Below are 114,022 nucleotides of genomic sequence, written 5' to 3' on the forward strand. Positions count from 1 at the left end.
CGCGCAAGGCCAGGCCGACGGTGCGCGGCTCGTCGCGGGCGGCGACGTGCTCGACGGCCCCGGCTACTTCATCCGACCCGCGCTGTTCGTCGACGTGCCGACCGGCAGCCCGCTATGGTCTGAGGAAATCTTCGGCCCGGTGCTGTGCGTGCGCGCGTTCGACACCGAAGACGACGCGATCGCGGCCGCCAACGATACCGAGTACGGGCTCGTCGCCACCGTCGTCACACGCGACACGGCCCGCGGCAAGCGAGTCGCCGACGCGCTCGAGGCAGGCGTCGTGTGGATCAACACGCCGCAGCTGATCTATCCGCAAACCTCATGGGGCGGCTACAAGCGCAGCAGCATCGGACGCGAGCTCGGTCCGTTCGGGCTGGCCGCGTTCCAGGAGATCAAGCAGGTCATGATGCCGGCCCGTTGAGACCGCCCGGCCCATGCGTTTATGTCATGGCGCGCATGCGGATATTTCGTTTGTTGCGGAAATTTGACCTCCCTACAGTTCATCCACACCCCGCGCCGCCGTTCGGCGACCGGCATCGAACCACACGGCATCGTTCATCAGGAGACGGCCATGCAACACTTCAAGTCGGGCAGAAGGCAGGTGATCAAAACCCTCGGCACGGCACTCGCTGCATCCGCCCTTCCGATGCCATTCATCAGTACTGCGAAGGCACAGTCGAGCAGCTTTGCCGGCAAGACGCTGCGCCTGCTCACCTGGTCCGACGATACCGGCGCGGCCGCGCTGCGCAACATCGCGGAAACCTTCAGCAAGCAGACCGGCGCACGCGTGATCGCCGATCGCGCGGACGGCACGTCGGGCATGGTCGCGAAGGTCAAGGCCGCGGGTGAACGGCCGACCTACGATGTCATCACGCTCGCCGGCGTGGGCGCGGCGGGTCTCGCCGATGCGGGCCTGCTCACGAAGCCGGACCTGAACCGGCTGCCGAACCTGAAGGACGTCGCGCCGCCTTACCGCACCGGTGCGAACGGCTTCGGCATCGGCTACCTGCTGTGGTCGGACGGGCTGATCTACAACACGGCGACCGTGAAGAGCGCGCCGGCGAGCTACGAGGCACTGTGGGATCCGAAGTACGCGGGCCGCCTGTTCCTGCCGCCGCCCGAGTGGGCCGAAGCGGTCGACCTCGCGATCATCGCCGCGAAGCTGGCCGGCGGTTCGCAGCAGAACATCGATCCGGGATTCCGGAAGCTCGCGCAGTTGAAGGATCGCGTGATGACGCTCGGTGAAAACCCGAACCAGGTGGCCGACCTGTTCCGCACCGGCTCGCTCGACATCGGCGGCATTTATTCGCCCGCGTTCTTCCCGGACCAGATCCGCAAGCCCGACTACAAGATGGGCGTGACGTACGGGATGAAGGAAGGCTTCGCGACGCAACTGATGTTCACCGTGATCCCGAAGGCGCACCCGGGCGACCTCGACCTGATTCACGCATTCATCAACCATTCGCTCGACGCAGGCGTGCAGGGCCGGATGGCGGCCGACGTGCTGAACGGCCCCGTGAACGCGAAGGCTGTGATTCCCGCGGAAAGCCGCGCGTTCGTGCCGTCGCCGCAGCAGATCGCGGAGAAAGCCGTGCTGCACGACGACAAGGCGCTCGCAGCCGTCCAGCCCGCGTGGATCAAGCGCTACACGGGCCTCTTCTCGGCGTAGCGACATGGCCTCCCTGTCCTCCCCCCGCGATGCAGGGTCGGCCGGCGCCGGCACGGCCGGTGCCGGTGCCGGCACCGACGCCGCCCCCGCGCTGGCGGGCGTGCCGCCGTGGCTGCTGCTCGCACCGATCCTCGCGTTCCTCGCGGTACTTGCCGCCGCGACGCTCACGGTATTGCGCATGAGCGTCGGCGTGTCCGGCGACGAATGGCGCACCTTCACGCTGCAGAACTACGCCGATCTCGCGGATCCGTACTTCACGACATCGCTGTGGCTCACGCTGCGCCTCGCGTTCCAGAGCATGGTGTGCGCGGTGCTGCTCGCGATCCCGGTCGCGCTCGCGATGGCACGCACCGAATCGCGGCTCGCGCGCCGGCTGCTGCTCGCCGGCGTCCTGCTGCCGCTGCTCGTGAACCTGCTGCTGCAAGGGTACGGCTGGCTCGTGATGCTCGGCCCGGCCGGGTTGCTCAACCGCACGCTGCTCGCCACCGGCATGATCGGGCGGCCGCTGCAATTGCTGTACCGCGAGCACGGCGTACTGCTCGGCCTGATCCAGACCGCGTTCCCGCTCGCCGTGCTGCCGCTGTCGAGCGCGCTGCGCGCCGTGTCCCGCGCGTACGACGAAGCCGCCGCGACGCTCGGCGCGAGCCGATGGCAGACGCTGCGGCACGTGACGCTGCCGCTCGCGATGCCCGGCCTCGTCTCGGGCGCGCTGCTCGTGTTCGCGTACAACGCCAGCGCATTCGCGGTGCCGCTGCTGCTCGGCGGCCGGCGCGTGCCGATGCTCGCGGTGCTCGTGCACGACGAAGTCGCACCGCTGCTCAACTGGCCCGCCGCCTCGGCATCGGGCGTCGTGCTGATGGGCGCGACGCTCGTCGTGATGGCGGTTTCCCAGCGCCTCGCGCGCACCCTCGAGGTGAACCGATGAATGCCCTGCTCCTGCGCGCGCCCATGCCCGGGCGCCTCGGACGCGTGACGGGCGCGCTCGCGACGCTCGTGCTGTTCCTCGCGGCGCTGCCGATCCTGACGATGATCACGATGTCGTTCGGCGCGTCGGGCACGCTCGAATTCCCGCCGCGCGAATTCAGCCTGCACTGGTATCGCGCCGCCTGGCAGACGTTCGTGTCGTCCGATGCGGGCAGCGCGCAGTCGATGGGCGCCGCGTTGACGACGAGCCTCGTCGTCGCGGTCGCGACGATGCTGATCGCGACCGCCGTGTCGGTCCCCGCGGCTTACGCACTGTCGCGCTACCGCTTCCGCGGCAAGACGCTCGTCGAGCAGCTCGTCGCGCTGCCGATCGTCTATCCGCTCGTGATGCTCGGCCTCGCGCTGCTGATCGTGTTCAACGCGCTGCCGGTCGAACTCGGCATCGTGCGGCTCGTCGTCGCGCACGTGATCTTGACGCTGCCGTTCACCGTGAAGAACTGCGCCGCGTCGGTCGCGTCGATCGGCCCCGATTTCGAGGAAGCCGCGTGCCTGATGGGCGCGAGCCCGCGCCGCGCGCTCGTCGACGTCGTGCTGCCGCTGATGCGGCCCGGCATCCTCGCCGGGATGCTGTTCGCGTTCATCGTGTCGTTCAACGAATTCACCGTGACGTTCTTCCTGTACAGCATCGACACGATGACGCTGCCGGTCTGGCTCTACAGCCGCACCGTGTCGTCGCTCGACCCGACCGTATTCTGCTTCGCCGTGTTCACGGTCGCGATCGACTTCGCGCTGATCTGGATGCTCGAAAAACTCGTCGGCGACAAGGGCGTCGCGCTCTGACGCGCGCCGCCTCGCCATCGCCCGCGCAAGGAATCCTCATGACCCAGCTCATTCTCCAGAACGTGACGAAGCGCTTTCATCAGGCGTATGCGGTCGATCACGTCGACCTGTCGGTGCCCGACGGCAAGCTCGTCTGCTTTCTCGGCCCGTCCGGCTGCGGCAAGACCACGCTGATGCGCATCATCGCCGGCCTCGAAACGCCGACCTCCGGCACCCTGACGTTCGCCGGCCGCGACCTCACGCACGTGCCCGCCAACCGGCGCGACTTCGGCATGGTGTTCCAGTCGCTCGCGCTGTTTCCGCACATGACCGTCGCGCAGAACATCGCGTACCCGCTGCGGCTGCGCAAGACGGCCAAGGCCGCGCAAGCGCGGCGCGTCGCCGAGCTGCTGGAGCTGATCCAGCTTCCGCACATGGCCGACCGGCTCGTCACGCAGCTGTCGGGCGGGCAACGCCAGCGCGTCGCGATTGCACGCGCGATCGCATCGTCGCCGCGCCTGCTGTTGCTCGACGAGCCTTTGTCGGCACTCGACGCGAAGCTGCGCGAAGCGATGCAGGTCGAGATCCGGCTGCTCCAGCAACGGCTCGGCATCACCACGATCATGGTCACGCACGACCAGCGCGAAGCGATGACGATGGCCGACGAGATCGTCGTGATGGAGAAAGGTCGGATACAGCAGGTGGGCCGGCCGCTCGACATCTACCGCGATCCGGTCAATGAATTCGTCGCCGATTTCATCGGCCTCGGCAACATCCTGCCGGTCTCGTGCGACGGCGACGACGCGATCGTGCTGCCGGGCGGGCAGCGGCTCGCGATCCGGCCGGCGCCGCGCACCGCGGACGCCGTACGCCTGCTGATCCGTCCCGAGGACGTGTGCGTGCGCACGGCTCCGGCACAACCGCCCGGACCGAACACGCTCGCCGGCACGATCACGTTCGTCCGTGATGTCGGCGCATCGATCGAGGCAACGATCGATTGCCGCGGCTTCACGCTGACGGCCGCGACGACACCGCGCGAAACGCCCGATCTCCAGGTCGGCATGCCGGTGCTCGCTGAGCTGCCGCCCCATGCATGCAAGCTCATCGCCGCACGCGGCGCCTGACCGCCTTTCCCTTTCTCCAGCGCAACAACGAGGATCTCGCCATGAACGCAACGACCCACGCCATTCGCCACGTGCAGCGCCTGCTCGCCCGCTCGGCCCTTCTCTGCGCCTGCATCGGCGCCGCCGGCCTCGCCGCCTTCGCGCCGCTCGCGCACGCCGACGCGCTCGACACGATCGCGAAATCGGGGGTCGTGCGCATCGGCGTGTTCGAGGACTATCCGCCGTTCGGCTCGATCGGGCCCGACATGAAGCCGCAAGGCTACGACATCGACATGGCAAACCTGATCGGCCGCGCGCTGAATGCGAAAGTCGAACTCGTGCAGGTCACCGGCGACAACCGGATGGCGTATCTCGCCGACCACAAGACCGACATGCTGCTGTCGGTCGGACAGACGCCGGAGCGCGCGAAGGTGATCGACTTCTCGAACGCGTATGCCCCGTACTACCTTGCGGTATTCGGCCCGAAGTCGCTGGCCGTGAAGGGCACCGCCGATCTCGCCGGCAAATCGGTCGCGGTCGCGCGCGGCACGCTCGAGGACCTGAGCGTCAGCAAGGTCGCGCCGCCGAGCGCGACGATCAAGCGCTTCGACGACCCGAACGGCGCGATCGCCGCGTTCCTGTCGGGACAGGCGCAACTGCTGGTGGTCGGCAACGACGTCGGCGCGACGATCATCGCGCGTCATCCGTCGATCGATCCGGAGCAGAAATTCTCGCTGTTCAGCTCGCCCGATCACGTCGGCCTGAACAAGAACGAAGCGCGCCTGATGCAGAAGGTCAACGACGCGATCGCCGGCGCGAAGAAGAGCGGCACGCTGAACACGTTGTCGCAGAAGTGGCTGCACGCGGCATTGCCCGCCGACCTGTGATGCACGCCGCCACAGCCCCGTATTCACGACGAAAGGCATCGCGATGACCTACGTGTTCGACTTCAGCGATTTCGGCCTCTACGCCGGCATGCTTGCGCGCGGCATCGGCGTGACGCTCGGCCTCACCGCGGCCGCCACCGCGCTCGGCGGCCTGATCGGCACCGCCGGCGCATGGATCGCGCTGGCCGGACCGCGCTGGGCGCGCGCGCTCGTCGCGGCCTACGTCGAACTGATCCGCAATACGCCGTTTCTGGTCCAGTTGTTCTTCATCTTCTTCGGACTACCGGCGATCGGCGTGCACATCGACGAAGCGCAGGCGGCCGTACTGGCCATGACGGTCAACCTGGGCGCGTATGCGGTCGAGATCCTGCGCGCCGGCATCGAATCGGTGCCGCACGGGCAAGTGCAGGCCGCGCGGGCGCTCGGGCTGCACGGCCGGCAGGTGTTCGGTCACGTCGTACTGCCGCAGGCGCTCGCGAACGTGTACCCCGCACTGCTCGGGCAGGTGCTGATCGTGATGCTCGGCTCGGCTGTCGTCTCGCAGATCTCGGTGCCCGACCTGACCTACGCGGCGAACTTCATCCAGTCGCGCAATTTCCGTGCGTTCGAGATCTACATCGTCGTGACCGCAATCTACCTGCTGCTGTCGATCGCGCTGCGCATGCTGCTCAATCGTGTCGGCCGGCGGCTGTTCTCGGGCCGCACGCCGCACGGCGCGGCCGCCACGCCGCAGCGCGCCCGCGTTGCCCGCTTCACGTGGCGCGCCCGCTCTCCCGAAACCCGCCTTCCCACGGAGCGTGCACGATGATCGAATTCACCTTCCAGGATATTGCGTGGAACCTGCTGCTCGCCGCGCGCTGGACCGTGCTGCTGTCGCTGATCACGTTCGTCGGCGGCGGCATCGCCGGCTTCGCGCTGCTCGCGATGCGCATTTCGCCGGTGCCGGCGCTGCGCCGCTTCGTGGTCCTGTACGTCGAGCTGTTCCAGGGCACGCCGTTGCTGATGCAACTGTTCCTCGGCTTTTTCGGGTTGCCGCTCGTCGGTATCGACGTGACGCCGTGGGTCGCCGCATCGGTCGTGCTGACGCTGAACGCCAGCGCCTATCTGGCCGACATCTGGCGCGGCTGCGTCGACGCGGTACCGCGCGGCCAGTGGAGCGCGGCGGCAAGCCTCGGCATGACGTGGACTCAGCAACTGCGCTACGTGGTGTGGCCGCAGGCCTGGAAGATCGCGTTGCCGCCGACCGTCGGCTTCCTCGTGCAGGCGGTGAAGAGCACCGCACTTACGTCGATCATCGGGCTGACCGAACTGACCAAGACCGGCAACATCATCACCAACGCGGTATTCAAGCCGTTTCCGATCTATGCGATGGTCGCGCTGCTCTACTTCGCGATGTGCTTCCCGCTGACGCAGTACGCCCGCGTGCTCGAGCGCCGCTATCGCGTCGCGAAGGCGCGATGAACCGGCGCCGTGCGCGCCTCACCACGACCCAGGTATTTCCATGATTTCCATCAGCAACGTTTCGAAGTGGTACGGCCAGTTTCAGGTCCTCACCGACTGCACGACCGAGGTCAGGAAAGGCGAAGTGGTCGTCGTGTGCGGCCCGTCGGGCTCGGGCAAGTCGACGTTGATCAAGACCGTCAACGGCCTCGAGCCGTTCCAGCAGGGCGGGATCCTCGTGAATGGCCAGTCCGTCGGCGACAAGAAGACGAACCTGTCGAAGCTGCGTTCGAAGGTCGGCATGGTGTTCCAGCATTTCGAGCTGTTCCCGCACCTGTCGATCACCGAGAACCTGACGCTCGCGCAGGTCAAGGTGCTCGGCCGCGGCAAGGACGAGGCGAACGAGAAGGGCCTGAAGCTGCTCGACCGCGTCGGCCTGAAGGCGCATGCGCACAAGTTTCCGGGCCAGTTGTCGGGCGGCCAGCAGCAGCGTGTCGCGATCGCGCGTGCGCTGTCGATGGACCCGATCGCGATGCTGTTCGACGAGCCGACGTCCGCGCTCGATCCGGAGATGATCAACGAAGTGCTCGACGTGATGGTCGAACTCGCGCAGGAAGGGATGACGATGATGGTCGTCACGCACGAGATGGGCTTCGCGAAGAAGGTCGCGCATCGCGTGATCTTCATGGACAAGGGCGCGATCGTCGAGGACGACCGCAAGGACGATTTCTTCTCGAATCCGAAATCGGAGCGCGCGAAGGACTTCCTCGCGAAGATCCTGCACTGAGCCACGCCGCGGCGCGCCCTGCCGCCCGTTCCACGCCTGCCCTTCCGATGAAACGACTTCCTTCCCTCAACGCGCTGCAGATCTTCGACATCGTCGCCCGCCACGGCAGCTTTACGCGTGCCGCCGAGCAGCTGTGCCTGACGCAGGGTGCCGTGAGCCGGCAGATCCTCGCGCTCGAGGGCTTCTACCGGTTCCCGCTGTTCAAGCGCACGCCGAAGGGCCTGACGCTGACGGCGGAAGGCGAACTGCTGCTGCCGACGGTGCGCGAAAGCTTCGCGCGCATCGAAGAGGTGTCGATGCGCCTGTCGCGCCGGCGCACCGAGCTCGCGCTGAAGGTGCCGACTTGCATGATGCAATGGATGCTGCCGCGCATCATGCGGTTCCAGTCCGAGCACCCCGAACTGCAGGTGCAGATCACGACGACCTGGGACCATCACGTCGATTTCCGCATGGAGCCGTTCGATGCCGCGGTGATCTACGCGCCCGGCGCCGGCCCCGACATGCATGCGATCCCGCTGTTCGACGAGCAGCTCACGCCCGTCTGCGCGCCGGGCCTGCTCGAGCGGCAGCCGCTGGCCGATCTCGACGACCTGGCCGGTCATACACTGCTGCACCCGACCCGCGATCATCGGGACTGGAAACGATGGCTCGACCAGGCTGGCGCGCGTCACGTCGATTCGACGCGCGGGCTGAGCTTCGAAACGCTGGACCTCGCGACGCAAGCGTCGATCGACGGTTACGGCATCGCGATCGGCGACCGGACGCTGGTGGAAGAAAACGTGGCGGCGCACCGGCTCGTGATGCCGTTCGACATCGCGCTGCCAACGGGCATGGGCTATTACTTCGTGTATCCGGGCGGAGCCGAACAGCAACAGAAGATCCAGCTGTTCGGCGACTGGATCGCGGACGAACGCAAGGGCGCCACGCCGAATTATTCGAAAAGCACGCCGTGAAGCGCTGCACGCCCGGACGTGCAGCGTGACCAACCCGCGTCGGCAGCTCGCCTTGTAAAAACCCGGCACGTCACCCTGCCTGACACATCGCGCCCCACCGGGACAAAAACTGCACCCGGCGGCAAAACGTCCCCTGAAACAGCTCGGTAAAGTGGCAGGCGGCCATTTGTAATGCTTCACGGCCGCGCCTAAAAAATCCGATTCAGGAGACAAGCATGCAACGCTTCACGAGATCAGCCCTTCACCGGTCGGCATGGGCCGCGTCGGGCACCGCGCTCACCCTCGGGCTGTTTGCCTGCGGCGGCGTCGACTCATCTTCCACGCCCGTCACGCAGCAGGACTTCGGCCACACGACCTTGAACCTGATCACCCAGGACGGCCTGAAGTTCAAGGACATGGACAAGAACGGCCAGCTCGAACCCTACGAAGACTGGCGGCTGAGCGCCGAGGTGCGTGCGCGGGACCTGGTCGGCCGCCTCACGCTGGCCGAGAAAGCCGGCCTGATGATGCACGGTACCGCACCGGTGCTGAACGACACGACCGGTGCAGGCACCGGCTCCGCGTACGATCTGGCGGCGCTCAAGACGCTCATCAACCAGCGGAACGTCAGCACCTATATCACGCGCATGAGTGCCGACGCGCACACGATGGCCGACCAGTACAACCAGATTCAGGCGCTGGCGGAGCAGTCCCGGCTCGGCATCCCGGTGTCGATCAGTTCCGATCCGCGCAACCATTTCCAATACACGCTCGGCGCCAGCGCCGGAAGCAGCGGCTTCTCGCAGTGGCCGGAAACGCTCGGCTTCGCCGCGATCGGCGACGCGGCACTCACGCGCAAATTCGGCGATATCGCGCGCCAGGAGTATCGCGCGGTCGGCATTACCGAAGCGCTTTCGCCGCAAGCCGACCTGGCGACCGAGCCGCGCTGGCCACGCATCAACGGCACCTTCGGCGAAGACGCCGATCTCGCACGCACCCAGGTTCAGGCCTATATCGAAGGCTTCCAGGGCGGCAGCAACGGCATCCAGGCCAATAGCGTCATCGCTGTCGTCAAGCACTGGGCCGGATATGGTGCGCAGAAGCTCGGGTTCGACAGCCACAACTACTACGGCCGCTATGCGACCTATCCGGGCAACAATCTTGCCTATCACCTGAAGCCGTTCGAAGGCGCGTTCGCAGCCAATGTCGGCTCGGTCATGCCGACCTATTCCGAACCGGACATGACGGCAACGGTCGACGGCATCACGCTGGAGCGCGTCGGCGGGGCTTACGACAAGGCGTTGCTGACCGACCTGCTGCGCGGGAAATACGGCTTCAAGGGCGTGATCCTGTCCGACTGGCTGATCGCCGACGACTGCGACGCGAATTGCATCAACGGCGTGTCGTCGGGGTCGCCGTCGTTTGCCGGACTGGGCATGCCATGGGGGATGGAAGGCGCCACCCGCGTGCAGCGTTTCGCGCGAGCGGTCGATGCCGGCATCGACCAGTTCGGCGGAGACGACGATCCGGGCGACCTCATCGACGCCGTCAACCGCGGGCAGTTGTCGGAAGACCGCCTGTCCGAATCCGCCTATCGCGTCCTGCTGCAAAAATTCCAGCAAGGCTTGTTCGACCGCCCGTATGTCGATGCAGACGCAGCCGGCAAGATCATCGGGAATGCCGATTTCCAGGCCCAGGCGCTCGATGCGCAGCGCCGCTCGATGGTTCTGCTGCAGAACAACGGCAAGCTGCTGCCGATGACGGCGTCGGGCAAGAAAGTCTGGCTGTACGGCATCGATCCCGCGGTCGCACGGCAATATGGTTATCAGGTCGTCGCTACGCCGCAAGCCGCGGACGTTGCGATTCTCCGCGTGAGCACGCCCTATCAGACGCTGCACCCGAACTACATGTTCGGCTCGATGCAGCATGAAGGCAGTCTCGCGTTCGTCGACGGCAGTGCGGACTACGAGGCCATCAAGCAGGCCGCGCTTGCGCCGAAGTCGATCGTCTCGGTGTACATGGATCGTCCCGCGATCCTGACCAACGTTCAGGACAAGGCTACCGCGATCCTCGCCAATTTCGGCGTGACCGATGCCGCGCTGTTCGACGTGCTGACGGGGAAAGGTCAACCGCAAGGGAAGCTGCCGTTCGAGCTGCCGTCGTCGATGGCAGAAGTCGCGGCGCAGCTGGAAGACGTGCCGCACGATACCGCGCATCCGTCGTATCCGTTCGGATTCGGTCTCACGTATTGATGCGTTGTCGAGGCCGGCTCGCCGATCGGGGCCGGTCTCGACCATCTCGACCATCTCGACGACTGGCGCATGCGCATCGCCCGCTCGACCTGATGGCGATCGGCGCGGTGCAGGCCGCTGCCGATCTCGGCCTGCGCGTGCCGCGCCGGCCTGTCGTTGGTCGGCATGACCGATATCCAGCCAGCCCACCCGATCCGCTCCGTGCTGACGACGGTGCGGTTCCCGACGGCGCGGATCGCCGCGCGGGCGATCGCGCTGACGCGCTCGACATGATCGAACCGATTGTAGCCATCCATTGAGCAGATTGACGCGGAATCAGGTCCAGATTGGCCCAATCCAGACTGACGTGGCCGACCCTGCCGCCAACGTCGCCTCGTAACTCCAAGAAATTGAGAGCGCGATCCGGACCTGAGGTGGTCCGGTTGATCCGTATCAACAATCACGCGCAGTTTTAGATGCGGCCGCGTGGTCACGGTTCTTATGGCACAAATGCTTGGCACGCGTATGGCGCCCGAAATCGGTACAGGCCCACCACCGGTCGTTCCAGTTAGCCGTCACCACCGATTCGATAGCGGAAGTATTGCTTGTCGACGCACTCGACGACGCGCCTCCCATCGGCGAGCATCTCGTTGGCCACGCGTACCGAACCGAGAGACTCGAACCCGAGCCGCCGGTAAAGCCGGTGCGCGGCGAGCGCATTGCCGTTGCTGCGCACGATGAGATGGCGATAGCCGTGCGCCGCCTCGCCGATGCAGCGTCGTACCAGCGCTTCGCCAAGCCCGCGCGAACGCCAGGACGGCGCGACTGCTAGTTCGGCGATCGACATGACGGGCCCGTCGCCGAGCGTGGCGCGCAGCGACACAGGCAATTTGCGGTCGTAGCCCGCGTCGGCGGAGAGCAGGAACCCGGCCAGCGCGTCGCCGGCCACCCACAGATGGCAACGTGCGGCATGTCCGGTGAAGAGTCCGTAGATCCAACCGCGCTCCGCCGCCTCATCCAGATAGTGACCGGCATATGGCCCCGTCGTAAACGCATCCATGTACAGCGCGAGCACCTGCCGCTCCCACGCATGGAACAGGCCGATTCCGCCGGAACGCATCTCGTTCGTCGTCATCTCGCCCACCTACCAGTCGAGCTGATAGGCCGTGCTCACCAGGAGCGACGAGCACAGCGTCGCCAGCTTCACGAGCGGAAGCCCGGCCGGATCGAACCCGTAGTTCGGATAGAAATACTGTCCGAGCCCCTGCACCTGCCGCTCGATCACGATCACGCGCCGATCGCGCGGCGCCGTCTCGATAATCCGTGCGACGATCTCCACCTTGTTCTCGATGTGAATCGACAGGATAACAATGTCGCATGCGCCGTAGTCGTACACCGCACCATCCGCGTGAACCATCTCAATCGCCGCTCGGCGATAACGCGCCGGGTGCGATGCACACAGGTGATCGACGAACCGCTCGCCGATTCTGAGCGATTCCTCGCTGATATCCAGCCCAACGATGCGGGCGCCGCTGAACGACTGCATGAACAGGAGCGACAGCGGCATCCCGCCGGATCCGACCATCGCCACCGTAGAGCCGGCAGACATGTCCGACAGGAAGATCTCGGTTCTCGCGAGCAGCCGGTAGATCTCCGCGTAGTATTCCTTGATGATCAGCAGCAGCCCTTCGCTCGACGGCCCGGCGCGCAGCACGTCGCTCATCTGCCGCTCGAAGCGGACCTCGTTGTCGAGCGACAGCGCCTGAAAGCGCTTCATGTACTCGCGCACCGTCGCGTCGCGCAGGAAGCACTCGGTCTCGATCGCATCGAGCACCGGGGACAACACGTAGTTGCGGATCAGCAGCGTCTTCGCGAAACACGCCCGCAGATCGTGCCGGTCGGGAGACTCGAACATCTCGTCGATCCAGCGATGGATCTGGGTCCTCACGAAGTCGATGCGGTGCTGGGTATCGTTGGCCGCGCAATGCGGCATCAGCGGCAGGTTGGTCAGCATGTCGGTGTCGATCCAATCTCGGGTTGAGGGGCGCCGGCGAGCCGGCGTCAGATCCAGGCCTTCGGCAGCGCGGCGAGGCGCTCGCGCGCCACCGGCCGGGTCTGGCCGAACGGCGGGCGCGCCTTCTTCTGCAACGCGTGCGCGAGCATCGTCGGCATCCGCGCAAACAGGAACACCGGCGTGGCCAGCACGGCGGGCACCCCCAGTTCGATCAGGGTCGCCGCGGCAGCCGCATCGATGTTTGGCGGCAGGCCGCGCAGGTCCTGCATCGCACCGCATACGGCCCGATACGCATCGAAAGCCGCGCCGTCGACACCCAGCCGCACCGCGTGGCGCTCGAGCGCGGCAGGTCGCGGATCGCATTCGAGCAGCGGATGGCCAAAGCCGGGAATCCGGTCGCCCGCCTGCACGCGCTGCGCAACGCGATCGCGAATATCCGCAGGCGGCCGGCCGACGAGGCTTGCGAGAAACCGCGTCGCGTCGCTGCACGCGCCCACATGCGCGGAACCGCTGCCCGTCAGGCCCGCGATCAGGTTCAGGTCGATGCTTGCGTAGGTACTCGCCGAGAAGCGCGGCAGCGCGATGGTCGGCGCGACGAGGCCGAAGCCGCCGTGCAGCGCCACCAGCAGGACGTCGAACAGGCTGGCCTGAGCGTCGCTCGATTCGCCGCCGCACAGGCAGTCCAGCACCGATGCGCTGAAACCTCGCGCGACGTCCGTCGGCCGCGCCCGGGCCGGCGCCTCGTCGTCCGTCGCGCGCCACACGGCCAGCAGGCGCGGCAACGCGGCGACAATGCCCAGGCCCGTCGTCGCCTCGTCGCCCTGCCCGATGCCCGACAACGCGTCGGGCCACGCGACCGGCTGCGACTGCGGCCCGGCGGCCAGCCCGGCCGCGATCGCCGCGACCAGGAACACCTCGGGCCGGCGCTGGCGGCGAGCCAGTTGCACGGCGAGCAGGCCGTCGTCGGGCGGCCCATCGTCGGCAAGCCGCGCCGCCAGTGCACGATCGAGTACGCGCACGTCGCACGCGTCCGGCATCCGGCCCGCGAGCACATGCAGGGTCGCGGCCGTGAAATCGACGGACTCGATCAGTTGCAGCAGATCGACGCCGCGTACGGAAAGCCGGTCGGGCGAGATCGAGACCGCATCGATCTCGCTTTCGTCGGGTGCGGCGCGCGGACGGGCAGCGTCCGGCGCCGGCAGATCGTGAGCGGTTCGCATCGGCGCTGCTCCGCTTACTGCTGCGCCGGTTTCGCGATCAGCACCTCGAAGCCGATCGCGAGCATCCCCGATCCCTTCGACACGCTGGCGTGCTCGCCGATGCCGGCTTCGTGCAGATGCCCGACCGACTCCGCGACCGTGAACTTGCCGTCGAGATGGACCGGATGAACGCCCGCGGCCGCGCGTCGCTCGTTGAAGAACGCGAGCGCCTCCGGCGCCGGATCGCTGCAGGGTTCGTGAATCAGCGCGAAACCGCCGGGCGCCAGCGTGCGGAAGATCTCCCGGTACGCGCCGACAGGGTCGGCCCAGTGATGCACGACCGAACGGCCGATCACCGCGACGAACGTCCCGTCGTCGAACGGCAGTGCGTGGACGTCGCCCGCGCGGATTTCGATACGCCCTTCCAGCCCTTCCGCGCGCACGTTCTGTTCCGCGCGCCGCACCATGTCGTCGTAGTAGTCGACCCCGACGAAGCCCAGCGGGGCGAGCGACGGGACACGGGCCAGCTCGATCAGCGTACGCGCGGTACCGGTGCCGACATCGAGTAACCGACCCGAAGCGATGCGCCGCTGCGCGAGCTCGTGCTCGACGCGCTGCACCAGATTGCGGTTCCATTCGAGCGTGAACGTGTCGACGTAGTGATCATAGGTGTCGGCGTTGACTTCGGCGGGGGTATTGGTACGCATGCAGGTCTCCAGTCGTGAGGTCTAGGGGTACAACGGTCGTGGAATCATCCGGCCGCGGCGCGCACGCCGGCCGGGGGCGCGGACGGCGCGGCGCCGAGCCTGCGCATGAGCCGCAGAAAAATCGTCAGGTACACGGCCTGGCGCACGACGCTCACGCCCGCGAGCAGCGCGAACAGTTGCGTAAGCGCGAGATGGTGCATGACGCCGAGGTAGATCGCGCCCGGGGTGACGACCCAGGAAAAGAACAGCCCGAGCGCCATCGCGCGCGCCGGGCGTTCGAGAATCTGGAAGCACCCCGTCACGAGGTTCGTCAGCAGATAGCTGAAGACGAACAGCGGCACGTAGTCGAGCAGCGCGGTCGCGACCGCGATCACGCCTGCGTCGGACGCGAGAAAGCGCAGCGCGAGCGCGCGCAGCAGGAAGAACGCGATGCTGATCGCCGCGGTGAACAGCACGCCCAGCAGCATCACCGACTGCAATGCCGCACGGGACGGCGCCCGGCTGCGCACCAGATGACCGATCCGGATCATGAACACCATGCTCAGGCCCTTGATGAGGATGAATCCGATCGTCATCAATTCGAAGCCGATGCCGTACCCGCCGATCGCGCGCACGCCGTAGCGCGCGATCAGCGAATAGACGGCCGTATTCGCGAGAAAGGTCAACGCCTCGAGCGCGGCAGAAGGCAGGAAAATGCGCAGCAGCCGTCGCTGCGTCGGCCATTCCACGCCGGGGCGTGGCAGCACGACCTGCTCGCGGCGCAGCCGCGGCCGGATACACCGGATGCACCAGCCGAGATACAGGCTCTTGGTGATCCACGAGGTCAGCGCGAGGCCGAACAGCTGCAGCGACGGATGCTGGCCGAACAGCCCGAACACGAGCAGCGGATCGAGGATGTTGTTGACCACGCCGCACGCGATGCTGATTCGGGCGGGCGACTTGGTGTCGCCGTACGTGCGCATCGCCGCGGAAAGCGCTGTGCTGAGCAGCGTGAGCGGAAAGCTGCCGATAACGAGCGAGTAATAGCCGAACATGCGCTCGCCGTGGAACTGGCCGCCGGAAATGAACGTCATCAGCGGCGCCCGCGTAGCGATCAGCACCAGCACGACCAGCGCGCCGATCGCGCCCGCGAACACCAGGCTCTGCACGAACAGCCGGCCCTGGTCCTCGCGGGGCGCCTTGGCGAACACCGCGACGAACGACTCCTCGAAGCTCTTGCCGAGCAGGAACAGGAAAGTCGCCACACTGCCGTTGACGAGCGCGAGCAGCGCCATGTCCTCCGCCGGCAGGTCGCGAATCCAGCGATAGTCGAACAGCGTCATGCAGTAGCCGAAAATCGACGACAGCACCATCGGATAGAGCATCAGCCAGGTCGCGCGCACCTCGGCCGCGAACTGTCGCATGCGGTCGGCCCGCGACGCGCGCGTCGAGGCCACCGCGGCAGCCGTGGCGGACGGAGTGGGTGCGGCAGGCGCGACGGTCGCGCGATCGTCAGACATGGGCGTGCCTCTCGTCGATCAGGCGCGGCAGCTTCTGGCGCGCGGAGAAGCGCAATGCGTCCCGACCGAGCACAGCGAGGCGACCCTCGCCCTTGTCGAGGCATTCGCGCACGTCCTCGATTTCCAGCAACGCGTCCGTCAACCGTGACGCGAGCGGTGCGAGTTCGTCGCCGCCCAGGTCCAGCGCGACAGTCAGGCAGTCGCGCCCGTGCGCGTCGGCGTCCAGACGAAACTGGCAATCGAGCGGCCGGCCGACGCACGCCGCCAGCCGCTGCGCCAGCAGCTCGGTGCTGACCAGGTTGCCCGCGAACTTGAAGCGCTGATCCGCGCGGCCCAGCAGCACGACGACCGAGCCGCTCTCGCCGCATGTGCAGCGCACCGACGGCCCGACGCGCACGCGATCGCCTAGCCGGTAGCGCAGCATCGCGAGGCCAGGATTCGCGCGGCTCGTCACGAGGAGCTGCCCGTCCTCTTCCTCGAGGAAGAACCAGTCGTCGAGCACGTGGTAATGCCCTTCCGCGCAGCGCGGCGTGTGATAGCCGAGAAAGCCTGTTTCGGTGGCGCCGTACAGCCCGAAGAATGCGGCATCGCGCCAGCGCCGCCGCACGATCGCGCGCTTGCGCTCGGCGAACGCCTCGCCGGTATAGAGGATCTTCGTGACGTCGAGATCGACACCGTGCGCGTCGAGCAGCCGCAGGCATTGCAGCACGCTCGTTGGCGTGCCGACCAGGACGTTGGGGCGGGCACGGCCGATCAGGTTCAGCATCGCGGGCAAATCGGCGCCGTAGGCGTCCAGCCGCCCGATCGGGAGTACATTCGCGCCGATCGCTTCCAGCAACCGGTTCACGCCGTCGTACAGCGTGGAAAAGCCGCCGGCGGTAAACAGGTTCGCCACCCGGTCCGTCGGCGCGATCGCCGTTCCCGCCAGCGCGTTCGCGAGCGCCCGGCCATAGGTCGTGTCGGGCCGCTTGCGCGCCGGCGCGTTGAGCAGCAGCTTGACCTCGCCGCTCGTGCCCGACGTGGTGTAGAACGTCGCGCCGGCCAGACCATCGTGATCGAGACGGTCCAGCACGCGCCGCTTCAGGTCGTCGGCCGTCTCGATTGCGACCAGCGTGCGGAAGGCCGCGTAGCTGGCCACGCCCGTCGGCAGCACATGGGCATAGCGGGCATCGTACGAAAGCGCTTCGCTCACGGCCGAGGAATCGAAGCGGGTCGTGCGGTCGGACATCGTGGGCTCCAGGTTCAGGTCGCGGTCACGCGCTTTCGCGCAGGAGGCGCAACGAGATTTTTCCGGTGCTCGTGACCGGAAGGTCGTCGACGAACAGCACGTCGGCGATACGCGGATACAACGGGAACGCGGCCCGGTAGCGGCTCAGGATGCGCGCCTTGAAATCCACCTCCGCACCGGCTGGCGTCAGGCTGGGCACGACGAACACCGTCAGCGCGCCGGTCTGCGGATCGGCAAGAAAATAGCTCTTCGCGATATCGTCGAACGCGTCGAAATGCTGATGCAGCAGGCTGACGTTGATCAGCCGGCCGTTGCACTTGACCGTCTCGTCCCGGCGGCCGACCCAGAACACCACACCGTCGTCGCGACGGAACACCAGGTCGCCGGATTCCAGCGTCGTGAACCGCCGCAGGCTGCCGTCCGGCAGCAGATAGCCGTGCATCGCATACGGCGTGCGGTAAAGCAGATGGCCGGGCTCGCCCGGTGCGCACGGCCGGCCCTGCGCGTCGACGATCGACAGTTCGATGCGTGGATCGATCGGGCGGCCCGGCGCGAGGACGCCCTCGAAGCAGTACGAATCGACGTGCGGCAGATCGTCCGGCGTGAGCGGCAGCGCGAAGATCCGCGGCCCCGATTCGGTCTGGCCGAAGTTGTTCCACACGCACGCGCCGAGCGCGAGCAGGCGGCGCACCTGCGCCGCGTAGATGCGGTCGGATGCATTGAGCACGACGATGCCGTCGAACCGCATGCCCGGCGTCACCTCGGCCAGGTCGCACACGCGCTCGGCAATGCTGCGGATCAGCGGCACGAAGCGGATCCGGCCGCTGCTCAGGTAGCCGAGCACCTCGTGCGCGGTCAGCGACGCCCGTTCGAGCCAGACGGTCGCGCCGGCCAGCAGGCCGTTCATCATCGTGGAGAAGCCGTACATGTAGTGCGTGGGGAACATGCACAGCACGCCGTCACTGGGCTGCACGCCCAGATAGCGGCCGACCGCCAGCGCATTCTCGACGAGCTGCGCTTCGTCGTAGACGACCAACTTCGGCGCGCTCGTCGTGCCCGACGTCATGAAGACGATCTGCGCGCGCGGCGCACCGGCGTCGGCCCACGCGAACGCGTCGGGCCCGGATGCTTCGGCATCGGCCAGCGCCGGGTCGAGCACGACGACGGGCAGCCCGTCGCATGCGATCGACCGGGTCGCGACGACCGCGAGTGCATCGAGCCGGTACTGGCGCAGCGCGGCGGACAGCATCTTCGGGTCGCACAGGACGATCCGGCAGCCGAGCGTCGACGCGAGCAGCGTGAACAGGAAATAGTCGAACCCCGAGAAGCCGACCGCGATCAGGCAACCGCGCCCGAGCAGGTGCGGCTCCAGCGCGCCGAGCGCACGCCGCGCGGCCCGCAGCCGCGCGCGCAGGTCTTCCGCCGTCAGGCGCGCGCCGTGCAGCACGATCTGCCAGTTCGCGTCCCGCGCAAGCAGCGACGCGAACTTCATGCAGCCGCTCCTTCCAGCACGATCGAGGCCGCGAGGCCGCCCATGCCGAACGAATTCTTGAGCACGCGCCGTGCGCCGCTCGGCGTCGGGGCGCGCACCACGTTGACGGGGCACTCCTGCGCCTGCTCGTCGAGGTTGATGGTTGCCGGAATGAAGCGCTCCCGCAACCCGATCGCCGTGTTCAGCACTTCCATCGCGCCCGCCGTCGCGATCAGATGACCGTGCTGCGACTTGTTGGCGGTGACGGGCATCCCGGGCCGCGCCGGGAAGATCGCGCGAATCGCCTCCGATTCATGCTTGTCGTTGAGCACCGTCGACGTTCCGTGCGCGTTAACGTAGTCGATATCGGCCGGCGCGCATCCCGCATCGTCGAGCGCGCGCTGCATCGCGAGCCGCATCTCGAGCGACTGCAGGTGCGGGATGACGATGTGCTCGGCGGCCAGGCTCGCGCCGTAGCCGGCAACGCGCGCGAGCGGCGTATCGCCCCGGGCACGCACGGCCGATTCGCGCTCAAGCAGGAACAGCACCGCACCTTCCGCGAGCACGAAGCCCGAGCGACGCACGTCGAACGGCCGCGAACGGTGCCGGGGATCGAGATTCAGGTCGGTCGAGATCACGTCGAGCGATTCGAGCCGCGCGAGATTGAGCGGATTGACCTTGCCGGACACGCCGCCGACGATGGCCGCGTCGACACGCCCCTGGCGCAGCGCGAGCATGCCCATGCCGATCGCCTGCAGCGACGCGGAGCACAGGCCCACGTGCGCGAGCGCGCAGCCGCTGAACGGAATGTGGCGATGAATCGCGCCGAACACGGAGGTCGCGTCGCCGCTCACGAACTCGCTCATGCGCATGTGCGACACCAGCACGCGGATCAGCGCGTCACGTGATTTGTCGCCGTTGACCTTGTCGACAAGTTCGAGCGCGCTCTGCACGTCGGTGGCCGGCACGTCGACGCCGACCAGGCAGCCGATGCGCTCCGGCGCGTAGTCGCGCACGACGAACGGCGCCTGCGCGAGCAGCCGCGCGGCGGCGAGATCGCCGTACAGTTGCTCGGTCCCGATCCGCCGCGCCGAAGGCCAGCGCACGCGCTCGTTGCCTTCGTCGGGCACGCCCGCGTGCTGGGTCGTGTAGGTCGAGCAGTCGAATTTCTCGATCCTGCGAATGCCGGATCGGCCTTCGCGCAGCGCGGCATGCAGTTCGTCGTAGCTGCCGCCGAGCGGCGTGACGGCGCCGAATGCACTGATGACGATGGCGTCCGATCGCGGTTTCATCGCCCCACCCCGCTCAGCTTGCGCACCAGGATCGCACCGAGGCCCGACGACACTCCGATGCCGTTGACCAGCACCGGCGCGCCGACCGGAATCGCCGGATCCGCGATCGCGAGGACCAGGTCGATCAGGTTGTTCGCCCGCCCGGTATAGCCGACATGCGGCTTGTACGCATGTACGACCGCATTCGGCCATGCCTGCTGAACGGCGTTGCGCTCCGCCTTGCCCAGCGACGGCTCGCCGTTCTGGTACAGCACGACGTGCGGCACGCCGAGCGCGGCCTCGCAGGGAAAACGGGCGAACAGCTTCGACCAGTCGGCGCTCGACACGGACGTGTCGGGCTTGTACAGCGAGTGAACGTCGAGCACCTGCGCGCAGGGCGCGCATCCGTCGCGCGGCGTGCGTTCGACGACGGCGCCGACGGCCCCGAACGCGGGAACGATGCCGACCGGGTGCGACGTCGTGCGCAACAGGCCCATCTTCTCGAACGCCGCGACGTTGTCGGCCGAAGTCATGTCGCCGACGGCCGCGATGACTGCCCGGTCGATCGCGCCGCCCTCGATCTGCAGGTGCGCTTCCTCGAGCGCGCACAGGCTGGTCAGCGACATCCGTTGCAGCGGATAGCCTTCGCCGCGCAGCCCGAAAAGTTTCGATATCTGGTACAGCGCGTTGGTGGTCAGCAGGCGCAGCATGTCGAGCGGATTCAGGTCCGCCTTGACCTCGCCGAAGTAGCCGCAGCCGTCGAGTCCGTGGCGCGCGTGCAGCGGCGCGAGCACGGCCATCGTCGCATCCTCGCCCTCGACACCCGTGAATACCGAGAACCGCTCGCGCTCTTCGTCCGTGTAGGGCCGGCCAGCCGATGCCGCGTCGAACGCCTCGGCGGCCACCTGCAACGCGAGACGCGAACTCTGGTTCAGCAGTGAACGATCCTCGCGCGCCATGCGCTGCACGAGCGGAAACGGCAGGTTGGCGCGCACGTAGTCGCCGGGCTTCGCGGCCGGCGCGAGCGGCACGCGCGCGGCGAAGTCGACGTCCAGCAGCGACGCGATGTCGGGAAAAGCGGCCGTCGCGATGCCAAGGCCGGTGATGTACGACATGGCAAGTCCCCATTCACGTGAGTCTGAAACCGGGCGGGCGATGCCGCGCCGCACGGTGCGTCGTTCCTGCGACGCGGGCGGAACGCCCGGGTCAGCTGAACTGCGCGATGCGGCGCTCGATGTAGTTCACCGAGAAGTGCTCGTAGAGATCCTGCAGGCTGCATTTCTCGCGGCCATTCCAGCTCATCACGTCGCACACCTGCCGCCAGCCGGCGTCGGTCCACTCGGTGCCGGTGTGGCATTGCGGATCGAGCAGCATCCGGTTGAACGGCCACAGGTTTTCGAGGCTGACGCGGTTGTCCACCTTGTCCTTGAGCTCATAGCACAGGTCGACGTAGTCGATCGAGCTCATGTTCAGCTCGCGGAACAGCGACGCGGAATCGGCCACCTGTTCGGGACCGCTCAGATAGAGGATTTGCGCGACGATGTTCCTGATGTCTTCCTTCATGGTCCACTCTCCTTGAGTCACTGGGTCAGCCACTGATGTTTTCGCCATTACCGAGATCGACGACGCTGCCGGTCGTTTCGAGCGAGCCGTTCGCCAGCAGCAGGACCGTGCGCGCCACCTGCTCGGGCTCGAGGATCTTGCGCATCGGAATCTGGCGATAGAACGCCGCCGCGTCCTGCGACGCGAGAAAGCGCTCGAACAGGTCGGAGCGCACGAACCCCGGCGCGACCGCGTTGACGCGTACGCCGAAGCGCGCCATCTCGAGCGCGAGCGTCTTCGTGAAACGCTCGATCCCCGCTTTCGACGCGCCGTACGCGCCGTTGCCGGCCTTCGGCTTGCGCGCGGCGATCGACGAGACGTTGACGATCGCGCCGCGCCGGCGCGACTGCATCCCTTCGCCGAACGCATGGCAAAACGCCATCGTCGCGCCGAGGTTGATCCGCAACGTTTCCCAATAGCGGGAGAACGGGCTGCCGATCAGCAGCGCGTCGTCGTTGACGCCCGCGTTGTTCACGAGCACGTCGACGGCCGCTTCCGCATTTACGTAGTCGCCGAACGCCTGCACGGCGTTCCAGTCGCCGCCGTCGACCCGAAAGCCGCGCGCCGCGCCGTCGTACGTACGCTCCAGCGCCTCGGCCAGCTCGGGATTCGATCGGTAGGTGAAGTAGACGGTGTGGCCGTCGGCGATCAACGCGTCGACGATCGCGCGTCCGATTCCGCGGGTGCCGCCCGTGACGATGGCGAGCTTCGTCATGCGTCGTGCTCCCAGCTGAGGATGCCGTCCATCACGCACTCGCCGTTCGCGTTGTGCAGTTCGACGTGCGCGGTGGTGCGCGCCCCGTCCTGCTGCAGGCGCCGCAGGCGCGCGGTCAGGCGTTCGCCCGGCCGTACCGGGCAGATGAAACTGACCTTGCGGAGCGTGAGTGCCGGGGCCGGCCGGTTTGCCGCGATGCCGAGCGCGTCGAACAGCATCGCGATCGCCAGGCCAAGGCTGAACGAACCGGGCAGCACGGGAAATTGCTCGAAGTGCTCGTCGAAGAGCGGTGCGGTGTTCGCCACGTCGATCACGCCGAACTGTTCGCCGGTGATCGTGGCTGCCGCCTTTGCGGTGGCGGGCATCATGGCCGTTCTCCCGGCACGGCGAACGCGGGCACGCGGGCCGGCATCAGCGCGACGAATACGGTACCAGATGCGACGGCCGGATACATATTGGCATCTGCATTGCGTGCCGACACGTCGACCCGGTATCCGTCGCCGTGCTTTGCGACCGTGCCGGCCAGCGCCAGCCGCGGATAGCCGTCGACGCGGTGCAGCGTCAGTTCGCGCAACTGCGCCGGCACCATCAGCGCCGGCGCGCCGTGCATCGTGCGCGACGCCTTGACCGCGAACTGATGCAGCGCCTCGATGACGAGCAACGCCGGCTGTGCGCTCGACCAGTCGCCATATCGCCGCGGGTCGGCATCGCCCGCGAAACGCGCGGGATCGGACGGATCCCGAACCACTCGACAAAGGGCAAGAAGGCCAGGCCGCGCCGTCTCGCTCCCCCTCTCAAACCTGGTATCTCTCATTTTTATGCCTTGTTATGTCTATGTTTCGGCTACTCGCACCCCGGTGACCGCTCTCACGTCGGCCGATGTCGTGCGGATCAAATGCTGATCGGCTGCGAGTGTATCGATTCGTCGCCCGAAGAAACGATCATGCGACCAATTGCAGAAACGGGCGACGAACCGCGCATGGAGCCGATGGAATGCAACACAGGCGGACAGCCGCCGGCGGGCCGCGACCCGCTCGCCGCGCCGGTGCGCGACACCCTCCGCCGACGACCGCCGTTCGTCGGGAAGGAATGCCGTTCGTCCGCGCGTTCCGCCGTTCGTCGCAGTGGGCCATGCGGGCGCGCGGTTGCCGCTAAGGTGGCGACATCGATCGAATACCTTGGGAGGTGTCCGTGTTGGCGGCCAGCTTGAGTCATGTCACGAAAACCTATGGAACCGGACCGCTCGCGGTCGCGGCGGCCGACGACGCGTCGCTCGATATTCTCGCGAACCGCTTCACGGTACTGTCGGGACCGTCCGGCAGCGGCAAGACGACGTTGCTCAACCTGCTCGGCGGCATCGATCGCCCGACGCGCGGCGCCATCACGGTCGCGGGCCAGCGAGTCGACGCGATGCGCGAGAATGCGCTGGCCGATTTCCGCGCACGCCACGTCGGCTTCGTGTTCCAGTCGTTCAACCTGCTGCCCGTGTTCAGCGCGTTCGAGAACGTCGAGTATCCGCTGACCCTGCTGGGCGTCGCCCGTGCGCGGCGACGCGAACGGGTGCTCGCGCTGCTCGACGCCGTCGGCATGGGCGATAAGGCGAATCGCCGGCCCGGCCAGCTGTCGGGCGGCCAGCAGCAGCGCGTCGCGATCGCACGCGCGCTCGTCACCGAGCCGGCGCTCGTGCTGGCCGACGAGCCGACGGCCAACCTGGACAGTGCAACGGGCGCGGCCATCATCGCGCTGATGCGCTCGATGCAGCGCGAGCGCGCGACGTCGTTCGTGTTTTCGTCGCACGACCCGCAGGTGATCGCCGCCGCGGACGATGTCGCGATGATCTGCGACGGGCGCGTCGTCGACACCCGCTCGGCCACCCTGCATGAGGAGGCCTGCCAATGAGCCTCTGGGTTCTCGCCTTCCGCAACCTGTTGCGCAACCGCCGCCGCTCGTCGACCACGCTGCTCGCGATGGTCGCCGGCCTGACCGCGATCCTGCTGTTCGGCGGCTATGCGCGCGACATCAATTACGGACTCCAGACCAGCTACGTGCGCCAGGGTGGCCATCTGCAGATCCAGCACCGCGACTATTTCCTGTACGGCAGCGGCGACCCCGTCTCGTACGGGATCGCCGACTACCGGAAGATCATCGACATCGTGCTCGGCGACCCCGAGCTGGCACGCGAGGTGACGGTCGTGACGCCGGTACTGGCGATCAACGGCATCGCCGGCAACTTCGCGGCGGGCGTATCGCGCACCGTCTCGGGCAGCGGGATCGTCGTGGCCGACCAAAACCGGATGCGACAGTGGAACGACTACGGTTTCGCCGACCGGGCGACGTCCCTCGCGCTGACCCGCAGCGCCGCGAATGCCGCCGTGATCGGCACGGGCGTCGCGCGCGTGCTGCACCTGTGCGATGCGCTGCGGGTACCCGATTGCCGCGATCCGGTGACGGCCACCCCGGCCGGCGCGTCGGACCTGCCCGATGACATCGCGTCGCTCTCGCAGGCCGAGGCCGCCGCGAAGCCCGTGCACCGCCGCGGGCTCGCCCGTCTTGAGCTGCTGACGTCGAATGCATACGGCGCACCGAACGTCGCGGAACTGTCGGTGATCGCGGCGCAGAAGCAAGGCGTCAAGCAGGTCGACGACATGTTCGTGCAGGTGCATCTGCCGCAGGCGCAGCAGCTCGTCTACGGCAGCGGCCCGAGTGCGAAGGTGACTTCCATCGTCGTGCAGCTGAAGCACACGGTCGATCTGCCCGCCGCGCGCGCGCGCATCCAGACGCTGCTGCGCACCCGGCTCGCGGGCGAGCCGCTGGAGGTGCTCGGCTTCGCGACGCTGAATCCCCAGTACGGCCAGGTCACCGGCATGTTCGGCGCGATCTTCGGTTTCATCGCGGTCTTGATCGCCACGATCGTGCTGTTCACGGTCGGCAACACCATGAACATGGCCGTGATGGAGCGCACGCACGAGATCGGCACGCTGCGCGCACTCGGCCTGCGCGGCGCCGGCATTCGCCGCCTGTTCGTCTGCGAAGGGTGCCTGCTCGGCATCTGCGGCGCGGTTGCAGGCACCGTCCTCGCGCTTGCGGCGAGTGTCGCGATCAACCGCGCCGGCCTGCACTGGACGCCGCCCGGACAAACCGATCCGGTCGCGCTGTCGGTACGCGTGTGGGGCGAATTCGGGATGATCGCGCGCTACGCGCTCGGCGTTACCGTGGTCGCGACGCTCTCGGCCTGGCTGCCCGCGCACCGTGCCGCCCGCCTGCCGATCGTGGACGCGCTGCGTTTCGCCTGACCAGGAGCCGCCACCATGAGATGCCCCATCCTGATCCTGCGCACCGCTGCGATGCTGCTCGCGATCGCCGTCACCACGGCCGCGGCGGCAGACCCGTCGGCGCAACAGCTGCTCGCGCAAAGCGACGCGGTGCGCAATCCCGACAAGCCGTTCGGCCTGACGACGACCCTGCTCGAATTTCGCAACGGACAGCAGACGGACGCCGAGGTGCTGAGGATCTACTCGAAGGCGGACCCGGCAACCGGCCAGTTCCGCACGCTGGTGCAGTTCGTCGCCCCGGCCCGCGATGCGAACAAGCTGATGCTGAAGAACGGCAACGACCTGTGGTTCTACGATCCGTCGAGCCAAGCCAGCGTGCGGATCTCGCCGCAACAGCGCTTGCTCGGCCAGGCCGCGAACGGCGACGTCGTGACCGTCAACTGGGCCAACGACTACGACGCGTCGCTCGCGGGCGAGGAGAACGTGGCGGACGGCGAGCACCAGACCCGGCACTGCTACCGACTGCACCTGACCGCGCGCGCGCCGGACGTTACGTACCACGCGATCGACCTGTGGATCGCGAGCGACACGAAGCGGCCGGTCAAGGCGCGCTTCTTCGCGGCGAGCGGCAGCGTGCTGAAAATCGCGTACTACCGGCACTACCAGGATCAACTGGGCGCGGCGCGGCCGACCGAAACCGTCATCATCGACGGGCTCGATCCCGGCTGGGTCACAGTGATGCGCTACGCCGACTACGCGTGGCGCGACATTCCGGACGCGTGGCTGCAGCGTGCGTACCTGTCCCGCTTCAAGGCCGACTAGGCGATGGCGCGATCCCGGGTCGCGGTGCTGGTCTGCGCGGCGGGCCTCACGGCCGCGCAGGCCGCCCTCGCGACCGACGACGCGGACGGCGACGCGCTGCGGCTCGCCGATACGGCGACGGCGGCGCCCGTGACACCCGGCAACTGGCGCGGAACGTTCGAGGCGGCCGCCGCGAACTACACGGCGGCGAGCCAGACCGGGCCCGTGACGCTCAACGACAACGCGCGCGTGTCGAACACGCTGTCGTACGACGGCACGTCCGGCAACTGGCGGGCGATCGTGTCGAATCGCTTCGATGCGGGATGGCGCGCAGGCACGTCGCAGTACAACGCGGTCGACACGCTGAAGCAGGCTTACGTGAGCTGGCAGGCGAGCCCGAACGCGATCGTCGACGTCGGCCGCGTGAACCTGCGCGAAGGGGTCGCGTCGGGCTTCAATCCCACGGATTTCTTCAAGGCGGGCGCGCTGCGCTCGGTCGTGTCGATCGATCCCGAGAGCCTGCGCGAGAACCGGCTCGGCAGCGTGATGGCGCGCGGGCAACTGCTGTGGAGCGGCGGCTCGATGACCGTCCTGGCGTCGCCGCGGCTCAACACGCATCCGAACGATGCAACCTTCAATCCCGATCTCGGCGCGACGAACGCGCGCACCCGCTACATGCTGAGCGGGTCGCAGCGGCTGTTCGGCAACTTCTCGCCGCAGTGGCTGCTGTACGGCGGCGAAGGCATCGCCCCGCAACTGGGTGTGAACGCCACCACGCTGATCGACGATGCGACGGTCGGGTTCCTCGAATACGCGATCGGCCGCGGCAGCGCGGTCGCCGATTTCGCGCTGGCCGCATCGTCCTGGACATCGAAGCTCGCGACGGGCATCACCCACACCTTCGCGAACAAACTGTCGCTGACGCTCGAATACGACTACGACGGCGCCAGCGCGAGCGCCGCCGCGTGGCGGGCGCTGCAAGACGCCCCGTCGCGTTACTGGCGCTACCGGAACGCGGCGAGCATCGCGCAGGAACTGATGACGCGCCGCTCAATGTTCGTCTATGCATCGATGCCCGACGTCCTCGTCCAGCATCTGGGGCTCGCCGCGATGGCGCGCTACAACCTCGACGACCACAGCTACTTCACGTGGCTCGAAGCGCGCTATCACTGGCCACGCACCGACTTTGCCGTGCAATGGCAGAGCAACCACGGCTCGGCGCGCAGCGTCTACGGCGCGCAGGCGCAGAGCGAGATCGTGCAGGCGATCGCGACGTTCTTCTTTTGAACGGAAGCGGGGCCGCTGCCACGCATCATGCAAGGCGCGTCCGGCGCGATGCGCCGGACGCGAAGTTTCGGGCGAGGAAGATGGCGGTTCGGCAGTGTGTTGAGGCGCGCGGACCGCGCTCACGCGGGACCGGGCGGTATCGGCCGTGCGGGCCGCCGGCATCGGCACGGCACGTGAGACACCCGCCGTCGCCGGCAGTCCGGCCGGCGCGCTCAGCGCGACTCGAGCGCGGATCCGCCGCCTTCCTCCGACACGCCGTTCGCGTGACGGATGCAGCGCGTCACCACGTTGATCGCCCGTCCGAGCGGCATGCCGACGAGCCCGCCCCAGACCGCGAACGACAGCACCGCGAAGGCGTCGGTGGCCGCCCACGGCCGCGCGGTCGCGACCGCGTAGTGAATGAACGCCTCGGCGACGAAGGTCAGGAGCAGCGTGACTAGCAGGCTCGCGTCGCCCGGCAGGCGCACGAGCATGCCTTCCGGTCCGGTCCTGAACTGCAGGCGCCAGCGGCGCGCGTGGAACCAGCCGCCCGCCGTGCCGACCGCGAGCATCGCGAGGGCGGCCGCGTACGCATCGGCGCCCGCCCGGGGAAGCAGGTGGCCGAGGCTCGACAGGCCGAGACCGACAAACACGACAGGGAAGAGGAGCGGGCGCGCGGGCCGGACTTCTCGCACGAAGCAACGCTTCACGCCGAGATAGACGAGCACGCAAAACAAGACGTAAACGTAGGAAGGAAAATGCGGCATGGTGGATACCTGTTCGGGAGCGCCGCAACCGGCGGACATGTCAGTGACTATAGCTGCCGGCCGATCCACGCGGCGTGCGTTGCGATAAAGGGTGGAAATCGGCCGACGAACGGCCCTTACGCCCGGTGAACGCCCGTACGAACTGCTGCAAGCGCGGCGCGACCGATCGCAGATCGCAACGCCGTCGTGAAATGAGCTACCATCTCCGCAACCCGCTCCCGCTCGCTGCCATGCCAAGCAAGCCGCTCTCGATCCTATCTTCCGGGTCTCATGCCGTCTCCTTCCGTCGAGGCAGGTCGCTGCTGTCGCTGCTCTGCTTCAACTCCGCAGTTGGGTTCATTTTCTGGGCCACTCGGCGCAATGAGGCGCTGCTCCCGTATCTAGTCGTCGCGAATGGCATCGGTTTCAGTGCGTCACTGCTGAGCGTCGCAGCGGACAGACTCGTGCGCGGCAAGCTGGCGCTAGTGCCTAAGATCCTGATCGTCGCGCCCGCGAGCGTCTTCATCGGTTTCGAGGTCGCGGCATCCACGGTCGGGCACGTTCCGCACCTTATCGGACATGCGGGCCTTAAGGTCTGGCTGGCCTACGGCTCGTCGTTCATCGTCGCGGGGGCGGCATGTGCGTTCGTGTCGGTGTTCGTCCAGGCGGCGCGCATGCGCACTTCTCTCGAGACGCAACGACGCGAGGCCGCCGAGGCGCGGCAGGCGGAAACTGCTGCGCGACTCGCGCTGCTGCAAGCTCAGATCGAGCCGCATTTCCTGTTCAATACGCTCGCGAACGTGCAGAGTCTGATAGAGCGTGATCCGAGCCGCGCCACGACCATGCTCGACAGTCTGAACCGCTACCTGCGCGCCAGCCTCGGTCGCACACGCAAGGCGACAGCCACGCTAGACGAGGAACTCGAACTCGTTGAAGCTCTCCTCAAGGTCGCGACAATTCGGCTTGGCGAGGAACGTCTGCGCTATGCAGTCGACGTGCCAGAAGTGCTAAGGCCATTGCCTTTGGCGCCGCTCCTCCTGCAGCCCCTTGTCGAGAACGCGCTGCGTCACGGCATTGAGCCGTCGGTCGACGGTGGCGAAGTGTTCATTCGCGGCACACGTGACGGTGACCTGCTCGTTCTGAGCGTGATCGATACCGGTGTGGGGCTCTGTAATGGCGGCACCAAGCTGCACGGTGGCGTGGGGCTCGCGAATGTTCGGGCCAGAATGATAAGTCTCTATGGCGAGCGCGGCCGCGTGTCGGTCGGCGCAAATCCCGACGCCGTACGGGGCGTGACCGCAACATTGCAGATTCCAATCGCCTAATATGCCGACCGCCCTGATCGCCGACGACGAACCTAACCTGTCTGCGGAACTTGCCGCGCGCCTCAGCACGCTCTGGCCCGAGCTCGAGATCGTCGGAATGCCGCGCAACGGTATCGACGCGCTCGCCGAGCTCAACGCCAGGCGCCCCGATTTTGCGTTCCTGGACATCCGGATGCCCGGTATCGATGGTCTGAAAATCGCCGGCCTCGTACCACACGTGCACGTCGTGTTCGTGACGTCCTACGACGAGTACGCAGTTCAGGCGTTCGACCAGTCGGCGATCGACTATTTGTTGAAACCTGTAACCGACGACCGCCTGCTCCGCTGCATCGCTAAACTGCAGCGCGGCGGCAGCGCACCGGTCGACACGTCGCTGCTGGCAGGCCCGCAGGAGCAGCGAGATGCCGCACCCATACGGTGGCTGACCGTAGGGATCCGCGATACAACCCGACTCGTTTCAGTGGACGAGGTGCTGTATTTTCAAGCAGCGGACAAATACACGGAGGTCGTTACCGCGAGCGAGCGGCACGTAATCCGAACACCCCTCAAAGAGATGCTGCTGCGCCTCGATCCGGGGCGTTTTGCGCAGGTGCACCGCGGCGTAATCGTTGCCTACGCAGCGATTGATCACATCGAGCGAGACCTGCTTGGTCGCCTGCGCATCCATTTGCGCGGAAGCTGCGACGTTCTTCCCGTCAGCCGCGCAAGTGCCGGTCTCTTCAAGCAGATGTAACGCGTTTAGGGGAAAGACGTTTTCGGATACGTTCCGATCAGGAAGGCTCACGCCCAACGAACGCCTGATCGAACTGCCGCGCCTGCTTGACCTCGTCCCCATGCAGATAGTCGACGTCGTCGAGATCGACGCGTGTCGCAGGTTGTCGCGCACCATGATCAGCTCGGGCCCGCGCGCTAGCGCGTGCGAGGCGTGCGTGTGCCGCAGCCAGTGAGGGCTCGCTCGACGCAGCGCTCGCGGAATTCGATTCATCCATGCCTCCGTTTCTCGACTTTACGAAACGTTGGCTTCCATTTTTTCCGCCCGGCCTCACTCAGCCCCCCGTAACGGGCTCAGAGATCCAGCACCAGTCGTTCGCCGCGGCATCGCGACACGCACGGCATCATGCAATCGTTACGGGCCTTTTCCGCCGCACTCAGGAACGCGTCCCGATGATCGGGCGTGCCTTCGAGCACGGTCGTCCGGCATGCGCCGCACACGCCCGCCTCGCACGACGTGGCGACCGCGATGCCGTGCTCGTACAGCACATCGGTGATCGACTGCCCCGGCGGCACGAGCAGCGCGCGCTGCGAGCGCGCGAGCTCGATCCGGAACGCGTCGGCCTCGCCGTCGGCAGGCTCCGCGGCTGGCGCGGAAAAATACTCGTGATGAAGCCGCGCATCGCCGAGCGCCGGGCGCGCGATCGCGTCGACGGCCGCCATGAACGGCGCCGGTCCGCAGAAATACAGATGCGAGCGCGAATCCATCGCGCCGACGATCGTCGTGATCGCATCGCGGGTCGCGTCGGGCGTCAGCCCCGTGTGCACCGTCGCGACGTCCGCGAGCCGCGACGCGAGCGTCGCCCCGTACGCGGCCGCGTCGGCCGAACGCACGAAGTAGTGGAACGCGAGCGGCCGCCCCGCGCGCACCAGGCTATGCGCCATCGCGAGCAACGGCGTCACGCCGATCCCGGCGGCGAGCAGCACGGCCGGGCTGTCGTCGGGCGCGAGCGGGAAGTAATTCAGCGGCGCGCCGATCCTCAGTACATCGCCTACCCGGATCGCATCGTGCACGTGCGCGGAGCCGCCGCTCGACGCCGGCTCGCGCTTGATCGCGATCTCGTACACGCCGCGCTCGACCGGATCGTTGCACAGCGAATATTTGCGCGTGAGCCCGTCGCGCAGATGCAGGTCGATATGCGCGCCGGCTTCGAACGCCGGCAGGACGAAACCCGGCGCGTCGCTGACGAGCCGCAGCGAAATCACGTCGCACGCGACGCGCTCGCGCGCAATCACGCGCGCGGCAAGCAGATCGTTTTCGATCATTGGATTCACCGTTCAGGAAAACTCACAGCAGCCCGATCAGCCGCCACCACAACGCATTGACCGGGATCACGAACACCACGCCCAGCAGCGCCGTCGCGATGCAGTACCGGAGCACCGCACCCCGGTCCAGCTGCGCGAGCGCGTTGCCGAACACGATCGGCGGCGACTGGTACGGCAGGACCGTGGTCGCATAGCCCATCACCTGCGCGAGCAGGCCCGCCTTCAGGTGCAGCCCCTGCGCGAGCAGACGCGACACGATCGGCACGTATAACGCCGGTTCCGCATTCGACGTGACCGCGAAGCAGACGACGATCGACAGCGCGGTCAGCGCGAAGTACATGAGCATCGGGCTGTCGCGCAGCGCGTCGAGCGCGAGCGTGTCCGGCACGCGCATGTCGAGGTGGTTGACGAGCGCGGTCAGCCCGATGATCGCCGCGATGAACCACAGCAGGTCCATCTTCAGCGTCGCGGTGAAGCGCTCGAGCTGCGCGGGCGGCGACGTGCCGAAGTAGACGAGCGCGAAGCCGAGCCCGACCCAGCCGGGCGCGATGCGATGCACGGCGTCGGTGAACCAGAACGCGAGCGTGATCGCCAGCAGCACGATCGTGTGCCATTCGCGGCGGCCGAGCGCGACGCGCGCCGCCGGTATCTCGACGTCGCCGACCGTATCCGCGAACAGCCACCAGGACGCGAGCACCAGCACCGCGCCGCGCACGATCACGCCGGCCGGAAAGAACAGCAGCAGATACTCGGAGAAGCGCAGATGCATCCCGTGCGATTGCTCGAGAATCCCCGCCATGATCACGTTCGGCAGGTTCGCGGGCAGCACCGCGGCAGCCAGCTCGTACGAGCCGACGATCACGAGCAGCAGGATGCCGCGCCGCCCGTTCGCGTGCGCGCCGAGCTTCACGACGTCGCAGTAGCCGATCGCGATCGGAATCAGGATCGCGATCCGCCCGAACGTCGACGGCATCACGAGCGACAGCAGGAAGCTCAGGATCGCAAATGCGAGCAGCGCCTTCAGATACGAGCCGCCGATCCGGCGCGCGAGCGCGATGCCGATCCGTTCGCTCAGGCCGCTCTCCTTCAGCGCGAAGCCGATCGCCGCGCCGCTGAACACGAGCCAGAACGCGCTCGACCCGAAGCCGGAGAATATCTCGGCGGTGGGCACCGGCGTGCAGGTCGCCGCGAGGAAGAAAAACAGCAGCGACACCCACAGGCTCGCGACCACGCCCGTCGCCCACAGCACGATGCAGGTGAACACAATCGCGACGATCCGTGCGTCGCCGGCCGACAGCGTGCCGCGCGCGCCGAGCGCGGCGACGCTCGCGAGCCCCGCCACGAGCAGCGCGGCCGTGACGCGGCCGCCCGTCAGCATGCCGGCGCCGCGGCCCGGCCCGCCGAGCGCACCGCCGCTCAAGCGCGCATCACCGGCGAGTTCGCCGGGATCTCGTATTCGACGTGCGACTCGTCGAAGATGTCGCCGAATTCGCGCTGCTGGCGGAACGTCGGGTCCGGCGCGCAACTCATCGGCAGATAGCCGCCCATCCATGCGCGCAGGTCGGTCACGTCCGGCGCGCCGCCGTACACGTTCGCGACCGGCCGCTCGCCGCGCGCGACCGCGTCGATCTGCTCCTGCAGCATCTGGCGGAACATCACGATCCCGCGATCGGACGCACCGAGGTTCTCGCGCGAACGATCGAAGATCGGGCCCTGCGTCTCGACCGCCATCGCATCCTGGCTCATGAACGTGTCCATCAGGTAGCGGCCCGCCGCGTCGGTGCGCGCCGGCTGCCGGACGATCTTCGGCGCCTCATCCGCGGGCGGCCGCGCGCCGTCCGCATTCGGCGTGAACGACACCCAGACGATCCGCGTCGTCGTATCGTCGACCGGCACGCGCCAGTGCATCTCGGTCATGATCCGCAGCATGTTCGGGAACACCATCAGGTTGCCCCAGCCACGGCCCTCGCCTTCGTATTCCCAGCTCTTCACGATGCCCCAGTCGAAGCGCTGGAAGCCGAACCGCTTGAACGGCTTGCCGAACCCGGACGCGTCGCGCATGCCGAGGTGCTCGAAGTATTTCGAGTGCGTATAGAAGGTGTGCGTGACGTCGACAGCATTTTCCTGCACCTGGAACCAGTTGCACGCGAGATCGTCCTGCACCTCGAAATGGCGGACGCCGTCGTTGCGCACGAGGATGTCCCAGTTCGGAAACGCGGGCTTCTGCTCCGCCGGCCCCATGTATGCAAAGATCAGCCCGCCGCATTCGTGCGTCGCATAGCTGTCGATCAGTTTCTTGCAGACGCGGCTCGCCTTCGCCGATTCGAACGGCCGCTCCACGCATTCGCCGGCCGCGTTGTACTGCCAGCCGTGATACGCGCAGCGGATCGTGGCTTCCTCGACGAAGCCGTACAGCAGCGATGCACCGCGATGCGGGCAACGCTCCTGCACGAGCAGCACGCCGCCGTTGCCGGTGCGCGCGAGCACCAGATCCTCGCCGAGAATCCGCACGCGTTTCGTCTGGCCGGCTTCGGCCAGCTCCGACGAATAACCGACCGGATGCCAGTAGCGACGCAGCAACTCGCCGCACGGCGTGCCGGGCCCCACGCGGGTCAGCAATTCGTTGGTGGCGTGGTCAAGCATGAATACACCTCTCTCTCAGGTTGTAGCGGGCTGTATCGCCCCGGAGACGCTGCGTATCGTCGAACCCTCGAGTCGCGATACGTCCGTCGATAAATCTATTTTTTTAGACTAAATAAACTGAAGGAAAAATGCAAGGCGGTAAAAACCACAATTTTCAGCCCGCCATCGCCGCCGCATCACCATAAATCGGCCGATGTGTATAATTAAAAAGACGGACGGCACGCGCGATCGCCGAGATCGACGCGCCGCGCGTCGGCCAACCTGGAGGACAAGATGGCGATCATTGGCGTGATGGGCTCGGGCAAGAACGAATGGCCGGAGTTGGCGACGCCGCTCGGAACGTGGATCGCCGCGCAAGGATTCGACCTGCTGACCGGTGCGGGCCGCGGCGTGATGCTGTCGGTCGCGCGCGCCTACGCGACGACGCCGGGGCGCCGCGGCCGCTCGATCGGCATCGTGCCGAGCGAAGCGCACCCGCTGTTCGGCTTCGTGCCGATCGCCGGCTATCCGAATCCGTTCATCGACCTGCCTGTCGTCACGCCACTGCCGCGCAAGGACGCGGACGCGCCGGACGACGCATTGAGCCGCAACTACGTGAACGTGCTGACGAGCGACGTCGTCGTCGCGCTGCCTGGGAGCAAGGGCACGCTCGACGAGATCCGACTCGCGACGCGCTTCGCGAAGCCGCTGATCTGCACCGGGCCCGCGAGCGCGTTCGATGGCGTCGCGGCCGGCACGCGTATCGTGTCGGCGCTCGACGACGTCTATGCATTCGTGCTCGCTCAGGTCAACCGCGCGTAAGGCGGCGCGGGCGCACACGTTCCGTCGGCGTGAACCGCACGCCTTCCGGATCCAAAGCGCGGCGGCCGCCATCGCTTCCCGTGTCGCCGGTCACAGCCGCGCAATCGTGTCGGCGAGCACGCGCACGCCCAGCATGAAATCATCGATCGACATCGCCTCGTGCGGGTTGTGCGACCCGTGATCGTTGCGCACGAACAGCATCCCGCTTGGCACGCCCGCGTTCGCGAACTGCGCCGCGTCGTGGCCCGCGCCGCTCGGCAGCGTCGCATACGGCACGTCGAGCCGCGTGCACGCGTCGGCAAGCGCGGCGCGCAGGGTGGCATCCATCCGCGCCGGCGCGCTCGCCAGCCGCCGGTCGAAATCGAATCGCACGCCACGCTCGCGCGCGATCGAATTGCATTCGGCGATCAGCAGCTCATGGAAGACGTCCAGCGTCTCCGTGCTCTCGCTGCGCGCCTCGAAGCTGAAATGCACTTGGCCGGGAATCCGCGAAATCGAATGCTCGTCCTGGTCGGTCGACACGATGCCGGTCGTCACGACGAGATCGATGTTGCGTTCGAGCAGCCGGCGCCAGTGCTCGTCGAGCCGCGTGATCAGCTCGGCGACCGCGAAGATCGCGTCGTGCCGCAGGTCGCGCGGCACCGCGCCGGAGTGGCCGGCCTCGCCGATGCAGCTGATGGAGTTATGCCGCACGTTGCCGCGAATACCGGACACGACCGCGACCGGCAGCCCGCGCGCGACCATCACGGGCCCCTGCTCGATGTGGAGCTCCAGATACGCATGCGCGCGCCGTACGTCGAACAGCGGCTTGCGCGCCCGCACCGCGTCGATGTCGACGCCCGCCGCCGCCATGCAGTCGGCCAGCGGGCGGCCGGTGCTGCGATGCTTCATCGCGAGATCGTCCGGCGTCAGCCGGCCGAACAGCGCGCTCGATCCCATGTAGGCCTTGCCGAACCAGGCGCTCTCTTCGCCGCGCAGCGCGATCACGTTCAACGGGCGCGGCGACGCGAGGCCGCTGCGCCGTTGCGCGACGAGGCACAGCAGCCCCGCGACGATGCCCGCGAGCCCGTCGTAGTTGCCGCCATGCGGCACCGAGTCGAGATGCGAGCCGACCCAGATCGCACGCGCATGCGGGTCCGCGTCGGGCAGGCTGAAGACCAGGTTGGCCGCGCGGTCGACGCGCACCGCGATGCCCTCGCGTTCGGCGTACGCCGCCAGCCGCTGCGCGGCCGCCGTTTCGCTGTCGCCGTAGCTCTCGCGCGTGACGCCCACGCCGTCGGCAGACAGCACGCGAATCTCGTCGAACCACTGCTCGGCGAGCGCCGTCAGTTCGGCAAGCAGCAGCACCGCTGCGTCGTGCACTTCGATGTCCGCCGGCGCGTCCGGCCTGTCGGTATGCGCGTTCATCACGCCCCCGCCGTCGTGCCGCCCGCGCGCGCCGGCGCCGCGCAAAAGCGCCGCCAGCGCTCGCTCAGCTCCGCGTCGAGCCTGACCTGTCCGGTCAGCGACGCGATCGCGCCGATGCCCTCGTCCGCGCAAAACTGCTCGAGCCCGTCGATGATCGTGCGCATCACGCCCGGATCGCGGAACGACGCAGTGCCCACCTGCACCGCGCTGGCGCCGGCGAGCAGGAACTCGATGGCGTCGGCGGCGCTCCGGATGCCGCCGCAGCCGATCACCGGAATCGACACAGCGCGGTAGCACTGGTGGACGAGCCGCAGCGCGATCGGCTTGATCGACGGCCCGGACAGGCCGCCCATCACGTTGCCGAGCGACGGCCGGCGCGTGCGCACGTCGATCGACATGCCGAGCACCGTGTTGCCCATCACGATCGCATCGGCGCCCGCGTCCTGCGCCGCTTGCGCGATCCTCGCGATGTTGCCCGCGTTCGGCGTCAGCTTCACCCACAGCGGGTGCCCGGTGCGCGTGCGGATCGCGTCGACGACCTGCCGGGTCATGCCCGCGTCCATCCCGAACGCCATGCCGTCCGCCTCGAGATTCGGGCACGAAATGTTCGCCTCGATCGCCGCGACGTCCGGCCGCGACAGCGCCTCGCACGCGCGCGCGAACGCGTCCGCCGTATCGGCGGACACCGACGCGACGACCGGCGTGCCGTGGCCCGTGTACGCGGGCAGCACGTGTTCGAGATAGTCGTCGATGCCGCGGCTCGGAATGCCGATCGAATTCAGCATGCCGTCACCCGCGTCGGCGACACGCGGCGTCGGGTTGCCCGGGCGGCTGACGGGCGACACGCTCTTGATCACGAGCGCGCCGAGCCCGGTCAGGTCGAGCGCATCGCGATACTCGATCGCGAAACAGCCGGATGCCGGCATCACGGGATTGCGCAGGTGCAGTTCGCCCACGCGTACGCTCAGGTCAGCCAACTTCCACCTCCCCCTCCGTCACCACGTCGCGAATCGCGAACACCGGGCCCTCGCGGCACACGCGCCGGAATGCGCGGGTCGCGCCGTCGTCGAACATCCGCACGCACGACAGGCAGACGCCCATCCCGCATGCCATCCGCTGCTCGAGCGCGACCTCGCCGCGCATCGACGGATGGCCGGCGAGCACGCGCTGCAGCAGCGCGAGCAACCGTTGCGAGCCGCACGTGTAGACCGCGTCCGGCCGATCGCGCGCGATTCTCGCGCGCAGCAGCGCGTCCACGTTCGCGACCGCCGACGAGCCGTCGCTGTCGAACACCGCATGCACGTCGGCCGGCGCGCCGCGCAGGAATTCCGCGGTCATCAGGTCGTCCGGCGTGCGCGCCGACATCACGACCGTCAGCGCGATGCCCGCCCGCGCCGCGCGCTGCACGAGCGGCGCCATCGTCGCGAGACCGACGCCGCGCGCGACAAGCAGCAGCCGTCGCGCACCGGCGTCGAGCGTGAACGGGCGGCCGAGCGGCCCGACGATCGACAGCCGCGCGCCCACGCCGAGCTGCGCGAGCGCACGCGTGCCTTCGCCGGTCACGTTGTATAGGAACTCGATTTCGCCGGCGCCGGGGCCGACGCCGTACACGCTCATCGGGCGCGGCAGGAATGGCCGATGCAGATCGCTGACGGGGCAGACGAGCTGATAGAACTGGCCTGCCTGCGTGACGCTCGCGAGCGGTGCGTCGGCGCGCACGCGCAGATAGCGATAGCGCCGGTTCACCGCGCGATGCGCGACCACGTCGCACGCGTGCGTGGCCACCGTGGCCGCCCACGGCTGCGCGCAGGCGCGCGCCCCGTCGATCACGTCCATCGTTCTCTCCTCGTTACGGTTGGGCGGGAGGCACGCGCGTCAGTCGAGCGCGCGGTCCTTCAGTTCCGGAATCAGCGTGACCGTGACGATCATGTCGAGCACGTACAGCGCGGCCAGCATCGCGATCGCGATCTGAAACGAATAGCGCGCGGCGAGCGCGCCGACGACGAGCGGCCCGAGGCCGCCGATCGCACGGCCGACGTTCCACAGCACGTTCTGCGCGGTCGCCCGCACCGCGGTCGGGTACGCTTCGGACATCAGCGTGCCGTAGCCGCCGACCATGCCGTTCACGAACATGCCCATCAGCGCGCCGGCCCACAGCATCGTGGCCGGGTCCGTCAGCCGCGAATACGCGAACACCATCGCCACCGCGCCGAGCTGATACAGCAGGAACGTCGGCTTGCGGCCGATCCGGTCGGCAAGGTGTCCGAACAGCCAGACGCCGGCCATCATCCCGAGCACGGTCACGGCGGTCCACAATCCGGATTTCGTCAGCGAGAAGCCGAGCTGCTTCGACAGGAACGTCGGCATCCAGATCATGATCCCGTAGTAGCCGAAGTTCTGCACCGCGCACAGCACGACGATGCCGATGCTCGTGCGGGTCGTGCGCGCATCAGCGAACAGCAGCCGGAAACGCGCGCCCGTGCGCGCCGACTGCCGGCTCCGGACGAACACTTCCGGCTCGTGCAGCTTGTTGCGCAGCAACCAGGCGACGATCGCGGGCAGCACGCCGATCGCGAACATGCCGCGCCAGCCGACGCTCTGCAGCAGCAGCGGCGTCAGCAGCGACGCCGCGAGCACGCCGCTCTGCCAGCCGAGCGCCACGTACGACGACACGCGGGCGCGCTTGGCTGCAGGCCACGCTTCGGCCGCGAGCGCCATGCCGATGCCGAATTCACCGCCGAGGCCGATGCCGGCGATGGTCCGGTACGCGAGCAGATCCCAGAAGCCCTGTGCAAACGCGCACATCCCGGTGAACACCGCGAAAAGCAGGATCGTCCAGGTCAGCACGCGCACGCGGCCGTAGCGATCGCTGAGCGCGCCGAAAATCACGCCGCCCGCGACCGCGCCGACCAGCGTCCACGTGACGAGCGCCCCCGCCTGCTGCGCGCCGAGCTGCAGCGACGCCGAAATTGCCGGTAGCATGAAGCCGAGGATCAGCAGGTCGAAGCCGTCCATCGCATAGCCGATGGCCGAGCCGGCCAGCACTTTCCACGCGTAGCGCGACACCCGTTCGGGCGGTGCGCCGGCGGGCGCGGCCGCGGAGGATCGAAGGTTCGCTTCCATGATTGTCCGTATCGTGAGGAGGGAATATCGATGCCGGCGGTCCGCCTCGCGGTCGGTTGTCGTTTTTTTTAGACAAACTGACCGCAACCCGATCGTCGGCATCGCACAGCTTAAGGGCGTGGCCCGGGCAGATTCGTGCCGGCGTCGCGCATCAGACGACCAGTTCCTTCGACACCTGCGCGGCGAAGCCGTTGAGCGCCGCGAGCAGCGCGTCGTTCGAGCCCCCGCTCGCATCGCTCAGCCGCCGCGCGTGCTCGCGCAGTTCGGCGAGAAACGCCTGCACCGTCTCCGTGCAGACCGCCACGCCCTCCTGCCGTTCGGCGAACGTCGCGGCCGCCTGTGCGAGCAGCACCAGCGCCGCCGATTCCCGCCCGTGCGGCGCCGCCGCGTCCCGGCAGCGCGTCGCGAACCGGTGAATGTCGGAAAAGCCGACGACGTCTTGTGCCAGCCACTGCGTGGCGTCCATAAGGTTCATGCTTTCCTCCTCGTCTAAATATTTAGACTACTCGCATCAAAAACGGAATGCAAGCGTCCCATGTATCGGGGTAAACCGGGAAGCCTCGCATCGCGATGCCCGCGTCAGAAACGCGTGCGCAGGCCCGCGCCGTACGTGATGCCGGTCGACAGCCCGCCGACGTGATCGACCTTGATCGCCGAATAGAGGTCGGTGCGCTTCGACAGCAGATAGTCGTAGCCGAGCGCGCCGGTGCTGCGATGCGCGCCGTCGGCGAGCGCCCCGCTCGAATGCGTATACGCGTAGCTCGCCAGCAGCGAACCCACGCCGATCGGCACGCTGACGCCGGCCTGCAGCGTATCGCCGTGGAAGTTGCCGCGCTGCGCGCGGTTCGCGACGTTCATGTACTGCGCGAACAGCTTCACGACACGCCAGTCGTACGACGCGCCGACCTGCACCGTGCGCTGGCTCGACAGGCCCGGCGCCGCGGCGAGCGCGCCGTCGAGATCGCCAGGCGTCGCGCTGAAATTCACGTACTGGAAAACCGCGGCGGCCGCGAACGCGCCGCGCGCGTAGTTCGCGTTGACGCTCCATTTCTTCGCACCGTTCCGGCCGGCCGTATTGCCGAGTGCATACAGCAGCCCCGCATTGAATCCGCCGAACGTCGGGCTCGTATAGGCGAGTGCGTTGTTCCACGCCGAATCGCCGACCACGCCCTCGGCGCCCACGCCCTTGAACGTATGGAAGATCATCGGCGAGAACGTGTACGAATTGAACAGCGGGTTGAACTGGATCGTCGCGAGATACAGCGGCGTCGTGATCCGGCCAAGACGAAGCTGGCCGAACCGCGTCTGCAATCCCGCGTACGCATTGCGCGAAAACAGGCTGTCCCCGGCGTAGCGGCCGTACGCGCCGCTTTGCGGTTGAAAGTAGCTTTCGAGCACGAAGAACGCCTTGTTGCCGTTGCCGAGATCCTCGCTGCCGCCGAGCCCCCAGAACGACGTCGTCATCCCGCCGCCCGACTGCACGAGCGCCGTGCGCCCGCCGGGTTGCTTCACCGAACCGACGAAAGCGTCGGCGACGCCGTACAGCGTCACGCTCGACTGTGCGTGCGCGAGCGGCGCGATGCCAATGGCGCTTGCCGCGCCGGCCATCAGGAATCCTGCCCGAAATCGGGCGCGCGGGGTGTGCAATGTCATGCTTTTCTCCTCCCGGCGCAGTGGGCCGGCACGTGGGAATGTCTGGAAGGTGCGATGCCTCTATCGCCGACAGCGTCTGCGTGCTCGCCGTTCGTCCAAATATTTAGACGACGTGCGCGCGCACGGACACGGCCCGGTCGCAGGCCGTTACCGCGCACAAGACGAACGCAAGCCGCGGGTGTGCGAGCATCCGCTGTCGACTACGTTAAAATACCCGATACAAAAAAATAGACAAATATCGATCTTCGCGATGCCCCCGGCAGGATGGCGGCGCGGTCGCGCAACCCGGTGTCTGTCGATTTTTCATCCGTCACCTAGAGGTACTTCATGTCCACCGCCGGTTCCCGAAAAACGCGTCTGCGCGGCGCGCGCTTCGACTTCGACAGCATTGGCGAGCGCCTGCGCGCGTACCGGATGGCTGCCGAGTTGCGCAGCGAGGATGTCGCCGAGCGCCTGAACATCTCGCGCGCGGCGGTCTACAAGCTCGAACGTGGCGAGATTGTAAAGATCGATACGCTCGAGCGGCTCGCCGCGCTGTTCGGCGTGTCGCTCGCGAACCTGATGGGCGTCGAGGTCGAGTATCACGATTCGGCGATCAGCTATTTCGAGCGCATGCGGCAGATCGAGAGCCGCTCGCAGCGGATCTTCGCGCATTTCGATCCGTTCTCGTTCCTGCTGACCTCCGACGATTACGACGGCTGGCTGCGCCAGATGCTCGAGGAAAGCATCCCGCCGTCGCTGACCGATGCCGCGTGGCGGCAGACGCTGTCGAAAGTGATGGCGATCCTCGCGGACCGGAAAGCCGCGTTCCGGCGCGCACCGCTGAACGTGACGAGCCTGATCGGGCTGCGCCAGATCGAGCAATTCCTGCACCACGGCCTGGTCGGCCGCCTCGGGCTGCCACCGGGCGTGCAGCTCGAGCGCAAACTCGCCGCGCGCCGGGAAGTGATGCGGATCGTCGGGATGCTCGAGGACGATGTGAAAGGCGTGCGTATCGGCATCGTCAGCGACAACCTGCCGAACGAAACCTTCCAGATCTTCGAGGACGACGACAGCGCGCATATCGCGGTATCGCCGTTCCGGCTCGGCGAGCTGCCGAACATTCGTACCGGCATCGCGACGATCACCACGTCGGCCGATGCCGTCGCGATGTACCGGAAGATGATCGACCGGCTGTGGACCGATTCCACGAAGGGGGCCGACGGGGCCAGGCTGCTCGTCGACCTGCTCGACCGGGTGTAGTGCGGCGTCGCATCGACCACGCGCGATCGCGGTTGGCCCGCATCGCGCGCGGTCCTGCACTGCTCTTCCTTTTGCGCCGAAGCAGCCCGGAGGAACGCCCATGATCGACTTCTCGACGCTCGCGCTGTTTTCGGGGTTCTGTCGCGATAAGGACGAAGATCGACAGACGTCCCTGTGATCCCCAGGATTCCTCAGAAAGCCAGCAAATGGAATTGCTCTGCAGCGTCCTTCTCGCGCGCGTTCCGACGGTGGTGCGGTACGACGCCAAGCGCGGCAAAGAGGCGCGGACTGTAGACGAAGCGTACCGCGACCAGGTCATTCGGCGGGCCACGACATTCGCGAGGTTGAACCGGCCTTTTCGAATGCGATGCATCGACTCGATGCCTGCGAGAGTGACGGCGGCATTCGTGAAACTTTTAAAGCCGGGCATGAAGTTGGTTCGTGACTCAATGTGGCGATGGTCCTGCTCGATCAGGTTGTCGAGGTGACGGGTCGATAAGTGTCCGTCCGAATCGGGGCGCTCCAGCACCCATCGCCGGTGCAGTCAATTGTGCAACGATCAACAGGCATACTGTCGACATGGCTTCATGAAGCCGTGGAATGGACGCAGCGTAAGGACGCCGGTCTGAAGCGCCTGGCGATACCGGCTCGGAAAACGTCACACCGGCAGACACGACATGAGCATCCGGACGCGGATTGACCGATGCTCGACTCACGACAGGGAACCTCGATGGCGCATCGCATGTACATGTTCAATCTGCAAGACGTCGGCCCGGCCGACACGTGTTGCCTGAACATGATGGAGTGGAATTACGACTTCCCGACGATACTGAGCCCACTGCTGGCGGTGGCGCCATTCCTCGCGCGCAATCGTTGCAACGATACCGGCAACGACGACGGAATTTACGCGGAGGCGGAGGGCGGCAAGGCGCGCCTGATGAAGTTGTATGCGTTTCTGGAGCATCATGCCGACCGGTTGATCGACGATCTCGCCGCATTCCGGGAAGCCAGGCGCAAGATATTCGCGTTCCTCGAGAATCGCGCGACCCATCGATACTTTCATCTGAACGGATGGGACGTATTCAACCTGTCGGTGGAGCCGCACGTTGAGCTGGCCCAGGCGCTACTGGCACGCATCGAGCGCGACAACGCCAGAATCGAGCGCGCGATCGCTGCGGACGATCCCGCCATACTCGACCAGTGCGAGGGATTGGCGCAAGAAGATGTCAGCAGCTTTCGCGAACTGCTCAACCAGGACCACTACGACTATGGTTGGGAACCGCTGACGTCGATTTACTACGAGCAGGTCGAAGTATTCGAGCAAGACGGAAAGATGGGCGTGATGGCCATTACGGGTGAGACGCTGGCGCCGCCGTGCTACGACGAAATCGACTTCGACGCCTGGACGGAAGTCGCCATCGTGCGGCAAGGCGACAGATATGGACATATCGATAGCCTCGGCGAGCAGATTACGCCGGTACGGTACGAGCGCGTATGGGCGTTCTGGCGCGGGGAATATGCGCGCGTGCTGCACGACGGCAAATTCGGGGTAGTCGATCGCCGCGGGGTACAGGTCATCCCGTGCCGCTATACGGGCTTGACCGTGCTGCTGCACTCCGGCAGCGAGTGCTGGGCCGCTTGCGAACACGAACTATGGGGCGTGCTCGATGCTTCCGGGCGCTGGCGTCTGCCGGCCGAGTACGAATCGGTCGACGACTCGATCGGCCGGATCGTTGCAATCCGTCCAGGCAACGATGTGCCGGACATCTTCACCCGCCGCTTCGTACGGTTAGGGGCACTGCGTGACGATGATATCGTCGCGTTCGAAGTCGAACACGCCGAAGACGGCAAGGTGTTTCACTACGAAGTCAGGCAGGCCGGCGCCGACACGGTCACCGTGATGGATGAAGACGGCCGGCCGGTCGGCGCCTGACACGACGACTGATGTTGAAGTTCGTAGATTCTGCTAATGGTGTCCGCCCATGTGCTAATCGTGTCCGGCTATTCCGCCAATGCGGGGCGTCATGGTGCGCGTGAAGGTCTACCCGTCGGCGCACTATGTTCCAGGTCGCCCCTTGTCCGAGGCAGTCAATGCGGGCTCGAGTGTGCCGCCAGCTTAACTTGTCCGGTAAGGCGGGGCGGACCATGTCATTAGTAGTCACCGCGTCCACGCGCGCATCACACGCTCGATGTGATGCACGACCGCAGTCAAACAGCGCTCGTGCCGCTGTCCGATTCGACCGGCAAGCCAAAGTCCGGATTCACCGCGCCTCTCGACGAACACCAAAAAGACAAAAAATCGCAACGCGAACAAGTGCCCGATCAACATCGGCGGCTCACTCGCTCGGAAGCCCTTGCCAGCTGGCGCTTCGACGGATTCCAGCGCCCCTCGCCGCACCCCTCCGGCAAACATCACGATTCATTTAACTTTCCGTGAGGACTTCGACACCGGCCGTTGCCTACGATGGGCGCATGTTTTCAGCACCTGCTTCCAGGAGCCCGTCATGCCCACCCGCAGACATCTGCTGTTCGCCGGCGCCACCGGCCTTGCCGCGCTCGCCGCGCTGTCGTCCGCCGGCCGGCGCGCATTGGTCGGCCGCGCATTTGCCGCGCCGCCGGCCGGCGCACCCACGGCGGCCCCTTTCGAGGTCACGCTCAGCGATGCCGAATGGCATCGCCGGCTCACGCCCGCCCAATACACGATCCTGCGCGAAGCCGGCACCGAGCGGCCGTACAGCAGCCCGCTGAACGACGAGCACCGATCCGGCACGTTCGCCTGTGCCGGCTGCAGCCTCGCGCTGTTCTCGTCCGCCGCCAAGTTCGACAGCCATACGGGCTGGCCGAGCTTCTGGAAGCCGCTCGACCACGCAGTCGACACCCACACCGACACCACGTTCGGCATGGTCCGCACCGAAGTGCACTGCCGGCGCTGCGGCGGCCATCTCGGCCACGTGTTCGACGACGGCCCGCCGCCGACCGGCCTGCGCTACTGCATGAACGGCCTCGCGCTCACCTTCCACCCGGCTGCCGCCTGATCCGGCCCCACTCCCAACCGACTGGAGAACGCACCATGCTGCTCATCGTCCTTGCCTATCTCGGCGGCGTGCTCACGATCCTGAGCCCCTGCATCCTGCCCGTGCTGCCGTTCGTGTTCGCCCGCGCCGACCAGCCGTTCGTGCGCACCGGGCTGCCGCTGCTCGCCGGCATGGCGCTCACGTTCGCCGTCGTCGCGTCGCTCGCCGCCGTCGGCGGCGGCTGGGTCGCGCAGGCGAACCAGGCCGGCCGCTGGATCGCGATCGTCTTGCTCGCCGTGTTCGGCCTGACGCTGCTGATGCCGCGCGTCGCGGAACACCTGACGCGCCCGCTCGTCGCCGCCGGCAACCGGCTCACCGGGTTCGCGCAGCGCGACGGCCGCCCGGCCGGCCCCGCGTCGTCGTTGCTGCTCGGCGTCGCGACGGGCCTGCTGTGGGCGCCATGCGCAGGCCCGATCCTGGGGCTCGTGCTGACCGGCGCCGCGTTGCGCGGCGCGAGCGTCGGTACCACGCTGCTGCTCGTCGCGTATGCGGCCGGCGCAGCGACGTCGCTCGCGGTCGCGCTCGTGATCGGCGGGAAGGTGTTCGCCGCGATGAAGCGCTCGCTCGGCGCCGGCGAATGGATCCGGCGCGGGATCGGCGCGGCGCTGCTGGCCGGCGTCGGCGCGATCGCACTCGGCCTCGACACCGGCGCGCTCGCGCAGTTGTCGACCGTCACGACGGGCGGCCTCGAGACGAAGCTCGTCGAGCGCCTCGGCGGACGCTCGAGCGGCGCACCGGCGGCGCCAGCGGCACCGGCCGCGATGGCCGCAACCGGCAACACCGCCGACAACGCCACCGGCGGCGCGATGATGGCCGCGGCAGCCGATGAGGCACCGGCCGGCGGCGGTGCGATGGCGGCCGGCAGCGCGATGATGCGCGCGGCCGTCACGACGCCGTCCGCGCTGCCCGTCGAAGGCACGCTGCCGTCGCTCGACGGCGCCGTGCAGTGGCTGAACTCGCCGCCGCTGACCGCGGCCGGCCTGCGCGGCAAGGTCGTGCTCGTCGATTTCTGGACGTATTCGTGCATCAACTGCCTGCGCACGCTGCCGTACACGAACGCGTGGGCACGCAAGTACGCGCCGTACGGGCTCGTCGTGATCGGCGTGCACGCGCCGGAGTTCGCGTTCGAACGCGACATCGGCAACGTGAAGAAGGCCGTGCACGACCTCGGCATCGACTACCCGGTCGCGATCGACAACGGCTATTCGATCTGGCGCGCCTTCAACAACGAATACTGGCCGGCGCACTACTTCATCGACGCGCAAGGGCGCGTTCGCCATCACCACTTCGGCGAAGGCGAATACGCGCAGTCGGAGCGCGCGATCCAGTCGCTGCTCGCGGAAGCCGGCCATCCGGAAGCGCTGAACGTGCCGCTCGGGCTCGCCGGGGCGCCCGCGAAGGGCGCGCTCGCGGCAGCCGACAGCGCGGACGTCCGCTCGCCCGAAACCTATGTCGGCTATGCGCGCGCAGAAAGCTTCGCGTCGCCGGGCGGCGCAGTGCGCGATGCGGTGCACCGCTACGACGCGCCGGCCCGGCCGGACCTCAACGACTGGGGCCTCGCGGGCACCTGGAACGTCGGCGGCGAGCGTGCGTCGCTCGCCGCCCCCGATGGCCGGATCGTCTACCGCTTCCATGCACGCGACCTGCACCTCGTGCTCGGCCCGGGCGCGAACGGCCAGCCCGTGCGCTTTCGCGTGACGCTCGACGGCGCGGCGCCCGGTGCCGCGCACGGCGCCGACGTCGACGCTCAGGGCTACGGCACGGTCACCGGCCAGCGCCTGTACCAGCTCGTCCGGCAGCCGGGAGCGATCGCCGATCGCACGTTCGCGATCGAGTTTCTCGATCCCGGTGTCGATGCGTACGCATTCACTTTCGGTTGATCGCGTGCGCTGCCACCCGGCCGCCACGGTCGCCGACCCATTCAAAAAGGAGCAAAAGATGATCCCGATCTCCACCCGCGATGCCGCAGCGCGACGGCGCGCGACTTTGCTGCGCCGCATCGGCGCCGTCGCCGTCGCGGCCGCCGCCGTGTTCGGCCATCAGCGCATCGTCAATTCCGCCGAACCGATGCGCACCGTGCCCGCGCCGTCGCTCGACGAAACGGCCGGCGCGTCGCACGAAGAGACGGCCGTGCTCGCCGGCGGCTGCTTCTGGGGCGTACAGGGCGTGTTCGAACACGTGAAGGGCGTGAAGCAGGTCACGGCAGGCTATGCGGGCGGCGCATCCGAAACCGCGCACTACGCGCTCGTCGGCTCGGGGCTGACGGGGCATGCGGAATCGGTGCGGATCGTCTACGACCCGACCCAGATCACGTACGGCCGGCTGCTGCAGGTGTTCTTCTCGGTCGCGCACGATCCGACCGAACTCAACCGGCAGGGTCCCGACGAAGGGTCGCAGTACCGGTCCGCGATCTTCCCGACCACCGCGCAGCAACGCGCGGTCGCGACCGCGTACATCGCGCAGCTCGGCACCGCGCACGTGTTTGCGGCGCCCGTCGTCACGCGCGTCGAGGACTACAAGGGGTTCTATCCGGCCGAGGCCTATCACCAGAACTACCTCGAACTGCATCCCGACGCGCCCTATATCGCGTTCAACGACCTGCCGAAGGTCGCCGGACTGAAGCAGCGCTTCCCGGCGCTGTACCGTTCCGACGCGGTGCTGTGGCGCGACGCCCACTCCTGACCGCCCACCCGCCGCGCGACGGGATACCGCCCGTCGCGCGGCCGTGCACGCCCGGCGCGCGCCGCCTGCGGCCCCGTTTGCGCCGCATCAACGAAACCGCGGCCGCGATGCCGGGGCAAACCCGCATCGCGTCCGCCGCGGCGGGCAACTTCGCGTAGACTTCTCCTGATCCCCCGCCGTTTCTTGCGGCGTCCGGACCACCCGCCCAGCCAGGAGGCGTCACGCATGCTCGCAGTACCCTTGCCTGACAGCAACACCGTTGGAGAATCGTCCTCCGGCGCGACCGTGCGCGATCTGCGCCGCGTGCCGATTCACCCCGATCACTGGTATCCGCTCGCGTGGTCGCGCGAGCTCAAGCGCGGCAAGACGCTCGGCGTGCGCTTCGCCGGCGACCCGATCGTGCTCGTACGCACCGAGTCCGGCGCCGTGTACGCGCTCGAAGATCGTTGCGCGCACCGCCAGGTGCCGCTGCACGCGGGCGTCGTCAGCGGCGAAACGCTGCGCTGCTGCTATCACGGCTGGACCTACGCGTGCGACAGCGGCCGCTGCGTCGACGTGCCCTACCTCGGCCGCGAGCGCTTGCCCAACGGCGTGCGTGCATATCCGTGCCGCGAGGCGCACGGGCTGATCTTCGTGTTTCCGGGCGACGCGACACTTGCCGACTCGCGGCCGTTCCCCGCGCTCGAATCGGCGGACAACCGCGCGTACAAGACACGCCGCTTCGGCCGCGAGGTCAAGTGCCACTACTCGTTCATGCACGAGAACCTGATGGACATGAACCATCAGTTCCTGCACCGCAAGCAGATGGGGCAGATGCGCGCGCGCTCGGTCGGCCGGCGCCGCGGCGACGACTGGGTCGAGGTCGACTACACGTTCGCTCGGATGGAAGGCAAGCAGCCGGTCGGCGAGGCGCTCGTGTTCGGCGCGAGCAAGAAGCCGGCCGACCAGTCCGACAAGAGCGTGATGACGGTACGCACCGGCTACCCGTACCAGACGCTGCAGATCCGCTCGAGCGAAGGCACGCTCGTGATGGACCTGTGGATCGTCTACGTGCCGCTCGATGCCGAACAGCGCACCAACCGCACGTTCGGACTGCTGTCGATCCACAAGCCCGGCATCCCGTTCGCACTCGATCTCGCGTGGCCGCTGCTCGTGTGGTTCACCGAGCGCATCTTCCGCGAGGATCGCTGGATCGTCGAGCGCGAGCAGGAAGCACACGACGCCCAAGGTGCCGACTGGAACCACGAGGTGTTTCCGGTCATCAATGAGCTGCGCGACCTGCTGCGCCAGTGCGGCGCGCGCACCGTGATCCCGATCCGCGAAACGCGCGACGGCGCGTGACGCGTGCGGCGCGCCGCAGCGCGCGCCGTTACAGGCTGAACGCGCCCGGCAGCAATGCGCGGGCCGTCGTGACTTCGACGGCCCCCTTCAGGTTGGCCAGGATCACTTCAATATCGGGCAGGCCAATCTCGATGATCACCTGGCGGCACGCGCCGCACGGCGCGATCGGGCCATCCGTGTCGCCAACGACCGCAAGCCGCGCGAAGTCGCCCGGACGATAGCCGGCGGCGATCGCCGAAAACATCGCCGTGCGTTCCGCGCAATTGCACAGCCCGTAGGACGCGTTCTCGACGTTGCAGCCGTGAAAAACCGTGCCGTCGCGCGCCTGCAGCGCCGCGCCGACGTGGAAGCGCGAATACGGCGCATACGCGCGTTCGCGCGCCGCCTTGGCCTGTTCGATCAGTTCGTCTCGTTCCATCGAGAAGGTGCCTCCGGGAGTAGGGTCAGCCGATCTGCTGGTAAAGGGTCGGCGGCACGTCGCCCGTCTCGCCGAGCACGTAGCTGCGCCGGACCGCGTCCACCGCATGCGCCGCGGACGCGTCGTCGCGCGCATGCACGTAACCGAGCGGCTCGCCGGCCTCGACGCGCTGCCCGATCTCCGCCAGCGCCGTGAGGCCGACGCTGACGTCGATCGCATCCTCCGCGCGCGTGCGGCCGCCGCCGAGCGAGACGACCGCCAGCCCGAGCCCACGGCAATCGACCCGCTGCACCACGCCGGTCGAAGGCGACGGAACCGGCACGATCACCGCCGCCCGCGCCAGATGCCGGGACGGCACGTCGATCAGGTCCGCGGGGCCACCGAGCGCCACGACCATTCTCGCGAAGCGTTCGGCCGCCGCGCCCGAATCGAGTGCCTGCTCCAGTTTCTCGCGCGCGTGGACGACATCGCGTGCCAGCCCGCCGGTGACGAGCAGCTCCGCCGACAGCGCCATCGTCACGTCATGCAGGCGCGCCGGGCGCGACTTGCCCGTCAGGTAGTCGATCGCGCATGCGACCTCGAGCGCATTGCCCGCGCACGGCGCGAGCGACTGGTTCATGTCGGTGAGGATCGCGGTCGTCTTCATGCCCGCGCCGTTGCCGACGTCGACGATGCTGCGGGCCAGTTCCGCCGATTTCTCCGCGGTCGGCATGAACGCGCCGGAGCCGACCTTCACGTCCATCACGAGTCCGTCGAGCCCCGCCGCGAGTTTCTTCGACAGGATCGACGCGGTGATCATCGCGACCGACTCGACGGTCGCCGTCACGTCGCGAATCGCATAGATGCGCTTGTCGGCCGGCGCGAGCCGTGCGGTCTGCCCGATGATCGCGACGCCGACGTCGCGCACCGTGCGGCGAAATGCATCCGTCGCGGGCATCACGTCGTAGCCGGGAATCGCGCTGAGCTTGTCGAGCGTGCCGCCCGTATGACCGAGCCCGCGCCCGGAGATCATCGGCACATAGCCGCCGCAGGCGGCCACCATCGGCCCGAGCATCAGCGACACCACATCGCCGACGCCACCGGTCGAATGCTTGTCGATCACCGGCCCGTCGAGATCGAGCGCGCGCCAGTCGAGCACGTCGCCCGAATCGCGCTGCGCGAGCGTCAGCGCGACGCGCTCGTCGGTGCTCAGGTCGTTGAAAAACACGGCCATCGCGAACGCCGCCACCTGGCCCTCGGTCACGCTGCCGTCGGTCACGCCGCGCACGAACGCGGCAATCCCGTCACGATCGAGCGGCTGCCCGTCGCGCTTCCTGCGAATGAATTCCTGCGGTAGAAACATCGTTGCCTCTCTTCGAACGGTCGCAGTCTACTGCATGGTTTAGGGCCTGTTCACGCTAATAACGGGCTTGCGCTGGCCCCCAGAAGGGCCGAGCGCAAGGATTGCGACGAAGCGAATACTCAACGTATTCGCAAGGAGCATGACGCGGCGATCGGCCCTTCTGGGGGCCAGCCCCACGAATGAATTTTTACAACAGGGGAACGTGCCTTTGCGCCCGCATGGCGGCGTCGTTCGTTGTTGCAATAGCTACGGCTATTGCGCCTCCTCACTCCTTGCCCTGCGGGCGCAAAGGCACGTTCGCAAGCCCGTTATTAGCGTGAACAGGCCCTAATGCAGCGAAAAGAACAGGCCGGCAATCGCCGCGCTCATCAGGTTCGACAGCGTCGCGGCCGTCAGCGCGCGCAAGCCAAGCCGCGCGACGTCCGAGCGGCGCTCGGGTGCCACCGCGCTGAAGCCGCCCGCGAGAATCGCGATCGACGAGAAGTTCGCGAAGCCGCACAGCGCGAACGACACGATCGCGAGCGTCTTCGGGTCGAGCACCTGCAGGCCGGCCGCCGCGACGTGCTCGCCGCCCTTCAGGTACGGCGACAGGTCGCCGTACGCGACGAACTCGTTGAAGATCAGTTTCTCGCCGATGAAGTTGCCGGCGAGCGTCGCATCGTGCCAGGGCACGCCGATGATCCACGCCAGCGGCGCGAACAGGTGGCCGATGATGCCCACCAGCGTGACCTGCGGAAAGCCCGCGAACGCGGCCGCGCCGCCGACGATGAGGTTCATCAGCGCGATGAGCCCGACGAACGCGATCAGCATCGCGCCGACGTTGATCGCGATCCGCAGGCCGACCGACGCGCCGGACGCCGCCGCCTCGATCACGTTGGCAGCCCGCTTGTCGTCGAAATCGAGACCATCGACCACCACGCGGCTCGGCTCGACGGTCGGGAACAGCAGCTTGCCGAACAGCAGCCCGCCCGGCACCGCCATGAACGACGCGGCGAGCAGGTACTCCATCTTCACGCCGAGGCCGGCGTAGCCGACCAGCACCGAACCCGCGACCGACGCCATGCCGCTCGCCATCACCGTGAAGATCTCGGCGCTCGTCATGTTCCGCACGAACGGCTTCACGAGCGCGGGCATCTCGCTCTGCCCGAGGAAGATCGTCGCGACGGCCGAGCATGCCTCGATGCGGCTCACGCCGAGCACCTTCGCGAGCCCCGCACCGAGGATCGCGACGATCCACTTCATCACGCCGATGTAGTACAGCACGGAGATCAGTGCGGTGACGAAGATGATCATCGGCAGCACGCGCAGGCCGAATACGAATCCGCCGTCGCCGAACAGCTGGAACATGCGAGCGTCGACCAGTCCGCCGAACACGAACGCGATGCCGTGATTGCCCATGTCGAGCACGCGATTGACGCCGTTCGCGGCGCCGGCCAGCGCCGCGCGGCCCGACGGCACGAACAGCACCAGCGCGCCGATCGCGAACTGCGTGAGCAGCGCGGCGATCATGGTCCGGCCGCTGACGGCACGGCGATTGTTCGACAACAGATAAGCAACCAGCAACAGGAACAACATACCGAGGAGACTGCGCAGAATATCCACCTTGTGCTCCTTTCTCACTATTTGAACTGTCCGGCGGGCGGCCCTGGCCCGCGGCCCCGGCATGGGGTTGGTGGATGTTACTCGCTCGATACGCACGCCTGCAACGACGTCAAAATCGCTGCGGCCAATTGCATCGATCGTTGCTTCTTTCGCGCTGTTCCCGCTTAATCAGTTGTTCTATCTACCACGCAAGAATGCATGCGGGGCGTGCCGCTCACCGCCCGAACGGACACGCCCCGCATGACACGCGTCGTTCAACCCGCGCGCTCGACCGGATGCGGCTCGCGCAGCCGGTTCGCGATCCGCGCGGCCTCGTAGTAGCCGGCCGCCGGCGGGCGCTCCAGATAGCGGCCCGCGCCGCGCACCGCGCGCAGCTCGCCGTCGGCCCACGCGAGCGCGCCGCGCGTGAGCGTGTGCGTCGCGACGCCCTGCACGGTCATCCCCTCGAACACGTTGAAGTCGACCTGCTGGTGATGGGTCTTCACCGAAATCGTCTTCGTCGCGGCCGGGTCCCAGACGACGAGATCGGCATCGGCGCCGACCTGCACCGCGCCCTTGCGCGGATACAGGTTGAAGATCTGCGCGGCGTTCGTCGACGTGATCCGCACGAACTCGTTCGGCGTGATGCGCCCGTGATTCACGCCGTGATGCCACAGCACCGACATGCGATCCTCGACACCACCGCAGCCGTTCGGGATCTTCGTGAAATCCTCGCGGCCCATCGCCTTCTGCGACGCGCAAAACACGCAGTGATCGGTCGCCGTCGTATGCAGTTGCCCGGACTGCAGCCCGCGCCACAGCGCCTCGCGATGCTCGGCCGAGCGGAACGGCGGGCTCATCACGTGCGCGGCCGCGCGCGTCCAGTCCGGGTCGCGATAGACTGCCTCGTCGATCACCAGATGGCCCGGCAGCACCTCGCCGAACACGCGCAGCCCTTCGCTGCGGGCGCGCGTGATCACGTCCACCGCGTCCTTCGCCGACACGTGCACGATATACACGGGCACGCCGAGCACTTGCGCGATGCGGATCGCGCGGTTCGCGGCTTCGCCCTCGACCTCCGGCGGGCGCGACAGCGGATGCGCCTCCGGCCCCGTCATCCCGCGCGCGAGCAGTGCCTTTTGCAGCTGGAACACGAGCTCGCCGTTCTCCGCATGCACGGTTGGCAGCGCGCCGAGTTCGAGCGAACGCGTGAAGCTGTTCACGAGAATCTCGTCGTCGGCCATGATCGCGTTCTTGTACGCCATGAAGTGCTTGAAGCTCGAGACGCCATGCTCCCGCACGAGCGTACCCATATCGCGGTGCACACTCTCGTCCCACCACGTCACGGCCACGTGGAAGCCGTAATCGGACGCCGCCTTCTCGGCCCAGCCGCGCCATTCGCGGAATGCGTCCATCAGCGGCTGCTTCGGGCTCGGGATCACGAAATCGATGATGCTCGTCGTGCCGCCCGACAGCCCGGCGGCGGTGCCCGAGTAGAAATCGTCGCTCGCCCTCGTGCCCATGAACGGCAGTTCCATGTGCGTATGCGGATCGATGCCGCCCGGCATCACGTACTGGTCGTGCGCGTCGACGACGGTCGCGCCGGCCGGCGCGTCGATCTTCTCCGCGATCTGCAGGATCGTGCCGCCGTCCTGCGGGTCCGCGCAGAGCACGTCCGCGCGATAGGAGCGGTCCGCATCGACCACGGTGCCGCCGCGAATCAGGATTGCCATTTGGTTGCCTCCTCGTTGACTGTCGGGTGCCGCATGCCGCGCCTGCATCGCATGCCGTGTGCGTCATGCGCTCGCGATCTGCGCGCGCTGTCCGGCGCGCCGCTTCATCCAGGTGCCGTACACGCCGGACGCCAGCACGAGGCCGACGAACCATGCGTACGTATAAAGCGTGTTGAAGAACGCCGGCACGTTCGGGAACGATGCCGGGAATGCCGTGTGCAGGAAGCCGGGCAGGTTCGGCAACACGCCGACCGCGAGCGCGGCCAGCGCGGCCGGGTTCCAGCCGCGCGCGTAGCTGAAGCCGCCGCGTTCGTCGAACAGCGCGCGCGTATCGAGCTGCGTGCCGCGAATCAGGAAGTAGTCGACCATCAGGATGCCCGCGACAGGCCCGAGCAGCGCCGAATAGCCGACGAGCCAGGTAAAGATATAGCCGTCCGTCGTCGCGAGGATCTTCCACGGCATCATCACGATCGCGATCGTCGCGGTGATCATCCCGCCGGCGCGGTACGAGATGGCCTTCGGCCACAGGCTCGAGAAATCGTATGCCGGGCCAACGAGATTCGCCGCGAGGTTGCAGCACATCGTGTCGAGCGTGAGGATCACGAGCGCGATCCCCACGCCGATGCCCGTCATCCGGCTCGTCAGGTCGATCGGATCCCAGATCGCGTTGCCGTAGATCACGACGGTCGCCGACGTCACGACGACCGACACCACCGACAGCAGCGCCATCGGCAGTGGCAGCCCGATCGACTGCCCGATCATCTGGTCGCGCTGCGAATGCGCGAAGCGCGTGAAATCGGGAATGTTCAGCGCGAGCGTCGCCCAGAAACCGACCATCGCGGTCAGGCCCGGCCAGAACGTCGCCCAGAACAGCCCGGCCTTCTTGCCGCCCGCCGCGAACTGCGAAGGCGCCGACAGCATCGAGCCGAAACCGCCCGCCTTCGATGTCGCCCACCATACGAGCGCCACGCACATCACGACCTTGATCGGCGCGGACCAGCTTTCGAGCCAGCGGATCGAATCGGTGCCGTGCCAGATGAAGTACAGCTGCAGCACCCAGAACACGAGGAAGCACGCGAGCTGCCCGAACGAGATGCCGACGAGCGGCAGCGCGTCACCGTGCAGCGCGTTGCCGGTCAGGATGTTCAGCAACGTGTAGATCGCGCTGCCGCCGAGCCAGGTCTGGATGCCGTACCAGCCGCATGCGACGATCGCGCGCAACAGCGCCGGCAGCTTCGCGCCCTGCGTGCCGAACGACGCACGCACGAGCACCGCGTACGGAATCCCGTGCTTCGCACCCGCATGGCCGATCAGCAGCATCGGCACGAGCACGATCAGGTTGCCGAGCAGCACCGTCGTCACCGCCTGCCACGGCGACATGCCCTCCTGGATCAGCCCGGCCGCGAGCATGTACGACGCGATGTTCATGACCATCCCGACCCATAGCGCCGCGAAGTGATACCACTTCCACGTGCGCTGCGCCGGCGTCGTCGGCGCGAGGTCGTCGTTGTACAGGCTGCCGCCCGGCGCCGCGGCGCTGTCGGGATCGGCGGGATTCGCTGCGGATGTCATCGATCGCACTCCACGAGAAACGTCAGTGCCGGCATCGCATGATGCCGACCCAGGGGACAACGAAAAGCGGCGGCACCGCCAATGCCGCGCCGCCGGACGCCGGTCAGGCCGCCTTCGCGTGTTTCTCGGGTGGCGCCGCGGTGCCCGCACCGGCACCGGCATCCGCGCTCGCCGGATTGTTCGGATGCGTGGTCCAGTTCGCGTAGTCGCCCGAATCGACACGCTCCATCGTGATGCATTGCTCGACCGGACACACATGCATGCAAAGATTGCACCCGACGCACTCCGAATCGACTACTTCGAAGTGCCGCACGCCGTCCTTCGTCGCGGTGATCGCCTGGTGCGACGTGTCCTCGCAGGCGATATGGCACAGCCCGCACTGGATGCAGCGGTCCTGGTCGATGCGCGCCTTGATGTCGTACTTCAGGTTCAGGTATTTCCAGTCGGTCACGTTCGGCACCGCGCGGCCGCGAATGTCGTCAAGCGTCGCGTAGCCCTTCTCGTCCATCCAGTTCGACAGCCCGTCGGCAAGGTCCGATACGATCCGGAATCCGTAATGCATCGCCGCGGTGCACACCTGCACGCTGCCGGCGCCGAGCACCATGAACTCAGCCGCGTCGCGCCAGGACGAGATGCCGCCGATGCCCGAGATCGGCAGGTTCGGCGTTTCCGGATCGCGTGCGATCTCGGCGACCATGTTCAGCGCGATCGGCTTCACGGCCGGGCCGCAATAACCGCCGTGCGTGCCCTTGCCGTCGACCGTCGGCATCGGCGCCATGTGGTCGAGATCGACCGCGACGATCGAATTGATCGTGTTGATCAGCGACACGCCGTCCGCGCCGCCCTTGTACGCGGCGCGCGACCCCATCCGGATGTCGCTGATGTTCGGCGTGAGCTTCACGAGGCACGGCAGCTTCGTGCCTTCCTTCACCCAGCGCGTGACCATCTCGACGTACTCGGGCACTTGCCCGACGGCCGCGCCCATCCCGCGCTCGCTCATCCCGTGCGGGCAGCCGAAGTTGAGTTCGACCGCATCGGCCCCGGTATCCTCGACGAGCGGCAGGATCCACTTCCAGTCGCGTTCGTTGCACGGCACCATCAGCGATACGATCAGCGCGCGGTCCGGCCAATCGCGCTTCACCTGCGCGATCTCCCTCAGGTTCACGTCGAGCGGACGGTCGGTGATCAGCTCGATGTTGTTCAGCCCCGCGATGCGCTGGCCATTCCACTGCACGGCGCCGTAGCGCGAACTGACGTTGACGACGTGCGGATCGAGCCCGAGCGTCTTCCAGACGACGCCGCCCCAGCCCGCCTCGAATGCGCGGTTGACGTTGTAGGCCTTGTCGGTCGGCGGTGCCGACGCCAGCCAGAAGGGATTCGGCGAAGTGATGCCTGCGATGGTGCAGCGAAGGTCGGCCATGGTCGGCTCCGTGAGAATGGGGTCGTGTTCGGTGTGCGTGGTACGCCGCGCGTTCAGGCCGCCTTCGCGTCGCGGGCGGCGAGCGCCGCGTCGATCGACGCGGCCGCGCGCTTGCCGTCCTGCACGGCCTGCACCGTGAGGTCGATGCCGTCCGTCGCCGCGCAGTCGCCGCCGGCCCATACGTCGGGCAGCGCCGTGCGCCCGTCCGCGTCCACCGCGATGCGCGTGCCGTCGGCCGTCAGTAACGTGGCCGCGACACCGTCCGGCGCCAGCGTCTGGCCGATCGCCTTCAGCACCATGTCCGCATCGACGGTGAAGCGCTCGCCCGATGCGGTCTCGAATTCGACGCCCGTCACCTGCCCGTTCGTGCCCGCGATGCGCACGGGCCTCGCGTGCGTGACGAGCGCCACGCCGCTCTTCTGCGCAAATTCGCGCTCGGCCCACGTCGCGCTCATTGCCTCCACGCCGCGCCGGTACACCATCGTCACGCGCTCGGCGCCGAGCTTGCGGCTCTGCACGGATGCATCGATGGCCGTATTGCCGCCGCCGATCACGACCACCCGCCGCCCGACCGGCACGTTCTCCAGCCCGTCGGCCTGCCGCACCTGCTCGATGAAGTCGACCGCATTCATCACGCCGCCCAGTTGCTCGCCGTCGATCTCGAGCGCCCGCACACCGCCGAGGCCCATCGCGAGGAACACCGCGTCGTGCTGCTCGCGCAGCGTGTCGAGCGTCAGGTCGCGTCCGAGCGCGACACCCGTTTGCAGCGTGATGCCGCCCACCGACAGCAGCCACTCGACCTCGCGCTGCGCGAAATCGTCGACGGTCTTGTACGCGGCGATCCCGTATTCGTTGAGGCCGCCGGCCTTCGGCCGCGCGTCGAACAGCGTGACGCGATGCCCGGCCAGCGCGAGCCGGTGCGCGCACGCGAGCCCGGCCGGCCCCGCGCCGACCACCGCGACGTGGCGGCCCGTGTCGGGCGCGCGCCGGAACTGCACCGCACCGGTGTCCATCGCCCAGTCGGTCGCATGCCGCTGCAGCGCACCGATCGCGACGGGCTGCGCATCCTGGTGATTCCGCACGCATGCGCCTTCGCACAGGATCTCGGTCGGGCATACGCGTGCGCACATCCCGCCGAGCGGATTCGCGGACAGGATGTCGGTCGCGGCGCCCTTCAGGTTGCCGTTGCCGATCTTGCGGATGAAGCTCGGGATGTCGATCTGCGTCGGGCACGCCTGCACGCACGGCGCGTCATAGCAGTAGTGGCAGCGGCTCGCAGCGGCGGCAGCGGCAGTCGGATCGAGCAGCGGCGCGATATCGGCGAATTCGCACGAGAGTTGCGTGGACGACAGGCGATGCGCGGCGATATCGCCGGTTGGCTTGGTGGTCATACGCGTTCCTTCGACTGAGTGGAGACAAAGCCGTCCCCGCCGGCTGCGAATGCACAGTCGGGGCGGTCATGCTTAGGAATCCTGCAATCAGGCGATACGCAGCGTTCCGGCTGCTACGGTCGATGCGTCATGAAGCCGGCTCGCATGCGCGCGACAGCATCGCGTGCAGCAGCACGTTCGCGCCGGCCTCGATCCATGCAGGCGTCGCGTCCTCGATCTCGTTGTGGCTGATGCCGTCGACGCACGGCACGAATACCATCGATGTCGGCGCGACCTGCGCGAGATAGCACGCGTCGTGCCCGGCGCCCGATACGATGTCGCGATGCGAGTAGCCGAAGCGATCGGCCGCGCCGCGCACGGCTTCGACGCAGGCGGCATCGAATGCGACCGGCTTGTAATAGAAGATCTGCTCGAGTGCCGTTTCGAGCCCGATGTCGGCCGCGATGCGCGCGACACCGTCGCGCAGTGCGGCGTCCATCTTCGCGAGCACCGCGTCGTCCGGATGCCGGAAATCGACGGTGAAGAACACGCGGCCCGGAATCACGTTGCGCGAGTTCGGGTGAACCTGCATCATGCCGACCGTCGCGCAGCCGAACGGCGCATGATCGAGGCCGATCCGGTTGACGAGATCGACCACGCGCGACGCGCCGAGCAGCGCATCACGACGGCGCGGCATCGGCGTCGGTCCCGCATGCGCTTCCTGGCCGGTGAACGTGATCTCGTACCAGCGCTGCCCCTGAGCGTCGGTCACGACGCCGATCGTCTTGCATTCCGCTTCGAGAATCGGCCCCTGCTCGATATGCAGTTCGAACGCCGCATGCAGCTTGCGCCCGCCGCACGGCACGTCGCCCGCGTAGCCGATGCGCGCCAGTTCCTCGCCGATCGTCTTGCCGTCGACGTCCTTGCGCGACAGCCCGTATTCGAGCGAAAACACGCCGGCGAACACACCGGATGCGACCATCGCGGGCGCGAAGCGCGAGCCTTCCTCGTTGGTCCAGATCACGACCTCGACCGGATGCTCGGTCTCGATCCCGCGATCGTTGAGACTGCGAATCACCTCGAGGCCGCCAAGCACGCCGTAGATGCCGTCGAAGCGGCCGCCGGTCGGCTGAGAATCCGCGTGCGAGCCCGTGACGACCGGCGCCGCGTCGGCCACGCGGCCCGCACGCCGCATGAACACGTTGCCCATCGTATCGACCGTCACCGTGCAGCCGGCGGCCTTTGCCCAGCCGACGATCAGGTCGCGGCCGGCCTTGTCGAGATCCGTCAGCGCGAGGCGGCACACGCCGCCTTTCGGCGTTGCACCGATCTTCGCGACTTCCATCAGGCTGTCCCACAACCGCTTCCCGTCGACCTTGATCGACGTGTCGAACGCTGCCCGCTTCACTGTTTCCGATACCGCATTCATTCGTATCGCTCCTGTGGGGTCGTGATGTCGTCAGCCGGTCTGTGCCGGTGCGTGTCGTGCCTGTTTCGGGGCAGCGCCGCCCAAGCGCGGTGCGTGCCCGGATCGTTCGCGAAGATCGTCCGACGAATCCGGCTGAAGGGCTTCCGCCGCTCGTCGAATCCTGTCCGATTGGACAGGTTTTAGACGATCAAAATGACCAGCGCAATGTCTTTCTTCATGGAGTCGACAGAGCGAGAAACGTGCCATCGCAACGCAGCATCGCGGCGGATGCGCGGTATCCGCACGCGTGCGTTCGACGCGGATCAACGGCTAGAATGAAGCCCAACGCGGCATGCCCGCCGCGCGAGGGTAACGATGAGACATGACGAGGCGGCAGCCGAAGCCACCGACAGCGACGAAACGTCCGCCCCGATGCGGCGACGCAAGGCACACATCCGCGAGTCCAACGAGGCGCATCTGCTCGCCTGTGCGGAGGCCGTGTTCGCCGAACGCGGGCTCGACGGCGCGAGCACCGCGATGATCGCGGAGCGCGCCGGCTTGCCGAAAGCGAACCTGCATTACTACTTCCCGACGAAACTCGCGCTGTACCGCCGCGTGCTCGACGACCTGTTCGAGGATTGGCATCGCGCGGCCGGTACATTCGAGGCTGACGACGATCCGGTGGAGGCGATCGGCGGCTACGTGCGCGCGAAGATGGCGCTGTCGCAGCGGCGCCCGCTCGGCTCGAAAGTCTGGGCCAACGAGATCATCCACGGTGCCGAGCACATGCAGGACATCCTGTCGGAGCGCGTAAAGCCGTGGTTCGACACGCGCGTGAGCGTGATCGACGGCTGGATCGCACGCGGGCTGCTCGCGCCGATCGACGCGCATGCGCTGATGTACCTGATCTGGGCGACCACGCAGCACTACGCGGATTTCGATGCGCAGATCCGCGCGCTGAGCGGCAAGCGCACGTTCACGAAGAAGACGTTCGACGAGAAGACCGAGCAGGTCGTGCAGCTCGTGATTCGTGCGTGCGGCGCGGTATCGCCGAAGCCAGGTTCTCCGGAATGAAAATCGGGCGACGGGTATCGCGCAAGTCCGCCTTGCGCGATACCCGTCGCCCGCGTTGCAGCGTGCGTGATCCGCGATGCGTTACGCGATGCGCTCGATCGCGATCGCCGTCGCCTCGCCGCCGCCGATGCACAGCGATGCGACGCCGCGCTTCAGGCCATACGTTTCGAGCGCGGCCAGCAGCGTCACCATCACGCGCGCACCCGATGCACCGATCGGATGCCCGAGCGCGCACGCGCCGCCATGCACGTTGACCTTCTCGTGCGGCAGGTCGAGGTCGCGCATCGCCGCCATCGGCACGACTGCGAACGCTTCGTTGATCTCGAACAGGTCGACGTCGCGCAGGCTCCAGCCGGTCTTCTCCGACAGCTTGCGCAGCGCGCCGATCGGCGCCGTCGCGAACAGGCCGGGCTTGTCCGCAAACGTCGAATGCCCGACGATCACGGCCTTCGGCGTGAGGCCGAGGCGCTCGGCTTCCGAGCGGCGCATCATCACGAGCGCGGCCGCGCCGTCCGAGATCGACGACGCGTTCGCAGCCGTCACCGTGCCGCCTTCGCGGAACGCCGGCTTCAGCGTCGGGATCTTGTCCAGCTTCGCGTTGCCCGGCTGCTCGTCGATCGACACGACGCTTTCGGTCTTGCCGGCCTTCACGGTCACCGGTGCGATCTCCGACACGAAATGCCCTTCGGCGATCGCGCGCTGCGCGCGCGTCAGCGACGCGATCGCGAACGCGTCCTGCGCCTCGCGCGTGAACTGGTACGCCTGCGCGCAATCCTCGGCGAAGGTGCCCATCAGGCGGCCTTTCTCGTACGCGTCCTCGAGCCCGTCGAGGAACATGTGGTCGAGCACCTGCCCGTGACCCATGCGCATCCCCGCGCGTGCCTTCGGCAGCAGGTACGGCGCATTCGTCATGCTCTCCATCCCGCCCGCGACGGCCACCGCCGCCGAACCGGCCAGCAGCAGGTCATGCGCGAACATCGCGGCCTTCATCCCCGAACCGCACATCTTGTTGACCGTGGTCGCGCCCGCGCCGAGCGGCAGCCCGGCCTTCAGCGCGGCCTGCCGCGCCGGCGCCTGGCCCTGGCCGGCCGGCAGCACGCAGCCGAACACGATTTCGTCGATGCGTTCGGCCGGCACGTTCGCGCGCTCGAGCGCCGCGCGAATCGCTACCGCGCCCAGATCGCTCGCGCTGGCTGCCGCCAGATCGCCCTGAAAACCACCCATCGGCGTACGCGCCGTGCCAACGATTACGATCGGATCCTGAGTCGTCATGATTCGCTTCCTCCAGTGTCAGCGCGGTGCCATGCGCAACGCGCCATCGAGACGGATGACTTCGCCGTTCAGCATCGTGTTCTCGGCGATGTGGCGCACCAGCGCCGCAAATTCTTCCGGGCGGCCGAGCCGCGGCGGGAACGGCACGCTCTTGCCGAGCGCGTCCTGCACGTCCTGCGGCATGCCGGCCATCATCGGCGTCGCGAAGATACCCGGCGCGACCGTCACGACGCGAATGCCGAAGCGTGCGAGTTCGCGCGCGATCGGCAGCGTCATGCCCACCACGCCGCTCTTCGACGCAGCATACGCCGCCTGCCCGATCTGCCCGTCGAACGCCGCGACCGATGCGGTGTTGACGATCACCCCGCGCTCGCCTTCCGCATCGGCGTCCTGCTTCGACATCGCTTCGGCGGCCAGCCGGATCATGTTGAAGGTGCCGATCAGGTTGATCGACACCGCCCGGGCGAAACGGTCGAGCAAGTGCGGGCCGTCGCGGCCGACGACCTTCTCGCCCGGCGCGACGCCCGCGCAGTTGACCAGCGCGTCGATGCGGCCGAATGCGTCGCGCGCGGCGGCGACGGCCGCCTGCCCGTCGGCCTCGCTCGTCACGTCGGTCTTCACGAAGCGTGCGGCCGCGCCGAGTTCGTGCGCGAGGCTCGTGCCCGCATCGTCATTGACGTCCAGCAGCACGGCCTTGCCGCCCTCCGCGACGACCATGCGCGCCACCGCGGCGCCAAGGCCCGAACCGGCGCCCGTAATCAGAAAAACGCGATCCTTGATATTCATTCGCAGTCCGTATTCAGGGTTGAGCGGCCTTCTCGGCTTCCATCTTGCGCAGCACGAAGCGCTGGATCTTGCCGCTCGGGGTTTTCGGCAGCGCGTCGACAAAGTCGATCGCGCGCGGATACGCGTGAGCGGACAGCCGCCGCTTCACATGCAGGCTCAATTCCTCGGCCAGTTCCGGCGTGGCGTCGAAGCCTTTCGACAGGACGACGAACGCCTTCACGATCTCCGTGCGCTCCGGATCGGGCACGCCGATCACCGCGGCCTCGCTGACGGCCGGATGCTCGATCAGCGCGCTTTCCACGTCGAACGGGCCGATCCGGTAGCCGGACGACGTGATCACGTCGTCCGCGCGGCCGATGAAGCTCACGGTGCCGTCCGGCTCCAGCTCGACGTTGTCGCCGGTCCGGTAGTAGCCGCCCGCGATCGCCGGCGTGTCCTGCTGCCAGTAGCCGTGGAACCACAGCAGCGGCGAGCGAGCGATGTCGATCGCGAGGTTGCCGGGTTCGCCGGGGCCGAGCTCGCGGCCCTCGTCGTCGAGCACCGCGACGCGGTAGCCCGGCATCGCGAAGCCGGCCGAACCGACATGCACCGCGTGCGCGAGACCGTGATGGTTGTTCACGACCATCCCGAGTTCGGTCTGGCCGTAGTGATCGTAGATCGGCGCGCCGAGCGCCGTGTCGAACCAGCGCACGACTTCCGGATTCAGCGGTTCGCCCGCACTGCTCACCACGCGCAGCTTGCCCTTCACGCGCGCGGCCGCTTCCGGCCCGGCGGCCATCAGCATCCGGTACGCGGTCGGCGAGCCGGCCAGGCTCGTGATGCCGAGCCGTTCGATCACGTCGTACGTGCTGTCGACCGTGAAGCCGCCCTCGTGGAGCGTCGTCGCATGGCCGAGCAGCAGCGAGCCCGTGATCGCGTAATAGAGGCCGTAGGCCCAGCCCGGATCGGCGATGTTCCAGAACCGGTCGCCGGCGCGCAGGTCGACCGCTTCGCGCATGTACGCACCGAACGCGAGCAGCGCGTACAGCGGCACCGGCACGCCCTTCGGCAAGCCCGTCGTGCCCGATGTCGACATCATCATGAACAGGTCCGTGCCCTTGCGCAGCACGGGTTCGAACGCGTCGGCCTGCGCATCGAGCACCGCGCGGAAATCGATGTCGTGCGCCGGCAGCGTCTCGCCCGCTTCGCGCACCGTCGCGACCGGCGGGCAATCGGCGATCTCGTCGAGCTTCGCGCGATTCGCGACGTTGGTCACGACGACGCGTGCATCGCTCATGCGCAGCCGGTGTTCGATCGCCTTCGGGCCGAACGCGGTAAACAGCGGCTGATAGACGGCGCCCGCGCGCCACGTGCCGAGGATCGTCGCGACGAGCTCGGGCGTGCGCGGCAGCATGCCGGCCACCACGTCGCCCGGCTTCACGCCCTGCGCGACGAGCAGGTTCGCGACCCGGGCCGACAGCGCCTGCATCTGCGCGAACGTGAAGCGGTGATGCTGCCCGCCGATGTCGATCCAGTCGAGGGCGACCGCGTCCGCCGTCGCGTGCCGGTCGCAGCATTCGACGCACGCGTTCAGGCCGCGCTCCAGGTCGCCGTGCAGCTGCGCGGCGGCGGTCTCGATACTGAACCGGGCCACGGCGTCGGCGTAGGCCGGCACCGCCCGGGCGGTAGCTCCATCAGGCATGCGTGTCTCCTGTGCGTTATAGCCGCCGGCGAGCCGGGGGCGCGACGGGGATATATCGATAGTAGACAGCCCGCACATTGCAATCAATGACAAACAGAATCTAGAATCGTGATCGCTTTTGCCATGTCGGGAGGATGCAGAAAAATGGGGCCGCAGATGATTTCGCCGGATTTCGTCGACGATGCGCTCGCGTGCCTGCGCCGGCGCGGGTTGCCGACGGAACCGGTGCTGCGCGCCGCCGGCCTGCCGGCCACCGTGCACGAGCCCGTCACGCCGCAGCAGTACGGCCGGCTGTGGCTGGCGATCGCCGGCACGCTCGACGACGAATTCTTCGGCCTCGCCGCGCGCCCGATGCGGCAAGGCAGCTTCACGCTGCTCTGCCACGCGGTGCTGCACGCCGGCACGCTCGAGCAGGCGTTGCGGCGTGCGCTGCAGTTCATGCGCGTGGTGCTCGACGAGCCGCACGGCGAGCTCGTCGTGGCCGACGGGCAGGCGCAGATCGTGCTGACGCAGTCGGGCGCGCCGTATCCGGCGTTCGCGTACCGGACGTTCTGGCTGATCCTGCTCGGCGTCGCGTGCTGGCTGACCGGCCGGCGCATTCCGCTGCAGCGTATCGATTTCGCGTGCCCGAGCCCCGATCAGCGCAGCGACTATCACCAGTTCTTCGGCGTGCCCGTGCATTTCGACCGGCCCGACAGCCGGCTCGCGTTCAACGCCGCTTACCTCGCGCTGCCGACGATCCGCTCCGCGCAGGCGCTGAAAACCTTCCTGCGCGGCGCGCCCGGCAACCTGCTGGTGCGCTACCGGCACGATACCGGCTGGGTCGCGAAAACGCGCGCACACCTGAAAGCGCTGCCGGCCGCCGAGTGGCCCGACTTCGATGCGCTGGCCGTTCGCCTGGGCACGACGCCGGCGACGCTGCGGCGGCGCTTGCGCAGCGAAGGACAAAGCTTCGCGGCGATCAAGGACGAGCTGCGCGGCGCGCTGGCCCAGTCGCTGCTGCGCGGGCACGCGCTCAGCGTCGCGGAGATCGCGGCCGAACTCGGCTTCACCGAGCCGAGCGCGTTCCATCGCGCGTTCCGCAAATGGACGGGCACGAGCCCCGGCGCGTTCCGGCGTGACGTGCATGCGGCGAAGGCGGAGCCGTGAAGCACGGCCGCCCATGACCTCGGGCTCGAAGCACGAGTCGAACGCCTGCGGACGTCCACGCTGCAACGTCACGCGGGCGCCGGCTCCCCGGGCAACCCGGTCGACGCTCGCCGCGGCGCCTCGCAGCGGCCGCGGAAACGGCTTGCAGCATGCGTAGTAGTCGAGCGACGTCAGCGACAGGCCAACGATCCGCGACACGTCCGCACCGCCGAGCCGGTTCGCCGGTTCGTCCGTAGTCAGGCACTGTCGAATGCGCGGTAGGCTTTGTCCGTCGCCACTGCGTACGCAGTCACAACCCAGCGAGGATCCGACATGGATGCAATCCGTACCGTCATCGAACCATTTGAAACCGCGTTACGCGCGGCGATGCTGGTCAACGATATCGACGCGCTTGATGCGCTGCTGGACGACGGGCTGGTGTTCACCGTCCCGACCGGCCAGGTCATCTCGAAGGACGACGATCTGTCCGCGCATCGCGCGAAGCTTCTGCGCCTGGAGAAGCTCGACGTCCACGAGATGCGCGCATGCGCGATCGACGCGATGATCCTGACCACGACGAAAGCGACACTCGCCGGTCATTTCGATGGCGCGGCGTTCAACGGCACGTTCGCCTATACGCGTCTCTGGCGCCGCTCGGGCGCCGGCTGGCGCGTCGTCGCCGGGCATGCTTCGCAGGTCATGTAGACTGCGCCCGATTCCGGCTGCCCGGACAGTCACGCACGCGAGAAGGATGCCGCGCCCGCCCATGTCGCGGACGGACGCAGCCGGTATCGCACCTCGTCAGGCCGGCTGCGACGTCGATGCACGATGGTCCTCGAGCTTGAACTCGCCGACCGTCTGCGCGAGCCTGGCGGCCTGCTCGCGCAGCAACGTCGCCGCGGCGGCCGACTGCTCGACGAGCGCCGCATTCTGCTGCGTCGCATTGTCGAGATGCGACACGGCCTGATTCACCTGCTCGAGCCCTGTGCTCTGCTCCTTTGCCGCGACGGTAATCTCGGCGATCACGCCCGTGATGCTGCGCACGCCCGCGACGATTTCGTCCATCGTCGCGCCGGCCGTCTGGACGAGTCCGGAGCCGCCTTCGATCTTCTCGACCGACGAGTGAATCAGCTGCTTGATCTCCTTGGCAGCCTGCGCGCTACGCTGCGCGAGTGCGCGCACCTCACCCGCGACGACCGCGAAGCCACGGCCGTGCTCGTTCGCGCGTGCTGCCTCGACGGCGGCGTTCAACGCGAGAATGTTGGTCTGGAACGCGATGCCGTCGATCACGCCGACGATATTGGCGATCTCGCCGGATGCTTGCGTGATGTCGTTCATCGTCGACACGACCTCGCTCACGACCGAGCCGCCGCGCAGCGCGACGTTCGACGCGGATTCCGCCAGACGGCTCACCTGGCTTGCCGCATCGGCCGAGTTGCGCGCCGTGCCGGCGATTTCCTCGAGCGCGGCGGCCGTTTCCTGAAGGCTCGACGCCGCATGTTCGGTCCGGCTCGACAGATCCTGGTTGCCCTGTGCAATCTCGGCGCTCGCAAGGTTGACGGACTCGCTGAACTCGCGAATCTGCAGCAGGATCGTGCTGATCTTTTCGGCGAACAGGTTGAACGCGTGCGCGATCTGCGCAGCTTCGTCCGCGCCGTCGGCAGGCAGGCGTTTCGTCAGGTCGCCGCTGCCGCTCGAGACGTCCGTGAGCGCATCGCGAACCAGCAGAATGCGTTTGAAGGCCGCGTTCGTCATCGCGCCGACGAGTGCCGCCGCGATGACGGCAACGATCAGGATGGCAGCCAGCGTCGTCGTCGCGACCGCACGCATGCCGGCCGTCACGTCCGCCTTGTCGAGCGCGAGCACCAGCGACCAGTCGGTGCCGGCGATCGGCTGTGCGCGCACCAGCTTGGTGGCCCCGTCGACGTCGACCGCGACGGGCGCGGATGCCGACTGCAGCGCGCCGAGGTGTTCGGAATCGAGCACCGGCGAAAGACCGGTCGCGGGCTTCATGATCAGGTCGGTCTTGGCCGACGCGATCACGCGGCCGCTCTTGTCCACCAGGAATGCGAAGCTGGCCGGTGTCGGATGAACGGAGGTGACGATCGCGCTCACGCTCTCCATGAACAGGCTGGCGGCCAGTACGCCCTTCACCGTGCCATCGCGCACCACGGGCACCGCGAACGCAACCGCCGGCTTGCCCGTCGTTGCATCACGGTAGAGCGCCGTCACGACCAGCTGGCCCGCGCTGACGGCCTGCTTGTACCAGGGGCGTGCGGTCGGGTCGTAGCCGGGCGCGAGCGGGACGTTCGAGAACGCGGTCTTGTCCGGCAGGCCGAGCGTCAGCACCTCGAAACCGCCCGACTTGCCGAGCAGCTTCAGCGCCGGCAGCGGGTCGCCTTCGCCGATCGCGATCGTGTCGGCGAGCGCCTGGGTTTCCCGTGCTCTGCTGGCCACCCATTCGTTGATCGCCAGCGCGTGACCGGCGAGGATCGACTTGTGGTTCTGGTCGATGGCCTCGTCGTTGTGGTTCTTGACGACGTAATAGACCAGCCCCCCCGTCACGGCCAGCGCCGTGACTACGATGGCGACGCAGGTCGCAAGTATCCGAGCACGAATCGAGGACAGCATGATGACTTCGATCTCCATTACCGCGTTATTTAAATGGGGTCGCCGAAGGCCGACGACGTCCTGTTTAACGACAGCGGTCTGGAGAACTTAAGGCCTGACTGGCCAGACCAGTTCGGATAAGGGACCGGCCGGGTTGCGGAGCCGCGGGAGGAGGACGGGACCGATTCGGCAAGACCGGGCTACCGTGCCGACTGTCCGTAGCGCAGGAAGAGATGTGCCCGGCAGCGAATTTTCACACGCGCCACAATATTCCGGCGCCTGAAACGTCTTAACAGGCATGGAATCGCCACCCACTTCGCACATGATGACCGACCCAGACCGCGACATCACGGCGACGGTGATGCGTGAACGAACGAGGCTAGTGAATTTCATCCGGCGCCGGATCCGCGACCCGGACGACGCCGAGGACATCCTGCAGGATGTGTTTCACGAATTCGTGCAGGCCTATCGCCTGCCTGCCCCCATCGAACAGGCGAGCGCGTGGCTTTTCCGTACCGCACGCAACCGCATCATCGATCGTTTTCGCAAGAAGAAGGAGCAGCCGCTGACCGAATTGCTCGACACCGAGGACGACGCGAACAGCGAGTATCGACTGGACCTCGCGCTCCCGGCGCACGATGCCGGCCCCGAAGCACGCTACGCGCGCACGCTGGTGCTCAAGGCCTTGCAGGATGCACTCGACGAGTTGCCACCCAATCAGCGTGAGGTTTTCATCGCGCATGAACTGGAGGGCCAGTCGTTCAAGGAGATGACCGCGCAAAGCGGCATCGCGCTCAATACCCTGCTCGCGCGCAAGCGCTATGCGGTCTTGCATCTGCGCGCCCGACTGCAGCCCATTTATGACGAACTGGATAACTAACGGAGTCGACGGATGAATTTTCGAATCAGATGTGCCGGCAAGGCGCTGCTCGTGGTGATCGCCATAGGCGTGCTCGGATGGGTCGTCATGATGCTGTGGAACTGGGTGATGCCGGCCCTGTTCGTCGGCGCCCGTACGATCGACTTTGCCCATGCGCTGGGCCTGCTCGTGTTGAGCCGCATTCTGTTCGGCGGATTCCGCGGGCACCGCGGCTGGCACGGCCGGCGCCACTGGCGCAAGTGGGAATCGATGACACCGGAAGAACGCGAGCGTTTTCGGGCCGCATGGCGATCGGACAGCAACCCGCGTGCGGGAGAGTGAACATGCGCGAGAAATCGACAGGTGACTGCAAACAGAAGCCGGGGGTGATTGCGCCGATCGTCGATCTGAAACGTTGCGAGGGTAAGGGGGATTGCGTTGCCGTTTGCCCCGAGAACGTGTTCGAGGTCCGGCGCATCGACAGCGCCGATTACCTCAGCCTCGGTCTGATGCATCGCCTGAAGCAGCGCGTGCACGGCATGAAAGTCGCCTACACGCCGAATGCGCAAGCCTGCCGTTCATGCGGACTTTGCGTGACGGCGTGTCCCGAACGCGCCATCACGCTCGCCCGCAGGACATAGCGCCGCCTGGGCGCATCGATGACGGAACGACTGTACAGGAAGCCTGGCGGAGCGCGTGATCGCCGGATACCGCGTCGACTTCATCAATCTCTTCAAGGGAAACATATGGCTTCATCCACCATTGCTCTTCTGCAACGGCTTCATGAGGAGAGCCGGGCGGAAATCATGGCGCGCGCCCGCGCTCAGTTCCAGGGATCGGACGAAGCGTTCCTGTCGCTCGGCGACGAATACGAGGCGCTTGCGCCTCGGCTGCGTGGACGGTTTCTCGAGAATCTCGGGCTGTCCACTGACGACTTCGCGACCTCGGAAGGCAGTCCGCTATCGTTGGCCGTATCGGCGGAAACGGGAAGATTCTTGCGCAACATGGTGCTCTCACAACGGTCGGCGAGAATCCTCGAACTCGGCAGCTCCCGCGGCGTGTCCACCCTGTATTTCGCCGAGGCGCTGCGTACCTTGGGCCGAGGCGTGGTCGTCGCGACCGAGTGCGATGCGCTCAAGTGCGCACATCTGCGCGCGCACGTCAGAACAGCGGGCCTGGACGCCTATGTGGACATGCGGGAGGGCAACGTATTCGACACCGTTGCCGAGCTGGACGGTACGTTCGACCTGGTATTTATCGACGTATGGGCCGACGCCTATCTGAAACTGTTCAAGCAGATCGAGCGACTGCTGCGCCCGGGATCAGTGGTACTGGCCGACAACATGTATACAGCCGAGGACGCCGTTCGGCCGTACAAGCACTACCTCGACGACGATCCGCGATTTTCGACCACGACGCTGGACTTTGAATCGGGTATCGAATTTACGGTTGTCGTTTCTTGAGTGGGGTGTCGTCAAAAAGGTTAGTGCTGGATGCGTCGTCACCAGCCATTCGACGCACATTTCCGCCGCTCAAATGCAAAAACCCCCGCCTGTTCGGGCGGGGGTTTCTGGCTTAGGGAGCCTGACGATTACCTACTTTCACACGGGAATCCGCACTATCATCGGCGTAGAGTCGTTTCACGGTCCTGTTCGGGATGGGAAGGGGTGGGACCGACTCGCTATGGTCATCAGGCAAAGAGGGTTGTTGCGCTGGCTTCGCAGCGCAACCAATCTTGGAAGAAGCAGTAATTAGGTTGTGTGTATCACACACGAGAATCCAACATGTCGCTTTGGATCGCGGCCAGTGCTTTCACACGGCGCCGATCTACAAGGCAGACTTGTTATAGGATCAAGCCTTACGGGCAATTAGTATCAGTTAGCTGAACGCATTACTGCGCTTACACACCTGACCTATCAACGTCCTGGTCTCGAACGACCCTTCAAGGGGATCTAGTCCCCAGGGATATCTCATCTTAAGGCGAGTTTCCCGCTTAGATGCTTTCAGCGGTTATCTCTTCCGAACATAGCTACCCGGCGATGCCACTGGCGTGACAACCGGTACACCAGAGGTTCGTCCACTCCGGTCCTCTCGTACTAGGAGCAGCCCCCTTCAAATATCCAACGCCCACGGCAGATAGGGACCAAACTGTCTCACGACGTTTTAAACCCAGCTCACGTACCTCTTTAAATGGCGAACAGCCATACCCTTGGGACCGGCTACAGCCCCAGGATGAGATGAGCCGACATCGAGGTGCCAAACACCGCCGTCGATATGAACTCTTGGGCGGTATCAGCCTGTTATCCCCAGAGTACCTTTTATCCGTTGAGCGATGGCCCTTCCATACAGAACCACCGGATCACTATGACCTGCTTTCGCACCTGCTCGACTTGTCGGTCTCGCAGTTAAGCACGCTTATGCCATTGCACTATCAGCACGATTTCCGACCGTACCTAGCGTACCTTCGTACTCCTCCGTTACGCTTTGGGAGGAGACCGCCCCAGTCAAACTGCCTACCATGCACTGTCCCCGACCCGGATCACGGGCCAAGGTTAGAACCTCAAACAAACCAGGGTGGTATTTCAAGGACGGCTCCACCGAAACTAGCGTTCCGGTTTCATAGCCTCCCACCTATCCTACACAGATCGGTTCAAAGTCCAATGCAAAGCTACAGTAAAGGTTCATGGGGTCTTTCCGTCTAGCCGCGGGTAGATTGCATCATCACAAACACTTCAACTTCGCTGAGTCTCGGGAGGAGACAGTGTGGCCATCGTTACGCCATTCGTGCAGGTCGGAACTTACCCGACAAGGAATTTCGCTACCTTAGGACCGTTATAGTTACGGCCGCCGTTTACCGGGACTTCAATCAAGAGCTTGCACCCCATCATTTAATCTTCCGGCACCGGGCAGGCGTCACACCCTATACGTCCACTTTCGTGTTTGCAGAGTGCTGTGTTTTTATTAAACAGTCGCAGCCACCAGTTTATTGCAACCCCTTCACCCTCTGCCCGCAGGGGCATCAAGCTACAAGGGCGTACCTTATCCCGAAGTTACGGTACCAATTTGCCGAGTTCCTTCTCCCGAGTTCTCTCAAGCGCCTTAGAATACTCATCTCGCCCACCTGTGTCGGTTTGCGGTACGGTCATCATTAGACTGAAGCTTAGAGGCTTTTCTTGGAACCACTTCCAATTGCTTCGCTCCCTAAGGAGCTCGCGCCACACCCTTGAATTCCGCGCCCGGATTTGCCTAAGCGCCTTCTCCAATGCAGCGACCGGGACTTCCAACACCCGGACAACCTTCCGCGATCCGTCCCCCCATCGCATCTAACAATGGTGCAGGAATATTGACCTGCTTCCCATCAGCTACGCATTTCTGCCTCGCCTTAGGGGCCGACTCACCCTACGCCGATGAACGTTGCGTAGGAAACCTTGGGCTTACGGCGAGGGGGCCTTTCACCCCCTTTATCGCTACTCATGTCAGCATTCGCACTTCTGATACCTCCAGCATCCCTTCCGAGACACCTTCGCAGGCTTACAGAACGCTCTCCTACCATGCGTGCAAAGCACGCATCCGCAGCTTCGGTATATAGCTTAGCCCCGTTACATCTTCCGCGCAGGACGACTCGATCAGTGAGCTATTACGCTTTCTTTAAAGGGTGGCTGCTTCTAAGCCAACCTCCTGACTGTTTTAGCCTTCCCACTTCGTTTCCCACTTAGCTATATTTGGGGACCTTAGCTGGCGGTCTGGGTTGTTTCCCTCTTGACACCGGACGTTAGCACCCGATGTCTGTCTCCCGTGATTGCACTCTTCGGTATTCGGAGTTTGCTATGGCGGGGTAATCTGCAATAGACCCCCCAACCATGACAGTGCTCTACCCCCGAAGGTGAGACACGAGGCACTACCTAAATAGTTTTCGGAGAGAACCAGCTATTTCCAAGTTTGTTTAGCCTTTCACCCCTATCCACAGCTCATCCCCTAACTTTTCAACGTTAGTGGGTTCGGACCTCCAGTACGTGTTACCGCACCTTCATCCTGGCCATGGATAGATCACTTGGTTTCGGGTCTACGCCCAGCAACTGAACGCCCTATTCGGACTCGCTTTCGCTACGCCTGCCCTATACGGTTAAGCTTGCTACTGAACGTAAGTCGCTGACCCATTATACAAAAGGTACGCCGTCACCCCTTACGAGGCTCCGACTGTTTGTATGCATGCGGTTTCAGGATCTATTTCACTCCCCTCCCGGGGTTCTTTTCGCCTTTCCCTCACGGTACTGGTTCACTATCGGTCGATCACGAGTATTTAGCCTTGGAGGATGGTCCCCCCATCTTCAGACAGGATTTCACGTGTCCCGCCCTACTTGTCGCACACCTAGTTCTTTCATACTGTTTTCGCCTACAGGGCTATCACCTGCTATGGCCGCACTTTCCAGAGCGTTCGGCTAACAATACAAATAAAGAGTGCAAGGCTCATCCCATTTCGCTCGCCACTACTTTGGGAATCTCGGTTGATTTCTTTTCCTGCGGTTACTTAGATGTTTCAGTTCACCGCGTTCGCTTCACATGGCCTATGTATTCAGCCATGGATACTCCAAAAGGAGTGGGTTTCCCCATTCGGACATCTACGGATCAAAGCTTGTTTGCCAGCTCCCCGTAGCTTTTCGCAGGCTACCGCGTCCTTCATCGCCTGTGATCGCCAAGGCATCCACCACATGCACTTGTTCGCTTGACCCTATAACGAGTCTGTCTCATCGACAGTCGCTACAGGTTGAGTTCTCGCGTTGTGCCGTATTCCAATTGAGCCGAACATTAAGTTCGAATCATCTTGAGATACATCGATACAATCACAACCCGGATAGTTTCCACGTCCATCTCAAGACGCTTCCGCTATCCAAATTACTTGCTTCTTCCAGATTGTTAAAGAACGACAGCCGATATCTGTTGATATCCTCTGACTGGCTCAATCGCCAATGCAAAGCGCTCGCTGATTTTTCAGCAAACTCTTAGCATTGAGGATTGGTGGAGGCAGACGGGATCGAACCGACGACCCCCTGCTTGCAAAGCAGGTGCTCTCCCAGCTGAGCTATGCCCCCATGTACAGATGACCTCAGGTGTACTACCGCCAGACAATGGTGGGTCTGGTTGGATTCGAACCAACGACCCCCGCCTTATCAAGACGGTGCTCTAACCGACTGAGCTACAGACCCCTGAGTCTGTCTTTAAATTTACAGCCGATAAGCGTGAGCGCTCAACTTGTGCGAGAAGCTCTGGAAAGGAGGTGATCCAGCCGCACCTTCCGATACGGCTACCTTGTTACGACTTCACCCCAGTCATGAATCCTACCGTGGTGACCGTCCTCCTTGCGGTTAGACTAGCCACTTCTGGTAAAACCCACTCCCATGGTGTGACGGGCGGTGTGTACAAGACCCGGGAACGTATTCACCGCGGCATGCTGATCCGCGATTACTAGCGATTCCAGCTTCATGCACTCGAGTTGCAGAGTGCAATCCGGACTACGATCGGTTTTCTGGGATTAGCTCCCCCTCGCGGGTTGGCAACCCTCTGTTCCGACCATTGTATGACGTGTGAAGCCCTACCCATAAGGGCCATGAGGACTTGACGTCATCCCCACCTTCCTCCGGTTTGTCACCGGCAGTCTCCTTAGAGTGCTCTTGCGTAGCAACTAAGGACAAGGGTTGCGCTCGTTGCGGGACTTAACCCAACATCTCACGACACGAGCTGACGACAGCCATGCAGCACCTGTGCGCCGGTTCTCTTTCGAGCACTCCCACCTCTCAGCAGGATTCCGACCATGTCAAGGGTAGGTAAGGTTTTTCGCGTTGCATCGAATTAATCCACATCATCCACCGCTTGTGCGGGTCCCCGTCAATTCCTTTGAGTTTTAATCTTGCGACCGTACTCCCCAGGCGGTCAACTTCACGCGTTAGCTACGTTACTAAGGAAATGAATCCCCAACAACTAGTTGACATCGTTTAGGGCGTGGACTACCAGGGTATCTAATCCTGTTTGCTCCCCACGCTTTCGTGCATGAGCGTCAGTATTGGCCCAGGGGGCTGCCTTCGCCATCGGTATTCCTCCACATCTCTACGCATTTCACTGCTACACGTGGAATTCTACCCCCCTCTGCCATACTCTAGCCTGCCAGTCACCAATGCAGTTCCCAGGTTGAGCCCGGGGATTTCACATCGGTCTTAGCAAACCGCCTGCGCACGCTTTACGCCCAGTAATTCCGATTAACGCTCGCACCCTACGTATTACCGCGGCTGCTGGCACGTAGTTAGCCGGTGCTTATTCTTCCGGTACCGTCATCCCCCGACTGTATTAGAGCCAAGGATTTCTTTCCGGACAAAAGTGCTTTACAACCCGAAGGCCTTCTTCACACACGCGGCATTGCTGGATCAGGCTTTCGCCCATTGTCCAAAATTCCCCACTGCTGCCTCCCGTAGGAGTCTGGGCCGTGTCTCAGTCCCAGTGTGGCTGGTCGTCCTCTCAGACCAGCTACTGATCGTCGCCTTGGTAGGCCTTTACCCCACCAACTAGCTAATCAGCCATCGGCCAACCCTATAGCGCGAGGCCCGAAGGTCCCCCGCTTTCATCCGTAGATCGTATGCGGTATTAATCCGGCTTTCGCCGGGCTATCCCCCACTACAGGACATGTTCCGATGTATTACTCACCCGTTCGCCACTCGCCACCAGGTGCAAGCACCCGTGCTGCCGTTCGACTTGCATGTGTAAGGCATGCCGCCAGCGTTCAATCTGAGCCAGGATCAAACTCTTCAGTTCAAACCTGTTACTGTTTTCGGTTCAGTTAAGAACCGGTCGCTCACTCAAAGCTGACAGGAATATGAATCACTTCATAAACCTGACTTACTTTAGTGTGAGACTCTTGATACTTTCGCTATCTGATCCGAAGATCAGCTCGCTTCCATCAAGCGCCCACACTTATCGGCTGTTAATTTTTAAAGAGCGTTTCTGCGAGAAACCTGAATTTTCTCAGCAGCGCTGCGTTTTCAGCAGCAGAGAAGCGAGATTATGAACCGTGTTTCGCAGTTCGTCAACAACTTTTTACATCACGTCGCTGCGACTGCGGGGCTCAACTTCCGTACCGCCGAGGCCGCTACCACCAAGCCTCAACAGCACTGCTTCCCTTCCTTCCGCGCCGCGTTTCCGTTAGCGCGAAAGAGGCGTGATTCTATGCACCTCGCGCCATTCCCGCAAGCCCTTTTGTGAAGAAATTTGAAAAAGCCCCCGTGCGCTGACGCGCACGGGGGCTTTGGGGATCGACGGGCGTGAATCCCTACGCGAACAGTTCCCTATAGATATGACGTATACCGGTCTTTCCGCTTATATAGAGGGCAGCGGAATGGACAAGGAACCTGGCGCGGTCGAGTATCATGCCGCGACCGAACCACGCACTCATATCGACGATGGACAGCACGACTCAATCCGGCGACGCCGATCTTCGCGACGAATATGCGGCGCTGCGCGAACGCGCCATCCTGCTGGAAGAACAGACGCCGCCGCTGCTTCAGCGCATCTCGGATGTCCTGCCGCGGATCAGCGGCGAATCCGAACTGGCGGACGAGCACCGCGAACGGCTCGTCGGCGCGCGCAACGCGGCGATGGTCTCGATCGAAAACTATCAGCAGGCGATCCCCTTCCTGCAGACAGCCGATTCGATCATCGAGCAGCTGGACAAGACGCCCGAGCGCGACGAAGACATCGAGTGGCGCGAATCGCTGCTGCAACGGCTCGACGAGCTGATCGACGTCGCCGTCGTGATGATCAACGATGCGGAAGACTACTTCGATCAGGCGCAAGCCTGCGACCTGTCCAGCGTACCGAAGTCCATCCTCGAGGATTGAGCGGCGCTGCCCGGGATTGCGCGGCGCATCGGCTTCATCTCGTGTGCGCCCGCAATCCCGATGTTTGTCCGGTCGACACTCAAGCCCTGACGCCATCAGCGCCGGGAAAGCCGCACCTCTCCCGCAAAAGCTCACCTTGTCGTGGCAACTGTCCCGCAGTCGCCACGTGCCATCGCTAATGCGAGTCGAGCACAATCGTCTCGTTCACGATCGGCACGCGGATGTAGCCGCCCTCCGTGTCGCCATACGCATGTGCGTTCCCGTCGATCACATATTGCGCCGTCAACGCGCAAAGGGTCGCGTCTCGCGCATCGACGGAGCGCAGCGTCGACACGTCGATCCCCAGCCGTTCCAGCAACTGCTGGCGCTGGGTACGCTTCTGCTTCGCCGACGCCACCGCCTTGCCCAGCATCGCGCAGGTAACCGCGTACGGATAGGTCTCGAAACTCACACGACCGCCCGCGTAGTGCGCACCGGTCAGCAACGGATAGGTGTCCGCCAGCGCGCGGTACACGCGCTCCCCGATGAACATCCAGTCGAAGAAGCCCGATATGCTGGCGACGGCCTGCTCCCGCGACGGTGTCGGAAAACACGAAATCCGTTCGCGCGCGAGCACCTGTTCGGCCGCCCGGCGACCGATGCCCGTCCACCATACGCTCGGTGCGTCGACGCCGACGGCCACGACATCATGGGCGACACACAGCGCGGGCACTGCCTCGGGTGCAATCCGCGCTTCGCGGCAGACGACCGTCGACCCACGCAGGATCACGAGATCGCACAGCTTCTTGTCGCCCCCGACGTCGACACCCGCCACGGCGGGCGCTTGCCGCGCGGCGACTTCGACGGATCGGGCCGACGCCATGCGGGAACCTCAGTCCGCCGGCCGCGCGCCGTACGCGGTGTCGAAGATCGCCTCGAGACCGGGATGCACGCCGCGCATCGGGTCGACGACCGACTTCGCCCAGTCGAAATAGGCCTGCTTGCGCTCGAGCGGCCAGTCCGCGGGCGGATGCTGCGCGATGTCACGCAGATTGCAGATCTTGTCGGCGAGCTTCACGAGCTTCGCGCGCCGGCTGATGGTCGACGCATGCTCGACCTGCAGCCGCTTGCGTTCTTCCTTCGGCAACGACTTGTCGTCGGTGACTTCCATCACGATGTCAGCCACGTCCTTGCCGAACAGACGCAACAGCTCCTGCTCGGTCGTCTCCGTATCCTCGACCGTGTCGTGCAGCACGGCCGCGACGATCACGCGCTCGTCCTCGACGCCGGCCTCGTTGGCCAGCACGTCGGCGAGTGCAATCGGATGATTGATGTACGGCGACGCCTCTTCGTCCTTGCGACGCTGATTGCGATGCTTGTCCGCCGCGAACGCGATGGCGGCTACCAGCTTTTTCATATTTTCCCCTCGTGTGGCCAGACCCGCGACCGGTTGACCCGGCCGCGTGCGTTTCGGAACCGCTCATACTACCTGTACGCGATGCCCCTCCCGTGTACCGGCATCCCGGCTCGCCCCCGCATCACGCGCCGGCCGGCGCGCGCTGCAGCTCGACCACGTTGACCCGCGCGCCGAAGACGTCCCTTACGAGCGGCAGCAGGTGGTCATGGTGTGTCAGGAACAGCACCTGGGTTCGCGTCGACAGATCGCGCAGCGCATCGAGCCCGGCCTTCGCGCGCGCGTCGTCGAAATTGATGAACAGATCGTCGGCGACGAACGGCAGCGCCGTCCGGCTGCCGAGCTGCAACTCCAGTGCCGCGATGCGCAGCGCGAGGAACAACTGGTCGCGCGTGCCTTCGCTCAACCCGGCGACCTCGACTGACGTTCCCTTCGTGCGCCGTGCATACAGCGCGGGCGGCGTCCGTTCGGTATCGACGGTCAGCTTCGCGAATTCGCCGAGCGTGAGCCCCGCGAAGATCTCGCCCGCGCGCCTGAGCATCGGGCCCTGCTTCTGGTCGCGATAGCGATCCGTCGCCCACTTCAGCAAGCGGCTCGCGGTAGCCGCCTCCAAATACTGTTCAGCTGCATCGCTCATCGCCGCCAGCGCTTCCTGCCGTTTCGACTCGGCGACGGCCGCATTCGCCTGGCCGTCGATCGCGCCGAACGCCTGGTCGGCCACGACCTGCTGCTGCGACAACTCGTTCAGCCGCTTGCCGACATCGGCGAGCGACTGCTTCACGGCTTCGAGATGGGCCGGCACGTCGGCAATATCCTGCTCCGCGACCTCGGCTTCGACGGCGGACCGCGACAGACCGTCACCATCGCGCACCAGTGCCTCGTGCGCGGCATCGACCGCCTGCCGAAGCTGGCGCTGACGATCCGAGCGCTCGGCCAGCGGCAGCGCCGCATCGATCGACGTGACGCCGGCCAGTTGCAGCAGCGGCTGGATGCGCGCATCGGCACCAGCCACTGCGGCAGCCGCATCGGCAACCTTGCCGTCGGCCTGCCGCACGGCCTCGTCGGCACGGCCGATCGCGCGGGCGACTTCCCTGGCGGCCGCGAGGCGCATCGTCAAGCGCCGCGCCACGTCCGGCCAGTCGCCGCTCGCGAGCCACTCCGGCGCAAGCGTTTCGGCAAGCCTGCGTGCGCCGGCCTCGAGCGCGGCCAGTTCCGCACGGATCGTGGCGATCCGGTTGCGCGGCGCGTCGGCATCGGCCAGCTCGGCCGTCACCGCATTCGCGAGCCCGAGCGCGCCTTCCGCCGCGGCCAGCGTCGCCGCGCTCGCCGACAGTTTCGCGTCGGCCAGCGCGTCGCGCCATTGCGCGTGCCACGCATCGTAGGCCGCCTGCGTGTGGCCGGCCCGTGATCGCGCCGTCGCGCAGCCGCGTTCGGCTTCCCGCGCGCGGTCTTCCAGGCTGTCCTTTTGCGCGATCGCTTTCTCGGCCGACTGCACGAAGGTCTCGGCGATCGCGACGAGCGCCGCCAGCCCGTCCGACTCGCCGCCGTGCGATACCGAGCGCAGCACTGCACGCAGCGTTGCTTCCGCGCCGGCCCGGGCAGCACATATCGTGTCGTATTCGCGGCGCTGACGGTCGAGATCCGCCTGTGCAACGAACACCGTTTCGCGCTTCGCCAGCCAGTCGCCCATCGCCGCCAACGGCATGCCGGGCACCGCGGCTGTCGTAGCGAGCGCGGCCCACGCGTCGCGATGTGCGGCCAGTTCACGCTCGCGCTCAGCCAGCGCGGCCTGCCTGCGCGTCACGCCGGCACGCGAGGACTCGACCTGCTGACGCAACGATTGCAGCGTCGCAGCCGCCTGCGTGGCGCCGAGCTGTGCGTCGACGAGTTCGTCGGCAAGGCGAATCGCATCGTCGACTGCCGGTGCGCCCGTCGCGAGATCGACCGCGCCACTGCGGATATCTCCCCACGCACCATCGCGCCGGGCACGCGCCGCGAGCACGTCGGCGGTCGTGACGACCTTGTGGTTCTCCGCGAAATGCTTCTCCTGCAGTTCGAGCCGCTCGAGTTCCTCGAGCGCGCTGTCCCGTGCATCACGTGCCGCGGCGGCTGCACTCGCGTATTCGCTGTCTTCCTTCAGCAGCGCGCCGAGTCGCGCCGCCGACGGCACGTCGAGCGCGCGCAGCGTGTCGACCGGCATGCGCCACTGGCCGAGCGCATCGAGCGCGCCCGACAACGTGCGTTCGGCGGCAACGAGCTCGTGCGCCAGCGCCTGCTCGCGCTGGCCGCTGTTGCGAAAGCCCTGCGCATCGGCCAGCGCCGCGCGCAGCGCCTCCGGCACGTCGACGGTCGACAGGCGCGCCTGTTGTTCCTGCACCTGGGCAAGCTCGCGCGTGCGTTCGTCGAGCGATTCGCGCGCGCCGGCGAGCGCCTGGTGCAGCGCGCCGTGTTCGCGCAGCAGGTTCGTGACCGTCTTCAGCGCCAGCGCCGTCGGCAGCGACGCGCGCAGCGACGCTTCATCCGTCGGCCAGTTCAGCTGCGCGGCCGCTGCACATGCGGCGGACACATGCCGCTCGACGTCCACGCCCAGCAGCAGCAGATCCTGCGCATGATTCATGCACGCGCCGCGCAACCGATCGAGTGCTTCGATATCGGCTTCGAGCGCAAGCGTGTCGGCGTCCGCGTCGATTGCAGCGCGCGCCTGCCGTTTCGCGAGCAGGTCGGCGCGCCGTTCCTCGAGCACCTTCTGCTCGGCCGCGAGATCGCCCTGCGCCTTCAGCAGATCGGCATACGCGGTCGGCGGCAACTCGACGATCGCGCCCAGTTCGGCCAGCGCCGCGTCCTTGACCGTCAGTTCCTTCAGGTACGGCGCGAGCCGACGGACGCGTTCAAGCTTCGAGCGCAACGTTTCGAGCCGGCGCTGTTCGGCACGCGCCTGCTCGATCTGCTGTTCGACCGCCTCGCGCGCGTCCTTCCGATCGACCCAGTCGCGCGTGCGCACCTGGACCATCTTCAGTTCGGTCACGGCTTCGTTGAACGACGCCTCGGCCAGCGCGAATGCGCTGCCGCTCCGACGCGGCGCCCACAGCTCGGCCGAACGCGCATCGAGCTCCTCGCGCACCGGCCCGAGACTGCCGACACCGGCGGCCGACTCGAACAGCACCTGTCCGAGCTTGTCGGATGCATCGAGGATGCTCCGGCCACCGTCGACCAACCGCCCGTGATCGAGCCCGAACATCTGCTCGAAGAATTCGCGCGTCGCACCATCGAGGATCGCGGCAAGATAATCGTCGGGTAGCTTGTCGTCGGCCGGCGTGCGCAACGGGCTGCGCCCGCGCGCGCGGTGGAACGCCAGTTCGCCGCTGCCGTTCTCCAGCACGCCGCCGATCCGCAGTTCGGGCGTGCTGTGCAGGAAATCGAGCGGAGTCTGCAGCTTCATCCCGAACAACAACTCGGACACGGCCGTGCGGATCGTCGACTTGCCGGCCTCGTTCGGCCCGACGATCACGTGAAAATCCTCGCCGGCCGACGGGAACCGCAGCGTCTCGTCGGTGAACTTGCCGTACTTGATCAGATCGAGCTGGCTGATGCGCATCGCTTACTCCCCCTTCGCCAGCCGCGCGAGCAACGCGGGTCCGACCTGCTCGACCAGCGCCGTGAGCTCGCCGGCGCGCGCCATCGCCAGCAACGGCACTTCCTCCTTGACGTCGCTGCGCACCTTGCCGACGAACGGCTTCAGATCGCGCTCGAGCAGCGCGAGGAAATTCGGATCGTGCGCGGCATCGGCGAGGATCTGCTTCAGGTCCTCCAGCGCTTCGAGCTGCTCACTTTCGCCCGGCTGATGATCGGCGGTGGACGTCTCAAGCCGGACCTTCTCGAGCCACAGCCGCTCGTTGCCGATGATGCCGATCTGGTTCAGCACCTCCGCGCGCAACTGCGGCCCGCGTCCGAAAAAGAGACCGTGCGCGGGTGTGCGCCCCGTGACCGTCACGCGCACCGCGCGCGGCACGTGGCCGTCGACGGTCAGCAGCGCCTCCAGCGACTGGCCGATCTTTCTCGACAGATCGGCCACCGACAGGCAATCGGACGCATCGACCGACACGGCTTCCCAGCGCAGCACGTCGAGATACAGGCGTTCGACCTGCGTGCGGCCCTGCTCGACCGTCACGAGCACCGCGCCGCGTCGGCCCGTCTCGCGAATATGGCGCCCCTGCAGGTTGCCGGGAAACACGACCGTGGACGGCCCCGTCCATTGCTGGAACTCATGCACGTGGCCGAGCGCCCAGTAGTCGTAGCCCTTCGCGTGCAGTTCGGCCAGCGTGCACGGAGCGTAGTTCGCGTGCGCGGCATAGCCTTCGAGCGCCGTGTGCAGCACGCCGATGTTGTAGCAGCCGGGCACCGGATCCGGATAGCCGATCGCGAGATTGTCGACGACGGCCTTGTCCTTGAAGCTCTGCCCGTGCAGTGCGACGTCGAATTCGGGGAGCCTGACGGTTTCCGGCTTGCGGTGGCCGAACACGGTGACGTTGTCCGGCAGCGTCAGCTTCTTCGTCATCTCGCTTTCGGCATCGTGGTTGCCGCCGAGCACGAACGCGCGGATGCCGGCCTTGCGCAGCCGCCCCATCTGCTGGCCGAAGAAGATGCCGGTGTTGTGATCCTTCCAGTCGCCGTCGTACAGGTCGCCGGCGATCACGAGAAATGCGACTTCCTCCTCGATCGCACGATCCACGAGCTGCCGCAGCGCCTCGCGCGACGCGTTGCGCAACTGCGCGGCCGGCGCGTCGGGATAGGCGCTCAGGCCGTGCAACGGGCTGTCAAGGTGAATGTCTGCCGCGTGGATGAACTTCACGAAGATTCCTCTGTGTCGTGACGAAAGGGTGTACTGCCCGGGCGGGCCCGGTCGTCAATCGCAATCCTGGTAGCCGCCAAGTTTGCCGCAATGGATGCAGCGAAACACATACGCGGCCGGTGAACCGTCCTTGTCGAGCGCCGCGAAAAAGTGTTCCCACTCGGCGCCGTCGTCGAGCCCGGTCGACGCGCGGATCGCATCGACGGCCTGCGGGCCGAACGCCTTCAGCTCAGCGGCACCCGCACGGCCGATGAACTGCGCGCCGTCGCCGCAATGCGTCCACCATCGCTCCTGCTGCCAGCCCCGAAAACCCGGCGTGCGATTCGCGATCTCGTCGACGACCGCTTCGGACACCGCGTCCCATTCGCCGCCGCCGACGCCGTACGTGTCGGTAAAACTTGCATCGAGCTGCGTGTGCGCCGAGCCGTCGGCGATGCACCATGGGCAGATGCACCGCTCGTATTCGTCGACCGCATACACGGGCCCGGCGTAAACGTAACCGCGCGCGTCGCCGCAGCATGCACAGCGCACGTCCGAGGCAATCACGCTGCCCGTCGCGAGCGGGTCGGGATGGTACCTGAAAGCGGGTAACGACATGGCATTCTCCGTCGGCCCGGATGATCCGGAAGCACGCGATGCGGATGCGAACGGCCATTGTGCCGCAGCACGACCGCATTACTGCGGAACATCGACCTCGGCAAACGTGCCGTTCACGAAACGATAGACGCGATGCGTGGCACCGCCGTGCGCGACATATTCCCACCGAATGTCGATGCCGGCCGGCGCGTCGCGCCATGTAATCGCCCGGTCGTTGCCGTCGATCAGCTTCGCGCGATCCGACGGGAACGCCACGCTCGATGCATCGGCCAGTGCACGCCGAAGTGCGGCCGGCACGCTCAACGGCGATGTCTTCTTGCCTGCCGCGTCGACCTCGATCAGCCTCGCGTGCGCCCATTCGATCGCGTGGCCGTTGGCCAGCCGCACCGATTCGGGCGCCGGCGTTTTGGCGGAGGCAATGACCGCATGCGACACCAGCAGCAACAGCGTCGCGCATTTCAACGCAGCCGGGATCGTCGAGCCGTTTCGTATCTGCATGGACAGCGCGAACATATCGTGGAGTTCGTCGGTCGGGCCGGCGTGCCGCGCGGGCGATCCCGGTTCAGGATCGCGCCGCGTACATCATGCGGAACGACGTCCGCGGCCGATCGGCTGCATGCGGTCACTCGCCGCGCGGGACGGGCGGCGGTGCGAAGCCGTTGTCGTTGCCGGGGAACGGATTCGCGTTGCGGCGCAGTGCCTCCTCGTCGTTCTCCTTCTGCGCGAACAGCGCAACGCCGATCACGCCGACATTCGCAGCATCGCCGTACTTCGAGTTCGCGACGTAGCTGTCGGGCACGGCTGCAAAGCGGAACGCGGCGACTTCGTCGCGGCTCTTGCGAAAGCCCTCGATCGTCAGCGTGCGGCCCGGATACAGCACGTAGCCGCCGTTCGTATAGCTGCCCGGCCGGCCCGACAGCACGTCGAGCCCGTCGACCGTCGACACGACCTCGAACGTGCGGCGCCCCTGGTTGCGCAGCACGATGATGTAGCGCGAACCCTCGACACCCGCCATGTGCCAGCGACCGTTGCTGCGCGCGAGACGCAGCGGTGCGCCCTTTTCGTCCGTGAACGACAGCGCGATGTCGCCATTGGCGAGCGCGACGCGGGTCGGCAGCCGGCGCACCTGAGAGGCCGGAGGATGTCCAGGCAGCGCATCGTTGTAGTAGACCGACGCGAGATCGGTCGGCTTCGCCGGATCCGCGCGTTCGAACTCGACCTGGCGGGTTTCGGATCGCACCGACTCGCCCCACGCGGTACCGAGCCCGCGGCGTTCGCTGGCGTCCGGTGCGGCGGCGGACGCGGCGGTACTGGCGGACGGCGGGGGCGGGGGCGGCGCCGCGCAGGCGGCCAGCCAGAGCGCGCAGGCGAGCGCGAGAAGACGGAACAGGATGGTCATGACGTGATGCCTCGGAATGTTATCGGACCGCGCCGGGCCGGCCGGAGCGGTGTTTTGGTGTCGTCTGTCGTCACGATGTCGATCGGACATGTTGCCTTGGTTCGGCGGCCCGCCATTCCGGCGGCCCCGCAACCGGGAGCCCCGCTATTTAAGCATGGCGGGCGGGCAATGGGCAGGGGCCGCGCGCGCCAACAAAAAAAGCCCGGCCCGCATCAATGCGGGCCGGGCCTTGACGAAATGCGTGCTGCTTACAGCGCGCCGCCTTGTGCCGACGCCGAACCCTTCACGCCGACCGATGCGCCGCCCTGCACTGCGTTCGTCGTGCCTTCGAGCGCCTCGCCGGCCTTCGCCTTCGCGCCGCCTGCAACATCGCCTGCCGTCGACATCGCGCCTTGCGCGTGGCTCTTCGCCGAACCCGCGACGTGCTTCACGTGCGACTTCGTCGAGTGGACGGCCGATGCCGCCGCATCCTTCGCCGTGCCCGCTGCCGAACCGACTGCCTGCGTCGCGCCGCCGACCGCATTGCCGGCTGCCGAGCCGACGCCGCCAACCGTCTTGCCGACACCGCTCAGCGCGCCGCCGACGACGTTGCCTGCGCCCGAACCCGAGCCCGCCGCATCCGCGCCGGCACCAGCCTGCACGCCCACGCCGCCGCCGAGCAGCGGCGTCTGGACCTGTGCGCCGACGCCGGCAGAACCCTGTGCGCCGGTCTGGGCCGTCTGTGCAAATGCAGCCGAAGTGGCCATCGCCGTCAGAGCGGCACCCAGCAGAATCGTACGAATCTTGTTCATGGTCATTCTCCAAAGACGTTGTTGCTGCGGGCCGCCTTCGTGCGGCTTGTCGCATGCCTTGCCGCGAAGTGCGGCAGGTGGAGCTAATGTAGCCGCGCCGATGCGCAAAACGATTGAATTGCGGGGACTGTTACTTCGGTTGCAAATGCTGACGATTGACTCACACTGTTTGACAATCGGGGGCTTGCGGCGGGACGGCCAACGTATTTGCCGGCGAACGGGTGCGGGTGCGCCGCGATGGCGATTCGCCTGATCGTCGCGTATCGGAAGATCCGGCAGGCGAATCCGCCGGCTGAGAAGTCGAGCGCTTTCATCAGCATCCCGAAGGATACGCGTTGCGTGGCCGTCCATGCGACCTCGCCATGAAACACGGCCCCGACTGCCTGTCGGCAGATCGGGGCCGTGCGTGTTCCTCCCGATTACGGCCGGAACGTATCGCCGAGCACGACGCCTTCGCGGCGCGGATCGGTGCCGCCCTGCAACGCCGGCGACTGGCCGACCGTCACGCGCATCACCGTATTGACGCCGCTCGCCTGCGCGGACGTCGACACCTTGTGCCCGAGCGCGAGCAGCCCCGTGATCAGCGGATCGTTCGCCCCGTTGTTCGCCGTATTGACGTTCGGATGCTCGCCGCCGATCGTGGTCGTCGGGCTGTTGCTCGCGCCGAAATCGACGAGCCCCGCGGACTGCTGCGCATCGAGCCCCCAGTCGAGCGCGCCGACGAGCGTCTTGACCACGTATTGCGGAATCGTCCCGCCGCCCGGCGAACCGGTCGCCATCACGAAGTCGCCGCGCGAGCCGTCGGGAGCCTGCCCGAACACGATCGTCGGCGCCATCGAGCTGCGCGGCCGCTTGCCCGGCTGCAGCCGGTTGGCCACCGGATTGCCGGACGTGTCGACCGGGTTCGCGGAGAAGTCGGTCAGCTGGTTGTTCAGCAGGAAGCCGTTGGTCATGTGGAACGAGCCCATGCTCGACTCGACCGTCGTCGTCGCGCTCAGCACGTTGCCGTCGCCGTCGACGATCGTGAACTGGTTCGTGCCATGCTCGATCAGCGTCGTGTCGACACCGAGCGGCACCGCGCCGAGGTTGCCGGGCTGCGCGGTGCCCATGCTCCTGGTCGTGTCGATCAGCGCCGCGCGCGATTTCAGGTACGGCTTGTTCAGCAGCGTGTCCCACGTGCCGCCCGGCAGCGGCACGAAATCCGTATCGGCCACGTACTTGTCGCGGTCGGCATAGGCGAGCCGCTCGGCTTCGGTGACGAGGTGCACGCCCGCGACGGTCGGCTTGCCGCCTTCGAGATCGATCGCGGTCGGCTTCAGCGGCTTCAGGTCGAAGTTTTCGAGAATGCCGAGCGCCGACGCGACCGCGATGCCGCCGGACGACGGCGGCGGCATCCCGCACACCCAGTAGCTGCGATAGGTCGTGCACACGGGTTCGCGACGCTTCGCCCGATACGCGGCGAGATCCGCGACGGTCGTCTTGCCCGGCGTGAGCGTCGAGCCGTCTGCGCCCTTCGTCACCGCGATCTTCGCGACGATGTCCTGCGCGATCTGCCCGGTGTACAGCGCATTCGCGCCCGATTGCGCCATCAGCGTCAGCGTATGCGCGTACGCGGGATTCTTCAGCACGGTGCCGAGCGTCTTCGGCGAACCGTCGGCGTTCAGGAAGTACGCGGCGGCCTCGGGGTCGCGCTTCAGGTTCGTGGCGTTCGCCGCGATCGCGTCGGCGAGCCGGCCGCCGATCGGGAAGCCGTTGGTCGCGAGCGTGATCGCATCGCCGAACAGGTTCTGCCACGGCAGGCGGCCGTGATCCTGCTGCAGCGCCTCGATGAGCCGCGGCACGCCGATCGTGCCGATAGAGCGGCCGCTCGCGCGCGCGTTCGGTAGCGGCGCCGAATGGTCGGTCGTGTCGTCGACGTAGCGCAGGTAGTTCTCCGTCGCGGCGGCCGGTGCGGTTTCGCGGCCATCGTAAGCCTGCAGCGTCTTGCCGCGCGCATCGTAGTAGAGCAGCACGCCGCCCGATCCGAGGCCCGTCGCCTCGGGCACCGTCAGACCGAGCACGGCCTGCACGGCAACGGCCGCATCGGCGGCCGTGCCGCCTTTCTTCAGCACCGCGCAGCCGGCTGCACTCGCGTACGCATTCGACGTGGCCACCAGGTAGGTCTTGGCATAGACGGGCTTCATTCCGGTGCGATAGCCCGACGACGCTTCCGGCAGCGACGGATCGCCCGGCTGGTTCGAACCGACCACGACCGTCGCGCCGCTGTTGTCGACCGCGAGGCAGCTCGCGTCGGTGGAAGGTGTCGTGGCGGGGCCCGCGTCGTGCTCGACGTCGCCGCCGCATGCGGTCAGCAGCGCAGCCGCGAGCAACATGGATGCATACGGAAAAATCGCTGTTCTGTTCATTGTCTGTCGATGTTCTTCTGGCTCGTTGCGATGGGCATCACGCTGCCTGCGCCCCCCTCGGTGCACGGGCAACGCGTTCGATAGTCCCATGAACAAAATTTCTTCCGCAACAGGGAAGTGACGTCATACAGCCGGACGTTGCGTGCGCGACGTCGCCCAGTCGGTCTGCGGGTTCGCTTGTTGCACCGCATCGCAATCGAACCGTGCGACCGGCCTCGCTATCTTGCCGTCCGGCGCCGCTTGCCGGACGCCTTGCCGCCAGGCGCGAAGCCGTGCTCCATCGCCTCGATCGCCTCGGAAAAGAACGCCAGAAACATCGTCGTCGCGACAGTCGCGCTCATGTCCGCGCGCTGGTAGATACAGCTGAACGAACGCGCGCCCGCATCGGCGAGCGGCGTCCACGCGAGCCGGCCGGCGGCGACGTCGTCCGCGACGTTCTCGGCGATCAGGAAGCCGACGCCCGCGCCCTCGGCCGCGAGACGCCGCACCATCGACACCGAGGCCGTCTCGACCAGCGGCCGCGCGATGCGCGGCTGTCGCGCATCGATCTGGTCGAACATCGCGCGCAGTTCCGTGTCGGGCGTCATCAGGATCAGCGGATGGGCGAAGCAATCGCGCATCCGCACCTTGCCGCCGGACGACGCCAGCGGATGACCCGGTGCCGTGACGACCCCCAGCGGCTGCGCGAATGTACGCACTTCGACGACGCCCGCTGCCGTGCGCCGGCGCAGCGCATAACCGATGTCGACCTCGCCCGTCTCGACCCAGCGCACGATGCTCTCGCCGTTCCCCGAGCGCACGCTGTACGTGACGCCCGGGTAGCGCTGCATCGCGGCGAGGATCGCATCGGGCACGAGCTTCTCGGCCGTCGATGCGGGCACGGCCAGGTTCACGTGCCCGCGCCGCAGCGCGCGTAAGTCCTCGACCTGCGTCAGCGCGTTGTCGAAGTCGCGCTGGCCGCGCCGCACGGCGGCGATCACGATCTCGCCGGCAAGCGTCAGCTGCATGCCGCGCGGCAACCGGTCGAACAGCGGCACGCCGACCTGCTCCTCGAGATTGCGGATCTGCTGGTGCACCGCCGCGGCGGTCAGGTGCAGCGCGTCGGCCGCCTTGCGAATCGAGCCGCGCCGTGCGACTTCGTCGAAACAGCGGAATGTCTGCGATATCGAACGCATGAAGGGTCCGTTAGATTTTTCCGAACAAGCCGTCAAGAATAATCCGATTTTACTGACCGGACGAATCGTCTAGATTCCGCTGCATCCCCGTATCCGATTCGAATGGAGACCGCAGTGACGACCGTCGACCAGATTACCCAGCGGCGCCGCGGCGTCGGCCTCATCGCCCACGATCCCGCGCTGTCCGCAGGCGGCTACACGCTCATCGCGCCGCAGACGGCCGACGGCAACGTCTATCTCGTCGGCATCGACGGCGAGGTCGTCCATCAATGGAAGATGCCCGTGCGCCCCGGCCGCCACGCGGTCATCCTCGCAAACGGCAATCTCGGCTACAACGGCAATCATCCGCACTCCGAATCGCGCTACGCGCCGTGGTCGATGTGGCACGGCGGCGACTTCTACGAGGTCACGCCGCAAGGCGAGACGGTGTGGCGCTACGAGGATCCCGCGCATCACCACGATGCGCAGTGGCTGCCGAACGGCAACCTGCTCTACGCCGCGTGCGAACCGGTCGATGCCGCGTTCGCGCAGCGCGTGCCGGGCGGTACGGCGCATGGCGACGACGAGGTGATGGTTGCGGACGTGATCCGCGAAGTGAACCGCGCCGGACAGATCGTGTGGGAATGGCACGCGCGCGAACACCTGCGGCCCGAGGATTATCCGATCGCGGCAGGCTTCGGCCGCTATCACTGGCCGCTCGTCAACGGTCTCGCGGTCGACGCGAACGGCCGCGTGCTGATGAGCCTGCGCACGACGTCGGGGATCATCGGCGTGAACCGCGAAACCGGTCGCGTCGACCTGCGGATCGGGCCGGACGTCGTGTCGCACCAGCATGCGCCGGTGCCGCTCGCGAACGGCAACATCCTCGCGTTCGACAACGGTAATTTCCGCCATGGCGCGCACGTCGCGTTCTCGCGCGTCGTCGAGATCGATCCCGCGACGCAGCGCGTCGTCTGGTCGTATTCGGACGACGTCGTGAACCTGTTCTATACACCGTTCATGGGCAACGCGCAGCGCTTGCCGAACGGCAACACGCACGTCACCGAATCGTCGACGGGCCGGCTGTTCGAAGTGACGCCGGCCGGCGAAGTCGTGTGGGAGTACGTCATTCCGTGGTTCGCCGAATACCCGGACGAAGCCGCACGCAAGACCGGCCCCGGCCAGCTGAACAGCGTGTTCCAGACGTTCCGCTACAGCGCCGCGCAACTGCCCTGGCTGCGGACCTGACGCACCGTTCGCCACTGCATTCCAGTCATCGTCGCCGTTCGCTTCCGAGGGGCCTGCCGTGTCGCACGATCCGATCTCCCCGCCCGTCGATGCCCGGCTGCCCGCGTGGCAGCTCGCGCTGTTCGGGCTGCAGCACGTGCTGTCGATGGCCGCGTCGCCGATCACGGCCGTCTTCCTCATCGCGAAAGTCCTCGCGCTGCCGGCCGACCTGACGGTCCAGCTGATCGGCGCGACGTTCTTCGCGTGCGGCATCGGCACGCTGGTGCAATCGCTCGGCGCCGGCCCGATCGGCGCGCGCCTGCCGTTCGTGATGGTGCCCGGCGGCGCACCGACGATGCTGTTCGCAGGCATCGCCGCGCAGTCTGGCCTGCCGACCGCCGCCGGCGCGGCGTTGCTCGCCAGCGCGTTCTACTGGGTACTGCTGCCCGTGTTCACGCGCTGCCTGCACCTCTTTCCACGCATCGTCGTCGGCGCGATGCTGTTGCTCGTGTCGATCAACCTGATCCGGATCTACGCGACGATCGTCGTCGGCCAACCCGGCTCGGCCGACTTTGCGCAGCCGCGCGCGCTGGGCCTCGCGCTCGCGACAGTTGTCGCCACCGTCGTCGTCGCAGGCGCGTTCCGCGGCACGCTCGGCCGCCTCGCGGTGCTGATCGGGTTGATGGCCGGCGCGACGCTCGGCTGGGCACTCGACGCGACGCCGGCGCTCGCCGACGTGTGGCACGGTCCGTGGTTCGCGCATCCGGCGTGGCTGCCGTTCGGGATGCCGCGCTTCGACGTGCTGGCCGCGCTGCCGTTGCTGATCTTCACCGCGATCTCGATGGCCGAGGCCACCGCGCAGACGGTTGCGGTCGGCGAAACGTGCGGCAAGGCGGTCTCGCTGACGCGCGACGTGCCGAAGACGATACGCGGCGATGCGCTGGCGTCGCTGGCCGGCGCGCTGTTCGGCACGCCGCTGATCGTGACCAGTGCCGAGAACATCGGCGTCGTGCAGACGACCGGCGTACGTTCGCGCTACGTGACGGCCGCCGCCGGCGCGATCCTGATCGTCATCGCGCTGTTCGCGCCGCTCGCGCGGCTCGCGTATGCGATTCCAGCGGCCGTGGTCGGCGGCACCGCGCTGGTCGTGTTTGCGATGATCGGCGTGATGGGCATCCGATTGCTCGCCAGCGTCGACCTGCAGGCGCGCGCCAACCAGTACACGCTCGCGGCCGCGCTGGTGGTCGGCCTCGCGCCGATCCTGGTGCCGAACCTGTATCGCCATTTCGGTGCGCCCGTGCAGATCGTGCTCGGCAACGGCATGGCGGCCGGCACGCTCGCGGCCATCGCCACGCAACTGGCATTCAACGCGCTCGCGCGGCTGAGCGGACAGACGCGGGCGGGCGTGACGCCGGCATCGTCAAGCGACGCGTAACGGCGCGCGAGCGGGCAGCGCGGGCACTCGATCCAGCCGGCACGTGCGTCTCCTCGGCGCCGCCCCGGCTTCAGGTCTTCCGGTCCCGATCTCCGCGCCGCCGTGCCCGTGCCCGTGCGCGCAAAGCGGCCGGCCTGGCCGTGCACGATGAACAACGACGGTATCGACGAGACGCGTATCGCGCACTGAAACGCCAGCGGCATCGGGACGATTGCCCGCGTCACCGTGTCCGGCTATAAATCGTGGATGGACACGAATCGGTGGATTCACGACCCCGTCGGCGCGTTTCGCACGTGGCAGGAAACCGTCGCGACCGGTGCCGGCCGCCGGCCGTTCGCGCCGCGCTCGGTCGTGCAGCACGTCGCGATGTTCGAGCGATTCCTCCGCCACCTGATCGCACACCGTGTGTCGCTGGCCACGTTCGGGCCCGACCACGTCGCGGCCTTCCTGGCAGAACTCGACCGTACCTGCGCACCCGGCACGTCGACGCGCGTGCGCTATGCGAAGCTGATCGACCGGCTGGGCCGGCATCTGGTCGACACCGGTGTGCGGACGATCCACCCGGCCGGCCGAACGACGCGCGATCTCGCCTGGCCGGACGGCGAACCGGAGCCGTGCTACCTGCCGCCCGACGCCGACGCTGCGCTGCAGCGCCATGTCCAGCCTCGAGCGGACGACTCGCCCACCGACTGCAGGAATCGCGCGATCGTCGCGCTGCTGCTTGCGAGCGGCATCACGTCGGCCGAGATTCGTGCGATGCGCTGCGACGCGCCCGATCTCGACGCGCAACCGCCGGCGTTGTCCGTGCCGCGCGACCGTGCGCGACCGGCACGCCGGATCGAACTTGCCGGGTTCGCGCGGGCACCGCTCGCCGCATGGCGCGCACGTTCGGCGGATGCGGCGGCATCGACGTTGCTGTTCCCCGCACCACGCGGCGGTGGCACGATGAACGACATGTTCCTGCTGCTGGTGGTGCGTGACGCGCTGACCGCGATCGGCTTCCATGCGGCGGACATGAGCCCGCGCGTGTTGCGCAACACGTATGCGCGCCGGCAGTTGCTCGCCGGCCATGCGCATGCCGAGGTCAGTGCGATGCTCGGTCTCGTCAGCACGCGAACGGTCACGCGCATCCGGCAGACGCTGCCGCCGGCATCGGCCGCGGATCGTGCTGCGCACGAGCGCTGAACAGCGCGCCCGTTCCCTTCTTGTTCGCTATGCGCCTGGCTTCGACTGCACCAGGCGCAGGATCCGCGTGTCGTACGGTGATTGCATGACTTCCGCGATGCGGATGTCGGACGCGGCCGGATGCAGCGGATTCAGCAGAAAGTTGTGCGCGTGCGGCACGACGACGCTCGGCACGCGCAGTAGCGCGCTCGGCTGCGTGTGCAGCCATTCGGTGCCGGCGCTGCGGGTCCAGTCGACGTTCGTTTGCCAGTCGTCCGGTGCGTCGCCTTCCGCGATTTCGGCGACATCCACCGACTCGGGCACGTCGATCCGCAGCAACTGGTAGCCGCTCGGCAATTGCGCAACGGTGGCGATTTCGAAATGAACGAGCGTCTCGAGCAGCGCAAGCGCGGGATGTTCGGCGAGATACACGACGGGCTGCCCGGCAAAATGCCAGCGGCCGCCGGCCCGCAACCCGCCGATGCCTTTCAGATCGGCGTAATTGCTGATCCGCCACAGCGTCGTCAAGCGAAGTACCCCTCGTCGATCTGCGTGAGGACTTCTTCGACGAGCCGCGCGCCGTGCTCGGTGCTCGCCATGTCGAGCGACGTGCGGCCGCCGAAGCGCTGCAGCCCGTTGCGCAGCCACGCCATCGCCTTGTCCTGGTCGCCGAACGTGGCCGTCGCCTGCGCGACGATGCGCGCGAGGCGGATCGCCTTATCGGATTCCTCCGGCGACAGGCGTTCGTGCGCCTGGCGACGATGGCTCAGCGTGCGGCGCGGAATGATGAAGGCCAGCTCGTCCGATTTCAGCCCGCGCTCCGACAGCCGGTCGATCACCGACACGTCGACGCGCGCGCTCGCCAGCTCGGCGAGATCGGCGCCCGAACGGACACGGATCGCCAGTAGCTGCTCGAGAATCGTGAATTCGGCCTGACGCGGATGCGCGACACCCGAAGGATGAAAAGCAATAGTGCTCATGACCTCTCTCCGGCAATTTGCCCAATCATTATAGGCGTTTTGCCGGACACTTGCGGACGCGGAGTGGAAAGAGCCGTTCCGGCCCATTGGCCAGGGGTTAGCCGAGGGGTCGAATGCTCCCTCCTGTCTGGTAGCCGGTTATGGCGTCCGCGAATCGAAGATTCGCCGCGAAGGGGTGTGGCTATCATTCAGTATATAAAATCAACCGAAATGTCTTATGGTTGTCACGTAACAACTCATTTATTGATTCAATTCGCACCACACGGCGCCGCCACTCACCGACCGTCACGACGGACACACATCACCGTTTCCTCGTACCGGACGCGCATCCGGCAGGGCAATGCCCGCACTCCCATAGGCGGCTACCCTGCCACCTGCAACGCAGCCTGCGCCGCAACGCCCGGTTAATTTCGCGTCGACCGCCCAGCCTCCCCAACGCTGCTGCGATGCCCACCCCATAAGCCGGATCGGTTTCCTGAATACTGAGTGAATCGCGATTCGCGTTGGACGCACGACCCCGTTCAGTACCGGGAACCGTGTGCGATGCCGGGGGCAATCAGCCGGCCCACGCGGACGACCGGATCACGCTACAGAAATTGCCGGCATGGAAATGCGGATCCTTGTCCGCGATCACGTCGGCCTTCACGTTGCCAAATGTCGTATCCGGCTTGTGCTTGATCCCGTCATAGAACGCCTGAATGATGTCTTCCTTGAAGTGCGGCGTCCGCGGATGCGCACGCACGATGGCCTCACGCTCGACGTCGCTGTATTCCGGATACGTGAGGCCCAGTACATCCATCTCGACGCCCGCGGTGACGAGCGCGATCACCGGATGCATGTGCTGTGGAATGCCGGGCGTGGTGTGCAGCGCGATCGAGGTCCACACGACGTCGATATCCTGCTGCGAGATGCCCTTGCCTTTCAGGAAATCGCGGGCGGCATTGGCGCCGTCCACTTCGAAGCGCTCGCATGCGCTGCTGTGCTTGTGCGTGAGCCCCATGTCGTGAAACATGCAGCCGCAGTAGAGCAGCTCGGGATCGTACGTGAGCCCGCGACGCCGGCCTGCCAGCGCCGCGAAATAGTAGACACGGCTCGAATGATGAAACAGCAGCGGCGACGCGGTATCGCGAACAAGCTCCGTGATCTCGCGCGTCATCTGGCTATCGGGAAGGGTGATGCCTGCAACGTTCTCAGTCATGATCGACCTCCTTGAAAATACCCCTGATTCTCCGGAGCCCGATAGTCGTCCTCAATAGACGTATCACGTCAAATCCTGCCATTTCGCGCGACGGACGGACACGATGCCCACGTGTCCGAAAAGACAGCGCAAACAGCCTCCGACACCGCGCCCGATGCGCCATCGGTACCTCTATACTGCTACGCGTCACGTTCGCCACAGCACGCATCCGATCATGCCGAAGGTCGTGGGAATTTTTGCCGTTCCGGGCGTTCAACTGCTCGATGTCTCCGCACCGCTCGACGTGTTCGCGCAGGCGAACGCCGAATGCGGGAAGCCGTTCTATACGTTGCGGATCATCGCGAGCGAATCCGGTCCGATCCGCAGTTCGTCCGGTGCACAGCTGCTGCCCGACTGGATCGTTCCCGACATCCCGGAGCGCATCGACACGCTGCTGGTTGCCGGCGCGCCGAGCGCGGGCCGCGTCACGCCGCGCACCGATGTCCTCGCGTGGCTCCGATCGGCGGCCGTGCAAAGCAAACGCTACGGCTCGATCTGCACCGGCGCGTTCATCCTCGCCGCCACCGGCCTGCTGAAAGGGCGCCACCTGACCACGCACTGGGCCGCCGCCGATGCGCTGGCCGATGCCTATCCGTCGCTCACCGTCGATGCCGATGCGCTGTACGTGCGCGACGGCAAGCTGCGTACGGGCGCCGGCGTCACGGCCGGGCTCGATCTCGCGCTCGCGCTGGTCGAGGAGGATCTCGGCCGCGAAATCGCACGGCGTGTCGCCGCGCAACTGGTGATGTTCTTCAAGCGTCCGGGCGGTCAGCTCCAGTTCAGCCGCAAGGGCGAGGCGCGCCCCGCCGGACGCTCCGTACTGCAGGAGGTACAGCGCTGGATCGCGGCGAATCCGGAGCTCGAGCATTCGGTGGCCGACCTGGCGAAGCATGCGGGCATGAGCCCGCGCCACTTCGCACGGCTGTTCCGGGCGGAAGTCGGCATGACGCCGGCCATGTGGGTCGAGGCGACCCGCATCTCGGCGGCCCGCCAGTTGCTCGAGAACGGCCACGACACGCCGAAGCAGGTCGCCGCGAAATGCGGCTTCGCGAATGTCGATACACTCAGGCGGTCGTTCACCCGGCACGTCGGGATCACGCCGGCCGAGTACCGGAAACGACAGGCGGTGCCTGTCGAGTGATCCGGCAACGCATCGACGATGCCGACCGCGTCATTCATATATTTCGGAATGCGATGTAATTGAGCGTCGCACGGAGGCAGGCGGTGCGGTGGCATCACGCCGCGTCGGGCCGGATCAGAAGTCCTCACCAGCGCGTACCGATAGGCCGGCAAGCCGTCCGCCTTGCCCGCAATCGTCAGACGAACCCGCCGCTCACGCGGATCGTATACCCAGTTGCAATAATGATTCACTGGAACGCGTATTTCCGATCGGTAACGCGATCGCTACGATGCAATCAACCGCTGAACGCAACGAGCGAAGCGAGAAATCAATGAAACCGGAGGTCACCATGAAGTCGTTCATCACCGCTGTCGTCGCCGCAACCGCCCTGTCCGCCTCGTACGGCGCATTCGCCCAATCGAACCCGTCGGGCCAGCTGACGCGCGCCCAGGTCCGTGCGGAACTCGTCCAGCTCGAACAGGCCGGCTACAAGCCCGAAGTCTCCGATCAGTATTACCCGCGCGCACTGCAAACCGCCCAGGCTCGCGTGACGAACGCCGATGAAGCCGGCTACGGCGCACAAGCTGCCGCAGGCGCGCGTGCCGGCCGCGCGGTTGCGGTCAAGCAGGAAGGCCGCGACTCGATCTATTTCGGCCAGTAAGCCGCACCCGCGCCCGCGTATTCCGATACGCGCCGCTCCCGCAACACCCCGCTCCCGTTCATCGGGGCGGGGTGTTTGCTTTTCTGTCTCCCACTCCGTGCGCCGATCGCATGCGGTGCAGCACCGTTCACGCAGACAGCCGGTGTTTGCGCATAGAATGGCCGCGTGGTCGGCGCCGGCCGACTCGAACGCGAGCGGAACCGCGGCGCCCGGCATGCCCGATCGTCGTCGTGCCCGCTGGCCGGCCCGATGCCGCACTCAGCGCATTTTTCGAAAAGGAGCGGTTTCATGTCACAAACATCCGGTTCCATGATCACGTTTCGCCGCCCGGACGGCCAGGAACTGCAGGGCTATCTCGCCACGCCGGCAAAGACCGAAGGCGCACCTGCCGTCGTCGTCATCCAGGAATGGTGGGGGCTGAACGACCAGATCCGCGGCGTCGCGGATCGTCTCGCGCGCTGCGGCTACTTCGCACTCGTGCCCGACCTGTATCGCGGCAAGTCGACGGTCGAGGAAGAAGAAGCGCATCACCTGATGACCGGCCTCGATTTCGGCGATGCCGCATCGCAGGACATTCCCGGCGCCGTCACGTATCTGAAGACGCTGGCCTCGCGTGTCGCAATCACGGGCTACTGCATGGGCGGTGCGCTCACGCTGCTGTCGCTGCAGTACGCCGATGCGGACGCGGGCGTCACGTGGTACGGCTTCCCGCCGCTCGACTACATCGATCCCGCGAAGCTCAAGGTGCCGCTGCTGGGCCACTGGGGCACACAGGATGCATTCTTCGCGATCGACCAGGTCGACGCGCTGGAAAAGAAGCTGACCGATGCGAAGGTCGGTTTCGAATTCCATCGCTATCTCGCGCATCACGCGTTCGCGAACGAAACGGCTGTCGGCCCCGGCCGCATCGCGGGCACTCAGTTCGATCCGGTGTGGTCGCAGATCGCGTGGGATCGCACGCTCACGTTCCTCGGCCGCACGCTGTGGACGAAGCAGGGCTGACGTAGCGTCGCTTTTCTCCCGGATAGCACCGCAACAGAAAACGCCACGGGCTTTCGTCCGTGGCGTTTCCGTTTCCGCGTACAGCCGGGTTGTAAGGACAAGCGCGCCAAGTCGCGCCCATCCTTCGTTGCGCTTACCCGTTCGTCGCCGACGCCGCCGCCGGAGCGGCCGCCTTGTCGTAGTCGACCGGTGCATCCGGCGCACGCGGCGTTTCGCCGGCACGCTGGATCCAGCCACCGCCCAGCGCGCGATACAGGTCGACCAGATTCGTCCAGCGCGCCAGACGTGCGCTGATCAGCGTCTGCTGTGCCGAGTACAGGTCCGTCTGCGCGGTCAGCACCGACAGGTAACTGTCGACGCCGTTCTTGTAGCGCAGGTCCGACAGGTCGAAACGTCGCTGCTGCGCGTGCTCGTTGCGCTCCAGCGCCGCGATCTGCTGGTCGTACGTGCCGCGTGCGGCCAGGCCGTCCGATACTTCGCGGAACGCCGACTGGATCGCCTTCTCGTAGTTGGCGATCTCGATGCGCTTCTGCACGTGCGCGAGATCGAGGTTCGCGATGTTCTGCCCGCCTTCGAAGATCGGCAGCGCGATGCTCGGCGCGAACGACCATGCCGCCGTGCCGGCCTTGAACAGGCCGCCCAGCGTCGGGCTCGCGGTGCCGAACGCACCCGTCAGCGAGATTCGCGGGAAGAACGCCGCACGGGCCGCACCGATGTTCGCGTTCGCGGCCAGCAGCGTCTGCTCGGCCTGCATCACGTCCGGGCGGCGCGTCAGCAAGTCCGACGGCAATCCGGCCGGCACGTCCGTCAACAGGTTCTGCGCGTCGAGCGGCATGCCCGCCGGCAGATCGTCCGGCAGCGGCTCGCCGATCAGCAGCACCAGCGCGTTCAGCGCCTGCGCGCGGGCACGGGCCTGCGCCTGCTGGTTCGCGAGCGCCGTCTCGACCACCGTCTGCGCCTGGCGCAGTTCGAGCTCGGAGCCCGTACCGTTGTCGAATTGCAGCTTGGTCAGGTCGTACGACGCCTGCGCGGTTTTCAGCGTGTCCTCCGTGACCTTCAACAGGTCGTCGGTCGACAGCAGCGTCAGGTATTGATCGGCCACCTGCGACACCAGCGAGATCTCCGACGCCTGCCGCGCGTACGACGTCGACAGGTACTGCGCGAGCGCCTGGTCCTTCAGGCTCTGCACCCGGCCGAACAGGTCGAGCTCCCACGATGCGGACAGCCCGACGTTGTAGGTGCGCGAGATCAGCGGCGCCCTTGTCGTCGACACACCGGCCGGCAGACGCTGGATGTTGCCCGTGCCCGTACCGTCGAGCGTCGGGAACAGGCCCGCACGCGTGATCTGGTACTGCGCGCGCGCCGCCTCGATGTTCAGCACCGACACGCGTAGGTCGCGGTTGTTCTTCAGCGCGATCTCGATCAGCCGCTGCAGGCGCGGATCGACGAAGAATTCGCGCCAGCCGATGGCGGTCGCCGCCTGGCCGTTCGCGCTGCGCGCGCCGGCAGCGCCCGGCTGCGTCGCATAGACGCCGCCGGCCGGGTACGCCTGCGCGACGGGTGCATCGGGCCGCTTGTAATGCGGCGCCATCGTGCAGCCCGCGGCGAACAGCGCGGCAGCCAGTGCCGCCACCGTTGCAGTCAAAGCATGTTTTTGCATCGTTACTGCCCCTTCGAATCGTGTGCGTCGCCGTGACCGCGCTGCAGGTCGCCCTGCACGAGGCGCCATGCGTCGTCGACGTTTTCCGTCTCGCCGCTGAAGATCGCGCGAACCCGCACGAAGAACATCGGGATCATGAAGATCGCGAGGAACGTCGCCGTGATCATCCCGCCGATCACGCCGGTACCGATCGCGTGCTGGCTGGCCGAACCCGCGCCGTTGCTGATCGCGAGCGGCAGCACGCCGAGCATGAACGCGAGCGACGTCATCAGGATCGGACGCAGCCGCAGGCGCGCCGCCTCGATCGCCGCACGCACCGGCCCCATGTTCCCCTGCGCCTGCAACTCGCGCGCAAACTCGACGATCAGGATCGCGTTCTTCGCGGACAAGCCCACGGTGGTCAGCAGGCCGACCTGGAAGAACACGTCGTTCTCGAGGCCGCGCAACATCGTCGCGAGCAGCGCGCCGACCACGCCGAGCGGCACGACCATGATCACCGAGAACGGGATCGACCAGCTTTCATACAGTGCTGCCAGACACAGGAACACGACGAGGATCGAGATCGCATACAGGACCGGCGCCTGCGAACCGGACTGGATTTCCTGGAACGACAGGCCCGTCCACGAGTAGCCGATGCCTTCCGGCAGCTTGCTCGCGAGCGCTTCCATCGCGGCCATCGCCTGGCCGGTCGACTTGCCCTCCGCGGCCTGGCCCTGGATCTCGATCGACGACACGCCGTTGTAGCGTTCGAGCTTCGGCGAGCCGTAGATCCAGTGGCCGGTCGAGAACGCGCTGAACGGCACCATCCCGCCCGAACTGTTGCGCACGTACCAGATGTTCATGTCTTCCGGCGTCATCCGGAACGGCGCGTCCGACTGTACGTACACCTTCTTGATCCGGCCGTCGGTATCGAGGAAGTTGTTCACGTACTGCGACGCCCACGCGATCGAGAACGTCTGGTCGATCGCCGCGGCCGTCACGCCGAGCGCGTTCGCCTTCTCGCGATCGATGTCGACCTTGTACTGCGGCGTGTCGTTCAGGCCGTTCGGACGCACGAGCGCGAGCGCGGGATCCTTCGCTGCCATCCCGAGCAACTGGCCGCGCGCGGCCATCAACGCCTCGTGGCCGAGACCGGCGTTGTCCGTCAGCTCGAAGTCGAAGCCGGCGGCCGTGCCGAGTTCGGGAATCGACGGCGGGTTGAACGGGATCACCATCGCGTCCTTGTACGTCGAATAGTGCGCGAAGGTCCGGCCGATCAGCGCCTGCACCTTCTGGTCCGAACGCTGGCGATGCTCGTACGGTTTCAGCTTCACGAACACGAGGCCCGCGTTCTGGCCGCGGCCCGCAAAGCTGAAGCCGTTGACCGTGAACACCGAGTCGACCACATCCTTCTCCGCGGTCGTCAGGTACGTGTTGATGTTGTCGAGCGTCTTGCCGGTCGTCTCTTGCGTGGAGCCTGACGGCGTCTGCACGATCATGAACATGTAGCCCTGGTCTTCATCGGGCAGGAACGACTTCGGCAACCGCGCGAACATCACGCCGACCGCGAGGAACACGGCCAGGTAGATCACGAGCCAGCGGCCCGAGCGCTTGATCACGTGGTTCACGCCACTCGTGTAGCGATCGCGGCTGCGATCGAACGTCCGGTTGAACCAGCCGAAGAAACCCTTCTTCTCTTCGTGATGCCCCTTCTCGATCGGCTTCAGGATCGTCGCGCACAGTGCCGGCGTCAGGATCAACGCGACGAGCACCGACAGCACCATCGCCGACACGATCGTCAGCGAGAACTGACGATATATCGCGCCGACCGAGCCGCCGGAGAACGCCACCGGCACGAACACCGCCGACAGCACGAGCGCCACGCCGACGAGCGCGCCGGTGATCTGGCCCATCGCCTTGCGGGTCGCCTCCTTCGGCGACAGCCCCTCCTCCGCCATCACGCGCTCGACGTTCTCGACCACAACGATCGCATCGTCGACCAGCAGGCCGATCGCGAGCACGAGACCGAACATCGACAGTGTGTTGATCGAGAACCCAACGATGCCCATGATTGCAAACGTACCGAGCAGCACGACCGGCACCGCGATCGTCGGGATGATCGTCGCCCGCAGGTTCTGCAGGAACAGATACATCACGAGGAACACGAGCACGATGCCCTCGATCAGCGTCTTGACCACTTCCTCGATCGACAGGCGCACGAACGGCGTCGTGTCGTACGGGTAGTGGACGACCAGACCGTGCGGGAAGTACTTCGACAGCTCGTCGATCTTGGCCCGCAGCGCCGTCGCGGTCGCCAGCGCGTTCGCACCGGTCGCGAGCTGGATACCGAGACCGGCCGTCGGCTGCCCCATGTACTTCGTGTCGAACGTGTAGTTCTCCGAACCCAGTGCCGCGCGGCCGACGTCCTTCAGCCGGACCTGCGAGCCGTCCTGGTTGACCTTCAGCAGGATGTTGCCGAACTGCTCGGGCGTGCGCAGCAACGTCGATTCGGTGATCGTCGCCTGCAGCATCGTGCCCGGCTTCGCTGGCGTGCCGCCGATCTGGCCGCCCGCGATCTGCACGTTCTGCTGCGTGATCGCAGTCGATACGTCGATCGGCGTGAGGCCGTAGTTGGTCAGGCGGGTCGGGTCGAGCCAGATCCGCATCGAGAACTGCGAACCGAGCAGCAGCGTCTGGCCGACGCCGTTCACGCGGCTCAGCGGATCGAGCACGTGCGAGGCCACGTAGTTCGTCAGGTCCTCCTTCGACATCCTGCCGTCCTCGGAGTTGAACGCGAACCACATCAGCCAGTTGCTGCTCGACTTCGTGACCTGCATGCCGAGCTGCTGCACGACCTGCGGCAGGTTCGGTGTCGCGAGCGACAGCTTGTTCTGCACCTGCACCTGCGCGACGTCCGGATTCGTGCCCGGCGAGAAGGTCAGCGTGATCGTCGCGTTGCCCGAATCGTCGCTCGTCGACGACATGTACAGGAAGTTGTCGAGACCGCTCATCTGCTGCTCGATCACCTGCGTCACCGTGTCTTCCACCGTCTTCGCGGAAGCGCCCGGATAGTTCGCCTGGATCTGGATCGTCGGCGGCGCGATCGTCGGATACTGCGCGATCGGCATCTTGAAGATCGATGCGACGCCGGCCAGCATCAGCACGATCGCGATCACCCACGCGAAGATCGGGCGATCGATAAAGAACTTGGCCATGAAACGGACTCCCGGTTATTGCGCGGCCGACGCGGCGGCCGAACTCGCAGCAGCATTGGCGGCGGTACTCGCCGGCGCGGCGTTTGCCGGTGTAGCGGACGCGGCATCCGGCGCCGGTGCGAGCTGCGCCCCGACGGTCTTCACGGTCGCACCCGGACGCACCTTGTCGACGCCCTGGACGATCACGTGATCGCCCGCTTGCAGACCGCCTTCGACGATCCAGTCCTGACCGTACGTACCGGTCGTCGTCAACGGACGCGTCTCGACCTTGTTGGCCGCGTTCACGACCAGCGCAATCGCCTGCCCCTTCTGGTCATGCGTGACGCCGATCTGCGGCACCAGGAATGCGTTCTCGTTCACGCCTTCCTCGATCCGTGCGCGCACGAACATCCCCGGCAGCAGCACGCGGCCCGGGTTCGGGAACACCGCGCGGATCGTCACCGAGCCGGTGGTCTGGTCGACCGTCACGTCCGAGAACTGCAGCTTGCCCGCTTCCGAGTAGGTCTTGCCGTCTTCCAGGATCAGCGACACCTTCGCCGCGCCCGGGCCGCTCGTCTTCAGGCGGCCGCTCTGCACGTCCTGGCGCAGCTTCAAACCATCGAGGCTCGACTGCGTGAGGTCCACGTACACCGGATCGAGCTGCTGCACGGTCGACATCAGCGTCGCCTGGCTCGCCTGCACGTACGCGCCCGGCGTCACTTGCGAGATGCCGACGCGGCCCGTGATCGGCGAGACGACATCGGTGTAGCCGAGGTTGATCTGCGCGGTGTCGACCGCCGCCTTGCCGGCCGCGACGTCCGCCGCGGCTTGCCCTTGCGTGGCCACTGCGTTGTCGTAGTCCTGCTTGCTGACCGCGTTCGCGGCGACCAGCACCTTGTAGCGCGCGACCAGCGCGTTCTGCGTGACGAGGTTCGCCTGCGCACGTGCAAGCGTCGCCTTCGCGCTATTCAGTGCGGCGACATATGGTGCCGGGTCGATCTTGTAGAGGCGCTGGCCGGCCTTGACGTCGGTGCCTTCGGTGAATTCCCGGCGCAGCACGATGCCGTCGACCCGTGCGCGGACCTGCGCGACGAGGAACGCACTGGTGCGGCCCGGCAGTTCGGTCACGGCCGGCACGGCTTGCGGCTGAACGGTGACGACGCCGACTTCCGGCGTTGGCGGCGGCGGTGCCGATTCTTTTTTCCCGCACGCGGCCAGGAAAACGGCAGCCGTTGCGGCAGTGATTAAGCGGTATGGAACCCGTTCGACGCGCATGGAGCGACCTCTCACAAATAGACGACCTTCAATGGGAATCACCAGATCTCCTCACGGCCTGCATGCGCGAACGGAATGCTGTCGCTTCCGGTCCGTCATCCATGCGGGCGCTTGCTTCGGGTGTACGTTGCACCCTGCGGAGCGTCCGTTTGCCGAACTGCTTCCGTAAAAAGGAACGGCGAGCCCGCGGCCCCGGCCGGCTCGCGCTGCCGTGGCGGCTCGCCGGGCCGCTAGCGCGCGGGCCGGAACGCGGCGCCAGCGAATTCGATGAACGCGCGCGCGGCAGCCGGCAAGTGCGCGGCACGCGTATGCGCGAGCCTCAGCGTGACGGGCGCGAGCGGGCGGACCGGCGCGATACGCACCAGCGTGCCGGCCGCCAGATCGGCGTCGACGAGATATGCGGGCAGCACGGCCGCACCCATGCCGGCTACAACCAGCCGTCGTGCCATCTCGAGATGACCGACGCCCGCATTGCCGGGCACCGTGTCCGGTCGAATCGCGGCCGCAGGATCGTCGTCGGCCGCCGGCAGTTCGAGCCGGACGGTCGCGAGGTCCGGCCAGTCGCCCGATGCCGCCGCGCCGCCATGTGCGGCGACGTAACCCGGTGCCGCGACGCGCACGGATTCGTACGCCGCCAGCGTATGCAGCGCGTGCGCACCGGACACCGGCATGCCGTCGGTCAGGAACGCGACGTCGATGTCTTCGGCGGTCAGGTCGACGTGCGCATCGGTCAGCGTCACGGTCGGCCGCACGTCCGGAAACAGGTGCACGAAGCGATCGAGCAACGCACTCAACTGGCTGAGCCCGAACGCGACCGGCGCGGCCACGCGCAACGCGCCTTCCGGCTTGCTGCCCATTGCGACGAAACGGCCGTCGATCTCGTCGATCGCACCGAGAATCCGCTCGACACGCGCGAGATACAGCTCGCCGATTTCCGTCAGCGACTGATGGCTCGTGCTGCGTTGAAGCAGGCGCGCACCGAGACGCGTCTCGAGCGCATCGACCAGCCTGCTCGCCATCGCTGTCGACACACGCAGCCGCGTCGCCGCCCGGCGAAACCCGCCTTCCCTTGCCACCGTCACGAATGCCCGAATCGATTGAAGTTGGTCCATTTGTCCGGATTCCCCTGCGCGGACGGCTGCCGTTCCATCGGTGCCCGCCGTCGCGTCACGGTCGATCTGCATCGGCCCGGCCAATGCGGCGGCGCCGACGCCGGCCACGCCGGGTCGGTCGGTACGCTCGCGACGGGCGCGCGCCGGCATGCAACGGACGCAAGCCGGCCTCGGCTGGCCCGATGCACGATCATTCGATAGCAGTCCTGAGTCTTTGCCAGCGGTTCTCGACGGCGACACACGCGGCGGCGACCGCGCATCATGCGACGGTCTTGTCCGCGTCACCCGAACGCGCTGGAACACATTTCTTTCAGCAGGTGCAATGGTATGAAAACCGCCGGACATTGGCTTGCCCGATCCTGCGATTGTTTTGCCTTAATTTCCGAATTTGTGCGCTGCACACCATGCCATGGCGGGTGATGCGACCGCCGACCGTGCAGGTCCGGATGATCGGGCTAATTTCCGACAGGTTTAGGCAATCCCGCACGCGCAAGTGGCCGTACGATGTGACCGCCGAGCCGGCGCCCCTGCCTTCACCACGACGGCGAACCGCAGCCGCGCACCTCGCCTCGCTCACTCAGCCCCGCTCACGCAACATGGAAATCGACGTCCGAACGCCACCGCAACCGCGCACCTCGCCCGATCACGCCCCCCGGTCGCCGGCGCGGCTGCATGCGGCCCGGCTCGCGGCGCTGATCGCCGCGTACGCGCCGCACGACGGTTCGTTCGACCTCCCGGTGCGCGGCATGCGCATCTCGCGTGCGTCCGTCGCGCCGCCGCAGTGGAACCACGGCGTGCATCACGCGTGCCTGAGCATCGTCGGGCAAGGTGCGAAGTCGATGCGGGTCGGCGACGACGCCTACGCGATCGACGAAGCGCGGATGCTGGTCACGACGGCCGACGTGCCCGTCACCGGCCGCGTGACACGCGCGGACCCGGCCGAGCCGTTCCTCTATGCGCAGCTCGAACTCGATCCGGTGCGCATCGCGGCGCTCACGCCAGTTGTCTTTCCGCGCGGACTGCCGAAAGCCGTCGACTACGGCGCGCTCGACACGCTCGACGCAACGCCCGAAATCGTCGACGCCGTCGCGCGGCTGATGCAACTGATCGCGCAACCCGACGACCTCGACCTGATCGCACCGCTGATCGTCGACGAAATCCTGATCCGGCTGCTGCGCGGCCCGTCGGGCGCGCGCGTCGCACAAGTCGGCGAGGCCGGCTCCACGACGCAGCGCATCTCGCGCGCGGTCGCGTGGATTCGCGACCATTACCTCGATCCGATGACGGTCGACTCGCTCGCGCGACAGGTCGGCATGAGCCCGTCGACCTTCCATCATCACTTCCGTGCGGTCACGTCGATGAGCCCGTTGCAATGTCAGAAGGTGCTGCGGCTGCAGGAGGCGCGCCGCCTGATGTGCCTGTCGGCGATGGACGCGCGGCAGGCGTGCCGCAGCGTAGGCTACGTGAGCGCGTCGCAGTTCAGCCGCGAATACGCGCGACTGTTCGGCGATGCGCCCGGCCGCGACGTCGCGAGGCTGCGCGGCGAAGCGGTGCCGCTGTCGCGCGTCGCGCCCTGAATGGGGTCGCACACGGCGAGGCTGCTTGCCATGAGCTCGATCGCAGAGCCAGGCCACGCCGCCACGCGTCGAACCAACGATGTTCGATATCGAAAGCGAGCGTTTTCATAAGGGCGCGCCGGTTGCACGGGCAACGTTTCCCGGGCCGGGCGTGCCCCCGTGTGTCGACATCCGTCTTAAATAAAGGATTGCATATTATTTAAACGGTCGAGCAACGCGCAGCACTCACGCAGCAGCCATCGCTGAATCAGGAATGACGTGACGCGCAGGACTCGGTCAGCGCAGCCTCGTCGGCAGCCAGCAACTCGGGCACGCATTCGCGCAGGAAATCGACGAATGTACGAATCTTCGCGTCGAGATACTGGCGCGACGCGTACAGCGTATAGACCGTCAGCTTCTGCAACCGATATTCGGGCAGCACACGCACCAGCGCGCCGCTCGCGAGCCCGGGTAGCGCGGCCGACATAGGCAGCGAGCCGATCCCGAGGCCGGCGCGCAGCGCGGCACCAAGCGCATCGGCGATGTTGACCTGGAAATCAGGCAATGGCAGTTCGAACGTTTCGCGTCCGTTGGGGCCGTCGAGATGCCAGCGATCGCGCGGAAAGAGCGACGTGACGATCTGCAGGCACGCATGCCCTTCGAGGTCGCTCACCGTGCGCGGCGTACCGCGCGCCTGCAGGTACGCGGGTGACGCGCACAGCACGCTGCCCACGTCGCCGAGCCGCTGCGACACGAGCCCGGAATCGGGCAGCTCGGTCGTGCTCAACTGCAGCGATACGTCGTAGCCTTCGTCGATGATGTCGGGCACGTGCTGCGACAGCGTCAGTTCAACCGCGACCGACGGATAGCGTTCGCGGTAGCGCACGACCGCGGGCACCACGTAGGCCTGGCCGAAACTCGTCGTCGCGTGAACGTGCAGCCGTCCTGACGGTTTCGCCTGTGCGTCGGCCGCCTCGGCTTCCGCTTCGTCGATATAGCCGAGGATGCGCTGGCAGCGGTCGAGATAGCGCTGCCCGGCATCGGTCAGCGCAATGCGGCGCGTGCTGCGATTGAGCAGGCGCGTGCGCAGATGCGTTTCGAGCTGCGCGACCGAACGCGATGCGTAGGCCGTCGTGATGTCCAGGCGATGGGCCGCGCTCGTGAAGCTGCCCTCTTCCGCGACCCGGACGAAAATGCGCATCATCTGTAACGTGTCCATCGACCTGTCCCCGGGATTGAGATCACGTCGCGCCGCCGTGCGGCCTGGGTGCCGGCGGCTCCGGCACAGGCCGGTCTGGCGCGAATTGTGCGGAACAGTACAGCAGCGCTGCAAGCGTGTCCAGTTCGCCGTACGCGGCGTGATCCGGATGCCGAATCGCGCCGCGAAACCGCTCGCCACATGCATCCGGGCCGGGCGTGCACGCGACCGAGCCTACCAGCAGGCAGGCGGCATCGGGCCGGCAAAAACGACCCGCCTGCCGCAACGCCGCAGCGCAATTTACGTCCCTCCTGTCTCGCGCGTTACGCAGCAGCAGCCGCATCGAAAGGATTGCGCAACACGATCGTGTCGTCACGCTCCGCACCGGTCGTGATCATCGACACCGGCGCGTCCGCGACCGCTTCGATGCGCGCGATGAAATCCTGCGCGGCGCGCGGCAGCGCCGCACGCTCGCGCACGCCCTTCACGGTGCCGTGCCAGCCGTCGAATCGTTCGTATACAGGCTTCGCACGCGACTGCGCATCGAGGCTTGCGGGAAGATGGTCGACACGCGCACCGTCGAGTTCGTAACCGACGCACAGCTCGATGGATTCGAAACCGTCGAGCACGTCGAGCTTCGTGAGCGCGAGCGAATCGATGCCCGAGATCCTGACGGCCTGGCGCAGTTGTACGACATCGAGCCAGCCGCAGCGTCGCGGCCGGCCGGTATTGACGCCGAACTCCTGCCCGCGCGCGCGCAGCGTTTCGCCGGTAACGTCGTCCAGCTCCGTGAGGAACGGGCCGCCGCCGACACGCGTCGCATATGCCTTGGTAACACCCAGCACATGGCCGAGCTTCGATGCCCCCAGCCCGGTGCCGGCCGCCGCGGCCGACGCCACGGTGCCCGACGACGTCACGAACGGGTACGTGCCCCAGTCGATATCCAGCATCACCGCCTGCGAACCCTCGAACAGGATGCGCTCGCCGCGATCGGTCGCGTCGTTGAGGTCGGCCCAGACAGGACGGACGAACGGCAGGATCTTCGGCGCGAGATCGAGCAGCATCGCCAGCATCGCGTCGCGGTCATATTCTTCGAGCCCCAGGCCGCGGAACCACGCGTTGTGATGGTCGACGAGCACGTCGAGCTTGGCGGCAAGCCGGCCGGACTCCGCGAGATCGCCGACGCGCAGCGCGCGGCGGCCGACCTTGTCTTCGTAGGCCGGCCCGATCCCGCGCAGCGTGGTGCCGATCGGTTCCCGGCGCAGGCGCTCCTGCGCCTGGTCGATTGCCCGGTGAATCGGCAGCACCAGCGTCGCGTTCTCGGCGATCGACAGATTGTCAGGCGTCACCGACAGCCCGAGCTCGGCCATCCTCCCGATTTCAGCGAGCAGCGCTTCCGGATCGAGTGCCACGCCGTTGCCGATCGCGCCGCGCTTGCCACGCACGACGCCGCTCGGCAGCAGCGCGAGTTTGTACGTCTTGTCGCCGACGACCAGCGTATGGCCCGCGTTGTGGCCGCCGTTGTAGCGCGCGACGACATCGGCCTGGGCCGCCAGCCAGTCCACGACGCGCCCCTTGCCCTCGTCGCCCCATTGGGCACCCACTACCACCACGTTCGGCATGCTCCGCACTCCATGTGAGAAATTCAGACACTCGCTCGGCCGAGCCGGCCGTTTGTGTGCCATATTGGCGGAGCTGGATCGCCCGATCAAACGATTAAACCTGAATCTTCGCGTGAGTAAATATCACACGAAACAATGCAATGGCCCGACGACTCCCTCCGTTGAATTCACTGCGCGCGTTCGAAGCCGCCGCACGGCTCGGCAGCTTCACGCTGGCCGCCGACGAGCTGTGCGTGACGCACGGCGCGATCAGCCGGCACGTGCAGCAACTGGAGGCGTGGCTCGGGCGGCCGTTGTTCGAACGCCACAACCGGCGCGTCGAGCTGACCGACGCCGGCCGGGCGTATCTCGCCGAAGTCGGCGCATCGTTCGACCGGATCGCGCTCGCCACCGCGCAGCACTTCGGCCACGCGCAGCAGCGCGTGCTGCGCGTCAGCGCGCCCGCCACGTTTTCGCTGCGCTGGCTCGTGCCGAAGCTGTCGTCGTTCCAGGTCGCCCATCCGGCCATCGAGGTGCGGTTGTCGACGTCAAACGAACCGATCGATAAATTGCGCGACAAGGTCGACCTGATCGTTCGCGGTGGCCCGCAGGCCGTCGACGGTTACGTCGCCGAGGAATTCCTGTCCGAAGTGCGGCTGCCGGTGTGTGCGCCGAAGTTGCTGGAGGGTCGGCCGCTGGACACGCCCGCCGATCTCGCGGGCTTTACGCTGCTGCACGCGGCAACCTATCCCGGCATGTGGCCCGAGTGGCTCGCGGCGGCCGGGCATCCGAATCTCGTGCCGCGACACTCGCTCACGCTCGAGCATTTCTACCTGACACTGCAAGGTGCGCTCGACGGGCTCGGGGTCGCAATGGGGCCGATCGCGCTCGTCGCCGACGACATCGCCGAAGGCCGGCTCGTGCAACCGTTCAGCGAACCGGCACTGCCGCCGTGGCGCTACTTCACGTACGTGGCAGCCGCTCGGGCAAACGACGATGCCGTGCGTGCATTCAAGGACTGGCTGAAAACGACGGGGAACGCGACCGCGCCGGACGCGCGACACTGACCGCGTCGAGATGCCGGTCGTGCGCAACGAGAAAAGAAGGATTCCGAATCAAATGACGAAAATTCACGGAACGTGACTTTCAGTGCACATCGCGTGATCGCGATGCATGCGGCAACCCGCGGTGCGAGCCGCGGCTTGCCGCCAGACGACGCTTACTGGCTTGCTGCAGCGCCGGCTTTCTTCTCCGCGTTCTGCAGGTTCTGCGGATAGTTCGGATCATTGGCCGCCGGCTTGTAACCGGCATCTTCGAGTTTCTTCAGCTCGGCGGTGTTCTTCGCACGTGCAGCCTTGTGCTCGGCCTTGCGTTTGGCCCTGGCCGCCTTGCGTGCCTCGCTCTTCGCTGCCTTGGCATCCTGTGCAGCAGGTGCGCTGGCGGCGTCGGTCTGCGCAAACGCAGGAACGGCCGAGCCGAACAGGAAAGCGGCTGCAGTAGCAGCCAGCGCGAATTTTCGGATCTGGATTTGCATCGTTGGACTCTCTTTTCTGATGACTATCACGGATTGAAAAACCATCGAGATACCGCCCCTGCCCTGATCAGTCGTCATGTCGCGATCAGGACCTGTGCATCATAACCGTGTCGTGAAAATTGTGGCGCGAACGTGATGTTGACGACGGAATCGGGATACACGTATGGGAGAAGACGGGATCGCTGCACGGCCGTCGCGCGGTAGAGACAGGGACCCGTATCGCACGCTTCGGTGACGGGTGTGCAAGTACAGTTCGATGCGCGACATCGACGGCTGTTTCACCGGTGGTGATGTCGACATGCTCATGCGCGACGTGAGTCGCCTCGCGCATCCATGATCACCGCAGTAGTGGTCGACCTGTGCATTACGTTGTCATTCGACGCGGCTCGAGCGACGGTTCCTCCCATAAACGACCACGATTCGGATCGTCCGACAGTCGATACGATCGCGTTGCGTCGCCACGCCGTGATGTGGGTGGTTACCTATGGCTTTGGTTACCTGTAGAGGCGTAGGTCGTCATCGACAGGCTCGTATGACGAAAAGCCGAATACTGTGCGCGCGGTGAAAACGTCGACCCGCATCGCTTCACGTATGCGTCGAGGAACCGTGCGAAGGCATGGTGCTCGTCTGGCAGACGTTGCTTCGGCGCAGAAGTCGCGACGAGGCTTGTGATTCGTGATGCTGTGTCGGCGGATACGTCACGGACAGCGTGCCATCACCACAGGCTTTTCATTTGATTGGTTCGATGGCGCGCCAACTGGACAGCACTGCAATCTTCACAGCTTGCCGATACCTGTGGCTATGCCTGATCGGTGAGCTTTTACGGGATCACGAAATTCCGGAAGGTGAGCATGTTCGGGAGCCGTCTGCGATTCGACTACGGTGAGCTTCTTCGTCGACCGTATCTTCACGTCGATGCATAACAATCTCCGGATCGGTCCAGGAGCCGGCAACCTGTGCGAATGGCGTGTCGGCATGACGGTCATTCCTGGACGGTTGTGCGGGCCCCTCGTAGCTTGCGAGGGACACAGCGCGACGCGTCGGTTGCGGCAAAGGTAGAAAATTGGTCCGCTGCTGCATGGCGAAGCAGCCGGAGATGGTTTCCCCTGCGCACAGTCCACAGGCTAAATTTGTCGAAAAGCGCCGGTGGGCGATCGGTAAATACTTGTCCACGGACACGCATGCGCGAGGACAAAAAACCACACGCATGCAGTCCGGGATGATTTCGAACTGTAGCTTGCGCGGATCCGTAGATGTCCGCCGCCTCGGCCGCGAACCTCCCCTGCGACTAATCCGTGGCGCGCAGGTGATCATGAAGTGGATCCGTGGGTCCCATAAACGGGAACCTGTATGCCGAATCGGAGGTTTTTTCGCGATTTCCTCCCATAGGTTTCTACGTTTCGGCGTTTGTGAGTAGGCACTCACCTCTGCTGGGAGCCTTGTCAGGCCTG

The 114,022-nt window shown here is 66.4% G+C and carries 96 protein-coding genes, 2 tRNA genes, 3 rRNA genes and 3 pseudogenes (1 of these 104 cut by a window edge); 42 read left to right on the forward strand and 62 right to left on the reverse strand.

What is annotated here, in order from left to right:
- The 12 genes and pseudogenes from AC5LXX_RS35365 to AC5LXX_RS35420 form a co-directional block, all read left to right on the forward strand.
- On the forward strand, positions 1-421 hold the 3' end of the coding sequence (locus AC5LXX_RS35365) for an aldehyde dehydrogenase family protein (RefSeq protein WP_493413804.1). It extends 1,052 nt beyond the left edge of the window; 421 of the gene's 1,473 nt are visible here — the last part of the coding sequence; its start codon lies off the left edge, out of view; it ends in the stop codon at positions 419-421.
- A 150-nt stretch (positions 422-571) separates the two neighbouring features.
- Positions 572-1,669 (forward strand): ABC transporter substrate-binding protein, encoded by a 1,098-nt coding sequence (locus tag AC5LXX_RS35370; RefSeq protein WP_493413805.1) that lies wholly within the window; start codon positions 572-574, stop codon positions 1,667-1,669.
- Between the two features lie 4 nt (positions 1,670-1,673).
- The gene (locus AC5LXX_RS35375; RefSeq protein WP_493413806.1) at positions 1,674-2,594 is read left to right on the forward strand and encodes an ABC transporter permease; all 921 of its coding nucleotides are present in this window, start codon (positions 1,674-1,676) and stop codon (positions 2,592-2,594) included.
- Positions 2,591-3,433 carry an ABC transporter permease gene (locus AC5LXX_RS35380; protein ID WP_124456852.1) on the forward strand — a complete coding sequence of 281 codons (843 nt, stop codon included), beginning with the start codon at positions 2,591-2,593 and terminating at the stop codon, positions 3,431-3,433. The genes AC5LXX_RS35375 and AC5LXX_RS35380 overlap by 4 nt, the downstream gene beginning before the upstream one ends.
- Positions 3,434-3,471: 38 nt before the next feature.
- On the forward strand, positions 3,472-4,536 hold the full coding sequence (locus tag AC5LXX_RS35385) for an ABC transporter ATP-binding protein (RefSeq protein ID WP_493413807.1): 1,065 nt from the start codon (positions 3,472-3,474) through the stop codon (positions 4,534-4,536).
- Positions 4,537-4,577: 41 nt separating this feature from the next.
- Positions 4,578-5,402 carry a transporter substrate-binding domain-containing protein gene (locus tag AC5LXX_RS35390; RefSeq protein ID WP_493413808.1) on the forward strand — a complete coding sequence of 275 codons (825 nt, stop codon included), beginning with the start codon at positions 4,578-4,580 and terminating at the stop codon, positions 5,400-5,402.
- A 43-nt stretch (positions 5,403-5,445) separates the two neighbouring features.
- Positions 5,446-6,210 (forward strand): amino acid ABC transporter permease, encoded by a 765-nt coding sequence (locus AC5LXX_RS35395; RefSeq protein ID WP_493405888.1) that lies wholly within the window; start codon positions 5,446-5,448, stop codon positions 6,208-6,210.
- Entirely contained in the window at positions 6,207-6,863 is a 657-nt protein-coding gene (locus tag AC5LXX_RS35400; protein WP_493413809.1) for an amino acid ABC transporter permease, read from the forward strand. The genes AC5LXX_RS35395 and AC5LXX_RS35400 overlap by 4 nt, the downstream gene beginning before the upstream one ends.
- Positions 6,864-6,903: 40 nt before the next feature.
- On the forward strand, positions 6,904-7,629 hold the full coding sequence (locus AC5LXX_RS35405) for an amino acid ABC transporter ATP-binding protein (protein ID WP_069250047.1): 726 nt from the start codon (positions 6,904-6,906) through the stop codon (positions 7,627-7,629).
- 47 nt (positions 7,630-7,676) lie between these two features.
- A complete protein-coding gene (locus AC5LXX_RS35410) occupies positions 7,677-8,582 on the forward strand; it encodes a LysR substrate-binding domain-containing protein (protein ID WP_493413810.1) in 906 nt (301 codons plus the stop codon).
- Between the two features lie 215 nt (positions 8,583-8,797).
- Positions 8,798-10,813: a glycoside hydrolase family 3 protein gene (locus AC5LXX_RS35415; RefSeq protein WP_493413811.1), complete on the forward strand. Its 2,016-nt coding sequence runs from the start codon at positions 8,798-8,800 to the stop codon at positions 10,811-10,813.
- 86 nt (positions 10,814-10,899) lie between these two features.
- Positions 10,900-11,112 (forward strand): annotated as a pseudogene (locus AC5LXX_RS35420) (substrate-binding domain-containing protein); the annotation flags it as partial.
- Between the two features lie 248 nt (positions 11,113-11,360).
- On the opposite strand, the gene AC5LXX_RS35425 reads toward AC5LXX_RS35420, so the two are convergent.
- From AC5LXX_RS35425 to AC5LXX_RS35485, 13 genes are all read right to left on the reverse strand, one after another.
- The gene (locus AC5LXX_RS35425) at positions 11,361-11,927 is read right to left on the reverse strand and encodes a GNAT family N-acetyltransferase (protein WP_493413812.1); all 567 of its coding nucleotides are present in this window, start codon (positions 11,925-11,927) and stop codon (positions 11,361-11,363) included.
- 9 nt (positions 11,928-11,936) lie between these two features.
- Positions 11,937-12,806: a class I SAM-dependent methyltransferase gene (locus AC5LXX_RS35430; protein ID WP_493413813.1), complete on the reverse strand. Its 870-nt coding sequence runs from the start codon at positions 12,804-12,806 to the stop codon at positions 11,937-11,939.
- A 47-nt stretch (positions 12,807-12,853) separates the two neighbouring features.
- Positions 12,854-14,026, reverse strand: a complete 1,173-nt coding sequence (locus tag AC5LXX_RS35435) for a citrate/2-methylcitrate synthase (protein ID WP_493413814.1) — start codon at positions 14,024-14,026, stop codon at positions 12,854-12,856.
- A 14-nt stretch (positions 14,027-14,040) separates the two neighbouring features.
- Entirely contained in the window at positions 14,041-14,712 is a 672-nt protein-coding gene (locus tag AC5LXX_RS35440; protein ID WP_493413815.1) for a class I SAM-dependent methyltransferase, read from the reverse strand.
- A gap of 44 nt (positions 14,713-14,756) precedes the next feature.
- Positions 14,757-16,211, reverse strand: coding sequence for an MATE family efflux transporter (locus AC5LXX_RS35445; RefSeq protein WP_493413816.1), 1,455 nt, complete (start codon positions 16,209-16,211; stop codon positions 14,757-14,759).
- The gene (locus AC5LXX_RS35450) at positions 16,204-17,439 is read right to left on the reverse strand and encodes a phenylacetate--CoA ligase family protein (RefSeq protein WP_493413817.1); all 1,236 of its coding nucleotides are present in this window, start codon (positions 17,437-17,439) and stop codon (positions 16,204-16,206) included. The genes AC5LXX_RS35445 and AC5LXX_RS35450 overlap by 8 nt, the downstream gene beginning before the upstream one ends.
- A gap of 25 nt (positions 17,440-17,464) precedes the next feature.
- A complete protein-coding gene (locus AC5LXX_RS35455) occupies positions 17,465-18,931 on the reverse strand; it encodes a class I adenylate-forming enzyme family protein (RefSeq protein WP_493413818.1) in 1,467 nt (488 codons plus the stop codon).
- The gene (locus tag AC5LXX_RS35460) at positions 18,928-20,202 is read right to left on the reverse strand and encodes a beta-ketoacyl-[acyl-carrier-protein] synthase family protein (RefSeq protein ID WP_493413819.1); all 1,275 of its coding nucleotides are present in this window, start codon (positions 20,200-20,202) and stop codon (positions 18,928-18,930) included. Before AC5LXX_RS35460 ends, AC5LXX_RS35455 begins: the two co-directional genes overlap by 4 nt.
- Positions 20,199-21,296: a beta-ketoacyl synthase N-terminal-like domain-containing protein gene (locus tag AC5LXX_RS35465; RefSeq protein WP_493413820.1), complete on the reverse strand. Its 1,098-nt coding sequence runs from the start codon at positions 21,294-21,296 to the stop codon at positions 20,199-20,201. Before AC5LXX_RS35465 ends, AC5LXX_RS35460 begins: the two co-directional genes overlap by 4 nt.
- Before the next feature lie 91 nt (positions 21,297-21,387).
- The gene (locus tag AC5LXX_RS35470; RefSeq protein ID WP_493413821.1) at positions 21,388-21,744 is read right to left on the reverse strand and encodes an acyl carrier protein; all 357 of its coding nucleotides are present in this window, start codon (positions 21,742-21,744) and stop codon (positions 21,388-21,390) included.
- Between the two features lie 25 nt (positions 21,745-21,769).
- Positions 21,770-22,498 carry an SDR family NAD(P)-dependent oxidoreductase gene (locus AC5LXX_RS35475; protein WP_493413822.1) on the reverse strand — a complete coding sequence of 243 codons (729 nt, stop codon included), beginning with the start codon at positions 22,496-22,498 and terminating at the stop codon, positions 21,770-21,772.
- Entirely contained in the window at positions 22,495-22,866 is a 372-nt protein-coding gene (locus tag AC5LXX_RS35480) for a hotdog fold domain-containing protein (protein WP_493413823.1), read from the reverse strand. Before AC5LXX_RS35480 ends, AC5LXX_RS35475 begins: the two co-directional genes overlap by 4 nt.
- The gene (locus AC5LXX_RS35485) at positions 22,863-23,246 is read right to left on the reverse strand and encodes a hypothetical protein (RefSeq protein WP_493413824.1); all 384 of its coding nucleotides are present in this window, start codon (positions 23,244-23,246) and stop codon (positions 22,863-22,865) included. Before AC5LXX_RS35485 ends, AC5LXX_RS35480 begins: the two co-directional genes overlap by 4 nt.
- Positions 23,247-23,689: 443 nt before the next feature.
- Here AC5LXX_RS35485 and AC5LXX_RS35490 point away from each other — a divergent pair, with 443 nt between their 5' ends.
- From AC5LXX_RS35490 to AC5LXX_RS35505, 4 genes are read left to right on the forward strand one after another with little or no spacing between them, the layout of a single operon-like run.
- Positions 23,690-24,397 carry an ABC transporter ATP-binding protein gene (locus AC5LXX_RS35490; protein WP_493413825.1) on the forward strand — a complete coding sequence of 236 codons (708 nt, stop codon included), beginning with the start codon at positions 23,690-23,692 and terminating at the stop codon, positions 24,395-24,397.
- The gene (locus tag AC5LXX_RS35495; protein ID WP_493413826.1) at positions 24,394-25,791 is read left to right on the forward strand and encodes an ABC transporter permease; all 1,398 of its coding nucleotides are present in this window, start codon (positions 24,394-24,396) and stop codon (positions 25,789-25,791) included. The genes AC5LXX_RS35490 and AC5LXX_RS35495 overlap by 4 nt, the downstream gene beginning before the upstream one ends.
- Before the next feature lie 15 nt (positions 25,792-25,806).
- Positions 25,807-26,592, forward strand: a complete 786-nt coding sequence (locus tag AC5LXX_RS35500) for an outer membrane lipoprotein-sorting protein (protein WP_493413827.1) — start codon at positions 25,807-25,809, stop codon at positions 26,590-26,592.
- Between the two features lie 3 nt (positions 26,593-26,595).
- Entirely contained in the window at positions 26,596-27,858 is a 1,263-nt protein-coding gene (locus AC5LXX_RS35505; protein ID WP_493413828.1) for a hypothetical protein, read from the forward strand.
- Positions 27,859-28,070: 212 nt separating this feature from the next.
- On the opposite strand, the gene AC5LXX_RS35510 is transcribed toward AC5LXX_RS35505, so the two are convergent.
- Positions 28,071-28,604, reverse strand: coding sequence for a hypothetical protein (locus AC5LXX_RS35510; RefSeq protein ID WP_493413829.1), 534 nt, complete (start codon positions 28,602-28,604; stop codon positions 28,071-28,073).
- 230 nt (positions 28,605-28,834) lie between these two features.
- On the opposite strand from AC5LXX_RS35510, the gene AC5LXX_RS35515 reads away from it, so the two are divergent.
- Both AC5LXX_RS35515 and AC5LXX_RS35520 read left to right on the forward strand, forming a co-directional pair.
- The gene (locus AC5LXX_RS35515) at positions 28,835-29,908 is read left to right on the forward strand and encodes a sensor histidine kinase (protein WP_493414347.1); all 1,074 of its coding nucleotides are present in this window, start codon (positions 28,835-28,837) and stop codon (positions 29,906-29,908) included.
- A gap of 1 nt (position 29,909) precedes the next feature.
- Positions 29,910-30,641, forward strand: a complete 732-nt coding sequence (locus AC5LXX_RS35520; protein WP_493413830.1) for a LytR/AlgR family response regulator transcription factor — start codon at positions 29,910-29,912, stop codon at positions 30,639-30,641.
- A gap of 37 nt (positions 30,642-30,678) precedes the next feature.
- Here AC5LXX_RS35520 and AC5LXX_RS35525 read toward each other — a convergent pair.
- The 4 genes and pseudogenes from AC5LXX_RS35525 to AC5LXX_RS35540 all read right to left on the reverse strand — a co-directional run.
- Positions 30,679-30,872, reverse strand: a pseudogene (locus tag AC5LXX_RS35525) (tyrosine-type recombinase/integrase); the annotation flags it as partial.
- A 101-nt stretch (positions 30,873-30,973) separates the two neighbouring features.
- Positions 30,974-31,945: a PDR/VanB family oxidoreductase gene (locus tag AC5LXX_RS35530; RefSeq protein WP_493413831.1), complete on the reverse strand. Its 972-nt coding sequence runs from the start codon at positions 31,943-31,945 to the stop codon at positions 30,974-30,976.
- 22 nt (positions 31,946-31,967) lie between these two features.
- Positions 31,968-33,365: an SLC13 family permease gene (locus tag AC5LXX_RS35535; protein ID WP_493413832.1), complete on the reverse strand. Its 1,398-nt coding sequence runs from the start codon at positions 33,363-33,365 to the stop codon at positions 31,968-31,970.
- Entirely contained in the window at positions 33,362-34,588 is a 1,227-nt protein-coding gene (locus AC5LXX_RS35540; protein WP_229083129.1) for an aromatic ring-hydroxylating dioxygenase subunit alpha, read from the reverse strand. The genes AC5LXX_RS35535 and AC5LXX_RS35540 overlap by 4 nt, the downstream gene beginning before the upstream one ends.
- 273 nt (positions 34,589-34,861) lie before the next feature.
- Here AC5LXX_RS35540 and AC5LXX_RS35545 point away from each other — a divergent pair, with 273 nt between their 5' ends.
- Positions 34,862-35,389, forward strand: a complete 528-nt coding sequence (locus tag AC5LXX_RS35545) for an SLOG cluster 4 domain-containing protein (protein WP_493413833.1) — start codon at positions 34,862-34,864, stop codon at positions 35,387-35,389.
- 90 nt (positions 35,390-35,479) lie between these two features.
- On the opposite strand, the gene AC5LXX_RS35550 is transcribed toward AC5LXX_RS35545, so the two are convergent.
- The 6 genes from AC5LXX_RS35550 to AC5LXX_RS35575 all read right to left on the reverse strand — a co-directional run bounded on the left by AC5LXX_RS35550 (position 35,480) and on the right by AC5LXX_RS35575 (position 41,572).
- Positions 35,480-36,796 (reverse strand): hydantoinase/carbamoylase family amidase, encoded by a 1,317-nt coding sequence (locus AC5LXX_RS35550; RefSeq protein WP_493413834.1) that lies wholly within the window; start codon positions 36,794-36,796, stop codon positions 35,480-35,482.
- Positions 36,796-37,773, reverse strand: a complete 978-nt coding sequence (locus AC5LXX_RS35555; RefSeq protein WP_493413835.1) for a dihydroorotate dehydrogenase — start codon at positions 37,771-37,773, stop codon at positions 36,796-36,798. The genes AC5LXX_RS35550 and AC5LXX_RS35555 overlap by 1 nt, the downstream gene beginning before the upstream one ends.
- On the reverse strand, positions 37,766-38,632 hold the full coding sequence (locus tag AC5LXX_RS35560) for a dihydroorotate dehydrogenase electron transfer subunit (protein ID WP_493413836.1): 867 nt from the start codon (positions 38,630-38,632) through the stop codon (positions 37,766-37,768). Before AC5LXX_RS35560 ends, AC5LXX_RS35555 begins: the two co-directional genes overlap by 8 nt.
- Before the next feature lie 39 nt (positions 38,633-38,671).
- The gene (locus AC5LXX_RS35565; RefSeq protein ID WP_493413837.1) at positions 38,672-39,919 is read right to left on the reverse strand and encodes an MFS transporter; all 1,248 of its coding nucleotides are present in this window, start codon (positions 39,917-39,919) and stop codon (positions 38,672-38,674) included.
- Positions 39,920-40,070: 151 nt separating this feature from the next.
- Entirely contained in the window at positions 40,071-40,394 is a 324-nt protein-coding gene (locus AC5LXX_RS35570; protein ID WP_493413838.1) for a hypothetical protein, read from the reverse strand.
- 104 nt (positions 40,395-40,498) lie between these two features.
- Positions 40,499-41,572 (reverse strand): porin, encoded by a 1,074-nt coding sequence (locus AC5LXX_RS35575; RefSeq protein WP_493413839.1) that lies wholly within the window; start codon positions 41,570-41,572, stop codon positions 40,499-40,501.
- A gap of 327 nt (positions 41,573-41,899) precedes the next feature.
- Here AC5LXX_RS35575 and AC5LXX_RS35580 point away from each other — a divergent pair, with 327 nt between their 5' ends.
- Positions 41,900-42,814 carry a helix-turn-helix domain-containing protein gene (locus tag AC5LXX_RS35580; RefSeq protein WP_493413840.1) on the forward strand — a complete coding sequence of 305 codons (915 nt, stop codon included), beginning with the start codon at positions 41,900-41,902 and terminating at the stop codon, positions 42,812-42,814.
- Between the two features lie 331 nt (positions 42,815-43,145).
- Here the strand turns inward: AC5LXX_RS35580 and AC5LXX_RS35585 are convergent.
- A pseudogene (locus AC5LXX_RS35585) lies at positions 43,146-43,310 on the reverse strand (DDE-type integrase/transposase/recombinase); the annotation flags it as partial.
- 207 nt (positions 43,311-43,517) lie between these two features.
- On the opposite strand from AC5LXX_RS35585, the gene AC5LXX_RS35590 reads away from it, so the two are divergent.
- The 6 genes from AC5LXX_RS35590 (at position 43,518) to AC5LXX_RS35615 (ending at position 49,911) form a co-directional block, all read left to right on the forward strand.
- Positions 43,518-44,747: a WG repeat-containing protein gene (locus AC5LXX_RS35590; RefSeq protein ID WP_493413841.1), complete on the forward strand. Its 1,230-nt coding sequence runs from the start codon at positions 43,518-43,520 to the stop codon at positions 44,745-44,747.
- A 261-nt stretch (positions 44,748-45,008) separates the two neighbouring features.
- Positions 45,009-45,251, forward strand: coding sequence for a hypothetical protein (locus AC5LXX_RS35595; protein WP_493413842.1), 243 nt, complete (start codon positions 45,009-45,011; stop codon positions 45,249-45,251).
- A gap of 67 nt (positions 45,252-45,318) precedes the next feature.
- On the forward strand, positions 45,319-45,849 hold the full coding sequence (gene msrB / locus AC5LXX_RS35600) for a peptide-methionine (R)-S-oxide reductase MsrB (protein ID WP_493413843.1): 531 nt from the start codon (positions 45,319-45,321) through the stop codon (positions 45,847-45,849).
- Between the two features lie 35 nt (positions 45,850-45,884).
- Positions 45,885-47,768 (forward strand): cytochrome c biogenesis protein DipZ, encoded by a 1,884-nt coding sequence (locus tag AC5LXX_RS35605; protein ID WP_493413844.1) that lies wholly within the window; start codon positions 45,885-45,887, stop codon positions 47,766-47,768.
- Between the two features lie 58 nt (positions 47,769-47,826).
- Positions 47,827-48,570 carry a peptide-methionine (S)-S-oxide reductase MsrA gene (gene msrA, locus AC5LXX_RS35610; protein ID WP_493413845.1) on the forward strand — a complete coding sequence of 248 codons (744 nt, stop codon included), beginning with the start codon at positions 47,827-47,829 and terminating at the stop codon, positions 48,568-48,570.
- A gap of 225 nt (positions 48,571-48,795) precedes the next feature.
- Positions 48,796-49,911, forward strand: coding sequence for a Rieske 2Fe-2S domain-containing protein (locus AC5LXX_RS35615; RefSeq protein WP_124456495.1), 1,116 nt, complete (start codon positions 48,796-48,798; stop codon positions 49,909-49,911).
- A 28-nt stretch (positions 49,912-49,939) separates the two neighbouring features.
- On the opposite strand, the gene AC5LXX_RS35620 is transcribed toward AC5LXX_RS35615, so the two are convergent.
- From AC5LXX_RS35620 to AC5LXX_RS35655, 8 genes are all read right to left on the reverse strand, one after another.
- Positions 49,940-50,329 carry a cytidine deaminase gene (locus AC5LXX_RS35620; RefSeq protein ID WP_493405930.1) on the reverse strand — a complete coding sequence of 130 codons (390 nt, stop codon included), beginning with the start codon at positions 50,327-50,329 and terminating at the stop codon, positions 49,940-49,942.
- Between the two features lie 25 nt (positions 50,330-50,354).
- Positions 50,355-51,671, reverse strand: coding sequence for a thymidine phosphorylase (gene deoA / locus AC5LXX_RS35625; protein WP_493413846.1), 1,317 nt, complete (start codon positions 51,669-51,671; stop codon positions 50,355-50,357).
- Between the two features lie 327 nt (positions 51,672-51,998).
- Positions 51,999-53,273: a NupC/NupG family nucleoside CNT transporter gene (locus tag AC5LXX_RS35630; protein ID WP_493413847.1), complete on the reverse strand. Its 1,275-nt coding sequence runs from the start codon at positions 53,271-53,273 to the stop codon at positions 51,999-52,001.
- Between the two features lie 254 nt (positions 53,274-53,527).
- Complete coding sequence (gene hydA, locus AC5LXX_RS35635; protein WP_493413848.1) at positions 53,528-54,985, reverse strand: dihydropyrimidinase; 1,458 nt, start codon at positions 54,983-54,985, stop codon at positions 53,528-53,530.
- Positions 54,986-55,048: 63 nt separating this feature from the next.
- Positions 55,049-56,557, reverse strand: a complete 1,509-nt coding sequence (locus tag AC5LXX_RS35640; protein WP_493413849.1) for an NCS1 family nucleobase:cation symporter-1 — start codon at positions 56,555-56,557, stop codon at positions 55,049-55,051.
- A gap of 103 nt (positions 56,558-56,660) precedes the next feature.
- On the reverse strand, positions 56,661-57,977 hold the full coding sequence (gene preA / locus AC5LXX_RS35645; protein WP_222907352.1) for an NAD-dependent dihydropyrimidine dehydrogenase subunit PreA: 1,317 nt from the start codon (positions 57,975-57,977) through the stop codon (positions 56,661-56,663).
- A gap of 53 nt (positions 57,978-58,030) precedes the next feature.
- Positions 58,031-59,368, reverse strand: coding sequence for an NAD(P)-dependent oxidoreductase (locus AC5LXX_RS35650; protein ID WP_493413850.1), 1,338 nt, complete (start codon positions 59,366-59,368; stop codon positions 58,031-58,033).
- 127 nt (positions 59,369-59,495) lie between these two features.
- Positions 59,496-60,776 (reverse strand): Zn-dependent hydrolase, encoded by a 1,281-nt coding sequence (locus tag AC5LXX_RS35655; RefSeq protein WP_493405936.1) that lies wholly within the window; start codon positions 60,774-60,776, stop codon positions 59,496-59,498.
- A 354-nt stretch (positions 60,777-61,130) separates the two neighbouring features.
- Between AC5LXX_RS35655 and AC5LXX_RS35660 the strand changes: the two genes are divergently transcribed.
- A complete protein-coding gene (locus tag AC5LXX_RS35660; protein WP_493413851.1) occupies positions 61,131-61,829 on the forward strand; it encodes a TetR/AcrR family transcriptional regulator in 699 nt (232 codons plus the stop codon).
- Positions 61,830-61,910: 81 nt separating this feature from the next.
- Here the strand turns inward: AC5LXX_RS35660 and AC5LXX_RS35665 are convergent, their stop codons facing one another.
- From AC5LXX_RS35665 to AC5LXX_RS35675, 3 genes are read right to left on the reverse strand one after another with little or no spacing between them, the layout of a single operon-like run.
- Entirely contained in the window at positions 61,911-63,101 is a 1,191-nt protein-coding gene (locus AC5LXX_RS35665; protein ID WP_493413852.1) for an acetyl-CoA C-acyltransferase, read from the reverse strand.
- A gap of 18 nt (positions 63,102-63,119) precedes the next feature.
- Positions 63,120-63,887, reverse strand: coding sequence for a 3-hydroxyacyl-CoA dehydrogenase (locus tag AC5LXX_RS35670; RefSeq protein ID WP_493413853.1), 768 nt, complete (start codon positions 63,885-63,887; stop codon positions 63,120-63,122).
- 13 nt (positions 63,888-63,900) lie between these two features.
- The gene (locus AC5LXX_RS35675; protein WP_493413854.1) at positions 63,901-65,568 is read right to left on the reverse strand and encodes an acyl-CoA synthetase; all 1,668 of its coding nucleotides are present in this window, start codon (positions 65,566-65,568) and stop codon (positions 63,901-63,903) included.
- 144 nt (positions 65,569-65,712) lie between these two features.
- Here AC5LXX_RS35675 and AC5LXX_RS35680 point away from each other — a divergent pair, with 144 nt between their 5' ends.
- Entirely contained in the window at positions 65,713-66,717 is a 1,005-nt protein-coding gene (locus AC5LXX_RS35680; protein WP_493413855.1) for an AraC family transcriptional regulator, read from the forward strand.
- A gap of 312 nt (positions 66,718-67,029) precedes the next feature.
- Complete coding sequence (locus AC5LXX_RS35685; protein ID WP_493413856.1) at positions 67,030-67,401, forward strand: nuclear transport factor 2 family protein; 372 nt, start codon at positions 67,030-67,032, stop codon at positions 67,399-67,401.
- 96 nt (positions 67,402-67,497) lie between these two features.
- Here the strand turns inward: AC5LXX_RS35685 and AC5LXX_RS35690 are convergent, their stop codons facing one another.
- Positions 67,498-69,327, reverse strand: coding sequence for a methyl-accepting chemotaxis protein (locus AC5LXX_RS35690; protein WP_493405942.1), 1,830 nt, complete (start codon positions 69,325-69,327; stop codon positions 67,498-67,500).
- A 277-nt stretch (positions 69,328-69,604) separates the two neighbouring features.
- Between AC5LXX_RS35690 and AC5LXX_RS35695 the strand changes: the two genes are divergently transcribed.
- The 4 genes from AC5LXX_RS35695 (at position 69,605) to AC5LXX_RS35710 (ending at position 71,628) form a co-directional block, all read left to right on the forward strand.
- Positions 69,605-70,186 carry an RNA polymerase sigma factor gene (locus AC5LXX_RS35695; RefSeq protein ID WP_493413857.1) on the forward strand — a complete coding sequence of 194 codons (582 nt, stop codon included), beginning with the start codon at positions 69,605-69,607 and terminating at the stop codon, positions 70,184-70,186.
- Between the two features lie 12 nt (positions 70,187-70,198).
- Positions 70,199-70,507 carry a hypothetical protein gene (locus AC5LXX_RS35700; protein ID WP_124456479.1) on the forward strand — a complete coding sequence of 103 codons (309 nt, stop codon included), beginning with the start codon at positions 70,199-70,201 and terminating at the stop codon, positions 70,505-70,507.
- Positions 70,508-70,509: 2 nt separating this feature from the next.
- The gene (locus tag AC5LXX_RS35705) at positions 70,510-70,806 is read left to right on the forward strand and encodes a 4Fe-4S dicluster domain-containing protein (protein ID WP_493413858.1); all 297 of its coding nucleotides are present in this window, start codon (positions 70,510-70,512) and stop codon (positions 70,804-70,806) included.
- A gap of 105 nt (positions 70,807-70,911) precedes the next feature.
- Positions 70,912-71,628 carry an O-methyltransferase gene (locus tag AC5LXX_RS35710; RefSeq protein WP_493413859.1) on the forward strand — a complete coding sequence of 239 codons (717 nt, stop codon included), beginning with the start codon at positions 70,912-70,914 and terminating at the stop codon, positions 71,626-71,628.
- 119 nt (positions 71,629-71,747) lie between these two features.
- Here AC5LXX_RS35710 and rrf read toward each other — a convergent pair.
- The 5 genes from rrf to AC5LXX_RS35735 form a co-directional block, all read right to left on the reverse strand.
- Positions 71,748-71,860 (reverse strand): 5S ribosomal RNA (rrf, locus tag AC5LXX_RS35715).
- Between the two features lie 152 nt (positions 71,861-72,012).
- Positions 72,013-74,894, reverse strand: a 23S ribosomal RNA gene (locus AC5LXX_RS35720).
- A 285-nt stretch (positions 74,895-75,179) separates the two neighbouring features.
- Positions 75,180-75,255: transfer RNA gene (locus tag AC5LXX_RS35725), tRNA-Ala, on the reverse strand.
- Between the two features lie 37 nt (positions 75,256-75,292).
- Positions 75,293-75,369 (reverse strand) — tRNA-Ile (locus AC5LXX_RS35730).
- Between the two features lie 64 nt (positions 75,370-75,433).
- Positions 75,434-76,966: ribosomal RNA gene (locus AC5LXX_RS35735) — 16S ribosomal RNA — on the reverse strand.
- The 16S, 23S and 5S rRNA genes sit together here with 2 tRNA genes alongside, the layout of an rRNA operon.
- 644 nt (positions 76,967-77,610) lie before the next feature.
- Between AC5LXX_RS35735 and AC5LXX_RS35740 the strand changes: the two genes are divergently transcribed.
- Complete coding sequence (locus AC5LXX_RS35740; RefSeq protein WP_493387572.1) at positions 77,611-78,048, forward strand: ATPase; 438 nt, start codon at positions 77,611-77,613, stop codon at positions 78,046-78,048.
- 175 nt (positions 78,049-78,223) lie between these two features.
- On the opposite strand, the gene AC5LXX_RS35745 is transcribed toward AC5LXX_RS35740, so the two are convergent.
- The 10 genes from AC5LXX_RS35745 to AC5LXX_RS35790 form a co-directional block, all read right to left on the reverse strand.
- The gene (locus tag AC5LXX_RS35745) at positions 78,224-78,910 is read right to left on the reverse strand and encodes a DUF429 domain-containing protein (protein WP_493413860.1); all 687 of its coding nucleotides are present in this window, start codon (positions 78,908-78,910) and stop codon (positions 78,224-78,226) included.
- Positions 78,911-78,919: 9 nt separating this feature from the next.
- Positions 78,920-79,444, reverse strand: a complete 525-nt coding sequence (locus AC5LXX_RS35750; RefSeq protein ID WP_124457115.1) for an HD domain-containing protein — start codon at positions 79,442-79,444, stop codon at positions 78,920-78,922.
- A 121-nt stretch (positions 79,445-79,565) separates the two neighbouring features.
- On the reverse strand, positions 79,566-83,036 hold the full coding sequence (locus AC5LXX_RS35755; protein WP_493413861.1) for an ATP-binding protein: 3,471 nt from the start codon (positions 83,034-83,036) through the stop codon (positions 79,566-79,568).
- A gap of 3 nt (positions 83,037-83,039) precedes the next feature.
- Positions 83,040-84,290, reverse strand: a complete 1,251-nt coding sequence (locus AC5LXX_RS35760) for a metallophosphoesterase family protein (protein WP_493413862.1) — start codon at positions 84,288-84,290, stop codon at positions 83,040-83,042.
- A 54-nt stretch (positions 84,291-84,344) separates the two neighbouring features.
- Positions 84,345-84,887 (reverse strand): CbrC family protein, encoded by a 543-nt coding sequence (locus AC5LXX_RS35765; protein WP_493413863.1) that lies wholly within the window; start codon positions 84,885-84,887, stop codon positions 84,345-84,347.
- Between the two features lie 78 nt (positions 84,888-84,965).
- Positions 84,966-85,385 (reverse strand): hypothetical protein, encoded by a 420-nt coding sequence (locus tag AC5LXX_RS35770; protein ID WP_493413864.1) that lies wholly within the window; start codon positions 85,383-85,385, stop codon positions 84,966-84,968.
- Between the two features lie 124 nt (positions 85,386-85,509).
- Positions 85,510-86,286 (reverse strand): hypothetical protein, encoded by a 777-nt coding sequence (locus tag AC5LXX_RS35775; RefSeq protein WP_493413865.1) that lies wholly within the window; start codon positions 86,284-86,286, stop codon positions 85,510-85,512.
- Between the two features lie 248 nt (positions 86,287-86,534).
- Entirely contained in the window at positions 86,535-87,077 is a 543-nt protein-coding gene (locus tag AC5LXX_RS35780; protein WP_493413866.1) for a hypothetical protein, read from the reverse strand.
- A gap of 419 nt (positions 87,078-87,496) precedes the next feature.
- Positions 87,497-89,482, reverse strand: a complete 1,986-nt coding sequence (locus tag AC5LXX_RS35785; protein WP_493413867.1) for a gamma-glutamyltransferase family protein — start codon at positions 89,480-89,482, stop codon at positions 87,497-87,499.
- A gap of 218 nt (positions 89,483-89,700) precedes the next feature.
- Positions 89,701-90,657 (reverse strand): LysR family transcriptional regulator, encoded by a 957-nt coding sequence (locus AC5LXX_RS35790; RefSeq protein ID WP_493413868.1) that lies wholly within the window; start codon positions 90,655-90,657, stop codon positions 89,701-89,703.
- A gap of 102 nt (positions 90,658-90,759) precedes the next feature.
- On the opposite strand from AC5LXX_RS35790, the gene AC5LXX_RS35795 reads away from it, so the two are divergent.
- The 3 genes from AC5LXX_RS35795 (at position 90,760) to AC5LXX_RS35805 (ending at position 94,483) form a co-directional block, all read left to right on the forward strand.
- The gene (locus AC5LXX_RS35795; RefSeq protein WP_493413869.1) at positions 90,760-91,884 is read left to right on the forward strand and encodes an aryl-sulfate sulfotransferase; all 1,125 of its coding nucleotides are present in this window, start codon (positions 90,760-90,762) and stop codon (positions 91,882-91,884) included.
- Positions 91,885-91,942: 58 nt separating this feature from the next.
- The gene (locus AC5LXX_RS35800) at positions 91,943-93,298 is read left to right on the forward strand and encodes a uracil-xanthine permease family protein (RefSeq protein WP_493413870.1); all 1,356 of its coding nucleotides are present in this window, start codon (positions 91,943-91,945) and stop codon (positions 93,296-93,298) included.
- Between the two features lie 246 nt (positions 93,299-93,544).
- Positions 93,545-94,483, forward strand: coding sequence for a site-specific integrase (locus AC5LXX_RS35805; RefSeq protein ID WP_493413871.1), 939 nt, complete (start codon positions 93,545-93,547; stop codon positions 94,481-94,483).
- 27 nt (positions 94,484-94,510) lie between these two features.
- Here the strand turns inward: AC5LXX_RS35805 and AC5LXX_RS35810 are convergent, their stop codons facing one another.
- The 3 genes from AC5LXX_RS35810 to AC5LXX_RS35820 all read right to left on the reverse strand — a co-directional run bounded on the left by AC5LXX_RS35810 (position 94,511) and on the right by AC5LXX_RS35820 (position 96,640).
- Entirely contained in the window at positions 94,511-94,990 is a 480-nt protein-coding gene (locus AC5LXX_RS35810) for an RES family NAD+ phosphorylase (protein WP_493413872.1), read from the reverse strand.
- Complete coding sequence (locus tag AC5LXX_RS35815; RefSeq protein WP_031403156.1) at positions 94,987-95,442, reverse strand: Xre family toxin-antitoxin system antitoxin; 456 nt, start codon at positions 95,440-95,442, stop codon at positions 94,987-94,989. Before AC5LXX_RS35815 ends, AC5LXX_RS35810 begins: the two co-directional genes overlap by 4 nt.
- Positions 95,443-95,998: 556 nt before the next feature.
- A complete protein-coding gene (locus AC5LXX_RS35820; protein ID WP_493413873.1) occupies positions 95,999-96,640 on the reverse strand; it encodes an HD domain-containing protein in 642 nt (213 codons plus the stop codon).
- A gap of 214 nt (positions 96,641-96,854) precedes the next feature.
- On the opposite strand from AC5LXX_RS35820, the gene AC5LXX_RS35825 reads away from it, so the two are divergent.
- The 3 genes from AC5LXX_RS35825 (at position 96,855) to AC5LXX_RS35835 (ending at position 99,462) form a co-directional block, all read left to right on the forward strand.
- A complete protein-coding gene (locus AC5LXX_RS35825) occupies positions 96,855-97,820 on the forward strand; it encodes a GlxA family transcriptional regulator (protein WP_493413874.1) in 966 nt (321 codons plus the stop codon).
- A 328-nt stretch (positions 97,821-98,148) separates the two neighbouring features.
- The gene (locus AC5LXX_RS35830) at positions 98,149-98,460 is read left to right on the forward strand and encodes a DUF4148 domain-containing protein (protein ID WP_493413875.1); all 312 of its coding nucleotides are present in this window, start codon (positions 98,149-98,151) and stop codon (positions 98,458-98,460) included.
- Positions 98,461-98,748: 288 nt separating this feature from the next.
- The gene (locus AC5LXX_RS35835; RefSeq protein ID WP_493413876.1) at positions 98,749-99,462 is read left to right on the forward strand and encodes a dienelactone hydrolase family protein; all 714 of its coding nucleotides are present in this window, start codon (positions 98,749-98,751) and stop codon (positions 99,460-99,462) included.
- Positions 99,463-99,595: 133 nt separating this feature from the next.
- Here AC5LXX_RS35835 and AC5LXX_RS35840 read toward each other — a convergent pair whose 3' ends face one another.
- From AC5LXX_RS35840 to AC5LXX_RS35855, 4 genes are all read right to left on the reverse strand, one after another.
- Positions 99,596-101,122 (reverse strand): efflux transporter outer membrane subunit, encoded by a 1,527-nt coding sequence (locus AC5LXX_RS35840; RefSeq protein ID WP_493413877.1) that lies wholly within the window; start codon positions 101,120-101,122, stop codon positions 99,596-99,598.
- Between the two features lie 2 nt (positions 101,123-101,124).
- Positions 101,125-104,316 (reverse strand): efflux RND transporter permease subunit, encoded by a 3,192-nt coding sequence (locus tag AC5LXX_RS35845; RefSeq protein ID WP_493413878.1) that lies wholly within the window; start codon positions 104,314-104,316, stop codon positions 101,125-101,127.
- A gap of 15 nt (positions 104,317-104,331) precedes the next feature.
- Entirely contained in the window at positions 104,332-105,570 is a 1,239-nt protein-coding gene (locus AC5LXX_RS35850; protein WP_493413879.1) for an efflux RND transporter periplasmic adaptor subunit, read from the reverse strand.
- 230 nt (positions 105,571-105,800) lie between these two features.
- Positions 105,801-106,682 (reverse strand): LysR family transcriptional regulator, encoded by an 882-nt coding sequence (locus AC5LXX_RS35855; RefSeq protein ID WP_493413880.1) that lies wholly within the window; start codon positions 106,680-106,682, stop codon positions 105,801-105,803.
- A gap of 182 nt (positions 106,683-106,864) precedes the next feature.
- On the opposite strand from AC5LXX_RS35855, the gene AC5LXX_RS35860 reads away from it, so the two are divergent.
- Complete coding sequence (locus AC5LXX_RS35860) at positions 106,865-108,259, forward strand: AraC family transcriptional regulator (RefSeq protein ID WP_493413881.1); 1,395 nt, start codon at positions 106,865-106,867, stop codon at positions 108,257-108,259.
- Positions 108,260-108,506: 247 nt separating this feature from the next.
- On the opposite strand, the gene AC5LXX_RS35865 is transcribed toward AC5LXX_RS35860, so the two are convergent.
- Together AC5LXX_RS35865 and AC5LXX_RS35870 are read right to left on the reverse strand one after the other, a co-directional pair.
- Positions 108,507-109,457, reverse strand: a complete 951-nt coding sequence (locus tag AC5LXX_RS35865) for a LysR family transcriptional regulator (RefSeq protein WP_493413882.1) — start codon at positions 109,455-109,457, stop codon at positions 108,507-108,509.
- Between the two features lie 302 nt (positions 109,458-109,759).
- Positions 109,760-111,058, reverse strand: coding sequence for an adenylosuccinate synthase (locus AC5LXX_RS35870; RefSeq protein WP_493413883.1), 1,299 nt, complete (start codon positions 111,056-111,058; stop codon positions 109,760-109,762).
- A gap of 140 nt (positions 111,059-111,198) precedes the next feature.
- Here AC5LXX_RS35870 and gcvA point away from each other — a divergent pair, with 140 nt between their 5' ends.
- Positions 111,199-112,104 (forward strand): transcriptional regulator GcvA, encoded by a 906-nt coding sequence (gene gcvA / locus AC5LXX_RS35875; RefSeq protein ID WP_124456716.1) that lies wholly within the window; start codon positions 111,199-111,201, stop codon positions 112,102-112,104.
- 152 nt (positions 112,105-112,256) lie between these two features.
- Here gcvA and AC5LXX_RS35880 read toward each other — a convergent pair whose 3' ends face one another.
- Positions 112,257-112,571: a DUF4148 domain-containing protein gene (locus AC5LXX_RS35880; protein ID WP_124456725.1), complete on the reverse strand. Its 315-nt coding sequence runs from the start codon at positions 112,569-112,571 to the stop codon at positions 112,257-112,259.
- Between the last annotated feature and the right edge of the window lie 1,451 nt (positions 112,572-114,022).

Source organism: Burkholderia torrens (genome assembly GCF_984668525.1).

What these genes read in the sequence shown, in the direction of transcription:
- AC5LXX_RS35370 (WP_493413805.1), top strand. Translation starts at nt 572, where the DNA reads ATGCAACACTTCAAGTCGGGCAGAAGGCAGGTGATCAAAACCCTCGGC.
- AC5LXX_RS35375 (WP_493413806.1), top strand. Translation starts at nt 1,674, where the DNA reads ATGGCCTCCCTGTCCTCCCCCCGCGATGCAGGGTCGGCCGGCGCCGGC.
- AC5LXX_RS35380 (WP_124456852.1), top strand. Translation starts at nt 2,591, where the DNA reads ATGAATGCCCTGCTCCTGCGCGCGCCCATGCCCGGGCGCCTCGGACGC.
- AC5LXX_RS35385 (WP_493413807.1), top strand. Translation starts at nt 3,472, where the DNA reads ATGACCCAGCTCATTCTCCAGAACGTGACGAAGCGCTTTCATCAGGCG.
- AC5LXX_RS35390 (WP_493413808.1), top strand. Translation starts at nt 4,578, where the DNA reads ATGAACGCAACGACCCACGCCATTCGCCACGTGCAGCGCCTGCTCGCC.
- AC5LXX_RS35395 (WP_493405888.1), top strand. Translation starts at nt 5,446, where the DNA reads ATGACCTACGTGTTCGACTTCAGCGATTTCGGCCTCTACGCCGGCATG.
- AC5LXX_RS35400 (WP_493413809.1), top strand. Translation starts at nt 6,207, where the DNA reads ATGATCGAATTCACCTTCCAGGATATTGCGTGGAACCTGCTGCTCGCC.
- AC5LXX_RS35405 (WP_069250047.1), top strand. Translation starts at nt 6,904, where the DNA reads ATGATTTCCATCAGCAACGTTTCGAAGTGGTACGGCCAGTTTCAGGTC.
- AC5LXX_RS35410 (WP_493413810.1), top strand. Translation starts at nt 7,677, where the DNA reads ATGAAACGACTTCCTTCCCTCAACGCGCTGCAGATCTTCGACATCGTC.
- AC5LXX_RS35415 (WP_493413811.1), top strand. Translation starts at nt 8,798, where the DNA reads ATGCAACGCTTCACGAGATCAGCCCTTCACCGGTCGGCATGGGCCGCG.
- AC5LXX_RS35425 (WP_493413812.1), bottom strand. Translation starts at nt 11,927, where the DNA reads ATGACGACGAACGAGATGCGTTCCGGCGGAATCGGCCTGTTCCATGCG.
- AC5LXX_RS35430 (WP_493413813.1), bottom strand. Translation starts at nt 12,806, where the DNA reads ATGCTGACCAACCTGCCGCTGATGCCGCATTGCGCGGCCAACGATACC.
- AC5LXX_RS35435 (WP_493413814.1), bottom strand. Translation starts at nt 14,026, where the DNA reads ATGCGAACCGCTCACGATCTGCCGGCGCCGGACGCTGCCCGTCCGCGC.
- AC5LXX_RS35440 (WP_493413815.1), bottom strand. Translation starts at nt 14,712, where the DNA reads ATGCGTACCAATACCCCCGCCGAAGTCAACGCCGACACCTATGATCAC.
- AC5LXX_RS35445 (WP_493413816.1), bottom strand. Translation starts at nt 16,211, where the DNA reads ATGTCTGACGATCGCGCGACCGTCGCGCCTGCCGCACCCACTCCGTCC.
- AC5LXX_RS35450 (WP_493413817.1), bottom strand. Translation starts at nt 17,439, where the DNA reads ATGTCCGACCGCACGACCCGCTTCGATTCCTCGGCCGTGAGCGAAGCG.
- AC5LXX_RS35455 (WP_493413818.1), bottom strand. Translation starts at nt 18,931, where the DNA reads ATGAAGTTCGCGTCGCTGCTTGCGCGGGACGCGAACTGGCAGATCGTG.
- AC5LXX_RS35460 (WP_493413819.1), bottom strand. Translation starts at nt 20,202, where the DNA reads ATGAAACCGCGATCGGACGCCATCGTCATCAGTGCATTCGGCGCCGTC.
- AC5LXX_RS35465 (WP_493413820.1), bottom strand. Translation starts at nt 21,296, where the DNA reads ATGTCGTACATCACCGGCCTTGGCATCGCGACGGCCGCTTTTCCCGAC.
- AC5LXX_RS35470 (WP_493413821.1), bottom strand. Translation starts at nt 21,744, where the DNA reads ATGAAGGAAGACATCAGGAACATCGTCGCGCAAATCCTCTATCTGAGC.
- AC5LXX_RS35475 (WP_493413822.1), bottom strand. Translation starts at nt 22,498, where the DNA reads ATGACGAAGCTCGCCATCGTCACGGGCGGCACCCGCGGAATCGGACGC.
- AC5LXX_RS35480 (WP_493413823.1), bottom strand. Translation starts at nt 22,866, where the DNA reads ATGATGCCCGCCACCGCAAAGGCGGCAGCCACGATCACCGGCGAACAG.
- AC5LXX_RS35495 (WP_493413826.1), top strand. Translation starts at nt 24,394, where the DNA reads ATGAGCCTCTGGGTTCTCGCCTTCCGCAACCTGTTGCGCAACCGCCGC.
- AC5LXX_RS35500 (WP_493413827.1), top strand. Translation starts at nt 25,807, where the DNA reads ATGAGATGCCCCATCCTGATCCTGCGCACCGCTGCGATGCTGCTCGCG.
- AC5LXX_RS35505 (WP_493413828.1), top strand. Translation starts at nt 26,596, where the DNA reads ATGGCGCGATCCCGGGTCGCGGTGCTGGTCTGCGCGGCGGGCCTCACG.
- AC5LXX_RS35510 (WP_493413829.1), bottom strand. Translation starts at nt 28,604, where the DNA reads ATGCCGCATTTTCCTTCCTACGTTTACGTCTTGTTTTGCGTGCTCGTC.
- AC5LXX_RS35515 (WP_493414347.1), top strand. Translation starts at nt 28,835, where the DNA reads ATGCCAAGCAAGCCGCTCTCGATCCTATCTTCCGGGTCTCATGCCGTC.
- AC5LXX_RS35520 (WP_493413830.1), top strand. Translation starts at nt 29,910, where the DNA reads ATGCCGACCGCCCTGATCGCCGACGACGAACCTAACCTGTCTGCGGAA.
- AC5LXX_RS35530 (WP_493413831.1), bottom strand. Translation starts at nt 31,945, where the DNA reads ATGATCGAAAACGATCTGCTTGCCGCGCGCGTGATTGCGCGCGAGCGC.
- AC5LXX_RS35540 (WP_229083129.1), bottom strand. Translation starts at nt 34,588, where the DNA reads ATGCTTGACCACGCCACCAACGAATTGCTGACCCGCGTGGGGCCCGGC.
- AC5LXX_RS35545 (WP_493413833.1), top strand. Translation starts at nt 34,862, where the DNA reads ATGGCGATCATTGGCGTGATGGGCTCGGGCAAGAACGAATGGCCGGAG.
- AC5LXX_RS35550 (WP_493413834.1), bottom strand. Translation starts at nt 36,796, where the DNA reads ATGAACGCGCATACCGACAGGCCGGACGCGCCGGCGGACATCGAAGTG.
- AC5LXX_RS35560 (WP_493413836.1), bottom strand. Translation starts at nt 38,632, where the DNA reads ATGGACGTGATCGACGGGGCGCGCGCCTGCGCGCAGCCGTGGGCGGCC.
- AC5LXX_RS35565 (WP_493413837.1), bottom strand. Translation starts at nt 39,919, where the DNA reads ATGGAAGCGAACCTTCGATCCTCCGCGGCCGCGCCCGCCGGCGCACCG.
- AC5LXX_RS35570 (WP_493413838.1), bottom strand. Translation starts at nt 40,394, where the DNA reads ATGAACCTTATGGACGCCACGCAGTGGCTGGCACAAGACGTCGTCGGC.
- AC5LXX_RS35575 (WP_493413839.1), bottom strand. Translation starts at nt 41,572, where the DNA reads ATGACATTGCACACCCCGCGCGCCCGATTTCGGGCAGGATTCCTGATG.
- AC5LXX_RS35580 (WP_493413840.1), top strand. Translation starts at nt 41,900, where the DNA reads ATGTCCACCGCCGGTTCCCGAAAAACGCGTCTGCGCGGCGCGCGCTTC.
- AC5LXX_RS35590 (WP_493413841.1), top strand. Translation starts at nt 43,518, where the DNA reads ATGCTCGACTCACGACAGGGAACCTCGATGGCGCATCGCATGTACATG.
- AC5LXX_RS35595 (WP_493413842.1), top strand. Translation starts at nt 45,009, where the DNA reads ATGCACGACCGCAGTCAAACAGCGCTCGTGCCGCTGTCCGATTCGACC.
- msrB (WP_493413843.1), top strand. Translation starts at nt 45,319, where the DNA reads ATGCCCACCCGCAGACATCTGCTGTTCGCCGGCGCCACCGGCCTTGCC.
- AC5LXX_RS35605 (WP_493413844.1), top strand. Translation starts at nt 45,885, where the DNA reads ATGCTGCTCATCGTCCTTGCCTATCTCGGCGGCGTGCTCACGATCCTG.
- msrA (WP_493413845.1), top strand. Translation starts at nt 47,827, where the DNA reads ATGATCCCGATCTCCACCCGCGATGCCGCAGCGCGACGGCGCGCGACT.
- AC5LXX_RS35615 (WP_124456495.1), top strand. Translation starts at nt 48,796, where the DNA reads ATGCTCGCAGTACCCTTGCCTGACAGCAACACCGTTGGAGAATCGTCC.
- AC5LXX_RS35620 (WP_493405930.1), bottom strand. Translation starts at nt 50,329, where the DNA reads ATGGAACGAGACGAACTGATCGAACAGGCCAAGGCGGCGCGCGAACGC.
- deoA (WP_493413846.1), bottom strand. Translation starts at nt 51,671, where the DNA reads ATGTTTCTACCGCAGGAATTCATTCGCAGGAAGCGCGACGGGCAGCCG.
- hydA (WP_493413848.1), bottom strand. Translation starts at nt 54,985, where the DNA reads ATGGCAATCCTGATTCGCGGCGGCACCGTGGTCGATGCGGACCGCTCC.
- AC5LXX_RS35640 (WP_493413849.1), bottom strand. Translation starts at nt 56,557, where the DNA reads ATGACATCCGCAGCGAATCCCGCCGATCCCGACAGCGCCGCGGCGCCG.
- preA (WP_222907352.1), bottom strand. Translation starts at nt 57,977, where the DNA reads ATGGCCGACCTTCGCTGCACCATCGCAGGCATCACTTCGCCGAATCCC.
- AC5LXX_RS35650 (WP_493413850.1), bottom strand. Translation starts at nt 59,368, where the DNA reads ATGACCACCAAGCCAACCGGCGATATCGCCGCGCATCGCCTGTCGTCC.
- AC5LXX_RS35655 (WP_493405936.1), bottom strand. Translation starts at nt 60,776, where the DNA reads ATGAATGCGGTATCGGAAACAGTGAAGCGGGCAGCGTTCGACACGTCG.
- AC5LXX_RS35660 (WP_493413851.1), top strand. Translation starts at nt 61,131, where the DNA reads ATGAGACATGACGAGGCGGCAGCCGAAGCCACCGACAGCGACGAAACG.
- AC5LXX_RS35665 (WP_493413852.1), bottom strand. Translation starts at nt 63,101, where the DNA reads ATGACGACTCAGGATCCGATCGTAATCGTTGGCACGGCGCGTACGCCG.
- AC5LXX_RS35670 (WP_493413853.1), bottom strand. Translation starts at nt 63,887, where the DNA reads ATGAATATCAAGGATCGCGTTTTTCTGATTACGGGCGCCGGTTCGGGC.
- AC5LXX_RS35675 (WP_493413854.1), bottom strand. Translation starts at nt 65,568, where the DNA reads ATGCCTGATGGAGCTACCGCCCGGGCGGTGCCGGCCTACGCCGACGCC.
- AC5LXX_RS35680 (WP_493413855.1), top strand. Translation starts at nt 65,713, where the DNA reads ATGGGGCCGCAGATGATTTCGCCGGATTTCGTCGACGATGCGCTCGCG.
- AC5LXX_RS35685 (WP_493413856.1), top strand. Translation starts at nt 67,030, where the DNA reads ATGGATGCAATCCGTACCGTCATCGAACCATTTGAAACCGCGTTACGC.
- AC5LXX_RS35690 (WP_493405942.1), bottom strand. Translation starts at nt 69,327, where the DNA reads ATGCTGTCCTCGATTCGTGCTCGGATACTTGCGACCTGCGTCGCCATC.
- AC5LXX_RS35695 (WP_493413857.1), top strand. Translation starts at nt 69,605, where the DNA reads ATGGAATCGCCACCCACTTCGCACATGATGACCGACCCAGACCGCGAC.
- AC5LXX_RS35700 (WP_124456479.1), top strand. Translation starts at nt 70,199, where the DNA reads ATGAATTTTCGAATCAGATGTGCCGGCAAGGCGCTGCTCGTGGTGATC.
- AC5LXX_RS35705 (WP_493413858.1), top strand. Translation starts at nt 70,510, where the DNA reads ATGCGCGAGAAATCGACAGGTGACTGCAAACAGAAGCCGGGGGTGATT.
- AC5LXX_RS35710 (WP_493413859.1), top strand. Translation starts at nt 70,912, where the DNA reads ATGGCTTCATCCACCATTGCTCTTCTGCAACGGCTTCATGAGGAGAGC.
- AC5LXX_RS35740 (WP_493387572.1), top strand. Translation starts at nt 77,611, where the DNA reads ATGGACAGCACGACTCAATCCGGCGACGCCGATCTTCGCGACGAATAT.
- AC5LXX_RS35745 (WP_493413860.1), bottom strand. Translation starts at nt 78,910, where the DNA reads ATGGCGTCGGCCCGATCCGTCGAAGTCGCCGCGCGGCAAGCGCCCGCC.
- AC5LXX_RS35750 (WP_124457115.1), bottom strand. Translation starts at nt 79,444, where the DNA reads ATGAAAAAGCTGGTAGCCGCCATCGCGTTCGCGGCGGACAAGCATCGC.
- AC5LXX_RS35755 (WP_493413861.1), bottom strand. Translation starts at nt 83,036, where the DNA reads ATGCGCATCAGCCAGCTCGATCTGATCAAGTACGGCAAGTTCACCGAC.
- AC5LXX_RS35765 (WP_493413863.1), bottom strand. Translation starts at nt 84,887, where the DNA reads ATGTCGTTACCCGCTTTCAGGTACCATCCCGACCCGCTCGCGACGGGC.
- AC5LXX_RS35770 (WP_493413864.1), bottom strand. Translation starts at nt 85,385, where the DNA reads ATGCAGATACGAAACGGCTCGACGATCCCGGCTGCGTTGAAATGCGCG.
- AC5LXX_RS35775 (WP_493413865.1), bottom strand. Translation starts at nt 86,286, where the DNA reads ATGACCATCCTGTTCCGTCTTCTCGCGCTCGCCTGCGCGCTCTGGCTG.
- AC5LXX_RS35780 (WP_493413866.1), bottom strand. Translation starts at nt 87,077, where the DNA reads ATGAACAAGATTCGTACGATTCTGCTGGGTGCCGCTCTGACGGCGATG.
- AC5LXX_RS35785 (WP_493413867.1), bottom strand. Translation starts at nt 89,482, where the DNA reads ATGAACAGAACAGCGATTTTTCCGTATGCATCCATGTTGCTCGCGGCT.
- AC5LXX_RS35790 (WP_493413868.1), bottom strand. Translation starts at nt 90,657, where the DNA reads ATGCGTTCGATATCGCAGACATTCCGCTGTTTCGACGAAGTCGCACGG.
- AC5LXX_RS35795 (WP_493413869.1), top strand. Translation starts at nt 90,760, where the DNA reads ATGGAGACCGCAGTGACGACCGTCGACCAGATTACCCAGCGGCGCCGC.
- AC5LXX_RS35805 (WP_493413871.1), top strand. Translation starts at nt 93,545, where the DNA reads ATGGACACGAATCGGTGGATTCACGACCCCGTCGGCGCGTTTCGCACG.
- AC5LXX_RS35815 (WP_031403156.1), bottom strand. Translation starts at nt 95,442, where the DNA reads ATGAGCACTATTGCTTTTCATCCTTCGGGTGTCGCGCATCCGCGTCAG.
- AC5LXX_RS35820 (WP_493413873.1), bottom strand. Translation starts at nt 96,640, where the DNA reads ATGACTGAGAACGTTGCAGGCATCACCCTTCCCGATAGCCAGATGACG.
- AC5LXX_RS35825 (WP_493413874.1), top strand. Translation starts at nt 96,855, where the DNA reads ATGCCGAAGGTCGTGGGAATTTTTGCCGTTCCGGGCGTTCAACTGCTC.
- AC5LXX_RS35830 (WP_493413875.1), top strand. Translation starts at nt 98,149, where the DNA reads ATGAAGTCGTTCATCACCGCTGTCGTCGCCGCAACCGCCCTGTCCGCC.
- AC5LXX_RS35835 (WP_493413876.1), top strand. Translation starts at nt 98,749, where the DNA reads ATGTCACAAACATCCGGTTCCATGATCACGTTTCGCCGCCCGGACGGC.
- AC5LXX_RS35840 (WP_493413877.1), bottom strand. Translation starts at nt 101,122, where the DNA reads ATGCAAAAACATGCTTTGACTGCAACGGTGGCGGCACTGGCTGCCGCG.
- AC5LXX_RS35845 (WP_493413878.1), bottom strand. Translation starts at nt 104,316, where the DNA reads ATGGCCAAGTTCTTTATCGATCGCCCGATCTTCGCGTGGGTGATCGCG.
- AC5LXX_RS35850 (WP_493413879.1), bottom strand. Translation starts at nt 105,570, where the DNA reads ATGCGCGTCGAACGGGTTCCATACCGCTTAATCACTGCCGCAACGGCT.
- AC5LXX_RS35855 (WP_493413880.1), bottom strand. Translation starts at nt 106,682, where the DNA reads ATGGACCAACTTCAATCGATTCGGGCATTCGTGACGGTGGCAAGGGAA.
- AC5LXX_RS35860 (WP_493413881.1), top strand. Translation starts at nt 106,865, where the DNA reads ATGCACGATCATTCGATAGCAGTCCTGAGTCTTTGCCAGCGGTTCTCG.
- AC5LXX_RS35865 (WP_493413882.1), bottom strand. Translation starts at nt 109,457, where the DNA reads ATGGACACGTTACAGATGATGCGCATTTTCGTCCGGGTCGCGGAAGAG.
- AC5LXX_RS35870 (WP_493413883.1), bottom strand. Translation starts at nt 111,058, where the DNA reads ATGCCGAACGTGGTGGTAGTGGGTGCCCAATGGGGCGACGAGGGCAAG.
- gcvA (WP_124456716.1), top strand. Translation starts at nt 111,199, where the DNA reads ATGGCCCGACGACTCCCTCCGTTGAATTCACTGCGCGCGTTCGAAGCC.
- AC5LXX_RS35880 (WP_124456725.1), bottom strand. Translation starts at nt 112,571, where the DNA reads ATGCAAATCCAGATCCGAAAATTCGCGCTGGCTGCTACTGCAGCCGCT.